This is a genomic window from Actinacidiphila rubida (genome assembly GCF_900110255.1).
GTDB classification, from domain to species: Bacteria; Actinomycetota; Actinomycetes; order Streptomycetales; family Streptomycetaceae; genus Actinacidiphila; species Actinacidiphila rubida.
This window is the reverse complement of record NZ_FODD01000039.1, coordinates 1-82,364: the sequence shown is the minus strand read 5'-3', so window position 1 is coordinate 82,364 and position 82,364 is coordinate 1. Positions and strand designations below refer to the sequence as shown.

General features: G+C 71.1%; 88 protein-coding genes and 2 pseudogenes. 65 read left to right on the top strand and 25 right to left on the bottom strand.

Annotated elements, in window-relative coordinates; genetic code table 11:
• Positions 1-168: 168 nt before the first annotated feature.
• From BMW99_RS41535 to BMW99_RS42750, 3 genes are all read left to right on the top strand, one after another.
• A complete protein-coding gene (locus tag BMW99_RS41535; RefSeq protein WP_176735517.1) occupies positions 169-645 on the top strand; it encodes a hypothetical protein in 477 nt (158 codons plus the stop codon).
• 72 nt (positions 646-717) lie between these two features.
• On the top strand, positions 718-1,335 hold the full coding sequence (locus BMW99_RS42755; RefSeq protein WP_069464126.1) for a transposase family protein: 618 nt from the start codon (positions 718-720) through the stop codon (positions 1,333-1,335).
• Entirely contained in the window at positions 1,332-1,550 is a 219-nt protein-coding gene (locus BMW99_RS42750) for a transposase family protein (protein ID WP_256090287.1), read from the top strand. The genes BMW99_RS42755 and BMW99_RS42750 overlap by 4 nt, the downstream gene beginning before the upstream one ends.
• Before the next feature lie 219 nt (positions 1,551-1,769).
• On the opposite strand, the gene BMW99_RS30980 is transcribed toward BMW99_RS42750, so the two are convergent.
• Entirely contained in the window at positions 1,770-3,143 is a 1,374-nt protein-coding gene (locus BMW99_RS30980) for a tetratricopeptide repeat protein (RefSeq protein WP_069464128.1), read from the bottom strand.
• 234 nt (positions 3,144-3,377) lie between these two features.
• Here BMW99_RS30980 and BMW99_RS30975 point away from each other — a divergent pair, with 234 nt between their 5' ends.
• The 6 genes from BMW99_RS30975 (at position 3,378) to BMW99_RS30950 (ending at position 8,006) form a co-directional block, all read left to right on the top strand.
• A complete protein-coding gene (locus BMW99_RS30975; RefSeq protein WP_075017979.1) occupies positions 3,378-4,247 on the top strand; it encodes an aspartyl/asparaginyl beta-hydroxylase domain-containing protein in 870 nt (289 codons plus the stop codon).
• 32 nt (positions 4,248-4,279) lie between these two features.
• On the top strand, positions 4,280-5,155 hold the full coding sequence (locus BMW99_RS30970) for a hypothetical protein (protein WP_075017986.1): 876 nt from the start codon (positions 4,280-4,282) through the stop codon (positions 5,153-5,155).
• Positions 5,152-5,685 carry an SLOG cluster 4 domain-containing protein gene (locus BMW99_RS30965; protein ID WP_069466848.1) on the top strand — a complete coding sequence of 178 codons (534 nt, stop codon included), beginning with the start codon at positions 5,152-5,154 and terminating at the stop codon, positions 5,683-5,685. Before BMW99_RS30970 ends, BMW99_RS30965 begins: the two co-directional genes overlap by 4 nt.
• On the top strand, positions 5,682-6,206 hold the full coding sequence (locus BMW99_RS30960) for an orotate phosphoribosyltransferase (RefSeq protein ID WP_245791699.1): 525 nt from the start codon (positions 5,682-5,684) through the stop codon (positions 6,204-6,206). The genes BMW99_RS30965 and BMW99_RS30960 overlap by 4 nt, the downstream gene beginning before the upstream one ends.
• Positions 6,203-6,865, top strand: a complete 663-nt coding sequence (locus BMW99_RS30955; protein ID WP_069466849.1) for an HAD family hydrolase — start codon at positions 6,203-6,205, stop codon at positions 6,863-6,865. Before BMW99_RS30960 ends, BMW99_RS30955 begins: the two co-directional genes overlap by 4 nt.
• A gap of 202 nt (positions 6,866-7,067) precedes the next feature.
• Complete coding sequence (locus BMW99_RS30950; RefSeq protein ID WP_075017978.1) at positions 7,068-8,006, top strand: phosphotransferase family protein; 939 nt, start codon at positions 7,068-7,070, stop codon at positions 8,004-8,006.
• Positions 8,007-8,772: 766 nt separating this feature from the next.
• On the opposite strand, the gene BMW99_RS30945 is transcribed toward BMW99_RS30950, so the two are convergent.
• From BMW99_RS30945 to BMW99_RS30935, 3 genes are all read right to left on the bottom strand, one after another.
• Positions 8,773-9,615: an MmyB family transcriptional regulator gene (locus tag BMW99_RS30945; RefSeq protein ID WP_069464461.1), complete on the bottom strand. Its 843-nt coding sequence runs from the start codon at positions 9,613-9,615 to the stop codon at positions 8,773-8,775.
• Positions 9,616-9,775: 160 nt separating this feature from the next.
• Positions 9,776-10,876: a helix-turn-helix transcriptional regulator gene (locus BMW99_RS30940; protein ID WP_069464460.1), complete on the bottom strand. Its 1,101-nt coding sequence runs from the start codon at positions 10,874-10,876 to the stop codon at positions 9,776-9,778.
• Positions 10,877-10,920: 44 nt separating this feature from the next.
• Positions 10,921-11,703, bottom strand: a complete 783-nt coding sequence (locus BMW99_RS30935) for a hypothetical protein (RefSeq protein ID WP_143080585.1) — start codon at positions 11,701-11,703, stop codon at positions 10,921-10,923.
• Between the two features lie 577 nt (positions 11,704-12,280).
• Here BMW99_RS30935 and BMW99_RS43195 point away from each other — a divergent pair.
• The 12 genes and pseudogenes from BMW99_RS43195 to BMW99_RS30880 all read left to right on the top strand — a co-directional run.
• Positions 12,281-12,536, top strand: a pseudogene (locus BMW99_RS43195) (helix-turn-helix domain-containing protein); the annotation flags it as partial.
• A gap of 627 nt (positions 12,537-13,163) precedes the next feature.
• Positions 13,164-13,391, top strand: a complete 228-nt coding sequence (locus BMW99_RS30930) for a hypothetical protein (RefSeq protein WP_079138295.1) — start codon at positions 13,164-13,166, stop codon at positions 13,389-13,391.
• Complete coding sequence (locus BMW99_RS30925) at positions 13,391-14,449, top strand: hypothetical protein (RefSeq protein WP_075017976.1); 1,059 nt, start codon at positions 13,391-13,393, stop codon at positions 14,447-14,449. The genes BMW99_RS30930 and BMW99_RS30925 overlap by 1 nt, the downstream gene beginning before the upstream one ends.
• Positions 14,446-15,186 (top strand): ATP-binding protein, encoded by a 741-nt coding sequence (locus BMW99_RS30920; RefSeq protein WP_075017975.1) that lies wholly within the window; start codon positions 14,446-14,448, stop codon positions 15,184-15,186. The genes BMW99_RS30925 and BMW99_RS30920 overlap by 4 nt, the downstream gene beginning before the upstream one ends.
• Positions 15,187-15,317: 131 nt before the next feature.
• The gene (locus BMW99_RS30915; RefSeq protein ID WP_069466609.1) at positions 15,318-15,968 is read left to right on the top strand and encodes a WhiB family transcriptional regulator; all 651 of its coding nucleotides are present in this window, start codon (positions 15,318-15,320) and stop codon (positions 15,966-15,968) included.
• Positions 15,965-17,644 (top strand): DUF2637 domain-containing protein, encoded by a 1,680-nt coding sequence (locus BMW99_RS43190; protein ID WP_407640342.1) that lies wholly within the window; start codon positions 15,965-15,967, stop codon positions 17,642-17,644. The genes BMW99_RS30915 and BMW99_RS43190 overlap by 4 nt, the downstream gene beginning before the upstream one ends.
• A complete protein-coding gene (locus BMW99_RS30905; protein WP_075017974.1) occupies positions 17,645-17,836 on the top strand; it encodes a hypothetical protein in 192 nt (63 codons plus the stop codon).
• A gap of 83 nt (positions 17,837-17,919) precedes the next feature.
• A complete protein-coding gene (locus BMW99_RS30900; protein WP_069464357.1) occupies positions 17,920-18,150 on the top strand; it encodes a hypothetical protein in 231 nt (76 codons plus the stop codon).
• 203 nt (positions 18,151-18,353) lie between these two features.
• Entirely contained in the window at positions 18,354-18,806 is a 453-nt protein-coding gene (locus tag BMW99_RS30895) for a plasmid mobilization protein (protein ID WP_245791698.1), read from the top strand.
• Positions 18,807-18,819: 13 nt separating this feature from the next.
• Positions 18,820-20,538, top strand: coding sequence for a relaxase/mobilization nuclease domain-containing protein (locus tag BMW99_RS30890; protein ID WP_069464356.1), 1,719 nt, complete (start codon positions 18,820-18,822; stop codon positions 20,536-20,538).
• 78 nt (positions 20,539-20,616) lie between these two features.
• Positions 20,617-21,096, top strand: coding sequence for a hypothetical protein (locus BMW99_RS39490; RefSeq protein WP_079176245.1), 480 nt, complete (start codon positions 20,617-20,619; stop codon positions 21,094-21,096).
• 101 nt (positions 21,097-21,197) lie between these two features.
• Entirely contained in the window at positions 21,198-21,473 is a 276-nt protein-coding gene (locus BMW99_RS30880) for a hypothetical protein (protein ID WP_069464355.1), read from the top strand.
• An 82-nt stretch (positions 21,474-21,555) separates the two neighbouring features.
• Here BMW99_RS30880 and BMW99_RS30875 read toward each other — a convergent pair whose 3' ends face one another.
• The 14 genes from BMW99_RS30875 to BMW99_RS39485 all read right to left on the bottom strand — a co-directional run bounded on the left by BMW99_RS30875 (position 21,556) and on the right by BMW99_RS39485 (position 32,320).
• The gene (locus BMW99_RS30875; protein WP_245791697.1) at positions 21,556-22,236 is read right to left on the bottom strand and encodes a DUF317 domain-containing protein; all 681 of its coding nucleotides are present in this window, start codon (positions 22,234-22,236) and stop codon (positions 21,556-21,558) included.
• 47 nt (positions 22,237-22,283) lie between these two features.
• The gene (locus BMW99_RS30870; protein ID WP_075017972.1) at positions 22,284-22,559 is read right to left on the bottom strand and encodes a hypothetical protein; all 276 of its coding nucleotides are present in this window, start codon (positions 22,557-22,559) and stop codon (positions 22,284-22,286) included.
• Between the two features lie 387 nt (positions 22,560-22,946).
• Entirely contained in the window at positions 22,947-23,990 is a 1,044-nt protein-coding gene (locus BMW99_RS30865; protein ID WP_079139115.1) for an MSCRAMM family protein, read from the bottom strand.
• 121 nt (positions 23,991-24,111) lie between these two features.
• Complete coding sequence (locus BMW99_RS30860; protein WP_069467537.1) at positions 24,112-24,642, bottom strand: hypothetical protein; 531 nt, start codon at positions 24,640-24,642, stop codon at positions 24,112-24,114.
• Positions 24,643-25,032: 390 nt separating this feature from the next.
• Entirely contained in the window at positions 25,033-26,292 is a 1,260-nt protein-coding gene (locus tag BMW99_RS30855; RefSeq protein ID WP_407640341.1) for an ATP-grasp domain-containing protein, read from the bottom strand.
• Between the two features lie 35 nt (positions 26,293-26,327).
• Positions 26,328-27,485 carry an MFS transporter gene (locus tag BMW99_RS30850; protein WP_079139042.1) on the bottom strand — a complete coding sequence of 386 codons (1,158 nt, stop codon included), beginning with the start codon at positions 27,483-27,485 and terminating at the stop codon, positions 26,328-26,330.
• Positions 27,486-27,553: 68 nt separating this feature from the next.
• A complete protein-coding gene (locus BMW99_RS30845) occupies positions 27,554-28,207 on the bottom strand; it encodes a winged helix-turn-helix transcriptional regulator (RefSeq protein ID WP_069467170.1) in 654 nt (217 codons plus the stop codon).
• Complete coding sequence (locus BMW99_RS30840; protein WP_075017970.1) at positions 28,204-29,106, bottom strand: winged helix-turn-helix transcriptional regulator; 903 nt, start codon at positions 29,104-29,106, stop codon at positions 28,204-28,206. Before BMW99_RS30840 ends, BMW99_RS30845 begins: the two co-directional genes overlap by 4 nt.
• A 62-nt stretch (positions 29,107-29,168) precedes the next feature.
• Complete coding sequence (locus BMW99_RS30835) at positions 29,169-29,474, bottom strand: hypothetical protein (protein WP_069463560.1); 306 nt, start codon at positions 29,472-29,474, stop codon at positions 29,169-29,171.
• Positions 29,475-29,556: 82 nt separating this feature from the next.
• Entirely contained in the window at positions 29,557-30,030 is a 474-nt protein-coding gene (locus BMW99_RS30830) for a hypothetical protein (protein ID WP_069463561.1), read from the bottom strand.
• Positions 30,027-30,563 (bottom strand): hypothetical protein, encoded by a 537-nt coding sequence (locus BMW99_RS30825; protein WP_143080584.1) that lies wholly within the window; start codon positions 30,561-30,563, stop codon positions 30,027-30,029. The genes BMW99_RS30830 and BMW99_RS30825 overlap by 4 nt, the downstream gene beginning before the upstream one ends.
• A gap of 138 nt (positions 30,564-30,701) precedes the next feature.
• Positions 30,702-31,523, bottom strand: coding sequence for a hypothetical protein (locus tag BMW99_RS30820; protein WP_069463563.1), 822 nt, complete (start codon positions 31,521-31,523; stop codon positions 30,702-30,704).
• A gap of 15 nt (positions 31,524-31,538) precedes the next feature.
• Positions 31,539-31,844 carry a hypothetical protein gene (locus BMW99_RS30815; protein WP_069463564.1) on the bottom strand — a complete coding sequence of 102 codons (306 nt, stop codon included), beginning with the start codon at positions 31,842-31,844 and terminating at the stop codon, positions 31,539-31,541.
• Between the two features lie 104 nt (positions 31,845-31,948).
• Entirely contained in the window at positions 31,949-32,320 is a 372-nt protein-coding gene (locus BMW99_RS39485) for a hypothetical protein (protein ID WP_079138410.1), read from the bottom strand.
• 33 nt (positions 32,321-32,353) lie between these two features.
• Here BMW99_RS39485 and BMW99_RS39480 point away from each other — a divergent pair, with 33 nt between their 5' ends.
• Positions 32,354-32,605: a hypothetical protein gene (locus BMW99_RS39480; RefSeq protein ID WP_079176242.1), complete on the top strand. Its 252-nt coding sequence runs from the start codon at positions 32,354-32,356 to the stop codon at positions 32,603-32,605.
• Positions 32,606-32,628: 23 nt separating this feature from the next.
• Here the strand turns inward: BMW99_RS39480 and BMW99_RS39475 are convergent, their stop codons facing one another.
• From BMW99_RS39475 to BMW99_RS30795, 4 genes are all read right to left on the bottom strand, one after another.
• Positions 32,629-33,123, bottom strand: coding sequence for a DUF3631 domain-containing protein (locus BMW99_RS39475; RefSeq protein ID WP_069463565.1), 495 nt, complete (start codon positions 33,121-33,123; stop codon positions 32,629-32,631).
• Positions 33,120-33,563, bottom strand: a complete 444-nt coding sequence (locus tag BMW99_RS30805) for a hypothetical protein (RefSeq protein ID WP_079138412.1) — start codon at positions 33,561-33,563, stop codon at positions 33,120-33,122. Before BMW99_RS30805 ends, BMW99_RS39475 begins: the two co-directional genes overlap by 4 nt.
• Complete coding sequence (locus BMW99_RS30800; protein ID WP_075017968.1) at positions 33,560-34,192, bottom strand: DUF4913 domain-containing protein; 633 nt, start codon at positions 34,190-34,192, stop codon at positions 33,560-33,562. The genes BMW99_RS30805 and BMW99_RS30800 overlap by 4 nt, the downstream gene beginning before the upstream one ends.
• A 120-nt stretch (positions 34,193-34,312) precedes the next feature.
• Positions 34,313-35,065 carry a DNA-methyltransferase gene (locus BMW99_RS30795; protein ID WP_069466503.1) on the bottom strand — a complete coding sequence of 251 codons (753 nt, stop codon included), beginning with the start codon at positions 35,063-35,065 and terminating at the stop codon, positions 34,313-34,315.
• Between the two features lie 337 nt (positions 35,066-35,402).
• Between BMW99_RS30795 and BMW99_RS30790 the strand changes: the two genes are divergently transcribed.
• The 22 genes from BMW99_RS30790 to BMW99_RS30675 all read left to right on the top strand — a co-directional run bounded on the left by BMW99_RS30790 (position 35,403) and on the right by BMW99_RS30675 (position 58,446).
• Positions 35,403-36,548 (top strand): C40 family peptidase, encoded by a 1,146-nt coding sequence (locus tag BMW99_RS30790; protein WP_075017967.1) that lies wholly within the window; start codon positions 35,403-35,405, stop codon positions 36,546-36,548.
• A gap of 99 nt (positions 36,549-36,647) precedes the next feature.
• The gene (locus BMW99_RS30785; RefSeq protein WP_069467233.1) at positions 36,648-36,932 is read left to right on the top strand and encodes a hypothetical protein; all 285 of its coding nucleotides are present in this window, start codon (positions 36,648-36,650) and stop codon (positions 36,930-36,932) included.
• On the top strand, positions 36,929-37,621 hold the full coding sequence (locus BMW99_RS30780) for a hypothetical protein (RefSeq protein ID WP_069467232.1): 693 nt from the start codon (positions 36,929-36,931) through the stop codon (positions 37,619-37,621). The genes BMW99_RS30785 and BMW99_RS30780 overlap by 4 nt, the downstream gene beginning before the upstream one ends.
• Positions 37,622-37,663: 42 nt before the next feature.
• Entirely contained in the window at positions 37,664-38,998 is a 1,335-nt protein-coding gene (locus BMW99_RS30775; RefSeq protein ID WP_075017965.1) for an SCO6881 family protein, read from the top strand.
• A 57-nt stretch (positions 38,999-39,055) separates the two neighbouring features.
• A complete protein-coding gene (locus tag BMW99_RS30770; protein ID WP_075017964.1) occupies positions 39,056-40,519 on the top strand; it encodes an SCO6880 family protein in 1,464 nt (487 codons plus the stop codon).
• Positions 40,520-41,158: 639 nt separating this feature from the next.
• The gene (locus BMW99_RS30760; protein ID WP_075017963.1) at positions 41,159-41,620 is read left to right on the top strand and encodes a DUF6238 family protein; all 462 of its coding nucleotides are present in this window, start codon (positions 41,159-41,161) and stop codon (positions 41,618-41,620) included.
• A 300-nt stretch (positions 41,621-41,920) separates the two neighbouring features.
• Entirely contained in the window at positions 41,921-43,174 is a 1,254-nt protein-coding gene (locus BMW99_RS30755; protein ID WP_245791695.1) for a TraC family protein, read from the top strand.
• 829 nt (positions 43,175-44,003) lie between these two features.
• Positions 44,004-45,074 carry a hypothetical protein gene (locus tag BMW99_RS30745; protein ID WP_245791694.1) on the top strand — a complete coding sequence of 357 codons (1,071 nt, stop codon included), beginning with the start codon at positions 44,004-44,006 and terminating at the stop codon, positions 45,072-45,074.
• 28 nt (positions 45,075-45,102) lie between these two features.
• Positions 45,103-45,624, top strand: a complete 522-nt coding sequence (locus BMW99_RS30740) for a hypothetical protein (protein ID WP_075017962.1) — start codon at positions 45,103-45,105, stop codon at positions 45,622-45,624.
• Positions 45,625-45,680: 56 nt separating this feature from the next.
• Positions 45,681-46,415 (top strand): glycosyltransferase family 2 protein, encoded by a 735-nt coding sequence (locus tag BMW99_RS30735; protein WP_256090529.1) that lies wholly within the window; start codon positions 45,681-45,683, stop codon positions 46,413-46,415.
• 23 nt (positions 46,416-46,438) lie between these two features.
• Positions 46,439-46,924 carry a hypothetical protein gene (locus BMW99_RS30730; protein WP_069467014.1) on the top strand — a complete coding sequence of 162 codons (486 nt, stop codon included), beginning with the start codon at positions 46,439-46,441 and terminating at the stop codon, positions 46,922-46,924.
• A gap of 101 nt (positions 46,925-47,025) precedes the next feature.
• Positions 47,026-47,517: a hypothetical protein gene (locus BMW99_RS30725; RefSeq protein WP_069467015.1), complete on the top strand. Its 492-nt coding sequence runs from the start codon at positions 47,026-47,028 to the stop codon at positions 47,515-47,517.
• Entirely contained in the window at positions 47,514-49,493 is a 1,980-nt protein-coding gene (locus tag BMW99_RS30720) for a hypothetical protein (RefSeq protein ID WP_075017961.1), read from the top strand. The genes BMW99_RS30725 and BMW99_RS30720 overlap by 4 nt, the downstream gene beginning before the upstream one ends.
• Positions 49,494-49,586: 93 nt before the next feature.
• Positions 49,587-50,690, top strand: coding sequence for a hypothetical protein (locus tag BMW99_RS30715; protein ID WP_069462055.1), 1,104 nt, complete (start codon positions 49,587-49,589; stop codon positions 50,688-50,690).
• Positions 50,687-51,829 carry a hypothetical protein gene (locus tag BMW99_RS41530; protein WP_177226122.1) on the top strand — a complete coding sequence of 381 codons (1,143 nt, stop codon included), beginning with the start codon at positions 50,687-50,689 and terminating at the stop codon, positions 51,827-51,829. Before BMW99_RS30715 ends, BMW99_RS41530 begins: the two co-directional genes overlap by 4 nt.
• Positions 51,826-53,034 (top strand): MFS transporter, encoded by a 1,209-nt coding sequence (locus tag BMW99_RS30705; protein ID WP_075017960.1) that lies wholly within the window; start codon positions 51,826-51,828, stop codon positions 53,032-53,034. The genes BMW99_RS41530 and BMW99_RS30705 overlap by 4 nt, the downstream gene beginning before the upstream one ends.
• The gene (locus BMW99_RS30700) at positions 53,006-53,503 is read left to right on the top strand and encodes a hypothetical protein (protein ID WP_069462053.1); all 498 of its coding nucleotides are present in this window, start codon (positions 53,006-53,008) and stop codon (positions 53,501-53,503) included. The genes BMW99_RS30705 and BMW99_RS30700 overlap by 29 nt, the downstream gene beginning before the upstream one ends.
• Positions 53,504-53,675: 172 nt before the next feature.
• Positions 53,676-53,978 carry a hypothetical protein gene (locus tag BMW99_RS30695; protein ID WP_322900218.1) on the top strand — a complete coding sequence of 101 codons (303 nt, stop codon included), beginning with the start codon at positions 53,676-53,678 and terminating at the stop codon, positions 53,976-53,978.
• Positions 53,975-54,766 carry a hypothetical protein gene (locus tag BMW99_RS30690; RefSeq protein WP_079138941.1) on the top strand — a complete coding sequence of 264 codons (792 nt, stop codon included), beginning with the start codon at positions 53,975-53,977 and terminating at the stop codon, positions 54,764-54,766. The genes BMW99_RS30695 and BMW99_RS30690 overlap by 4 nt, the downstream gene beginning before the upstream one ends.
• Complete coding sequence (locus BMW99_RS30685) at positions 54,763-55,677, top strand: hypothetical protein (protein WP_075017958.1); 915 nt, start codon at positions 54,763-54,765, stop codon at positions 55,675-55,677. The genes BMW99_RS30690 and BMW99_RS30685 overlap by 4 nt, the downstream gene beginning before the upstream one ends.
• Positions 55,678-55,865: 188 nt before the next feature.
• A complete protein-coding gene (locus BMW99_RS30680) occupies positions 55,866-57,140 on the top strand; it encodes an ATP-binding protein (RefSeq protein WP_069466945.1) in 1,275 nt (424 codons plus the stop codon).
• The gene (locus tag BMW99_RS30675; RefSeq protein WP_143080583.1) at positions 57,118-58,446 is read left to right on the top strand and encodes an ATP-grasp domain-containing protein; all 1,329 of its coding nucleotides are present in this window, start codon (positions 57,118-57,120) and stop codon (positions 58,444-58,446) included. Before BMW99_RS30680 ends, BMW99_RS30675 begins: the two co-directional genes overlap by 23 nt.
• Positions 58,447-58,740: 294 nt before the next feature.
• On the opposite strand, the gene BMW99_RS40895 is transcribed toward BMW99_RS30675, so the two are convergent.
• The gene (locus tag BMW99_RS40895) at positions 58,741-58,941 is read right to left on the bottom strand and encodes a hypothetical protein (protein ID WP_141726587.1); all 201 of its coding nucleotides are present in this window, start codon (positions 58,939-58,941) and stop codon (positions 58,741-58,743) included.
• 173 nt (positions 58,942-59,114) lie between these two features.
• Here BMW99_RS40895 and BMW99_RS30665 point away from each other — a divergent pair, with 173 nt between their 5' ends.
• Positions 59,115-60,080 carry a DUF317 domain-containing protein gene (locus BMW99_RS30665; RefSeq protein WP_075017955.1) on the top strand — a complete coding sequence of 322 codons (966 nt, stop codon included), beginning with the start codon at positions 59,115-59,117 and terminating at the stop codon, positions 60,078-60,080.
• Here the strand turns inward: BMW99_RS30665 and BMW99_RS30660 are convergent.
• Positions 60,077-61,003, bottom strand: a complete 927-nt coding sequence (locus BMW99_RS30660) for a hypothetical protein (RefSeq protein ID WP_143080582.1) — start codon at positions 61,001-61,003, stop codon at positions 60,077-60,079. The two genes, BMW99_RS30665 and BMW99_RS30660, sit on opposite strands and share 4 nt — an antisense overlap.
• A 678-nt stretch (positions 61,004-61,681) precedes the next feature.
• Here BMW99_RS30660 and BMW99_RS30655 point away from each other — a divergent pair.
• From BMW99_RS30655 to BMW99_RS30605, 11 genes are all read left to right on the top strand, one after another.
• Entirely contained in the window at positions 61,682-63,136 is a 1,455-nt protein-coding gene (locus BMW99_RS30655; RefSeq protein WP_256090264.1) for a type IV secretory system conjugative DNA transfer family protein, read from the top strand.
• Entirely contained in the window at positions 63,133-64,101 is a 969-nt protein-coding gene (locus tag BMW99_RS30650; protein ID WP_069463350.1) for a DNA-methyltransferase, read from the top strand. Before BMW99_RS30655 ends, BMW99_RS30650 begins: the two co-directional genes overlap by 4 nt.
• A complete protein-coding gene (locus BMW99_RS30645; protein WP_265737213.1) occupies positions 64,055-64,831 on the top strand; it encodes an HAD family hydrolase in 777 nt (258 codons plus the stop codon). The genes BMW99_RS30650 and BMW99_RS30645 overlap by 47 nt, the downstream gene beginning before the upstream one ends.
• On the top strand, positions 64,828-64,974 hold the full coding sequence (locus BMW99_RS41525; protein ID WP_176735472.1) for a hypothetical protein: 147 nt from the start codon (positions 64,828-64,830) through the stop codon (positions 64,972-64,974). The genes BMW99_RS30645 and BMW99_RS41525 overlap by 4 nt, the downstream gene beginning before the upstream one ends.
• 79 nt (positions 64,975-65,053) lie before the next feature.
• Positions 65,054-65,521, top strand: a complete 468-nt coding sequence (locus tag BMW99_RS30640) for a hypothetical protein (RefSeq protein ID WP_075017953.1) — start codon at positions 65,054-65,056, stop codon at positions 65,519-65,521.
• Between the two features lie 154 nt (positions 65,522-65,675).
• A complete protein-coding gene (locus BMW99_RS30635; protein WP_245791692.1) occupies positions 65,676-66,404 on the top strand; it encodes a DUF317 domain-containing protein in 729 nt (242 codons plus the stop codon).
• A gap of 64 nt (positions 66,405-66,468) precedes the next feature.
• Positions 66,469-67,266, top strand: coding sequence for a hypothetical protein (locus tag BMW99_RS39470; RefSeq protein WP_176735627.1), 798 nt, complete (start codon positions 66,469-66,471; stop codon positions 67,264-67,266).
• 41 nt (positions 67,267-67,307) lie between these two features.
• Complete coding sequence (locus BMW99_RS30625) at positions 67,308-67,844, top strand: hypothetical protein (RefSeq protein ID WP_069466034.1); 537 nt, start codon at positions 67,308-67,310, stop codon at positions 67,842-67,844.
• Positions 67,845-68,180: 336 nt separating this feature from the next.
• On the top strand, positions 68,181-69,065 hold the full coding sequence (locus tag BMW99_RS30615) for an adenine nucleotide alpha hydrolase family protein (protein ID WP_075017981.1): 885 nt from the start codon (positions 68,181-68,183) through the stop codon (positions 69,063-69,065).
• An 8-nt stretch (positions 69,066-69,073) separates the two neighbouring features.
• Positions 69,074-70,354 (top strand): DNA cytosine methyltransferase, encoded by a 1,281-nt coding sequence (locus BMW99_RS30610; protein WP_069466038.1) that lies wholly within the window; start codon positions 69,074-69,076, stop codon positions 70,352-70,354.
• Positions 70,354-71,439: a DnaB-like helicase N-terminal domain-containing protein gene (locus tag BMW99_RS30605; RefSeq protein WP_079176239.1), complete on the top strand. Its 1,086-nt coding sequence runs from the start codon at positions 70,354-70,356 to the stop codon at positions 71,437-71,439. The genes BMW99_RS30610 and BMW99_RS30605 overlap by 1 nt, the downstream gene beginning before the upstream one ends.
• Before the next feature lie 31 nt (positions 71,440-71,470).
• On the opposite strand, the gene BMW99_RS30600 is transcribed toward BMW99_RS30605, so the two are convergent.
• Positions 71,471-71,872, bottom strand: coding sequence for a hypothetical protein (locus BMW99_RS30600; protein WP_069467629.1), 402 nt, complete (start codon positions 71,870-71,872; stop codon positions 71,471-71,473).
• 27 nt (positions 71,873-71,899) lie between these two features.
• Between BMW99_RS30600 and BMW99_RS43185 the strand changes: the two genes are divergently transcribed.
• From BMW99_RS43185 to BMW99_RS42345, 9 genes and pseudogenes are all read left to right on the top strand, one after another.
• Complete coding sequence (locus tag BMW99_RS43185; RefSeq protein WP_407640340.1) at positions 71,900-72,154, top strand: hypothetical protein; 255 nt, start codon at positions 71,900-71,902, stop codon at positions 72,152-72,154.
• Between the two features lie 243 nt (positions 72,155-72,397).
• Positions 72,398-73,546 (top strand): AAA family ATPase, encoded by a 1,149-nt coding sequence (locus tag BMW99_RS30590; RefSeq protein WP_075017951.1) that lies wholly within the window; start codon positions 72,398-72,400, stop codon positions 73,544-73,546.
• Positions 73,543-75,345 (top strand): vWA domain-containing protein, encoded by a 1,803-nt coding sequence (locus tag BMW99_RS30585; protein ID WP_075017950.1) that lies wholly within the window; start codon positions 73,543-73,545, stop codon positions 75,343-75,345. The genes BMW99_RS30590 and BMW99_RS30585 overlap by 4 nt, the downstream gene beginning before the upstream one ends.
• Positions 75,346-75,539: 194 nt before the next feature.
• Entirely contained in the window at positions 75,540-75,758 is a 219-nt protein-coding gene (locus BMW99_RS30580; protein WP_069463827.1) for a hypothetical protein, read from the top strand.
• Positions 75,759-77,017: 1,259 nt separating this feature from the next.
• Complete coding sequence (locus BMW99_RS30575) at positions 77,018-77,671, top strand: hypothetical protein (protein ID WP_075017949.1); 654 nt, start codon at positions 77,018-77,020, stop codon at positions 77,669-77,671.
• 225 nt (positions 77,672-77,896) lie between these two features.
• Positions 77,897-78,100: a cold-shock protein gene (locus tag BMW99_RS30570; protein WP_069463829.1), complete on the top strand. Its 204-nt coding sequence runs from the start codon at positions 77,897-77,899 to the stop codon at positions 78,098-78,100.
• Positions 78,101-78,716: 616 nt separating this feature from the next.
• Positions 78,717-79,426 (top strand): annotated as a pseudogene (locus tag BMW99_RS30565) (NAD(P)H-dependent glycerol-3-phosphate dehydrogenase); the annotation flags it as partial.
• A gap of 492 nt (positions 79,427-79,918) precedes the next feature.
• On the top strand, positions 79,919-82,009 hold the full coding sequence (locus tag BMW99_RS30560; RefSeq protein WP_141726156.1) for a hypothetical protein: 2,091 nt from the start codon (positions 79,919-79,921) through the stop codon (positions 82,007-82,009).
• A gap of 127 nt (positions 82,010-82,136) precedes the next feature.
• Positions 82,137-82,259 carry a hypothetical protein gene (locus BMW99_RS42345; RefSeq protein WP_265737217.1) on the top strand — a complete coding sequence of 41 codons (123 nt, stop codon included), beginning with the start codon at positions 82,137-82,139 and terminating at the stop codon, positions 82,257-82,259.
• Positions 82,260-82,364: the final 105 nt, after the last annotated feature.

Genomic DNA, 82,364 nt, shown 5'->3' with positions numbered 1-82,364 from the left:
TTTCATCCTGAATTCGCAGGTCGGGTCGCTGGTGTGGGTGGCGATTGACGCGCTCGCGCTGCTCTCGGCCGTGATCGTTAGCAGGTGATTATCTGCCATGGGCCGGTTCGCGGATTTTGGGGTGGCGTATCCGGGCGTCTCGTAGGTTCCGCAGCGGGAGGGATGCGCATGGTGGACGTGCTGACGTGGATGATCGAGCGGCGGATGCGGCTGACGGAGCGGGCGGAGCTGCTGCGCAAGGAGCTGGCGGAGATCGACGCCGAGCTGGGCCGGCTGGAGGCGGCCGAGGTGGTGTTCGGGCAGTGGGCCGAGGCGACGGACGGAGGAAGGCGGCCGTCGGGCATCGTGGAGCCGGAGCCGGAGCCGGAGCCGGAGCGGGTGGTGGTGACGCCGGGGGCGGCTGGGATGCGGCTGATTCCGGACCGTGAGGAGGGCATGGGGGTGGAGGTGCTGACGCCGGAGTACCGGCGGATCATGGAGATCGTGACGGCTGCGGCGGGGCCGGTGATGGCCAAGGACGTCGCGCTCGCGCTGGGCCGGGAGAACACCCCGGGGAAGGTCGAGCCGGTTCGAGGGCAGTTGCGCAAGCTGTCCGACCGGGGCTGGCTGGCCCGGAACGGCTCCGGGCGCTATTTGCCGCGCTGACCACACTGACGTCGGGGGGAGCGGCCGGTTTCGGCCGTAACGTGAGAACCCCCGGCAGGAGTTGGCGCCTGTGTGAAGAAGCAGCCGCCCGCCGGGGGCTCTCCCGGTGTTGTCTACCAGGTCCGGCTTCCCGTGTCGAAGCGGACCGTCGATCTCGTCGCCGGACTGATACGCCGGCGCCGCAAGCAGCTGGGCACGCGCTGGCGCAAGGCCGCCCCCGGCACCCAGGCGATCGTCGTGCTCGCTGTCCTGCGTCACGACCAGCGCCTGGCCGATATGGCCGGCGGCAACGCGGTCTCGGCCGCCACCGTCCGACGCTGGGTCCTCGAAGTACTCGACTTGCTGGCCGCGAAGGCCCCGCGTCTGGACCGCGCCCTGAAGAAGATCGCCCGTTCCGGCGGTGCGGTGGTCCTGCTGGACGGCACCCTGGTCCGCACCCGCCGCCGCACCGGGGCGGCCAACCGCAAGAACTACAGCGGGAAACACAAGGCCCACGGCCTGCTCTTCCTTGCTCTCACCGATGAGAAGGGCAACCTGATCTGGATCTCTTCGGCCCGCCCCGGCCGGGCCAGCGAGATCACCGCCGCCCGCCACGACCACATCACCGCGCATCTGCGCGAGGCCGGCCTCGGCGCCCTTGCCGACCTCGGCTCGTCGGCCTGGACGACGACCCCGACGACAATCCCGTGATCATCACCGGCCGCAAGGCGACGCGCTCCCGCCGCCTCACCGACGCCGAGAGGGAGGCGAACCGGCTGGTCAGCCGCGAACGCGCCGCCGTTGAGCATGGCTTCGCGAACCTGAAGACCTGGCGAGTCCTGACCAAGGTCCGCATGAACGCCCGTCACGCCACCACCCTGCTGCGGGCCCTGCTCGTCCTCGCGAACACCGAAGTCCACCGGTGACAGACGATCTCCCGAAGAAGATCACATCCCTGACCAGTGCCAGTACATCACCGCAGGCGCACACCAGCCCCGTGACCTGCGAAGTCAGGATGAAAACTTCTCAATGGGTGACCTGCTTTCCTGCATCGCGGAACCGGTAGGCGCTGCCCATGACGGGGCCGGCTAATGGGGCGAGCCGGGTTCCGTCAGGGCGCCCGACGGAGTGAGTGCCCGATTTACTCAGGTGGTGGAGGCCAGGAAGTCGCGGACGATGGGGACTCCGCGGTGGCGTGCGAGTTTGCTGCGGAGGTCGGTCAGGGTGGTGGTGCCGCGGGCGGAGCTGATGCCGCCCATGCGCTCGATGGCGTCCTGGGCGGTGGCGACGGCGGTGTCGAGGTCGCCGAGGTCGAGGTGGGCTTCGGCGAGACGGGCCAGGTAGATGGCGTGCCCGCGGGGGAATGCGTCGCCGTCGTATGCCTCGGTGGGGTTGACGGTGGTGGCGTCGGTGAAGTGGCGGAGCGCGGCTTTGGGCTTGCCGAGGTTGAGGGCGGAGCTGCCGAGGAGTTGGTGGATCTCGCCGCGATTGACCCAGTAGACGCAGGCGGGGTCTTCGGTGCGGGGTCCGGCGTGATTGTAGGCGTCGATGGCGGCGTTGGCGGCGCGGTCGGCGGCGTGGTGGTCGCCGGCGCGTGCGTGGGCGCGGCAGGCGCGGGCGTAGAGCATGGCGGTCATCCGGGCTGAGCCGATGCGGGGTGCTTGGGCGAGGGCGGTGTCGATCAGGTCGAGGGCGCCTCGGGGGTTGCCGTTGGAGTAGTGCTGGATAGCCCAGAACGAAAGGGTGTTGGCGCCGATGACCGGGTCGCCGGCGTCGGCCGCCGTGCGCATCGCGGTGGCGTAGTGGAGTTCAGCGGCGGCCAGGTGGCCGCTGTCGTAGGCGGTCCAGCCGGCCGCGCGTGATGCCTCGGCTGCTGCGCCGAACAGGCGACGACGGACGGCCTGGGTGTGGGTGGTGTGCTGCAGGGCGCTGCGGATCAGGCGCAGTTCGGTGACGGCAGCGGCGTGGACGTCGCCTGATCCGATCTGATCGTCGAGGTGGCGCAGGTCTTCCAGGCGGTGCTCGAAGTGGTCGGCGACGTCCGTGCCGATCCGGGGGATGTGCTCGTTGGCGGGTGCGGCTGCCACTGCAGCGATGGCCTGGGACCACTGGGTGGTGACGGCGCCGAGGGTGGCGGTCGTGGTGATCACGAATTTCCTGCGGTCCACCGGTCCTCCTGCTGTGATGGTCAGGGCGTCGAGCGTGGCCGTTTGGTTCCAGGGCGCGGTGAGGACGGCGTTGTCATCGGGGACGGTCAGCAGGAGCCAGCCGGGCCATCCGTGGGTGTGGACGCTGTCCGGGCCCAGGCCCTCGACGGCGGCCATCGCCAGTTGGGTCGTGTAGCTGGGGATGTGGGTGCCGGCGATCCAGCGGGAGACCTTCTCCCGGCGGCAGGCCATCTGCCCGAACCCCATGGCCACGTGCTGGTCGGCGACGTGCCGCAGGTAGGTCTCGGCCGTCTGGCCGCGTAAGGCCAGCAGGTGGGCGAGCGGGTGTAATTCGGCGGTCTCATCGATCACGGCCGGCGCCTTTCACGCAGCGGGCCCGTCCAGTCTCCCCCTGCTCGGGAGCGCAGGGAAGGCCGTCCGGGGCGGTCGGCAACAGGCGGCAACATGCGGCAACCAGCAGCAACAGTCCACATCTGTGCGGCCGGTAGTCGGACGGGGTGTCCTTGCCTGGCACGTCCCGGAACGGCCGGGACCACGCAGGAGGGACCAGCGGTGATAGCAACGGTGACCCCGCAAAAGCCCAGAATGGGATCGGGAACGGTCTCGGAGCAGGTGCTGACCGGCCTGGCCGGTCAGGTGGCACGTCTTGGCGACATCGAGCCCGCGGTGCTGGATGCGGTCCGGGCTGAGGCGGTGCTGGCCGATCGCGGCGTCGTCGCCTACGGCGACTACCAGAGCGGCGGCTGGTGGACGGCGAGCTTGCTGAACCACTCCGGCGACCACAGCGACACCGTCATCGGCGACGGCAGGCCCCGGCCCACCGGGCTGCTGGAGCAAATGCCGGCGACCGGAGCGTTCCTGGAATCCCTCGGCCTGGACTTCATGTACGTGCGCCTGGCCCGGTTGGAGGCCAACTCCTACCTGTGGGAGCACCGCGACTACGCCGAATTGCGCGAGATCGGCCGCCACCGCCTGCACATCCCGCTGGTGACCAACCCCTCCTCCGTGCTGGTCACCGCCGGCGCCCAGGTCCACCTGGCCGCCGGAGCGCTGTGGCGACTGACCCCCACCGTCGCGCACGGGGTCCGCAACGTCACCGGCCCAGACCGGCTGCACCTGATCGCCGACGTCTACACCGACGACGCCTACGACCAGCTCGCCACCCATACCCGGCTCGCCCCCGGCGACGTGCGGCTCCTGCCGGAGCTGGAGCCGGCCGGCCGGCAGCAGCTGCTGGTCCACGCGCGCTCCATGGCCGACCTCGGGTTCAAGCGGGCCGCCGAGCACCACCTGCTCCATGCCTACTTCGACTACGCCCTGCCCGAGGGCGGCGCCTACGAGCTCGTGGCCGAGATGTACGCCCGCCGCGGCAACCGCGACCGCGCCGCCTGGTGGACCAACACCGCCACCCACCTGCTGGCCCGCGAAACCGCCCCCGCCAGGAGGCCACAGTGACTACCTCGACCACCGCCGTCCCCGGCACATCCGTGGAGAGGTTAGAGGAACTGGCCGCAGCCCACCGGCCGGAGCAGCTGGTCCTTCTGGAGCGCCTGATGGACGCGCTGACTGCCTGCGACGCTGTCACGCACCTGATGGTCCGCGGATCGCTGGCCTCAGGGACCGCCGACCGGCTCAGCGACCTCGACCTGGTCGTGGCCGTCCACGACGGCCAGCTGCCCCAGCTCGTCGACCACCTCGACCCCCTGTTGGGAACGCAGTTCGGGGCGCTCCTGCCGGGCTGGCGGGACACGATCGTCGGCCAGCTCGGCGGCACCGGCCGCGTCTACCTGCTGCCGCACGCCGGCCATCTCCTGCAACTCGACCTGTACGTGTGCCCGACCAGTACCGCGCAGGCGGTGCAGCAGCGCTCCGGCGCGCGGGTGCTGTGGCAGAGCGGGCACACTCCCGAGATCGCCGAGGCGGAACGCGCGCAAGCCAGCCTGGCTCTTGAGCACCTGGCGAGCGCCGCGCCGGACTGCACCGCGCTCATCGTCCAGGCCGTGGTGCTGCACGCAATGCTCCGCAAGCGGCTGCGCCGCGGCCAGACCTACATCGCCTTCGGGCTCCAACACCACCTTGTCGAGACCTGCCGCGACCTGATCCGCACCGCGCTGGCCCCGCACTCGCGACACCACGGCTGGTACCACCTGGCCGAGGTCGGGCACACCGCCGCAGGCCGGGCCTGCCTGCGGGAGCTGCACGACGCCGTCCGGCAGCCGGCCGCCTCCACACTCAAACAGGCCGACCGGGCGTTGGAGCGCATCCTGCGTATCGCCCAGAACGTCGCGCCGACCCAACTGGCCGCGCTCAGCGGCGAGCTTGCCGCCTACCGCGCCTACCAGGAACAGGAGGACGAGCGGTGACCCGCACCGTGTCCCTGTTCGCCGGCGTCACGCCCCGCAATCCCGGAGAGGAAGTGCTGGCTGAGGAGGTCGGCGAGGTCCTGGGCCGCGCCGGGTACACGGTGCGGCACGGTGGCTACAACGGGATGATGGAGGCCGCGGCCCGCGGCGCCGCCCGCTACGGCGTGTCCGTCATCGCCGTCACGCTCGCCGGCCGCCCGGACTGGGGCCCCTTCAACCCGTACGCGACCCGGCAGGTCTTCGCCGAGACCATGGGCGCGCGCCTGCACGCCTACCTCGACGACGCCGACCTGGTCGTCGCAATGGGCGGCGGCGTCGGCACCCTCCACGAGGTGACCGCGGCCCTGTACTACGCCACCACGATCCGCCCGGTCCCGATCCGCATGCTCGGCCCCACCGCCAGCCGACTGGAGGAGTTCTTGCGCGCCGAGCTATGGCTGCAACAGACCCCCACCCGCCCGCTGGACTTCCTGCGCTCCCTGCCCGACGCCCAGGCGTTGGCCGACGACCTCGCCGGCGGTGCCCGGTGAGCGCCACGACGACGGGCCTAGCCGCCCGCATCGCCACGGGTTCCTACATGCCCGGCCCCTACCACCTGCCTAACGGGACCGTGCTGCCGTCGTTCTTCGACCCGTTCCGGCTGGCAGCCGACCCCGAACTGCTGGCGGAGACCGCCGCAGCCCTCGCCGACCTGCTGCCCACAGACACCGGCGCCGTCGCCGGTCCCGCACTGGCCGCGGTGCCGCTGGTGACGGCCCTGTCCCTGCACACCGGACTGCCCGCGACGTTCCTGCGGCCCCAGGTCAAAGCCCACGGGTCGTGCCGACGCATCGAAGGCGCCGACGTCGGCCACCGCCACATCGTCGTCGTCGACGACACCGCGCGCACCGGCACCAGCCTGCTGCACGCCACGCGCCTGCTGCGCATCGCCGGCGCAACCGTGACCACCGCGGTGTGCGTGGTCGACCGGCAGGCCGGAGCCACCGACCTGCTCGCCGCCCAACACCTCGAACTGCGGGCGTTGGTAACCGACCCGGGCGGCACACCATGAACGCCCAAGGCCAGCCGCCGCAGGCGGTCCTGTTCGACCTCGACGGCGTGCTGCTGGACTCCGCCCAGACCATCCGCACCGCACTGGCCGCCGTGGCGACATGCGCCACCAATCGCCGCCACGCTCTGGCCTCCCTCCCCGATGCTGCCCTCACTCAACCCCGCGAGGAGGTCCTGCACGTCTTGGGCGTGAGCAACCCGGCCGACGCGTGCCGGCGCTGGTGGGACGGGGCCCTGGCCTCGAGCCCGCCCGCCACGTTTCCCGGCGTGCTGGCCGGCTTGCAGGCCTTGCACTCGGCTGGGATCGCGGTGGGTGTGGTCACCCTGCAAGACCGCCACCGCCTGGACTGGCTGCTGCCGCCCGACTTGTCGACCGTCCTGGACGTCGTGGTCACCCGGCAGGACGCAGCAGCCAAACCCTCACCCGATGGAGTGCACGCCGCGCTGAACCGGCTCGGAGTCAATCACCAGCACGCCCTCATGGTCGGTGACAGCCCCAGCGACATCCTCGCCGCCTGCCGCGCCGGCGTCCTGGCCCTCGCTGCAGCCTGGGGCTTCCACCCACCCGCCGCATTGCTTTCAGCCGGCGCCCAGCAGGTCCTTCCGGCACCCTCATGCATTGGCCGCCCCCTGCTGGAGCACCTGGAACGCCGAGGCTGAACGCCCATCCCCGCTACAGTGGAGGGGCACCCCAGCAGGTGCCCCTCCACGAGGATTTCGAGGACACAGGCGATGCGCGTGATGCGGCGAGCGCCCGGCGCCGAGCCGGAGAACTGAGAGCACCAGCTCCCTCTCCGCGGCTTTCGGCCCGGCTCGGCGCACGCCCCACCACCTGGTCCTGCGAACCCTTTGTGAGATCCCCGTGACCCCGCCCCGCCCCGGCACCGGCCGCCTCAGCTTCACCGACCTGCCCAACGCACTACGCGACCGCATCGCCAAAGCCCTGGGTTCCCCCGTCACCCACGCCGTGACCCCGCCCGGCGGCTTCGGCCACCAACTGGCCGCCACCCTCACCCTCGCCGACGGCCGCCGCTACTTCACCAAGGCCGCCCCCGACGATGACGCCCTCACCGCAGCCAACCTGCACGAGGCCGCCGTCCTGGAAAGCTTCCCTCCCGATGCCCCGGCCGCCAGCCTGATCGGCGTCTACCAGGAGGGCGGGTGGACCGCCGTCGTCATCGAACACCTCGACGGCACCCACCCCGACCTCCGCCCCAAGAGTGCCGACCCCGAGCGCGTCTGGGTACTGCTGGACCAACTCACCAGCCAGCCCGCACCCCCCGCCTACACCGAAGCCGTCAGCGACCGCCCCTCACCAGCGGCCACCCTCCACGGCTGGACCCAGATCGCCTCGGCCTCGCCGGCTGACCTGGACCCCGAGGCACGGGCACGCCTAGCCGCCCTTACCGAGATCGAAGCCGCCTGGCCGAAGCTCGCGAGGGGCGACAGGATCGTCCACGGCGACCTACGCGCCGACAACATGGTCCACGACCGCCACAAGGGCGTGATCTTCGTGGACTGGGCCCACGCCACCACCGGCCCCGCCTGCATCGACGCCGTCTCCCTCGCCCCACAACTCATCCTCGCCGGCGCTCGGCCCGGTGACGTGGCCAAGGCGCTGGAGACTCACCCTGCATCCGCCAGCGACCCTGACACCGCCACGGCATTCCTCACGGCACTGACCGGCCACTGGCAACGCAACGCCCGACTCCCCTCGCCCCCCGGAGCACCAGGCCTACGCGCCTACCAACACCGCGCAGCAGCAGCCGGCCTCTCCCTCCTCGTGCAGCGGCTCCGGTGATCCACCAGCATGCCGGGTAGACGGAACGTCGAACCACCGTGTAGGTCACGGGAGCCACCTGGGATGCACCCGCTCGGCCTCGAGGCGTGCTCATCGGCGGCTCATGTGCCGACCCACCCCCCGACCGGCTCGGGCAAGCCCTTGCCCCGGAAGACGCGCGAGACAGCAGCCATGACGCGAAGCGCACAAGTGGAGGACCGCAAATACGGGCGCGCTCGTATGCTGGGGGCCATCTCTGGTCCGAGAGAGTCGACGGAGGGTCAGACGGGGCGCTAGCCTGCGTGGACTTCAGCCCCGTCGGGGTGAACCAGGCCCTTGGCCGTGGCGAGAATGCCGGAGTGGAAGCGGCCGGTGCCCCGATGTACATCAGAATATCGGCGGTGATGCGCCCAGTCGTGCAGAGCGAGATGCCCAGGCGCCGGGCGATCTACTCATCGGTGAGCCCTTTCCCAACAGGGCGAGAACTGGCTCCCGCTTCTTTAGCGAGTCCGTTCTCGGGCATTCGGGGTGACTGTGCCTAGTAGGGCGCGGCACGGAGGCAGGTTTCCTCGTAGACGGCCAGCGCGGTGTTGGAGTCGAACAGCAGGAGGTCGATGGGCACCTGCTGCGCCAGCCGGACCTCGGCGCCCCGGGGTTGATCCTCGCCCCAGCCGGCGACCTGGCCACCGCCGACTCGACCTGTTGCTCTCGGCGGCAGGGGCCGTGACCCGGTGACGGGACCTCGTTCGCTGTCCGTGCCCTGGGCCCGCAGGGGGACATCGGTTCACTACCTGGGACAGTTCGATGGCATCGCTGGCGATGCAGTTGGAAGTTCGTCGAAGAACGGGGCAACGTACAGACGTGCGCCCGGGGTGTCCGAAAGGATCGCGGCGCACAGCGTCATCCAGCCTCGCCCGAAGCGGGAGTGCCGGATGGGACGGTAGGGCTCCGCCTGGGCCATGATCGAGGCCGCCGACTCGGACGCCTGGTAGAGACGGGCGGTCACGGGGTCTGCCAGGACGTCTTCGAGGAGTTCGTTCAGGATCGTGCTGCCGGCCTGGAGCGCGAGGGCAGTGCGGAAGCGGGCGACGAAGGCGGGCGCCCAATGGATGTCCCACTCCAGCAGCACCTCTCGGGCGGCCGGGCTGGTCAGGGTCCACCGCAGGAAGTCCACGGGCATGGGAGCGGGTGCGAACAGGGCCCGGAAGGGCTCATTGTGCGCGAGGATTTGGCCCTCGGAATCCATGATGAAGGCCATCTGCGACTGCGAGTCGAGCACGGCTTGCCAGCGGTCGGCCATCAGCAGGCCGGCGGGTGGATACAGGGGCTCCAACGGTTCGGTGGAGAAGGCGAAGGCGTGGACGCCCCGCCATTCATCGGTCGTGAGCTGGAGTATGCGTGCTACGGCCTCCAGCAGGCCCGGGTGCCGTGTCTTTCCGCGTTCGAGGGCTGCGTAGGTTCCGGCGGCCCGGCCGAGCAGGGTGTCCATGTGGGCCTGGGTCAGGCCGGGACCGCGCCTGCCGCGGCGGTCCCGTGAGGCGCCAGTGACGTGCAGTTCCGGGTAGGCAGAGGCGTCGATGCGAGCGCGTGCCTGGGCCAGGAATGTCCGCAGGGCGGGCAGGTCTGCCACGGCGGCCTCCTTGCTGCAAGGGCCGGCGGCGACGAGTCCGCCCCGGGGCGGCGCCGTGCCCCCGGGGACGGTCTGAGGTGACGTGGCGGCCCGCAGCGGGTTTGCCGTCCAAGCAACATGTCGAGCAGAGGAAGATAGCTGCAGGCCCCAACGATCGGAATCATACATTCCGCATTTCAAGATCCTTATCGGCGACCTCGGGATGAACCAAGCCCCGGAACGCCGCGAGGACGCCGGTGTGGAAGCGGCCGGTCCCCCCGATGTGATCGATGATGTTGGCGGTGATGCGCCCGGTCGTGCGGAGCGAGATACCCAGGCGGCGGGCGATCTGCTCGTCGGTGAGGCCGTTGGCCATCAGTGCGAGAACCGCCTGCTGCTTCTCGGTGAGTCCGTCCTCGGACATTTGGGGGGACTGCGCTGAGTAGGGCGTGGCGTGGAGCCAGGTGTCCTCGTAGATGGCCAGGTAGGTGCCCATGAGGTGCCGGTCGTGCAGGAGCAGCATGGGGTCGGTCAGGCTGAGGGGGTTGCTGGGGATGAGCGCGGTGTGGGAGTCGAACAGCAGGAGGTCGAACGGCACCCGCTGCGCCAGCCGGACCTCGGCCCCCAGGGCGGCGAGCTGGTTCAGGTAGCCGCGAGCGCGCTGTCCGGATGCGACGGTGTGCCCGTAGATGGCGCGCACCCGGATGCCGCGGGCGATCAGGTTCGCGTCCAGTTCAAGGGAGGTGGCCAGCACCTCCTGCGGCGGCAGGGGTCCGGGGTGCATCGACCAGGTGTCGGTCCGGGCGGTGGCGTTGAGGGACATCAGGGACTCGGTGCGGTGCCGGCGGTCGCGCAGGTACTGGACCTGGACGCTGGCAGTCTCGCGCAGAACGGCTGGGCGCATCTCTTGGGAGATCTCCTGGGCCCTTCGCTGCAGTGCTTCGATCTCCTTTGCATACGCCTCCAGTCGGGCATGCTGCTGCTCGAAGAGGCGCATGAGCGCCACCTCGGGATCGACCGCCGTGACTTCCGCACCCGAGACGGTCCCTTGCAGCAGACCCAGGTCCCACAGGTGGCGCCACGCACGTTCGGCGACGTCTTCGACAAGGCCCATCTCGTCTCGCAGCCCCTTCAGATCCGCCTCTCCTCGGCGGCGCAGCTCCATGTACATCACCATGGCCACCTCGCTCACCGACACGGTCGGTGCTGCTCCGGGGGCGACGCCCGAAAGGTGCCCCTGATTGCGCCGGGGGAACTGGGTGATGGACGCGTCGCCTGACATACAAGATCATCCTTTTTCTGTTGCACCGGTCCGTATTGCATGGGTCAGGCCGATAGCGAGGTCGTCACGAGCACCGCGTGGTCGATGGCGGCGTCGAAGCACTGGTCGGCGACCAGTCGCGTGGCATGGGCCCAGAGCGCGCTGTCGATCAACACCAGGGCGTCGCCGGGGCGGTCGGGGTCCGCGGGGAGGACGACGCTCGCGCCGTCGACGATGATCAGGTCGATGGCTGGGCTGGGGTCCAGGCGCACGCTGACGCCAGCCTCGGTCACTGCCTGCAGATGCCTGCGCTGTCCGTCGGACAGGTCGCTGCGGCACCGGTAGACCTGGCGGATGTCCACGCCGCGGCCGGCCATCTCCACATCGGCGCGGGTACTGCGCCCCCACTCGGGCACAGGGTCGGAGTGGACGGTGAAGCGGCTCGATGCCGGCGCGCGGTAGGCGTCGGCCAGGGCCGCGGCGACGGCGCGGCGGCCGGCGACCAGTCGGATGTCGGTGCGGTCGTCGAGCGTCCAGCGGGGCGGCGCGACCCCAGCCGGTGTCCCCCAGACCGCTTCGGCGACATCGCCTTCGCGTGTGAGCAGCACCTGCCGGCACAGGCCCAGGAGCCTGGCGACCGCCACCGCGGGCTCGACCGCGACGCAGCGCTCCGCGTCATCGTCGAATTCGCCAAGCCCGAGACGCTGCAGCAGTCCCCAACTACGCTGTAGAACAGCAGGGTTGAGGTCATTAACGATGGCGACATCACCACGTTCACAGCGCAGCATTTCGTATAGCTCGATCGCCACCCGCTCGACCTGGCTGACAGCTTCCGATGACGGCTGCATCACTCCCCCTCCGATCGCTCCAGCAGCGAAGGCACAGGTGAGGTGCCCGTGGAGCGTCAGGTGAGTGTGCACAGACGCGTGGCGTGTTTTCTACGGGGATCTTTTTTACCTGGTAAAAAACCTCCCGGTTATTAACCGGGCAAAGCGGCCCTCTGTCACCCAACTCGCCATCTGGATGCATCCGCCAATGAGCCGAGGGTGTGGCAGGTCTCGGGCATGGCCGAATTTGGCCACTGCCACGTAGAGCCCCAGGCAACGCCCCACCCGGACGCCCGGCGAGCAAGTAAAGCCGCAGGTCAGAGCGACACACTCCCGTCAATCCCAACGCGCACCACAGGGAAGACCCAGGGGAGCACGGACCGAATTAGGCCGATTTGCACCCTACGTGGTGGGCTTTAAGCCTTGTTGACACTCCTCAGTCACACGCCGAAGATCAATCCCACCCCCGACCACCCCCGAACCTGCACACGTTGCGCCCACCCCGGTCGGCGATGTGGAGGGAAGCCGCCAACCCGGCGATCCGATTCGACCATGGGTTCGCCACAGCCACTCGCACCGGCGGGAAACCGGCGGGTAGAGGCGGAAACCGGCACAGTCGCGTGCCGGCTACCGGCACAGCGATCTACCGGCTGCCCGTACACAGAACCGTAGTGAACCTGATTTGAACCGGAGGTACAGCAGTAGAGGTACTGCCATCCTCTCGGCTGCCGAGTGGCAAGTCGACCCCACCACCCACTCACCTAAGGCAGCCAACAAGAGCCCTTCGACCGCCGAGGTGACGGGGGCATCGCGCCGCCGACGCCAAGTGGCCAGCCCAGCGGGCCGCCCTCGCGTCGTGACCGCTGCGCCTTTCGGCGTGCCGCTACGGCGCTCTGACCAGGAAACGAGTGCAACTGACGACGTATTTTCGACTACTCGCCCGGCCCCGCGGGCGGCCTGATCGTCGGCCGATCCGCCCACATGGACGCCTGGATCCCAGGTGCCACAGGCCAGTTGACGACTGGCGCGGTTCCGATTGTCTGCGTGGTCCGTCTTTTGGTCCTGTCGGTAAAAGCAGAGCCAATGTCGAGGATTGTTTAGCTATGTCTGGATCTTGGTGGCGGCCGTGCGTACGTTCTTGGTCCCACCGCCGGGCACCGGGCCCGGAGGAAGGCTGAGAGGGGCGGGCAGCGACCGGCCACACCGTCACACACGAGCACGCTTGCCACCATACGAAACCGGCGCCCGAGGGGCAGAACCCCTGGACGCCGGCCGCGGTGAACCCGACGCCTTGCCGGGCACGGGTCCACCTCACGCTTCCGCACCGGCCCTTTGGCGAGGGACGTCCGGTGCGGGCTACTCAGGGAGAGTGTTGCATGCTCCAAGCCGCGCGCATAGCGCCCCAGGCCACCCCGGTGGCCCCGCGTTCCGGTCCCCGTCCGGGTCCGCGACCGGATGAACTGGCTCGTCGCCTGGCGGCGATGATGCCCCAGGCCGCCGTCCTGACGGTGGTGCTCCAGGGCCCCAACAAGCCCTGGCCGCATCTGGAAGTCACCGCCCGCGATGCCCACGGAGCCCCCGTGCGCATCACGCGCACCCAGCAGCTGGTCTCCGCCCGCTGGATCATCCGCGCCCACCCGGACGCCGGCTGGCAGACTCCGCGGACTTTCGACCTGCGCACCGCCCGCCTCGGGGGTGAGGCGGCCTAGTGGCCCGCATCCGCACCATCAAGCCCGAAGCCTTCGACTCCGAGGACCTCGCCTCGGTTCCCATCAGTGCCGTCCTGACCTTCTTCGGCCTGCTCACCCTGGCCGACGACGCCGGGCGGTTCCGCGCCCACCCCGCGATCATCCACGGCAGGCTCTGGGCCCTGCGCCCCGACCACACCGTCGTCCACGTAGCAGCCGACCTTCAGCAGCTCGCCGCCGCCGGGCTGATCTGCCTGTACACCGGCTGCGATGGCCGGGCGTACCTGCACATCGTGACCTGGGCCAAGCACCAGAAGATCGACCGGGCCAGCGACAGCCGCCTGCCCGAGTGCCCCGGCCACGGCTCCCCGGGCAAGCACGGCTGCGGCGGCTGCGGAGAGACCGCCTGCACCCGCCCCCACCGTCTTCCCGCCCCCGCCGACGCCGCGCTGGCCACGACGATTCCGACGCCCCCCGACTCGGCGGATGCTCGACGAGTCCTCGATCACCCGGTTTTGTCCGAATCGTCGGGTGAGCCGGACGCCTCGGCGCAGCCGGAGGACGGCTGCATTACCGCCACGGACACCGTCCCCGACGATGGGGGTGGATGCGCAGGTCAGACGGTATTCGTCGATGCCTCGATGCATCCTCGCGAGGGCTCGGCGTCTGGATCTAGGATCTTGGATCCTGGATCAGTACCTGTGGGGCGCACCGCGCCCGCGCCGGACCCCTCCACGGCGGAGGTCTCGGCCAAGGACCTGCTCGGCGAGTACATCTCCGCCTGCTACCGCCGCCCGCCGAACAAGACGATCGGCCATCTGGGCAAAGAGATCCGGACCCTGCTCGACGAGGGCTTCGAGCCGGAACCGATCCGGGCGGCGCTCGAGCGTCTTCGGGCCAAGAGCCTGCATCCGAGCGTGCTGGCGAGCCTGGTCAACGACGTCGTGAACGCCGGGCCGAGGGCCGCGGGCGCCTCCGGCGGGGGCCCTTGGGCCCGCACCACCACCCCCGCCTACGTCCCCTACCAGAACCCCGACGCACCCGCACCCAGCAGCTTCGGCATCGGAGGCCGGCGATGACCCGCACCCGCCTGGACGACCCCCGCCCCCTGGCAGGTGACCGGGTCGCGGCCTGGGTGACCGCCAAGCTCGCCGAACGCGGCCTCACCCTGGCCAACAGTCCCGCTGAGCCTGAGTGCCCCGAGCCGTCTCCTGCCGAACAGGCGGCGCAGAAACGTATCCCCTACGACTACCGCAGCGCTGCTGCAGACCACGAACAGGTCACCGCCTGGGTGGATCGGATCGCGGCAGCCGCCACGGCCGGGGACCTCGGCGGCCGAGGACGCCGGGAGATCGCCCACGGCCCCAGCCTGCTGCTGTGGGGACCGACCGGCACCGGCAAGACGCACCAGGCGTACGGGGCGATCCGCGCGCTGACCGCAGCAGGTTGCGCGACGCGGTGGGACGCCACCACCGCCGCCGACCTCTACGGCCAGATGCGCCCCCGCCCCGGCATCGACGGCGAATACCAGCTGCGCCGCATTGTGCGGGTGCCGCTGCTGCTGCTGGACGACCTCGGCGCTGCCAAGTCCTCGGAGTGGACCGAGGAGCTGACCTTCCGGCTCCTGAACTGGCGCTGCCAGAACCGGCTGCCGACGCTGATCACCACCAACCTGCCCCCCGTCCGCGAGGAATGGATGGACCGGCAGGCCCGGGTACTGCGCGACATGGTCGGCGACCGCGTCCTGTCCCGGCTGTCCGGGATGTGCGAACCGGTCGAGCTCACCGGGCACGACCGCCGCTTCGCCGCCGCCTGACCGCCGCCCGCCCCATCCCTTCACCCGCGGCCCCAGTGCCGCGCGGTCCTTCGTCACCCCCCTCGGCCGGGCCTGCCCTGCGCCCCTGCGCTGCCGCCCGGCCGAACACCAGCCACCACGGAGAGTGCCACTTGTACTACATCACCACCCACGACTCCCCCGCCACGGGACTTCGGGGCATCGGCGACACCACCTGGCAGCACCACGGCGCCTGCAACGGCCTGAAGCCGAAGGTCGCTGACCGGATCTTCTTCCCCACCGCCCGCAACTCCGGTTCCATTGCCCAGGCCAAGGCGATCTGCGGCCGGTGCCCGGTTCTGGAGACCTGCCTAAACGCCGCCATCGACACCGGCACCAAGGACGGCATCTGGGGTGGCCGGACCGAAGCAGAGCGTGAGCGCTCGCATGCCAGGGCTGCCCACCGACTGGAGTACAACCGGGTACGCGCTGTCGTCGCCGGCCGCGACATCCCGCTGTCCACCCGGGAACGCGCCGCCGTCGCCCGCGAAGCCGTCCTGCGCGGATGGACTCCTCGGCGCCTGGCCACCGTGCTGGGCTTCACGGTCAAGCACTCCCGAGACCTGATGGGCAAGGCCCGCCATGAACTCCACCAGGCCACCGGCGGCGCGATCCCGGCAACCCCTCCCGCGCCCGAACCGCAGGACGCCTACGAGGACGAGCGGGACGACATGACCACGGGCGCCGAGGAGTTCGACGCCCTCGAAGGGCCCACCGACGCCGAACTCGCCCAGCAGGACGCCGACCTCGGGCAGGCCGCATGACCAACCCCCACACCACCTCCCCCGCACCGGGGCCGCATTCAACGCCGGTGGGCTGGTGGGACCGGGCTGCGATCATCGCCCTCGGCGGAGCCGGGTGCGCCCTGTCCTACGACGCCCTACAACAGATGGCCGTCGCCATCCACGTCCGCCCCGCCCTGTCGTACCTCTTCCCGCTGGTCATCGACGGGTTCATCGCCTACGGCATCCGCGCCCTGCTCGTGATGTCCACCGCGCCACTGCGCGCCCGCCTCTACACCTGGACCCTGTTCGCCACCGCCACCACCGCCAGCATCTGGGCCAACGCCCTGCACGCCGTCCGCCTCAACGAACAAACCCACCAACCCGGACTGCGCCTGGGCGACCACGTCGTCGCGGTCCTGTCCACCATCGCGCCACTCGCCCTGGCCGGCGCCGTCCACCTCTACATCCTCATCACCCGCCACCACCCCACCCGAACCGGCAAGCACACCGAGCCCAAAACGCATCGGGCCAGCGCACTGGTCCCGGTCCGAGCCGACCCCGACGGCACCATCCGGACCGGACCACACGATCCGCTACGCGAGCCGGTCCGCCCGGACCACACCGACGATCGCGATCACGACCTGAAGGGCGAGCGGACCATGGACCGCGGACCGGACCACCCCGGCGGACCTTGCGGACCAGACCCGGCCGGCAGACCGTGCGGACCAGCGGACCACGCTGAAGCCGGACCACCCGAGCGGACCAGCCGACCAGGCCACCTCGCGGACCAAAACACCGCGGACCAAGAACTCGCGGACCAGCCGGGTGGGGACCACCGCGGACCGGACGATCACCGACCGTACGTGCAGGGCACATCGACCGCCGGCGCCGAGCACAGCCTCGAGCCTGCGGACCACGAGCCCGCCTCGACCGACCGGCCAAAGGACCACGCCGAAGCCCCGGCCACCAGGCCGCAGCCAGCAACGAATCCAGCACCAAACACCGGACCGGAGCCAATGGCACCCGGCCTGGAAGTGGTTTCCGCAGCTCAACCGCCCTCTGACGGACCGGCTCACGGCATTGGCGACGAAACCTCCCCCCAGGAGCCAGGGTCTGCTGACGCGTCAGCAGAGGCTGAGGACCGCATGGCGGCACGAGCGGACCGGAGCGGGGAGGCGGACCAGGACCGCGGAGCAACGGACCATGCCGGGGGGAGCACGAGCGGAGACCAGTCTCCTCCCAGGACCGGCGGACCAGACCATCCGGCGGACCACAACCACCGCGGGGACCGTCCCGACGGACCGGCGGACCACGAGAGCGGACCGCTCGCGGGGACCGGCGGACCGGACCATCGTGCGGACCGCGAGCCCGGGGACCACCATGCCGTCGGGGACCGCGGACCAGCGCCGGAGAAGCGGACCGGACCAGAGCCTGATGGTGTCGGGGACCAGCCGCACCGGCGGACCGCGGACCGGACCGGGACCAAGCCGGCCGGTCCTGCCGAGGAATCCGGCCAGGCAGCCGGGCTGGAGGAGCTGCTGTCGATCGCGCGGAGAGCAGCCCTGTCTGAAGGCCGGATGACACGGCGGGCACTTCGCCCCTACCTGAACGAGGCCGGGGTGCCGATCAGCAACGGGCGCTTCACCGAACTACAGCGGCACCTGTACGCCGACCCGACACTGGCGCACCTGCCCCGCCCCGGCCGGAGGACATGAATGAAGACGTGCCACCGCTTCGACCTCCTCAAAGCCCGGGCCGAACGCGATATCCGCATGCACAAGGCCCACGCCGCCAAGCACGCCGGCGAGCGGTCGGCCAAGCAGAGCTCCACGCTGGCCGCCCTCGCACGGCAGGGCATGGCCAAAGCACTGAGCCGGCACTACGCGAACTGCCCCGAATGCGCCTGAACCACCCCTGATATGCCCCCTCCCCGCGGTCGTGGCCTGGTCGCGGCCAGGCCACCACCGCCCCGACCAAACGGAGTTGACCTTTGATCCCTCCCCGTCCGCGGGCCCGGGCAGCGAGCTGGGCCGAAGCCTGCGTCTGGGCCGACGTCCTGGTCCGTTACGGCCTATTGGACGCCGCGCTCCCCACGCCGAGCGGGCAGTGGCTGGTCCGGCTGCACCCGAACAGCCCGGTCGAGGTACTGAGCGGACCGTCCGCGGTACTCGACCTGGCCGCCCGCCTCCAGCACCAGAACCGAAGGATCCGCACCCGGTGACAAACCCCGAATCGCCCACGCCGAGCAGCGAGAATCCACTGGTCAACGAGGCACGCCGAGCGCGAGCAAGATATAGCAAGAGCATTGCTCCCCTTGGGAGCAATGCTCTTGCGATCCCCGCCCCCGTGACGGGGGCGGTGTCCGGCCGGCACCGGGGGGCGCCGACCGGAGGGGATGCGGCCGAGGGCGGCCTGCATCCGGTTGTGGAGGAGACGCCGCACACCTGCCACACCGCGAAGTGCACGCACGCCGCCCCCGAAGTCGCGCACGTGCGGCAGCGTGAGCGCCAGTACGCCGAGCGCAAGCGTCTGCGCCAGCCGAGCTGCCGCATGAACGACGACGAGTACCAGATCCTGCTCCAAGCCGCCGCCGCGTGCCGCATGAGCGTCGCGACCTTCCTCGCCCGCGCCGCGATGAAAGCCGCCCGCGATCTTGAGCGCACCGCCGCCGAGATCGCCACCGAACGCGAGATCGTCGCCGAGCTGTTCGCCGTCCGGCGCCACCTCGGCTACCTCGGCAACAATCTCAACCAGGTCGCCAAGGTGCTCAACTCCGGTGCCGACGCTCCCCAGGCCGCCGCGGTGCTGGATGCCGTGCAGCGTGCCGCTGCCCGCGTGGAGACAGCCACCGGCCGGCTCCTGCCCGACCACGGGTGAAGGCGGTCTCCCGATGATTCCCCAGATACACGACCACGGCTCCAACACCGGCCGGCTGCTGGCCTACCTCTACGGCCCCGGCCGCAGCGAGGAGCACACCGACCCGCACCTGGTCGCCGCCTGGGACAGCCTGGTCCGCGACCCCGGCCGCGACCCGCAGGCCACCCTCCGCGCACTGCAGGAACTGCTCGACCAGCCCGTCAACGCCCTGCCCAAAAGCAGGCGGCCGGCCGAACACGTCTGGCACATCTCCATCCGCAACGCCCCCGAAGACCCCATCCTTTCCGACGACGACTGGGCCGACATCGCCCGCCGTATGGTGGCCGCCACCGGCATCGACACCGGTAAGGGGGCGGGCTGCCGGTGGGCGGCGGTCCGGCACGCCGAGGACCACATCCACATCATCGCCACCCGCGTCCGCGAGGACGGACGCCAGGCACGGCACCACAACGACGCCAAGCGTGCCCAGGCCGAAGCCCGCCTGCTCGAAGTCGCCTACGGGCTGCGGCAGCTCAACACCGGAGACGGCACCGCGGCCAGCCACCCCACCCGCGCCGAACACCACAAAGCCGAACGCACCGGCCGGGAGCGTACCGCTCGCGAGGAGCTGCGCGAAACGGTCCGCCGCGCAGTCGCCGGCGCCGAGGACGAGGCGGAGTTCTTCGACCGTCTGGGCCGGGCCGGTCTACTGATCCACACCAAGGCCATGCCCTCGGGCGACCTCGCCGGATACAGCGTCGCCCTGCCCGACGACCTCACCGCCGACGGGGACCCGGTGTTCTACTCCGGGTCCACCCTGGCCCCGGACCTGTCGCTGCCCCGGCTCCGGCAGCGCTTCAGCACTCCCGACGGGCACGACGCCGAGGAATTGCTGCCCGCATCGGCCACCGGGCGCTCCGGACGGCGCCCGGCACCGGCGCGCCGCCGCACCGCGGAGGCCGCCTGGGCGGCGATCCTTGTCATCGACGACGGCAGCGACTGCGCGGCAGCAGCGCAGATCACGGCGGCCGGGGAGGTCCTGGACGCGCTCGCGGCGACCTCGGCCGCCCACACCCGCCGGGAACTGCGAGAAGCGGCAGCGGCGTTCGAGCGGGCCTCCCGCTCCCATGTCCGTGCAGAGCGCCGGCACTCCCGGGCGCTGCGGCGGGCGGCCCGCGACCTGGTCTACTCCGGCCCCGCGCTCGGACGGGGTGAGGACGGGGCCGGCACCGCGATGGCGATCGACATGCTTGTCTTCCTGGTCATGGCGACCGCCCACTGGCACTGGCGCAAGCAGCACGCCCAGCAGGCCGCCGCCGCCCGCCAAGCCGCCGACCACCTCCGCGCCGCCTACCGCAACGCCGCCGGGCCGCCCCTCAAAGCAGCTTCGCAGCGCGGCCGTGCACTGCCCGGCCCGGTCCGCGACCGGCAGGCAGCAGCGGTGCGCACAGCGCTACCGGAGTTGGCTGAGCAGATCCTGGCTGAGCCCGGCTGGCATGCGCTGGCCGCCACCCTCACCGACGCCGAAGCGGCTGGCAAGGACCCGGCCCGCCTGCTCGCGCAGGCAGCCGCCCGGCGGGAACTGGGCAGCGCGGAATCCATCAGCGACGTCCTCATCTGGCGACTACGCCGCACCGCCGGCCTCCCCGCCGACCCCACCGGGCTCCGCCGACACGCGACATCCCATACCGCAGCACCCAACCCGCCGACGCAACAGAGGCGTTCGGGTCGCGACCCGGGCCGGTCCGTCTGAAAATTTCTTGAGTAGAAACCGGGCATGACCTGCGAGAGAATTGGTTTTCACACCGCATGAACAGCACCGGGGAGGGCTATGTTCAACCGCCGCCGCAGAGCAGAAGCCATACGACGCGAGTTCGACCAGATTGCCGCCAACGCCCGGCACCTCAGCCCGTACGAGTTCACCGCACCGCTCCGCGAAGCTACCCCTGATCCCGAACCCGCACAGCCGACCTCCGAGACCGGTGACAACTTCCTTCCCCCCAGTCTCCGGGCTCGTGGCCAGCGCCAGTACGCGGGCAGGATGATGAGATTCGCCGGCCCACTGGAAATCGACGGCACGGTTCGCACCTGCCCGGAATGCGGTGTCGACCGCGACTGGCTGGTGCTGTGCGCGGGACCGAACATATGGCTGCGCTGCCGCAGCGCCCACGAATTCTACGCGCCCGCCCTCAACAGCGCCTGGTTCGACGGAATCTGCGGCCCCATCGACGCGTTGTTCGCGACCAAGGACGAAGGGGTGGCGAACGAGGGCTTCGACGGAACCTTCTCCGGCATTACGTTTCCCGAATGATCAGGCAAGCGATCTGCCAAGGCAAGCCGACCTCATCCCCAGGGACTGCCGCGCATGAATCGCTGTGACCGGCGCATGGTCATCGTCTCCCAAGGGCTGCAGTGGGCGGGCTCGCTGCTGGGCTGATCTACGGCGCCGATTTGTGGGCCGGTCACCAGCGCCCCGATACCGGTAAAGAAGGGACGATCCGCTGGGCGTTCTTCGGACCGGCGGCAACGGCACTCCGCGCGCTCGCCGCATTCGCCGTGCCGGTGGCTGTCGGGGTCCTGCTGGTCAGCGGCTCCGCGTTGTGTGTGGCGCTCGTGGTCTTCCGCGAAAACCACTACCCGTGCGAGCTGCCGGCAGAAGGCTCCGACCGGAAGCAGCCCACAGGGTGACCTGGCGACTGAACGAACAACGGGGCGTGCCGCCGACCGGATACCGGTTGGCGGCACGCCCCGTTTCGCTTCGAGTTGATCTCTACAGGGTGGTCACGGTGGTCAGCGAGCGGCTGGCCGGGTCGGGTGGGCGCTGTCGGGTCACGGGGCGGGGGTCGGTGAGGGCGGAGGCGAAGGCGGCGACGAGGTCGTGTGGGGTGGAGTGACTGAAGGCAGCGCACCACAAGTAGGGTCCACGGGCTTCGGGTTCGGCCCAGGCTTGCCAGCCGGGCAGATGCGAGGTGGGGTCCTCGTCCCAGATGCCCTCGGGCAGGGTGCGCAGCGTCAGGCAGGCCACCAGATGCGGATCCCACACGGTGCTGTCGGGATAGGCCACATCCGGTGACCACCCGGCGGCCAGGAGCTCGTCGAGCACCGTGCCGGGGGCATGCCAGCGGGCGGTGGGGTCGGCGCTGGCGTCGGCGGCCAGCGCGAGGCCGGCGACAGCCTCCCCGGGCAGACCGGTGGTCAGGTAGGCGTTCCAGGACACCCGCCGCCGGTCAGGGGCGCTCCGAGCCGACACCCGCCAGGCCACGGGCAGGTCGCCCAGCAGCATGGGCTGGTCGGGCAACACCCACTCAGCGCTGACGAGCTGGCCGGGGGCGGCAAGCAGGAGAGTCTGCTGGGCTGTGGTCCAGCTCGACCAGCCGTTCCGGGTGAGGGTGTCGGTGACGTGGTCGGCGAGGGTGCCGTCGTCGCCGGCAAGATAGCGCGGGGAGACCAAGAAGCGGGATGCGGGCAGGGGCGGCTCCGGGGTGTCGGCGTTCGTGCTCAGTTGTCTTCTTCGGCGACACGCAGCGGGGTGCGCCGGGTGCGGACGGGCGACTCGGTGAGCGGCAGCCAGCCCAGCGCCTGGGCGGCCGGCACGGGCAGGTGTTCCTGGTGCCCGTTCTCCGCGATGAAGACCGTCTGCCGGCCGTTCTCGTCCAAGGCGGTGATGTCGCCGATGCTGTGGGAGAAGGGGAAATCGGGGTTGATGGCCAGCCGTACGCTGCTGGCTGGGTCGAACGCGCGCAAGTGCTCGATCAGTTCGCCGACAGTATTCATGCGGCTCCTTTCAGCAGGAGGCGTTGGGGACGTGTGGTCCTGCTCGGTGGGAACAATCCGACCGGGCCCGGTCAGAGGGACCGCACGGCGACAGACACCGTTGTGCGATTTCGTCCGGCGCCATCCTTTTGCCACTGAGCAGGACGTCGCGCATGGCGCACGCTTCGCGGCTGTCACAATGCGGCAGGCATGCAGGTCTGTTCTCCTTCGGGACAGCGGTTGACGGGAATGCGTCAATTTTGACATGCCCGAAGATGTTATTCCAGTCCGTGTGGCATATTTGCTGTCTGCCGTCGGCGAACTCGTGTCCGCCCAGAAACAGCGAAAGGCGGCGCCCCCGTGGACGCCGCCTTGTGTTCCGCTACCGATTCCGTGTCGGATTTTCCGCTACGGCGCCGTTTCCGGGTCGTTGGGAGAAAGCCTGACTATTCCATTTTCTTTTCCCGGCTTGTCGTGGGAGCGCCGGTAGCGGACGCCGGACAGGGCCCCGGCTCCGATGATCATGAGCAGGCCGGCGGTGCCCGCCAGCCAGGTGGTTCCGTCGGCGCCGGTGTGGGCGAGCTGGGCGCGTGGGGCGGACGCCGTCGGCGTGCTGGACGTGGACGGCGATGGTCCGGCTGCGGATGCCGAGGGGCGCGTGGTGGGCCGACCGCCGGAGACCGGTGCGGCAGCCGGATCTGTAGAAGCGGGTGTTGTGGGTCCGGTCGTCGGCGTGGTGGCCGGTGGGGTGGTGGGCGGCGTGGTGGTGTCGGTGAGGGTGATGGCGATCAGTCCGGCGGGCTCGGCGCGGACGATGATGGGCTTGCTGTGGGCGGGGGCGCCGTGCGGGCCGGAGCGTTCGGTGACGGTGTAGGTGGTGCCGGTGCGGGCGGTGACCGGCAGGCTTGCCTGGGCGCTTCCTGAGGGTCCGGTGGTGAGCGTGAACGCCTTGCCGGTGCTGCTGGTGATGGCGATGGCGGCGCCGGGAACCGGCTGGTGGGCGCGGTCGGTCAGGTGGACGGTCAGGCTAGCCGGGGTGAACGGGTCGGTCACTGTGACCGGCACGGTGACGCCGTCGGGCACGACGACGTCGCGGTCGGGGGCGGGCTGGACGGTGGCGGAGCCGGTCGCGGTCTGCCGCAGGTGGTAGACGCCCGCGGGTAGTTCGGGGAAGGCGAGGATGCCGTCGGGCCCGGTGATAGCCGTGGCCGAGGTCGTACCGGCCAGGTCGGTCAGGGTGAACGCGGCGCCGGACACGGGCGTGCCGTCGGTCGCGGTAACGCGCAGGCCGATGCCGCCGGGCACCACGGCGCGGGGCGCGGGGCTGTGGGAAGCGGACGTGCTGGGAGTGGGGGTTGTCGCGGAGGCCGGAGCCTGCCCGAGAAACGCGAGGACGGTGGCGGTCAGGGCGAGGGCGCCGGAGCGCAGCACAAGGGGGCGGGGGCGGTGCACTAGGAAAGAGTCTCCCGGAGTCGGATGAACAGGCGAAGGGGCGAAGCGGGAACGGCTGGTGGGCTGGTGATCACTGCGACCGTTCCCAGGGGCGCGTGGGCGGCTGTGGTCGTCGGCTGCTTCACCGGGGCCGGCGGGGTGTCCGGTCGGCCGGCGGGGTGGGCAGCGCGGTGACGCCGCGGACCCGGATCCGTCGGGCCGGGAGCGGGGTCAGGGGCGGGATGCTGGTGTTGAACCACATCCGCACGTACTGGCTGAGCGCCTCCTGCAGGCCGGTGAAGTCGCCCTCCGCCCACGGCGGGCCTTCTGCTGAGCCGTCGCGGATGGTGCCGGGTTTGAGGTTGATGTGCCCCTCGGCGTGCAGGCGTTCGTCGCGGGCGGTGAAAGTGCCGTGGTCGGCGAAGGTCAGGTGGTGGCTGTCGATGGCGCCGTGGTCGGGGTGGATCACGGCCAGGTGCAGGCCGCTGTACACGTTCTGCCGGATGGTCGGCGAGAACCGGATCCGCAGCCGCAACGGGGACGCCGCCGCGGGGGCGGCGTAGAAGGTGTCGCCGATGACGACAGCGGCGTCAAGGGGCAGGTCGAGGGCCTGGGTGAAGAAGTCGGTCGCGTGCAGCGCTATGGGAGTCCTCCCGGGGGTCGGCGGGTTCATCGGCCCGGCCCCGGGGCGGTACTCGCGCTTGGGGCGGCGACAGGCGGAGCAGGCGGCGGCAGATGTCGGGTTGCGGTGCTGGTCGACCAGCGCGGCACGCTGACCGCGCGCAGTGCCGGTGCCCGGCGCTGCTGCCGGCGGGCGACCTCCAGCGGCGTCGGCACCGCCGGCCGCTCAGGCACCGAGACAGGGGGGCGGAGCAGGGTGGCGTTGCGGCGGCAGGCGTTCAACGGGGCGCCGGCGCTGCCTGCCAGGTAGCGAGGCGCCACGAGCAGGTCGTCGTACGAGCTGTCACGGAGCAGGCGCTGGCGGCGCGCGAATCCGCTCATGTCACGGGGAGTTGAGGTCACAGGTGCTTTCTGTCGAAAGGGCCGGACTGACGGGGATTGATCAGGCCGCGGGCAGCGGCTCTGTGGCCGGGGCGACGTCCACGCTCATGTGGCCGAAGGCCCGTTCGGCGCGTCTGGCGGCCAGGGCCGCGGTCGGTGCGGTGACCACGACCAGTCCGGCCCGGGCGGTGAAACTCGAGCCTTCCGGCGGGAGGACCAGGCGGTCGCCGTCCTCGCATAGCCAGGTGGCGCGGTCCAGCCAGGGTGTGCCGGCGGCGAAGCCGCGGGTGAGGTGGCGGGAGGTGACGGTGCCGGAGACCTGGGGATAGTGAATGCGGACGGAGGCTGCCTGGTGGCGGGTGGGGGTGAGGTCGGGGGCGCGCCGGCAGGCGATGTCGGCGGCGGCGCGGGCGAGCTGGATGCCGGTGGCCAACTCGACGAGGCGGCCGATCATGTCCCCGGCGAGGCGTGCGTTGACCTCGATGACCCGGGGTCCGCGGGAGGTGTGGCGGATCTCGGTGTGGCAGACCCCGCATTCCACGCCTAGGGCGCGCACAGCGGCGACCGCGACTGGCCCGGCTTCGGCCAGAAGCGGGTCACCGGCGGCAACAAGGTGGCCGGTCTCCTCGAAGTATGGCAGCGACCCGAGGGTCTTGCGGGTCACGGCCACCGGGATGGTGGCGCCGGCGAACGTGACGGTCTCCACGCTGACTTCCGGCCCGTCGAGGTACTCCTCGACCAGCACCTCGGTCGACTCCCGTGCCAGGGCGGCGCCGGCGGTCGCGAAGGGGAAGGCACCGGGGAGGTCCTCGCCGCGGTCGACGTAGATAGCGCCGACGCTCGCGGCATGGGCGGCCGGTTTGATCACGACGGGGAAGCCGCCGACGGCATGGGTCGCCGGTCCCGCCTCCAGCAGCGTGGCGGCCTTCATCGACGCTGCCGACGGCACGCCCGCGCGGGTGAAAGCGGTCCGCGCGGTGGCCTTGTTGCGGCAGGCCAGCATCACCTCGGTGGTGTTGGAGGGCAGTCCGAGGTGTTCGGCGAGACGGGCGGTGGGCACCAGCATCCACTCGGTCCAGGTCATCACCCCGCCCAGGGCGTGCCGGTCGGCGAGGGCACGGCCGGCCGCCAGCAGGGACTGCTCGTCGTAAGGATCGGCGATCTCGAAGTCAGCGACGTACGGGGCGTGCTCAGCAGTAGGCGGGGCGGAGTCGATGACGACCACGTCGTAGGCGGCGGCCACCTGTTGGAGGCAGAACCCCCTGTAGGAGAAGTCGCCGGGCATGGTGATCAGAACGGTGGGACGAGAAGGCAAGAACACTCCGAACGCGACGGCGAGAGGATGGGTTGGCGGGGTCAGCCGGACGAGGCGGCAGCAGTCCGGTGCGGTGCGAGGGCCGTGCGGGCCTTGGTGAACGCCGCCGCCAACGCCATGGCCTGGAGCGCGGCGAGGCCGGTCAGGAGCTGGCTGAGGACGGCGGGCGGGGTGCAGGCAACCAGGACGCCGGCCAGCGGGAACGGCAGGAGCAGGATCAAGATGGTGGCGGCCAGGGTCGGGGCGAACGCCTCCTGGGGGACGAGCTGCGAACGCAGGGTCCGCAGCACTACGGTCATCCCGGCTTCGGAGGCCATCAGGACCGCGACCAGCACCGTGTAGGCCGGGAAGCGGTGAGCCTGGGCGACGCCGAGGCAGGCGGCGGACGCTACGCCCGCGGACAGCGCGCCGACCGGCCATAGCCCCCACCGCTCGATCGCCGGCCGGCTGGCCGCCACCACGAGCAGCGTCGCCGCGGCAGCTACCGACCACACCGCTCCCACCGACGCGCTGGACTGCCCCAGGTTCCGGACCACGATCACCGGAGCGGCGGCCTCCAGCGTGCCGGTGGCCAGGTTGGATACCGCGAGGCCGGCGACCAGCCACGCCAGTGCGGGCCGGGACCGCAGTGTCGCCCATCCCGACATGGCGGGTACCGAACCGCGTTCGATGGACGACTCTTTCGGGGGTTGAGGTCCGGTCGGAACGGCAGCGGCGGCTGTCGCGGACATCGCGGCGACCGCGCCGAGAAGCCAGCCGGGTCCGGCCCATTGCAGGAGGGCTGAGCCGGCTGCGGGTCCGGCGAGCATGGCGCCCTGGTCGATACCCAGCAGCACGCCCTGGACCCGGTGCGGGCGGGTGGTTGCCTGGCTGGCGACAGCGCCCGCGGTCTCAGCGGCGACGTAGCTGAACTGCGACAGGACGCCGTTCAGCGCGGCCAGGGCCATCACCGTCACCGTCGTGGCAGCCCCGCTGGCCGCGCCGGCCAGCACCGGAACGGCCGCCAGGAGGACCAATGCGCGGACGGCAGCCGCCATCCTCATGACGTGGCTGGCGCCGTGGCGGGCGACCAAGGCCCCGGCCCGCCCGAAGGAGGCGAGCCGGGGCACCCATTCCAGCGCGAACGCCAGCCCGGTCAGGACCGGGGATTCGGTGGTGGCCAGGACCAGCAGGGGCACGGTGTACGTGGCGGTCGCCATCGCCCCGGCATCCGCCGCCCGCGGCAGGTACACCCCACGCCACAACCCTGGCGGGGAGAGCCGGTGGGTCAAGCGGACCGCCGAGCCGCCGGAGTCCGGGCGGGTCCTGGGATGGTGGCGCGCAGCCCGGGCCGGGTATCTGTTCGCCGCTGGAGCAGGCTGGCGTGGGCACGTGCCCAGGAGGCCAGCGCGGTCAGCGGACCGCGAAGGTCCTGCCCGGCAGAGGTCAGGGCGGGTTCGCCGTCGCGCAGGACGTACATGAAACCGGCATCGGTAAGGCTGCGCTCTGCCTCCGGGTCGAGCTCGCTGGCACGGTCCGGGCCGGCGGTGTCCAGCACCGTGAGCAGGTCCCGGTCGCGCAGCAACCGCAGACCGGCCTCGACCCGGGTGACGAAGTCGCCCTCCTCGGCGGGGAAGTGGTGCTTGCGGGCCCAGCGGGACAGCGCATCGTGGACATCGCCGAGCCCCTCACCGGCGTCGGTGAGGACGTAGCAGTCGCGTCCGGAGTCCTTGCCGTAGGCGACCAGGCCCCGGTCGCGCAGCGCCCGCAGCCCGTAGGAGAACTGGTCGTGCGTCAGGTCCGAGAACGTGCCTGCGACCAACCCGATCGGCACCGGCCCGTGGTCGGTCAGCTCAGCGGTCAGACGGGTGGTCCACTGCCGCCCCAGCAGCTCGGCAGCGGCGACGACCAGATCGGTGGTGGAGGAAGGTCGCTTGCTCATCGGCCACGCCCACCCGTCGCACCGGCACCGGCCAGCGGCGCGGCAGTGCCGCCATGGGAGAACAGGTCACCTGGCCGCCACTTCGCGCCGGGGCCGGGCGCTGTCGACAGGGCGGGGCCGGGGGCGGGGATCGTCACCCCCGCCAGGGAGACGGGTCGGCGGGGGGCCGCCGGGCGGACCGGTCCCTCCTGCTGGGGCTCCTCCATCGTCCAGATGGGGTGCTTGCGCGCGGAGGTGGCGGGTCGGCCGGCCGCCCAGGCCGACAGTGCGCGGAAGACCGGGCCCAGGGACCGGCCGTGGTCGGTGAGGCGGTAGCCGCGGCTGCCGGTGCGCTCGGCGAACTCGTCGTCGACGAGCTGGCCCAGTGGCGCGTACAGACGGCCCGCGGTCAGCGCCCCGGGCAGAATCGCGGCGAGTTCGGAGCCGGTCGCGGTGCCTGCGGCCCGCAACCCCCACATGGTGGCGGTGATGTGCCGGGCGGTGATCAGCGCGAGGGTGTCCTCGGCGTTCTGTGCGGCCGGTATCCGCTCCGGCTCCCACATCCCCGGCAGACTCTTGCTGGGGACCTTCCGCTTCTCCAGCCGGGCATCCCCCCACTCGACCAGGGCGCGCAGAACCGGGGCGATGGCCTGGCCCCGGTCGGTCAGCCCGTAGGCGACATTGCGGGCGCTGACCGCCTCACGTGCCACCAGCCCGTCCGCCGTGAGGGCCTTCAAACGGGGGCTGAGCTGGCCATCGGCCAGCAGCGCCAGGCGCGGCTTGATCTCGGTATAGCGCAGCGGCTGCTCGGACAGGGACATCAGCGTCCACACGCTCCAGCGCGGGGCGAGCATATCCAGCGCTTGGGTGACACGGTCCAGGTCGGCGACAGCGGCACGGGACAGACCGATGGCGGTCAAGAAGAAAGCACTCTCCTGGTGAAGGGGACTGGGGGTTCGGGGATGTCGGGCTGGAAGTTGGTTCAGCGGGTGCGGAGAAGGTCCGCGGGCTGGGCGGGGCCGGCGGCCAGAGCTGCGGGCAGCGCCGGCGCAGGTGGCGGCTCACGGCGGCGCAGGCCGTCCAGGACCGCGGTGGCGGCTGCCAGATGGGCGTTGCGGGCGGTGACCGCCAACGCCAACCGCTGGGCGCTATCGAGCAGGTCACGGGCGTTAGGTTCATCGATCGCCTGCGGCGAGATGGTCAGACTCCGGAGCCGGCCGCGGAGGGAGTCGATGCTGCGTTCGGCGAACTCGATGTCGCTGTGCAGCCGCAGGACTGCACCGATCAACGTGGTGTCGGGGTGTGCTTCTGTTTCCAGGCGGAGTCCGGCAAGCGGCTGGCCCCACAGAGCCTCGATCCGGGTGGCGATGTCAGCGGCGGTGGCGACCAGCGCCCACCTCCGTGACCCGTTCGCTGGTCCGGACCGGCCGCACGGTCAGAGCGCCGTCCGCCGTCGCCACGGCATGGGCCGTGGCGTGGGTGAACGACACCGGCCGCCGCGCGGTCGGCGACGTCGCCGGCGCGTTCTGCAGCAGCTCGCCGAGGGTCTCGGCGTAGCGGAGGCCAACGCGCTGGGTCGCCTCCAGGACGGCCACATCGAACCGCAGGTCGTCCGCCGATGTCCCGTACAGGTCGACGGCCTTGGCCCTTGCTTCGTGGATGCGCTGTCGCGTCTGCACGGCCTGGTCCTCGACCATCGCCAGCCAGGAGCGCAGTTCCAGGACCCTCACCAGGGCCGGCAGTGCCTCGCCGGTCTCGACCTGGGTATACAGCACGTCCATCGGCCGGCCGAAGGCTTCGACGATGGCGCTGTCCTGGGTGGTGGGCATCTCGGCGGCGTTCATCGGCGCACCCCTGCTGCCGATGCGGACGCCGAGGTGGCCGAGCGGGGCGGCATGCTGGTGGTCAGGGCTGGCGGGCGCCGCACTCCCAGCGCCTCACCCCTGGCCCTCCCGTCCTGTTTGCCGGGGGCGTCCGGGTTGAGCAAGAAGCGGACCACCAAGGCGCGCCCGTCCCGCACGGTCACCGCGGCATCCACTGTGGCCGCCAGGACCATCTGGTCCTCGGTCAGCGGCGCGGTGTCCCCAGTGGCCAGGACGTCCACCAGGGCGTTCTCGGCGTCCTCCAGGAACTTCTGGGCCTCGGTGACCTGGTCGAACCAGCGCAGCACCTCACTGACTCCCGGGACCCGATGGGGCTCGGTGGCCGTCAGGGTGCGCAGGTCCCCCAGGCTGTGCCCGAAGCGTTCGCGGACCTCGGCCGCCAGCACCTCCAGCACCCCGTCAGCGTCCACCGGAACCGGCGCCGGGGCGGTGGGGACGGGTTCGCGCGACGGCGGAATGCTTCCCGGAGCAGTGAACTTGGGGAATTGACGCATGCGGAAATAGCCTCCTGGCAGAGGAATCGGAAGAAGGGAACCACTGGTGCAGTGGGTGCGGCGGGGAACGGTTCTATGATCTGGAGAAAACGCGTTTTGCCTGACGGTATTTTTCGTGCTATCTACCGGCGCGGGGCGTCAGCGGCGCGGCCCCGAAGCCCCCGAAGGTGGGGGTACCGCAGGCCGGGAGGCTGCGCCGGGCCGGGAAGTGCGCAATGCCGGAGGAAGCGGTCCGGGGCGCCCATCCAGCCATTCCCGCGCCCCGTCCTCATCGGCGAACCCGCCTTCGCGCAAGGTGTAGGTGCCGGCATTCATGTCCGCTGCCTCGATAAAAACTCGCACCGGGGTGCCGGCTGATTCGGGGTGCGTATCGCGCAGCAGGGCCCAGGACTCGAACGGGCCGCCGTCGTCGGTGTAGTGGTCGACGAGTGTGTACCGATCGGGCGATGTCCGCAGGTGCGTCTCCAGGATCGTGGTCTCCTGGTCGGCGGGTTGGGTGGCCCGTTCGGGCGGCAGCACGATGGCTTCGGGCGGGCATCCCCGGGCCACCAGCCACTGCTGCGCCAGCGCCACCATCGGCAGATGTGCCGTGTCGAAGTCGAACGTCCGCCACATCTGGTTGCGGACGAGGTGCACGGCCACGAGATTGGCGGTGCCGGGGATGTCCCAGGTGGCCGAGGAGTCGAACAGCACGGCGAAGCTGCTGTCGCCCTCATGGTGGTTGGCCAGCAGGGTGTATTCGGGCTCGTTGAGCAGGAACGTGTGCAGGCGTTCCGTGGTCTCGCCGGCGGCCTTGAAGCCCTTGGTCCGCAGCGCGCGGCTGAAGACGAACTTCCGGGAGGACCGCTTTCGGTCATCCGCGGTCGTGCCGGCGGCAGGCGCGTAGTCCGCGAGGGGAAAGAGGGCATTCGGATCGAGCGGGCAGCCGTCACCGGGCCGGTTGCTGTCAGGGTCGGGCACGGTCCTCCGGGAGGGTCAGGAGCAAGGAGAATGGGAGCCGCCTGCCGCAGACGACGAGTGCTGCGGCCCGGCGGCGAGTTGCGCGTCCAGCAGCTTCGACAGCGCCCGGTATGCCGCGTCGCGGCGGGTGTTCTGCCGGGCGAGCAGTCCCCGGAGCTGGGCGGTCCGGGTCGGCGGGTGGGGGCGGGAGGTCAGCCGGGCCCGGGTGACCGCGGCGTCCTCGGCCGCCTGCAGGACGGCGGTGTACAGGCCGAAGGCCCGCTTGCGCGCGGCCTCCTCGTGCGCGGTGCGCTCGTCCTCGTGGTCCCGGGGCCACAGCATCTCGACGAGCTCGGCGGCCTGCCGAAGGCGCTGCTGGAACGACGGCTGCCCGGAAGAAGGCCGGCTCTGGCGGTGGGGAGTGACGGGGCGGATCGTTCCTCCAGTCAGCGGCGGTTGGCGGCCGGAAACGGCGCGCCGGCGGGCGACGGAGCGGTGGGAGTGGGAGAACGGCCGGTGAGGGTCCGGCGGCCGAAGGCGGTCAGGGCGACCGGCTGGCCGGCGTGCAGCGGATGGGCACGGTCGACCTCGACGAGACCGGCCTTCTCCAGCCGCTGCAGGGCCGGAAACGGCAGCCTGGTGCCGGAGGCGGTCACCACCGACAGTCGCTGGGTGACCAGGTGCTGGTGGAGTTTGGCCCCGCGCACCAGGCCCAGCAGGTGGGCGAAGTCCGGCGCGGTCAGATCCGGCAGGTCACCTTCGTCCCGGGAATGCGCCGCATGCTCCAGTGGCTCCAGGACCGCGGCCGTGGCGTCCACGCTCGTATCGCGGCGGGTGACGGCTTCGGCGAGGTGGCGCATCACCCTCGCCAGGCGTTCCAGCAGCGCCTCGTCCGCCGCGTCCTCGCCGCCGCTGAGCTGGTGCAGCCGGCCGAGGTGATAGGCAACTTCGGCCTCTTCGCCAGCAAGGTCCTGGTGCGCTTCGGCCAGGACGATCAGGTCGGCGGGAAGCAGACCGTCCGCGTGGTGGCGCTGCAGTTCCTGGCCGGTGAAGCCGGTCAGCGCATGGATACGGTCGTCCAGCGCAGTGGGAGCTGGAGGTGACGTGGGCAGGATGGGGCGGTCGTTCAGCGGTACCCTCCCGCCTCGGCCGCGAGCAGCGTACTGCGCCGGTAGGACTTGCGGCGGCGCCCGTCGGGCAGCGTGGCGTCCCGGGTGGTCACCTCGTACGGGGCGAGCAGGTGCGCGAGCCGGGCCTGGGTCAGGTCGGCGAACCGCCACCGGCCGACCGCGATACCGGGAGCGTGACGCAGCAAGGCGACCAGGTCCTCCGAGGCCATCGCCTCGGGATCGCCCAGTTCCTCGAACGCCACCAGGCACGCCTCCACGATGCCCGTCGGCGCCGAACCGGCCGACGGGCAGGGCGCATCGGGCCTGCCGGCTTCCCCGGCTTCCGGCTGCTCGCAGTCCGGGTCGAGGAGGGCGTTCAGGAACTCGGCTGCGAGCGAGACGATCCCGCAGCAGGTGGCGGGAACGGGCGCGCCGGAGGGTCGCCATCGGTTACCGCAGCACGCGGTCGGGGTGGGCAGGTCCGCGGGAACGCAGTGGTTGGAGCAGGTCAACGAGTGGTGCCTTTCGCGGGGATCGTGGCGGAGGGAAGGGGAACCAAGCGGGGCGCGGGGAGCTTTGTAGCCTGGGGTGAGCGGGCGCGGGCGGCGTGCGCGAGGGCGCTGAGCGGCTGCCGGTCCAGCCCCAGGCGGGAGGCAACCGCGGTGTAGACGTCGAAGCGCGCTCGCGGGCGCACCGCCGCGACGAACACCTCCCGGGCGTAATGCTGCGCCGACGGAGCGGGCCGCAGGGAGTAGACCAGGCGCCAGCGCGGATCCAGCACGACGCTGCGGTATCCCGCGAGCGTGCCGCCCAGTTCCTCGCCCTGCGGTTCCCCGTCCAGGACGGTGGACAGGCATTCCAGCGCGGCGGTGCGGATCTCGGGCGGCGCGAGCATCAGGTCGTCCACCACGCGCGGGTCGACGGCCAGGCCGAAACGGGGCTCGCCGTTCACGCCGCCACCCCGCTCGCAGCCAACTGCTCATCGCCGGGGGTGGGCGCCGGGCCGTGGGGGCTGGGCAGGATCCGGTGGGAGGGCCGGTCCAGGCTGGTCATGCACGCGCTGAGCGGCCCGCCCGGCGCGCGGATCGCGGCCATGGTGTGGGTGAGGAAGTCCCGGTGCCACACCGCGGGCCCCGACGGGCCTGCCTCGGGGTCGGTGTGCTGCTGGTACGCCATCCACAACGCGTGCAGCCATCCGACGACCTCCAGGTGCTCGGCCCACTGCTGGCACCACGGCGTCGCCGTGGACACCTCGGCACCGTAGGTAGGCAGCAGGAAGTCGTGCACCCAATCCGACAGCGCGTCCAGCTCCGCCTCGAACGCGGTGCCGTCCAGGGTCAGGATGAACCGCGGTTCCGGAGCCGCCGGTCCCGGCCGACCCGGCGCGAAGCCCGGGGCAATGCTGGCGTAGGGCAGGGCCGAGTCGTCCGGCGCGGCGGATAGGGAATCCAGGAGTCGGGCCTGCTGTTCGGATTCGGCGATCAGCTGGCGAACGCTGGCCTCCAGGCCCTCCACCCCTCGGCCCGGAAATCGCAGGGGTTCCATTTCCTCCTTATCGCAGGGGTCGATGGAATCGGGCATAGGCAGCTCCTTGCACCGCCGCAGCGGTCAGACGCGAATGGGAAACGGGCATGCGGAAACATCGGCTATCGGCTCGGACTGGCCGGGGCGGGGAGATTACTCGCCCCGGAGAACCTCCGGTCAGGCGGCCAGGGTGCAGTCGTCCTGGGTCAGGGTCTGGTTCACGGCCTCGGTGAGGCGGTCGGCGGCGACTTCCGCGTAGTGCGGGGTCTTCTCCACGCAGATCGCGTCCCGGCCTTCCAGGAGGGCGGCGACCCCGGTCGACCCGGAGCCGGCGCAGAAGTCCAGGACGGTGCCGCCCTCGGGGGCGATCTTCACCAGCTCCCGCATCACCTCCACGGGCTTCTGCGTGATGTGCTTCCGCTTGGCGCCCGAGGGCTGGGAGGCGCTGTACAGGCCCGGCAGGTAGATCGCGCGGGAGGAGTCCATGGGGCCGTTGGAGCCCCACACGATGAACTCCGCGTTCTGGGTGAAACGCCCCTTCTGGGGCCTGGCCTGCGGCTTGTGCCACACCAGGATGCCGCGCCACAGCCACCCGGCGGCCTGCAGAGCGTCGGTGGTAATCGGCAGTTGCCGCCAGTCGGTGAACAGCAGCGCCGTCCCGCCGACCTTGGTCAGCCGGTGGGCCTCGGTCATGATCTGGGTGAGCCAGAACCCGTAGGAGCGCTGGTCCATGTTCTCGCCGGTGAAGTCGGCGAGAGCATGCTCGGCATCGACGGAGGTGTACTTCTGCTTCGCGGTACGGGAGGTGCGCTCCTTGGCGGTACGCCCGCCACTGTTGTACGGCGGGTCGGTGATGACCGCGTCCACGCAGTCGTCGGGAAGGGCGGTGAGCACGCTGAGCGCGTCACCCTGGTGGAGAGAAAAGGGCAAAAAGGAACTCCGGTGGCAGAGGAGGGGGCGGGGTGGGCGCCCCGAACATCCGCCGCCTGCGACAGGTACGAAATACCGGCCAGGTAGCGGGGGCGGGTTCGGGAGATTCCAAAACGATAAGCCCCGGGTGTCCGTGGCGGCGAGTCCTTCACGATATTTCAGATCCAAGACGCGAATTATTTGGTCGACGGCCAATACCGGCCTACAGTTTTGGAATTCCCGCTGCCCGATCCCGCTCCACCCCCATCCCCGAACGAAGGACCCGCGCCCTGACCCTCCACCGCCTTCGACCAGTCCACCGCCCGCTGCACACTGACCAGCCCCGGAGCCGCCACGGGTGAAGGGGCTGGCGGCCGTCCTCGGCCTGCTCTGCCTGACCCCACTCCTGATCGCCGGCCTGTCCGCGGTCTCCGCCGCCGGAGCCGGACCCGCCTTTCTCACCGCCGCCTGCACCACCGGCACCGTCGACACCGCCGCGGTCGAAGCGCAGGTCGTCGTCATACTCGGCGGCACCGCCCCCGGCCCGGACTCACACGTCGACGGCCTGGACCTGCCCGCGGAGCAGATCCCCAACGCCAAGGCCATCATCGTCACCGGCATCACCCTGCACGTCCCGGCCCGCGGGCAGATCATCGCCCTGGCGACCGCACTGCAAGAATCCCGGCTGCGCAACCTGCCCACGGGAGACCGCGATTCGGTCGGCCTGTTCCAGCAGCGGCCCTCCGAGGGCTGGGGCACCCCCGCCCAGCTCCTCGACCCCGTCTACGCCAGCTCGAAGTTCTACTCCGCGCTGCTCGCGGTGCCCGGCTGGCAGCAACTCACCGTTATCCAGGGCGCCCAGGCCGTCCAGCACAGCGCCCTCCCGGACGCCTACGCGACCTGGGAACCCCTGGCCACCGCCCTGCAGCAGGCAATCACCACCACCCTGCCCGCCACCGAACAACCGACCAACCCGGACAGCCCGGCCGACACCACCGGCCCGCCTGCGCCGGTGACCGGTTGCGGGCCGGCGGACGACGGCTCGCAGTACGGGCCGATCCCGCCCGGCACCGTGCCGGCCGGCTACACCATCCCCGCCGACGCACCCGAAGCGGTCAAGACCGCGATCACCTGGGCGATGCACCAGCTCGGTACCCCGTACCAGTGGGGCGGCTCGTGCACCGACTCGCACGGTCCGGACCCGATGGGCCGCTGCGACTGCTCCAGCCTGGTGCAGCAGGCATACCGCGAAGCCGGCATCACCCTGCCGCGCAACACCTACACCCAGGTCAACGCCGGCGTCCCCGTCCCGCTCAACGCCCTCCGTCCCGGTGACCTGCTGTTCACCGAAGGCAGCCCCGACCATCCCGAACACGTCGGCATCTACCTCGGCGCCGGACTCGTGATCGCCGCCCCGCACACCGGAACTGTCGTACGGATCGACCCGATCGCGCAGTGGGACGTCCTAGCCGCGCGCCGCCTCACCGCCCAGCCCGCCGGCTGACGTCTCCCGGCGCCCCCGAACTCCGCGTCCCTGCCCTTTGCGTTCCCACTAAGGAGCTGGCTCATAGCCTCACCCACACCTTCGTCCCTCCACGGCCAGGTGCTGGCCTACGACCCCGGCATCAAGCCCGCCGCCGGCGGCCTGCCCGGACTCGACGTCCTGCAGAAGATCGTCAGCAGCATCAACCTCTACGGCATCATCGCGGTCGTCGGCGCTCTCGCCGCCAGTCTGGCGATGTGGGCCTGGGGCCACTTCTCCGGCGGCCACCAGGCCGAGGCCAACGGCAAGAAGGGCACCATCGCCTCCGTGGGCGCCGCCCTCGGGCTCGGTGCCGCCAACGGCCTGGTCCTGTTCTTCTCGGCCCTGGGGTCGCAGATCAAATGACCCCCCGCCGAAACCCCTTGCCCCACCCGGCCACCTGGTCGCCGCTCGCCCAGCGCACCGCGATCATCGCCCTGGCCACCGCGGTCCTGCTCGCCCTGGCCGGCACCGCCGCCTGGATCACCAACCGCCCAACCAACACTCCCGCCACGGCCGCCGTCACCACCACCCCGGCTCCTACCGCCGTACCCTCGTCCGCCGCGCCCTCGGCGTCGCCGGCCTCCAGGACCGGATCGGTCGCCAAGCCGCCGCACTTCACCGATCCGCTGGTCTACGCGAAGGCCGCAGCCAGTCTGTTGTGGTCCTACGACACCCGCACCACCAGCCGTGACCAGCAGCTCGCCGGCATGCGCGCCTGGATGGCCACCGGCACCCAGTACGCGAACTGGGCGGCGATCAGCGGCCAAGAGCCGGACCCGGTTCTGTGGTCCCGGATGGCGGACAACCAGCAGTACGCCACCGCCGCGGTCACAGAGTCACACTTCCCCTCGGCTTTCAAGCAGGCGCTCACCGACGACCCGTCAGCACTGACCAAGGCGTACATCTACGCCGTCACCGTAACCGGCATCCAGAACATCGCCTGGAACGGCGGCGGCGCCGGAGCCGAGTCCCGCGCGGTCACCCTGGCGATCCAGTGCCGCCCGAACGCCGACTGCGCGCTGGTCGACATCGCCCCCAGCGTCGCGCCCTGACCCGCCGCTTCCCGGCAATCCCGACAGAGAGGTAGCGCCCGCGTGGGCTTCTGCTCCATCCCCGTGGCCGGCAAGCTGTGCGACGCCGCCGGGGCGATCAACTTCGCAACCGACCCCGGCAAGGCCATCACCGACGGCATCGGCGCCTGGATCGCCAAGTCCGCAGGCGAATTCGCCGCCGCCTGCGCCGATCTGGCCGCCGAAGGCGTCAACACCACCACCCGCGTCGACCTCAACGCCGGATGGTTCCGCGACAACTACCAGATGATCCTGCCCATCGGCCTGGTCATGATGGTCGCGACGTTCTGCGCCCAGCTGGTCCGCGCCGCCTTCAAACGCGACACCCGCGCCCTGTCCCAAGCCTTCGTCGGCACCGCCTCCGGCGTGCTGTTCTCCTTCGCGGCAATCTCTGTCACCACGGTCGCGCTCACCGCCACCGACGCCCTGTCCGACGGGCTGTTCGCGGAGGCTCACACCTCCATCCAGACCGCCGTGCGACGGATGGTGACCGTCTCCGAGATCGGCGCCATGTCCGGACTCGGCTGGCTCGTCCCCACCTTCGCCGCATTCGGCGCCGCCATCGGCGCGGTCCTGTTCTGGTGCGTGATGATGGTCCGCAAGGTCGGCATCCTCGTCATGGTCACCCTCGCACCGCTGGCCGCAAGCGGCGGCGGCTGGGAAGCAGCCCGCCGCTGGCGCCGCGGCTGGATCGAAGCCACCGCCACCCTGATCTTCTCCAAGCTGCTGATGACGATCATCTTCCTGCTCGGCATCTCCGCCATGGGCCGCACCCAAGCCGCCGACGGCATGGGGGCACTGGCCGACTGCATGTCCGGCATCGTGATCATGCTGCTCGTTTTGTTGTGCCCCTACGCGGTGTTCAAGTTCGTCCACTGGGCGTCCGAAGGCGCCGACGCAGAAACGATCCATCGCGCCGGCGGCACCGGGGCCATGATGGCCCGGCAGCACACCGAGCGCGCCGGTCGTAAGGCCGCGGCGGCGATGTCCGGCGGAGCAGCAGGCGGCGCTGCCGCCGGGGCCGGCTCCCCGCAAGGCCCCTCCCAGATCCCCGGACAGGGCCCCGACGGCATCGCCCAGATCAACCCCACCGGCAGCAGCAGCGGCCACGGCCACGGCCAGGAATCCGGACCGAGCAGCTCGCCAGCAGCAGCCAGCCTGGCCAAGGCGGTACAGCCGCACCCGACCAGCCCGAACGACGACACCAGCCAGCAACCCGGAGGAGCACCCGCGCCACCGGATGCGGACTGGGCTCGCGTTCCCGGGGCCGGCTCCGGCAGTAGCAGTAGCGGTAGCAGTGGCCAGCCTGTCTCCGGTTCCAGTGCGGCACCGCCCCCGCCGTCACCGACCGGAACCTGAACCCGGCCCGACTGACCCGACCACCCATCCGGCCCCTCCCAGAAACGGCGTTCGCTCATTTCTGACCAGACCGTGCCGCTCACGGTGCGTTTCCCCCACCGCCCGCGCCGCGGCATCCTGCTCGGCCTGTCCCTGCCCCAACTCCTGACCGCGTCCGCAGCCGTCCTCTTGCTGATGATCACCGTCATGACCGCCGGCGTCCTCGGCGCGGTCGCCCTGCTGCCGCTGTGGGCGGCTGTCGCCGCGGTGGTGTTCGTCCGGCACGGGGGGCGCACCCTGGTCGACTGGGCTCCGGTCACCGCCCGCTACCTCTACCGCAAGTGGTCGGGGCAGCGGCTGTGGCTGGCCCACCCGGTCTCCCGCCCCCAGGTCCAGGGACTTCTGCACCTGCCCGGAACCACCGCGTCGCTCCGCGTCGTCTCCCCGGCCGGGGTGAATGCCGCGGCCCTCCACGACCCAAGAGCGCAGACCCTGACGGCCGTTGCACGGGTCAACGCGAGAGCGTTCGCGCTGCTGGACCCGGCCACGCAGAACGCCAACGTCAGCGCCTGGGGCCGGGCGCTGGCAGGTATAGCCCGCACCGGCCACATCAAGACCGTCCAGGTCCTGGAACGCACCGTCCCCGACTCCGGTGACGCACTCGCCCGGCACTGGCAGCAGCACGGCAGGCCCGAAGCACCGGTCGCCGGGCAGGTCTATGGCGAGCTTGTCGCCTCCGCCGGTCCCGCCGCCGCCCCGCACGAGACGTATCTCGTCGTCGCGTTGGACCTGCGGGCGGCGCGGCGGCTGGTCTCCCAGGCCGGCGGCGGCCTGTACGGCGGCTTCACCGTGCTGGGCCAGGTCACCGCCAGCGTCAGCGAGGCCGCCCGCAACGCCGGTCTGACGGTGACCGGGTGGCTGTCCACGCGGGAGATCGCCGCAGTCATCCGCACCGCCTACGACCCCGTCGCGCTCTCCCGTCTCCAGCAGTGGTCACCGGCCGGGCATGCCGAAGCCAACCCCGCCGCCGCCGGCCCGGTGATCCAGGTCGAGGAGTCAGACCGGCTGATCACCGACACCGCGCAGCACGCCACGTACTGGGTGGAGAACTGGCCCCGCACCGAGGCCCATCCCGGGTTCCTGCACCAACTGCTGTTCACCGCCGGTGCCCGCCGCGCCTTCTCCCTGATCTACGCACCTCAAGGACTCGAGTCGGCGCTGCGCGACGTCCAGCGCCGGAAGGCGACGATCATCGCGGACGCCGCCGAGCGGCAGCGCAAGGGCCAGGTCGACTCCGAGGCTGACAGCATCGAGTACGCCGACACCAAAGAGCGCGAAAGGGAACTGATCGCCGGACACGCCGATGTCGCCCTGACCGGGCTGCTGGCCCTGTCCGCCGACACACGCCCAGCCCTGGACGCCGCGTGCGCCGCCGTGGAAACTGCCGCAGCCGGAAGCCAGATCGACCTGCGCCGCCTGACCTACCAGCAGGCAGAAGCGTTCACCCTCGCCGCGCTGCCCCTCGCCCGGGCTGCCCTGTGACCATCTAACCGACCGCGGACCGCCCCGTACACCGCGTAGTCTCCGGCGACATTCAACTGCGGGAACACCTGGCCGCCCTGCTGGACGAGTGCCGCCTGCGGGCGACGAGACGGGAAGCACTCCTGGCACCCCACCTGGACGCTAACGGCTACGTCGTCGAAGACCAGCGCGCGGCCTACGACGACACCCGGACCACCAGCGCGATCGACGCGGCCGACTGGCTCGACACCCTCACCGCCCACCTGGAACCGCTCGCCGCCGCACCCCCACGCTCCGTCTACACCCTGGTCTTCGGCGTTCTCGGCGAGGCACCGGACAGCTTCACCCTCTACGGCGCCGACGAGGAAGACGCCCTGAACACCCTGCGACAGCTCCCGTCGTTCCTGCGCTGGTCCGAACATCAGGTTTCCGCCAGTCCTCCCGGGACCAGCACGGTGCTCGAATTCCACGGCGAATGGACCCATCCCCATCTGTCCGCGCCGGGCCACCGCTACGACCTGCGGGCAGAACAGACAGCCGCTACCACCCGTCCCGCTGCCCGCCCTCCCCTCGCCGTCACATCCAGACCACCCACGCCTCCCGCCGACACCACCCCGCCCCACCGAGACTGGACTCCAAGTCCCCATCAAGGAATGACATTTGACCCCACCGACCACCACCCGCAGCGAGACACACCCCTACCTGCGGGCCGCCAGCGCAGGAATCCGCCGCCACACCACGACCAGCCACCTCGCTGGCGCCGCCGACCGCACCCACCTGGACCTGCTCCACGCGCACCTGATCGCCTGCCACCACCTGGTCGACCAGCTCGACACCACGACCCGCCCGACCTCGCCGACCGCCGGACGCCATCTGGCCACCGCCCGGACCCGGCTGTGGCAGGCAGCCGCCGCCGTCCACGACGCCTTCCACACCCTGCCGCTAACCGACCCGGCCGGCAACGGGGAGGTCTGTGATCCCCCGGCACGGCTGGTCGGGGGTCCGCCGTTCGTCACCATCTGCCAGCGCCACCAGGCCGCCGTCCACACCGTTCGCCGCACCACGACGTCGGCTGAGATCGACGCCCCGCTGCACGGTCACACCACCACCTGCGTCCGCTGAGCCACCGGCCCGGAGACGGTTCAGCCCGAGGAAGGAGGCCCACGCGCGGTGACCAGCGGAAACCGTCTTCGTAGCAGCGCAAGCGACTTGTTCACCCCCCGTAGCACGAACCGCGCAGCCCGGAAAGCCGCTCGGCGTGCCCTGATCGAGGCCACCGCCCGTGCCCGCGACACCGCCGACCGCGACCTTGCGCACTCACCTGCCGCCGAGGCGGAGATGGCCGCCCCGGTCTACCCGGCCGCCGGTCGCCCGGGACCGGCGTCCGCCCGCGGCGGCCGGTTGAAGCTTCGGGCGCACCGGATGACCACTGCCGTCGCCTCCGGGGCGTACCCGTTCCTCGCCGAAGGCGGACTGGGCGCCGACGGAATCTACATCGGCCGCGACGTCCACGCAGAAGCGTCCTTCACCTTCGACCCGTTCTCCCTGTACGGGAAGCTGGAGGGCTTCACCAACCCCAACGTGCTGCTGGCCGGGGTGATCGGGCAGGGCAAGAGCGCCCTGGCAAAAAGCCTCGCCCTGCGGTCGATCGCCCACGGCTACCGCGTCTACGTGCCCTGCGACCCCAAGGGCGAGTGGACGCCGGTCGCCACTGCACTCGGCGGAACCACCATCGCGCTGGGGCCCGGACTGCCGGGAAAGCTCAACCCCTTGGACGCGGCCCCCCGCCCCGACGGCACCGCCGAAGACGACTGGGCCATCGAGGTCCGCAAGCGCCGGTTGCTGCTGCTGGGATCACTGGCCCGGACCGTGCTCGGCCGGGACCTGCTGCCGATGGAGCACACCGCCCTCGACGTCGCCCTCGACGCCGTCGTCACCACCGCGAGCACCACGGCCCGCACGCCGCTGCTCGGCGACATCGCCGGCATCCTCAACCACCCCGAGCAGCTCGACGCCGCCGCCGGAGCAATGTCCGGCAGGCTCGGGGACGCCGCCCAAGATGTCGCCCACGCCCTGCGCCGCCTGGTCGCCGGCGACCTGGCGGGCATGTTCGACGCCCCCACCACCGCCGCATTCGACCCGCGCTCGCCGATGCTCACCATCGACCTGTCCCACCTGGGCGGATCCGGCGCCGACACCGCCCTCGTCCTGGCCATGACCTGCGCCTCCGCGTGGATGGAAAGCGCCCTGGCCGATCCGCGCGGCGGGCGGCGCTGGATTGTGTACGACGAGGCGTGGAGACTGATGAGCCACGGTCCCCTGCTGGAGCGGATGCAGGCGCAGTGGAAACTCAGCCGTGGCCTGGGCATCGCCAACCTGATGGTCATCCACCGGCTGTCCGACCTGCTCACCGCCGGCGACGCCGGATCCCGCGGACGCGCCTTGGCCGAAGGACTCCTCGCCGACTGCTCCACCCGGATCATCTACCGGCAGGAAACCGACCAGCTCACCGCCGCCGCCGGACTCCTCGGCCTGACCGGCGTCGAAACCCAGGCCATTTCCGCCCTTCAACGGGGCCGCGGTCTGTGGAAAGTCGCCGGGCGGTCATTTGTCGTCCAGCACGCCCTGCACCCCCACGAAGCCCGGCTCTTCGACACCGACGCCAGAATGCACTAGATAAGCAGCGAACCCGTGAATTCCGATATCCACCGCGACCGGGGCGGCGTGACCACCACCGACCCCGGCCGCGCCCTGCCGCCCACCCCGGCACCCGCCCCGGCCGGCAGCACGGCGCCCCGCCCGACCCGCTGACCGCAAGGCGTGGCTCTCCGCCTAGACCCCGCCTCCAGGAGGCTCACCTGGCCACTCGCTCCTGCATCGCCCGCCCCACCGACACCGGGTACCGCGGCATCTACGTCCACGACGACGGCATCCCCAGCAACCGCCTCCCGCTGCTGCTGGCTGCCCACCAGTACCGCTTCGCCCGCGACACCGCGGCGCTGGCCCGCTATCTGATCGACATCGACGCGATCGGTTGGGACTACCTCGGCAATGATCTGCTGGACGGCGCGCCCAGCGACCTTCGAGCAGCGCTCGACCCGTACTCGATCGGGCCCAGCAAGCCCACCGCCAGCTCCGGCGTCTTCACCAGTGACGGCAGCCCTCCCTTGCGCATGGTCTTCGACGAGTCCAGCGCACCCGACCGGCTGGAGTGGGCCTACGTGCTGCGCCCGGTCGGCGTCGAGGTCATCGCCCTCACCCAGGACACCCGCGGCCCGGTCGTCGGCTGGGAGAGTGACCCCCGCGCCTCCTACAGCGACAAACCACATCTGCGGAAACCGGACGCTCCCATACCGCTGGCCGGCCTGCGGCCCACAGCCCCCGGCCTTACAGACACCCGCCCTCGCGCCGCCGTAACGACTTGCGCCCAACAGCCCACCAACCACCGCTGAACGCCTCCGCGCCGAGCCCCTCCCCAACGCCCGCCGATTCCTCCCGCTACCCCTTGGAGCAGTTCATCTCCCGTATCACCCGCCTGACCCTCACCGCGACCGCTACCGCCTGCCTGACGCTGACCGCAGCCGCCTGCGACAGCAGCACCGGCACTCCGGCGCCGGGCCACACCAGCGCCCGTGCCAGCACAAAGCCTTCGCCGCGGCCCACTGCCACGCCCACGCTGAACAAGCAGTCCGCCCTGGAGCTGATCCGGCACTACTCCACGGTCAACAACCAGGCCAACGCCCACGACAATGCACGGTTGCTGGACACCGTGGAGAACGACGCCCTGTTCGCGATGTCGGTCGGCGGATACAAGCAGGACTCCGGTATCCCGGCCAAGGACCGCAAGCCCTACAAGCCGTGGTCCTACGACGCCAACACCGCGCACCTGTACATCCCCAAGTTCGCGCCTGGCGCCCAGCGGTGGTTCGCCGCCGGAGTCACCGAGACCGGCACGACGTACCAGAGACTGATCGTCTTCGCGCAGCAGCCCGATGACACGTGGCAGTTGGTTCTCGCCCCGGATCTGGATGGGATGCCGCTGCCGGACATCGCGCTGGACGCCGAGGGTTACGCCACCGCGGTCGCGGCCGACGGGAGCGACCAGCCGGGCTTCGACGCCGACCGGCTCCGGACGGGGATCAACGACAACTTCGCCACCGGAGGCAAGAACTCCGGCAGTCAGTTCTTCACCCCGACCCCTGCCGTCAGGCGACAGACCGGCATCCACGACAAGGACGTTCACCGGCTGGGAAAGAAGGGCACCACTGCCTTCGCGTCGGCCAACAACGTCTGGAACGACGCTTACGGGCTGAAGACCGCCGAAGGCGGCGCCGTGCTGCTGTTCGCACACACCCACACCCAGACCGACACCCTCGCCCCCGGCTGGCAGATCACCCCCGACGCGGCAACCCGAGCCTGGCTGGGCAACACCCCGCGCAGCGCGGTCACCGACACGTTCGTCTGCAACGACGCCGTGCTCGTCCCCGCGCCGACGAGCAAGGCGCAGCTCCTGGGTTACACCTGCGGGCTGACCGGCGCCGACGGCCCGCCTGCGGGCAACATGATCGGTATGTAGTCGTAGACCTCCGCACCCGCCGAAGGACTTGCCGCTGTTCCCGAACCCCGACTTCGAGGTGTACGACAACGCCGGCCGTACCACCGAGCAGATCCACGCCTACAACATCGGCAGCCCCACCGCGGATGACCTGTGCCGTTGGGACGCCGCAGCGGCGAAGCCGCTGATCGACGCAGCCGGACTCCCGCCATCGGGCCGGGGCATCACGGGCTGGACCGACCTCCTGGGTCGGGCCGGCACCGAGAGTGAGTTTCACGGCATCGCCAGCGCCGTCCTGGAGAGCGACGACGGTGCGGTTGCCCGCCTGCACCAGTTCCTGGAGTCACTCGCCAACTGGTACGACGAGCGCGGCGACCAGAGCAGCAGCCGGCACTACCAGGGCCTGGCCGATCAGTTCGACGCGCTGGCCGACGACATGGTCCAGCTCACCGAAGACCTCGCTCGCACCGCCTACCACCACACCACGACGGCTGCTCAGGCGACCCGCGCCACGACGCCGCCGGTGCATCCGCCCGCCCCGCCCAGGGCCGTCAAGCCACCCCGCCGCTGACCACAGCTGGCCCCCGCCTGAAAGGAGCACGCGCGATACCCGACGTCACCGTCGTCATCGCCACCCGCCTGCGCCCCGAACGCCTCGGTTATCTACACGAGTTGCACGCCAGTCTCGACGCGCAGGACGCCGACTGGGAGGCCGTCCTCGCCCTCGACGGCGCCGACCCCGCGCTGCTACCCGCGACCTTGGCCGCCGATCCCCGGGTTCGCGTGCTGGGACTGCCTCGCGCGGTCGGCGCGGCCTGCGCCCGCAACCTCGCCGTCAACCTCGCCCGTGGGAAGGCGCTGACCTGGGCAGATGACGACGATGTGATCCCGCGGTTCAGTTTGAGCAGCCGCCTGCACCACCTGAACAACACCGGCCTGGGATGGGTCGCCGGCTACAGTGCCGACCTCCACGACGACGGCTCTCTTCACCTGTGGCGGTGTCCGGTGCCGCCGGGCCGGCACGAGCCGGGCGCGGTGTGGGCGTACTGGCCGACCCCGCGCCACACGATACCGATCGGCCCGACCACGATCATGGCCCGCACCCACCTGTGGTCCGCGATCGGCGGCATGGGCGGCCTCGTCCAGGGCGAGGACTACTGCGCACTGAAGGTCACGCATCTGGCGGCCGGGGAACTGCTGCCGCAGGTCGTCTACCACTACCGCAAGCACGCTCGCCAGCTCACCAAGCAAGCGGACTACGACGAACTGGAGAACGCGGCACGGCTCTTCGCCTGGAGATCGGGTAACGACCTGGCCGGCGTCCTTGGTCCCCGGCCGCGCACCGGCCTCCGGGACGTGTGACGGGCAATACCGTCGAGCCGCGCATGCTCGGCTACCTCGCCCGGCGGCTCGCAGACCTGATCGACATCCTCCCCGTTGACCCTGCGGCGATCGACCTGGCGACCGCCGCAGATCACGTGGCACGGCTGAGCTACGACATCAAGCGTGCGACGGCCTGGATGAACACCGCCCTCAACAGCGCGATCCCTGTACTGCTGCCGCAGCGGGAGGCCATCGAGCAACTCACCGACGCGATGATTCCGATGGCCGATGCCCAGCAGGCCCGGACCCGGGCACTGGCGCATGTAGCGCACGGCTACCGCGCGGCGGCGATCCCCGGCGTCGGGCCCAGCCACCTGCGCGCCGACGAGAGCACGTCCCGGATCATCGCCGCCGACTTCTACAGCCGCGCCCGCGGCCATCTCGACGAGGCCACCGCGGAACTTCGCCGCGATCCGCGCCCCGCGCCCCGAATCTCTCCGCCACCCGCAGCACCGGCATCCGCCCCGCGTACCGGCCCCCGCCGCTGACCGCACACCCCGTTCCGTATGACAGGAGAGCCACCTCGGCCACCCCCGACACCCCGCCCACCGCATCAACAGAAGGACCGCCGGTCCCGCCGGTCGACCGCATGTCCCGCCTCGCGACCGGCCTCGCCGAACGGCTTCCCGGTACCTGGACGAGCTCGGATCTGGACTGGTCCGACCAGGCCGAGCGCCGGCGGGTGACGGACTTCCTGTGGGACCACGCCGCCATGGACCACATGGTGTTCACCTACTACCTGACCCGCGGTTCGCTGCTTGCCGCGAACGACTTCACCCAGCTCTTGATCATCGATCGCCCCACCAGGCCCGGTCAGTTCTTCGTCGGCGCCCTGCACCCCCTGGGCATCGACATCACCGGACGCGATGACGTGCCGCTGACCCCGCACGGCATCGCCGTCACCTCCCACCCCGCCAAAGCCGCCCACCAGGTCCGCTCCCGGCTGCTACCGGCGTACTACACCGCCTTTTCCGCCCTGATGGGCCCGCACCCCGCACTCCACCACCTCACCCCAGCCACCCTCTTCACCGGCGTCCCGATGCCCCCGGCCACACCGACCGCCGCCGGAGCCCGCCGATGAACGACACCGCCCTGAGCATCGCCCCGCGTTACCTAGCCACCAGCTCCGTCGAGGACCACCACGCCCACCTGGCCCACCTGGCGAAGACCGCGGCATGGTCCCTGCGGACCACCCCTCTGACCTCGACCGCGACCAGCCCCTGCGGACTGGTCACCGCGCACGCCGACCGCCCCGACAACCCCGACCACGCGCACCTGTTCCTCAGCGCCCGCACCCACCCCGCCCGGCCAGAGCGGTGGAAAGCCACCATCGGCGGTGACCTGCCGATCGAGTTCCTCGCCGCGATGACCACCGTCCTCACGGCCGAGCTGCGGCGCGACCCCGACTACATCCTCTACAACCTGCCGCGCGACGGCCGCCTGGTCACCCTGCCAGGGCCCGGCAGCCCCGGCTGGGACTACCACGCCAACCCCAACCTGGTGGAATGGGAGACCCGCCACCGCGGCACCCGCGCCCTGGCACTCCTGCGCGACCGGGACTCCACAGCACCGCTGCTGGCCGGCGGCGAGGACACCCTGATGATGGTCGCCGCCACCCTCACCGCCCCCGGGGGCACAGAGGTGATCTGGTGGGCCGGGTTCTCCCACGACATCTCGGCACCGGTCACCGGCGCCTTCCTCAACACGCTGCTATCTCCCGAGCCGGTCACCCGCCCCGCCGACAGCTTCCTTCGGCCCGACCTGCTGCCCCCTGCTCACCACGAACCGCACCACCATCACACCAGGCACCCCGATCCCACCGCGCCCAGCCCACGGGTGGGGACGCAACCGCGGGCCGGGGGGCCGGTGAGCGACACTGCACTGCCGGCCGGGACCCGGATCACCCTGGCGTTCAGCGCCCGCACCGGGATCGTCGCCGTCACCACCGGCACCCGCTACCAGGAAGCGGACACGCTCCTGACCACCGCCGGGTTCACCCGGCGTGAGGACGGCACCAGCACCCTGGCCACCTCGGATCCGGACGCGGCCCGGCGGGCGCTGACCACCCTGACCCGGCTGGCCGCCGACCAAGACGTCACGCTGACCGCCAGCAGCCGGGGCTGGCTGGGCGACACCGCCACCCGGATCGCCGCGGCGCTGCCCGGAGAATGGCACACAAGGATCGAGGTCTACGCCCTGCCCGTCTGGCAGCAGGATCTCGACGGGTGCCTGTGGGAGACCGGCGACCTCATCGCAGCAGTACGAAGCGAGCGCATCCCCTTCGGATCGGTGCTCACCGACGACCGGGGCACTGAGCTGCTCGTGGTGGACAAGCCGGGCACCGACGGCGAACTCATGGTCGGCGCGCTCGCCGCGGGCGGCCTTGACGGCCCGTTCGCCGACGATCCGGCCGCCCCGCCCTCCCTGACCGTGTCGGCCGATCCCGCCCTGGCCGCGCAGGCGATCACCGCAACCCTGCTGCCCGCCTATCAGCAGGCCGTCTACCAGCGCCGGGTACGGGAAGTCGGGGACAGGCTCGGCCGTGCACTGTCCGCCGAGATCGCCCGTATCCTGGTCCGCGGATCATGGCCGCCGGATGACGGGACCGGGATCGGCGCGGTCATCCTCCGCGGGCTCGACCACTGCCACCACGAGGCATTGTGGGACGCTTTCCGGTCCTTCCTCCAGCACGGCCCCCACCTGTTGGACCACCTGGACACGGTCGCCGCGCACCTGCGGCCAGCCGAGCAGCCCGCACTGCCCGCCCTGCGCGAAGCGCTCCAGCACGGCCTGCGTGTTCAGAGCCAGTGGCTGGACACCGTGCGCCGCATGCGCGAGGACGACGATGCCCTGGCCGGGGCGACCTACGCCCAGGCTGCTGCACAGCGCACCGCCGACGCCCGGCCGGCGCTGACAGCCTGGCTCGAACACGGCCCGGCCCTGGTCGACCTCGCCCACCGGCATCCACCCGCCGGCAGCCGACCGGTCACACCACGTGCGCTTCCGCCAGCCCCTCCGACCAACCCGCCTGGCAAAAGCCGCCGCACAGCCCCCTGACCATGCCCGACCCTGTGAACGAGAGGGCCCAAGATTCACCCCGATCCAACCCCGGCGCCCGAACTGCTGCTGGACCACCTCACCGGCTTCGCGGTGCGCTATCACGTCGAACACCTCGCCTGCGCCACCACGCTGCGGCAACTGCCCCGGGCCTTCGGCGAGATCACTGACACCGTGGCAGCCCGGCAGGCCGTCGAGCACCGCAACCGCCAGGTGACCAGCGCCTTCACCACCCACCTGCTCCCGCACACCGCCGACCTGCTCTGCCTCGCCCGGCAGGGTCTCGACGCGATGCCGCCCGCCCGCCACCACACCGGGTGGCGGCTGCTGCTGGACGACTTGGACCACGCCACCGAACGCATCCACCACCACCTCGACGGCCCCGCGAACGGCACCGGCTACCGGGTGCGCATGCGCGCGCAGCTCTGGCCGTACCTGACGACCTGGGCCGAGCACTCGCTGATCGTCCGCGACCTGATCGCCCAGCATCGCGCCGCTGCCGTTCCGGTGCTGCCGGTGGCGAAGCGGGAGCAGTTGACCGCGCTGGCGCTGGAGGCCCGCGAACGCGGGGAGCTGGAGCCGTTCGAGTCCTGGTTCGACGCGGCCGGCAGCCTGATCACCCTGGCCTACCTCACCGAGCACGACGACTCCAGCGTCGTAGCCCTGGCCGTAGACCCCACCGGCGACATCACCGCCCTGGGACGGTACGAGAACGAGTACGAAGCGGGCTGGGCCAGCCCGCCACCGGTTCCCGCCGGAGTGCTGCGGCCCGACGCACCCTGGCGCTCCGAGCAGCCCCAGCCCGACAGCGAATTCGGCATCCTCATCCGGGACGTCATCACCTCCGCGCACACCGGGGACGTCTCCCGCTCCATCGCCGAGGTTGTCAACGACGGCGGGCAGCTCCCGCAACTCGCCGGCTTCTTGCGCGTGTGCGCGGAGTTCGCCGGCGCCCTCGACACCGTTCAGGGCCGCATGACCGGCGCCCGCCTGAGCGTGCTGGCGGCCCAAGCCGACGCCCTCACCCGGGAAGTGGCCGCCGCCGGTGAGGAACTCGGCGCGCAGGTCGCGGTCCTGCCGCCGTACCGGGTTCCGTACCCGCGGCACGTCGCTGTGCCGCCCGGTCAGGCGCTGCAGACCGCCGCGCCGCCCCGGGCATCCGGCAACGCGCCCGTGGCCTTCGCACGCAGGAAATGACCGCACGGCCTGACCTCGCCACCACCAGGCGATTCCTCCAGAAAGGCGCCATGCAGCCAGATCCCGATCAGATCGAGGTGACCATCTCACGCCTGGGCGGGCGGGTGATCGCCCGCACCAGCGGCCCTCTGGACCGAGCGGACTGCGCTCCAACCTTCGGTCAGGAGCACAGATACGGGCACCTGACCACCCCGCTGCGCCAGCGGGGCCTGGAGTGCACGGTCGAATACGGCCTGAGCGACTACATCTTGTGCGTGGAACTCCCCGACCACAGCACGCTGGTCATCTCCCCGCCGCAGGAGGCACCGGCCGATGACCCGCCCAGCTGGCTCGTCACCCGAAGCCACCCCTACGACACGGCAGTTCACAGCGTCGTGTACAACTCCGAACCCGGCGGACCGCACGCCCGGCACCAGGGAGACATCCCGCCGCTCCTGGCTGCCGTCGACACCTTTCTGGACCAGCTCGGCGTAGGGCCCCGCCAGCCCTTGGCCACGTTCGCCCGGTTCAATGCCGCAGACGGCGTCCTTCACCGGGCCGGATTCGTCGCCGAGGTCACCCACCGCGGTCGGCTCCACTACCTCCCGGCCGCCATGACCGACCCGGCTGAGCAACGCCGCGCCGTGACACGCGCCTTCGACGCCCTGCAGGCCGAAGGCATCACCGTCTCCTGCGACCGCGATCTGCTCGACCCCGCTGTTCCGGTCCACCGCGATCACCAGCAGTATCTCGGCGACCAACTCGCCGATCTAGCCCGGTCCATCGCCCGCGCGGACGGCACCAGCCAGGCCGTCGCGTCACTGAGCGAACCTTCCGCCCCGGACGACGGGGTCCGTGACCGCATCATCGACGTCCTCAACGCCACAGCCGCCTGGTGGGAGGGCCTGGCCGACCCGGCTGATCCGCTCCATGCCGACCGCCTGCGCCGGGTCGCCCGCACGCTGACCGTCTCGTTCCTGGAGATCCGGGACCTGCGCGACACCCTGGCCGACCGCCACGCCGCGCATCCGCTAGGGCCCGGTCCCGACAAGGTCAAAATGACGGCAGAGAGCGCCGGCACCTCTCTGACCTCGATGCCGAAGGCCCCGCCTGCAACGGCCGTTCCCTTGGCATCGCCACGGTCCCGGGCGCGATCATGAAGGCCCCCTCTGTCGTTCGTCTGCTGGCCGGGACGCTACTCGGCCGTCTGCCCACCGGGATGGCGCCGCTGGCGATCCTGCTGCTCGTCCAGGATGACGGCGGCTCTCTGCCGCACGCAGGAGCCCTGTGCGCGCTCTACGGCCTGGCCGCCGCCCTTGGGCAGCCGCTGCTGGGCCGCCTCGTCGACCGGCACGGCCAGACCCTGATCACAGGCAGCGCCACGGCGCTGACCACGGCGGTGCTGCTGGCTCTGCCAGCCGCCCTTGATGCCGGTCAGTCAGCCGCCGCGAACGCGCTGGTGGTCCTCGCGGGACTGGCCACGCCACCGTTGGAGGCGGGGCTGCGGGCCCTGTGGCCGCATGTGCTGCCCGACCCCGAGCAGCGGCGGGCCGCACTGGCGGTCGACACCGGCAGCCAGGGCCTGATCTACATCGCCGGACCGCCCCTGACCGTCGCGCTCGCCCACGCCTTCAACCCGGCCGCGGCTCTGGTCGCGGCGGCCCTGGCGGGGCTCGTGGGTGCGGCGGTCGTCCTCAGCTCCGGGCCTTCACGCACATGGCGGCCCACCGGCCGGCGGGCTTCCCTGCTCGGCCCGCTGCACCACGCAGGTCTGCGCCGGCTGTTCATCGCTCTGAACGGCACCGGCTTCGCCCTGGGGGCTCTGACCGTCTGGGCCGTGTCGGCTGCCGACCGGCAGCACGCACCGTGGCTGGCCGGTACCGTGCCCGCTGCTCTGTCGGTCGGCAGTGTCGCCGCCGGCGCGCTCTTGGCGCACCGCGTCCTTCCCGGCACTCCCGCCGCGCAACTGCGCTGCGCTGCGGCGGTCTTCTCCGTGAGCTGGCTGCCGCTGCTGGCCGATCCGTCCCCTTGGGCCGCCGTCGCAGCCGTGGTGGTCCCCGGCGCGGTCCTGACGCCGCTGATCACCAGCGCGTTCCTCACCACCGAGTCGCTCACCGCGCCCGGCATGGTCACCGAGGCGTACGCGTGGCTGATCGCCGCCGTCGGCACCGGCCAAGCAGCCGGCACCGCCCTGGCCGGCCTCACCACCACCCACAGCGCGCACACCACCGCGGCACTGCCAGCCCTCGGCGCCGCCTTCACCGCCGCCGTGCTGCTCACCTCCCGACAGCACATGAACCCCACCCCGCACCCGACACCCAGCAAGGAGAACCGACTTGGCCGTCCGAACGACCTGGACTGTTGATCATCAGTGTGGCCACCGGCTTGACCATGATCTTTCCGCCCGGCGGGCCGACGAACGTGCCGGCTACGCCCGCTGGCTGGAAGCACGCGCCTGCACCGACTGCTGGCGAACAGCCCACCAGGCCGACGCCGCCACCACGCAGGAGTGGATCACCGGCCGCCGCGAACAGGAACGAGCCAACGCCGAAGCGTGGGCGTCCCAGTACGACATGCCGCCTCTGTCCGGATCCGAGAAAGCCGCCGCCTGGGGTCAGCGCTGCCGCCACCAGCTCGCCACCGCCGCCTACCAGGCCCTGGTCACCGAAGGCGAACTCGACGAGCAGCACTGGGCCGAAGTCGAGGAAGCCGCTCGGCTGGTCGACCGGGCCGGGTGGTGGATCGATCAAAGGGACTCAGAGCCGGCCGATCTGCCCGAGCTCCTGAGCGCGGCTACCAACGCCGACCGCACCACCGAAAACCCCTACCGATAACCGGCACCAGCACCCCAGCCACCGGCGCCGCCGAACCACCGTCGAAGGAGTACCGCTGACTTCGCTTCCCTCCCCGCCGCGCCCGCCCACGGACACCCTCACCCCCGAACGCACCATCACCCACCAGCACTTCGCACCCGGCGACCAGATCGCCATCATCAAGGGCGCGTTCATGGGGGAGCTGGTCGGCGAGGAAATGACCGTGGTCGCCTCCTCCTGGCACACCCCGACGGATGAGGACGGGTGGCGGCTGCGCAATCCGCGCGGCGGCGAGCACTCCTACGTCACCGCCCACCCCCGCTACATGATCCACACCGGCCGGTACTGCCCGGACTGCACCAGCTTCTTCCGCGCGTTGTCCGACCATCTGCTGCCGAAGATGCCGGACACCGGGCGGTCGGTGGACGGCGGCTGGTACTACCAGACCGCGCTCGACCAGCTCGTCCACATCGCCGACCTCGGCAGCAGCCGATGACCGCGCCTACCACCGTCGGCGCCCGGGCGGCGAAACTCGACGCGCTGCGGGCCGCCGCCAGGCGCACGATCGACGAGGGCAAGGACTGGATCGGTCCGCTCAACCGCGGGCTGCGGCTGACCGACGCGACCTGGCAGGAGTCCGCCCGGGTGTGCAGCAACGCCGTCTGGCACGCCCGCCGCACCGGACGCGACGTGCTGAAAGACCTGGATTCCCGGCCCGTACCGGGCGCCGACATGTCCGCGCCGGCACACCGGACCTGGTGGCACCTGTACTTCACCGCGCTGCGCTTCGACTTCCGGTGCGGGTCTATCCGGACCGTCTTCCAGGCCCTCGATCCGCCGGGCGCCGAGCACGCCGACCCCTACATCCGCGCTCACGAGGTGTTCGCCGTCCTGGGCCGGTCACAGCCGGCCGGGCTCGGCATGCTCGACGACCTGCTCGCCCAGGACGAAGCAGCGACTTCCCGGGAGGTGCTGCACGTGCTGCTCCAGGGCCTGTGGCTCGGGCACCTGCTGCCCGGCCGCCCGGAAAGGATCCTCCACCTCACCGGGCTCCCGCCACTGTCCCGGACTGCCGACCCGGTCGCGCTGATGCGCACCGCCGGAGCGCTGCGACAGCTCGGCCGCCCCCGAGAAGCGCTCACCACCATCGACGAGGCGATCGAAGCCCTGCCCGCCGGCGATCCCGGCGTCCACGCCGACCTGGTACGCGAACGCACCCTGATCACCACCGTCCTCGACATGGCCCCGCTCGCCATCCCGATTCCGCAAGGAGATACCGCGTGATCCCGCGCGTGCACCCTCGGGGCGACGACGCCACCCAAGCCCTGGCCGAAGCACTCGGCCGCCCCATCTCCCACCTCAAAGGACTGACCGCACACGCCGTGGCGGCGCACTGGCCCGATCTCGACTTCCTCGCCCCCGCCCAGGAACGGACGTCCTGGACTTACGCCGGCTGGGCCGAGCTCCTCAACGAGCCCAACCTTCAACACCACCCTGCCGGCCCGCACGACGGCCACCATGCAATCTGGCATAGCGACATACGGCTCCATCACAGCGACCGCATCCTCACCCGCCCCGAATGGTCGGAGACTGCGCACCGCCTGGCCCGCGCCGCCGGCATCCACACCCCCGGAGGCATTCACAACTGCCGCTGGATAGCTGTCCAGGCCCAGCCCGGCCGCCTCGGCCTGATCGCCAACCTGATACGCCCGGACCACACCTGGACACGCCAGCCGCCCCAAGTCGGCAGAGCTCTGAACGACCAGTGCCGCAGCATCGAACGGGACCTCGCCCTGATCTCCCCCCTCCCCCACCCCGACCAGGCACACACAGCCCGCTTGGCCACCCGCTCCACCACAGCCCGTCACGAGGACCCAGCGGGATCCGCCGAAACCGCCGCGGAAACGGGCCGGCTGATCAGAACACTCGCCGACGAGAACGGCCCCCTGGCAGATGTGCGCCACCTCGTCGAACACGCCGCGCACCGCCTCGATGGCCCGCGAGGCTTCGACGGGCCGGCAGCCGGACACCGACTGGAGTGGATCGCACGGCGCGTGCACGGCATCCAGGAGGATCTCCGCGGCATCGCGGACACGATCCCCAACTCTGCGAACGAATTCCGGCGGGCCGCGGCCGCACCTCCGCTGGCCCACCGCGCCACCCGCGCCCTCCACACGCCCAGACTCGTCCGCTGACCCTTCGCCCGTCCGCACGGGCGGCCCCCGCATCCCTCAGACCGTGCCCGCGTCCCGGGAGCACACGAAGGCGCCGGATGCCGTCACCCTCCCGCCTCCGGCGCCTTCTGCGCCGTAGCGGGCCACCTACTACCCGGCCGGTCACCGGCACTCACGCCCACCGTTTCCCTCATCTCCCGGAGTTCTTGTTGATCGTTGTTGTCTCCGCCCTGCGCACCACCCTGGAAGATTCCCTGGCCGCCCGCGGTGAACGCGTTCTGGCCGTGGTGCCCGAAGCTGTTCTGGCCGAGCGCCGAATCTCGGCCGGCGGGCGGTACATGGTGCGGGCAATATCGGACTGGGACGACCTCGGCCAGTTGGTGAGGCTGGCCGACACACTGGGCGACCTGCCTTTGCGCGCGGTGGAGACCATCGACGAGCCGTGCCTTCGCCCGGCGGCCCTGCTGCGCGGCCTGCTGCAGCTCCACGGCGGCCTCACCTGGGCACAGTCCGTCGCCGCCACCGACAAGGCAGTCCAGAAGGATCTCCTCGGGCGGTCCGGTGTGCCCGTCACCGGGCACCGCCGGACCACCACCGTGGCCGGCGCCGCGGACGCGGCAGCCCGCCACCTGGGTTGGCCGGTGGTGGTCAAGCCCCGCCGCGGCTTCGGGACGCTGGGCACCCACGTCGTCCGCGACCGGACGCACCTGGACGAGCTCCTTGCCGCAGGGGCGTTCGCGGGCACCGCGGGCCTGCCGGCGTGGATGATCGCCTCCGGACTGGACCGGCCGGCCGACGAGGTCCCGGGCGGGCTACTGGTCGAAGCCCTCGTCCGTGTCCGGGCCGAGTACCACGTCGAGATCCTGCGCGATCACGGTCGGGAGCTGTACGCCCTACCCGCTCGGTACGTCGCCCCGGTGCTCGGCAGCCCGCTGGTCGGCTCCGTTCTGCTCCAGCCCGGCCCCGAGCACGACGCGACCACCGCGCTGGCTCGCGCCGCCGCCGACGCCCTGAACCTGACCACCGGCTTCGCCCACGTCGAAGTTCTGCGCGACGAGCAGGGTGTATGGCGGGTCGGGGAGATCGGCCTGCGACCGGGCGGAGCGCGCGTGCCGCACCTGCTCCGCCTGCACCACAAGGTCGACGTGCCTGAACTGGCCGCCGACCTGGCTACTGGCACCCGCCCGCAGGTCCGGCTGTCCACGGCTACGCAGACCACCGCCTGGGTGTCGGCGGTCACCCCGTCCGGCATCGTCACCGCCATCACCCCCGCGGAAGAGATCCGGCGCCTGCCGGGCGTCATCGACGCCCACACCGACCTGCACCCCGGCGCCACAGCCGGCGGGCCGCACGGCAGCACCGCCCTGGCCACCCACGTCTTCACCCAAGGCGCCACCGCCGAGCAGGCCGAACAGGCGGCCTTGGACGCCATCAAGGCATGGCGCGTGGACATCGCCGCCCGTGCCGAACGCCAGCCCTCCTAAGCCCAGCCACCGCTCACCGCTGAAAGGCCCCACCCTGCACGTTCTCGTCCTCGCCACCGGCAACCCCACCATGGAAACCGCTCTCCTGACGGCCGGACACACCGTCACCCTCCTGACTCCCGCGCCCGGCCCCGACCACCCGCCGCCCGGTGTCCAGGTGCACACCATCAGACACTGGGACGACCTCGACGCCCTCACGGCCTTGGAACCCTCGCTACCCCCGGTCGGCGCGGTCGCCACGATCGACGAGCAGTGCATCGTCGCCGCCGCCCACCTACGCCACCTGCGCGGCCTGCCGGGCCTCGGCGTGGACGCCGCCCACCGCTACACCGACAAGCACCTGATGAAGAACGCGCTGCTGGCTGCCGGTCTGCCAGTCGCCGGCCACCAGTTGGTCCACCACGCGAACGAGATTCCCGCCGCCGCGGCGGTTCTGGGCTGGCCCGTGATCGTCAAACCCCGCGCGGGCGCAGCCACCTGGAACACCTTCGTCATCCGCTCAGAGATCCACCTCGGTGAACTCCTCAACGCGGGCGCCTTCGACTCCCGCGTCCCCGACGTCACCGGCCGCTTCCACGCCGGCCACGCCCTGGACTCCCTGCACGGCGCCCAGGATGGCTTCCTCGTCGAGACCTTCCTGGACCTGGCCGACGAATACTTCGTCGACCTGTACGCCCACGACGGCGAGATCCTGCTGGCGGCCCCCGGACGCTACGACCAGCCGCTCTTGCGCACCGTCGGATCCGCCTCCTACGACACCGTCCTGCCCCCCGACCACCCCGAAGCCCCCGCGGTGACCGACCTCGCCCGCCGCGCCGCCGCCGCGCTCGGCGCCCAGACCGGCGCCGTGCACTGCGAGATCCTGCGCACCACCGACGGCCGGCTGCACGTCGGAGAAGCCGCCGCCCGCCCCGGCGGCGACTGCATCACCGAACTCACAGGCCTGATGTACGGCATCAACGTCCCCGCAACGCTCGCCGCCCTCGCCACCGGCCAACGCCCTGCCCTGACCGCGGTACCCCGATACCCCGCCCTGACCGCCGTCATGATCGCCGCACCGCCCGGGACCGTCACCCACGCGGCCACCGCCCAGAGCATCGAGCAGCTTCCCGGCGTTATCGCCGCGACGATCAACCTCCGTCCCGGCGAACCCGTCCCGGCCACCGCGGGCACCGTCACCGGAGCCGGCCGTATCCTCTACCGCCCCCGCGACCTGACCCAGCTGGACCGGGAGGTCACAGACCTACGCGCCGCTCTCGACATCCAGGTCACACCAGCCCCGGCGGCTGTCGCGTCCGAGCGCTGACCCATCCTTCTCCAATACCCGGGCGCATCGGCCCGTGCCGGTAGTGCCCTTGCCCGACGACAACCACCGCCAAGCCGCCAGGCCGGGCCTGCGGCGCGGTGCACGTGACCGGGTTCCGCGCCACAATCGACCCCGGCGTCGTCGACGAGGCGGCGCTCGCCGCCTTCGCCGGACCGGTCACCCACGCGGTGCCGCCGCAACCTGCCGGCCCGGCGCAGGCGTCCGCTGCTGAACCCCTGGCCAGCGGCTGCAGCCCCCCTCGCGTCCGCCTCCAGGAAAGGAGCGCCCCTGCCGTCAGCTGCCTTCACCGCTGATTTCGCCCGCGAAGCCGCGCGCCAGATCGACCGGCTCGCCGAACACCTCGGGGCAGCCGGCCCCGACGAAACCCGCCAGATCCTCAGCGACGCGACCACCTCGGAGGACGGTGTGCTCGGCCGGGTCGTGATGCTGCTGGCCACCGCCTCCTACCGCGCCCAGCACCACGGTGACCCCCACGCCGGCTTGTACGGGCAGGCCGCCGACGACCTGTACGACCTCGTCCTTCGCCTGGACGCCGAACTCAACCCGGCCCTCACTCCTGCGTCAGAACCAGCCGCTCTGACCACCACACCGGTCCCGGCGAGGCGGACGCGATGAAGCAGCGGCAACCGCGCTGGGGACCGGCCGCCATGGCTGGCGACGTGCCCCGCCAGCACTACTTGGTCCGGCCCCGGCACCTTGCCGGAGGCGGCGACCTCACCCACATCACCGCCTACCTGGCCGGGGCTGGTTGGAAGAACCGCACCCCCAAGTCCGGCGCACCGCTCGTGCTCGAAAGCCCCGACAAGTTCGTGCGGGTCGGCTACAGCTCCCACACCAGCCCGCCGATGTGGATCGTTTCCGGCGCCCCTCCCGGTCAGCCCGCCTGGCACGCCACCCTCGGCGCCGCCGTCCCGGTGGAGATTCTCGCCGGCCTGACCGACGCCCTCGCAGGGCCGCGCCCCGCCCACGCACCCGACGCCCTGGGCCGGGCCACCGCCCTCGGGCGGAAGCCCGGCAAGGGTGGGGAGCAGCAGAGCGCCGACCACCCCGAAGGCACTGCGAGCCTGCAGTACCGACGCGAAGGCGACACCGCAATCTGGATGGCCAGCGCCCACACACCTGGCACCAGGGGCCGCAGCGTTCCGCTGCGGACTGCCGGTTTCTCCGAGCACACTCCGCTGCACGCGGTCGAAGGGTTCGCTGCCGCGCTCGCCGACCCCCAACCGGTCCTGCGCCCGCCGGGCCGGATCCCGTTCGCCAGCGCCCCGCACGTCGCAACCACCGCGTACGCGGTGCTGCCCTGCCAGCTCGCCGCCTGGCACCAGACCCGTACTGCCGCAGGGCGCGCCGCGGCCTGGGCTCGTTCCGCCCGCACCCTCGCCACCGCCCGCCTGCGCCCCCGCCCTGTCCGGATCCGGCAGGCAGTCCCACTTCCGCCGCTGCCAGCAGTCCCGCCCGGCCCAGCAGCCCCGCCCCGCGCCACACACCCGCCAAGGAGCCGATGGCCCACCTCCACCCCACCACCCCGGTCCGGCGCCGCCCTCGCGCCCGGATCACTGCGCTGGCGCTGCTGCGTGCCCGCGCCCACCAGCACGCCAACCAGCCCCGGCTAAGGCAGCGGCCTGCGCGCGAGGAGTCCCGGTGACCCGACCACACGCCACGCAGCCCGCAAACAGCGCAGGACCATCGCGGCACTGGCTACCCGCAGGCCGGCCATGAAAAAGACCGTGGCACCCGCGCGCCGCCAACTCCCGCTCCACAGAGAGGCCCTAGTCCTATCGACCCCGCCCACCACCAGCTCCTCCTGGACCGGCTCACCGTCTACGCCCGGGCTGCCGCACACATCCTCCGGGACTGGCACGCCTACACCGACACCCGCGTCGACGACCAAGGCTGGCCACTGGACGACCTTGCGTACGGTCGCCGCCAGCGTCAGCGCGACGCCGACACCTGGCGGGCCTTCGAGCCACTCCGCCCGAACCTGGAGGAACTTCTGGCCCTCGCCGAACGCCAAGTTGCCGCGCTGCCCGCAGCCGAGCGCCAGCCGCACTGGCGCGGCACGCTCACCCGTCTCGACGAAGCCCGGGTCGGCCTGGAGCACGCCCAAGTCCTGTGGCAGGCCGAACGCGACGCGCTGCCAGCCAGCGCCGTGCCCGGCACAGACGGCTACGACGAACCGCTGGCCGAGCGCAACGCCGAAGCCTGGGGCTATCTGTGCGAATGGGCCGACGGCGGCCACGTCCTGAACCAGATCGCCCGAGCCGCCGGCCAAGACCGCGAAGCCGCTGGCCCGTCCGCCGAACACGGCCGCGCCCAGGACCCCGCCGAGCTGCCGCCGCAGCCGCCCGGTCATCCCCAGCACAGGCGCCTGCGCTGACCCCGTCGGCAACCGCACCCACAACAGCGTCCCCGATCCATCCTTGGAGTTCTCACCATCGAGCCCGTCCGCATCACCGTCGGCCAGCACCACGCGCTGGGCCTGCTCGCTCTGACCACCGAAGAAGAGCCCGGCGTCGAGCACGACCTGCTCAGCCACGCCGGCTTCACCCTGCAGCCCGGCGACTTCCGCTACACCCTGCCCGCCACCCCCAACGACCCCACCGCGATCCGCACGGCAGTGACCAGGCTCCGCTCCGACGCCCGGCATCTGGGCATCCGGATCGGCATCGACGCTGGCCTGGCCGCCGCGCTCGAACGCAGCCCAGGGCCCCAGGCGCAGCCGGGTGCCAAGCGCGGCCCTGCCGCTCCGGAGGGTCCCGCTCTGACCACGGCGGCTTACGGCAGGCCGGCGCCGGCCGCCGCGCCCCGCCCGGTCCACTGATCCGGCACCGTCTCGGCAACCACCCCGTCCCGGAAGAAGACGTCCCTGCCCTCCAACCCCGCACGCGGCTCCGGCACGTCAGACCTCACCGACTGGCTGTTCAAGCTCATCATCGGCGCCATCGCCTTCGCCGTCCCCGCCGCCAACGCCGCCTGGCTCGGCGGGAACTGCGCCACCGTCCTGACCCACTCCGGCCCTTGGGCCCCCTACCAGCCGGCCGACGCCCTCCTCCACCCCGACCTGCTCTGGCCCGGTGCCGGCCACACCACCCTGCTCATCGGCCGGTTCATCGCCCCCGGCCTGATCACCGTCGTCCTCGCCGCCGTCGCCGGGCGCTGGTGGTGGCTCCGCCGCAACGGCGGCGGAAGCGGCCGGAGCAAGGCGGTCGCCGGGATGGCCAAGCACCGGGACATCCAGCCCCTTCTCGCCCGGGCGATCACCAACAAAGCCCGGTCCCTGCGTCCCAGCCTGAAAGACACCAAAAGGCCCGATCCCCACCAGACCGGAATCCTGCTCGGCAACCTGGCAGGCACCCGGCACGAGGTCCGGATGGGCTACGAAGACGTAGCCGTCGCGATCATGGCCCCCCGCTCCGGCAAGACCACCTGCCTCGCGATCCCGGCCATCCTCAACTCCCCTGGCCCGGTGATGCTCACCAGCAACAAGGCCGCCGGCGACGCCTACACCGCCACCCTCGACGCCCGCGCGGCCGTGGGGCGGACCTGGACCATGGACCCCCAGCAGATCGCCCATGCCCAGCGCACCTTGTGGTGGAACCCCCTGGCCGGCGCCACCACCCTCGAAGGCGCGGGACGGCTGGCGGGTCACTTCCTCGCCGCTTCGGTGGATGCCTCCCAGCAGGGCGACTTCTGGTCGAAGGCCGCCAGCAACGTCCTGTCGCAGCTCTTCCTGGCCGCCGCCAATGACAGGCGGCCGATCACCGACGTCATGACGTGGCTCGCGTTCCCCGCGGACCGCACCCCGCTGGACATCCTGCGCGACCACCACTTCGGCCCCGTCGCCGCGCAGCTCAAGGGCACGGTGGAAGGACCGCCCGAGACACGCGACGGGATCTACGAGACGGCCAGGCAGTACGCGGCGTGCCTGCTCAACAGCGACATCGCAGCCTGGGTCACCCCCCAGGCTGGCATCCCCGAGTTCGACCCGCAGGCGTTTGTCGGCAGCCGCGACACGCTGTATCTGCTGTCGAAGGACGGCGGTGGCGGCGCGTCGGCGCTGATCGCGGCGTGCGCCGACAGCGTGATGCGCACCGCGACCACCGCCGCCGAACGCGCCGGAGGCCGGCTCGACCCGCCGATGCTGGCAATCCTCGACGAGGCCGCCAACGTCTGCAAGATCAGCGATTTGCCGGACCTGTACTCCCACCTGGGATCCCGCGGGATCATCCCGCTCACGATCCTGCAGTCCTACCGCCAAGGCCAGAAGGTCTGGGGCGACGCAGGTATGGACGCCATGTGGTCGGCCGCCACGATCAAGGTCATCGGCTCCGGGATCGACGACCCCGACTTTGCCGACAAGCTCTCCCGGCTGATCGGCGACCACGACGTCGCCACCACCTCCACCTCAACCTCGGGCTCGGGCAAGTCCACGTCGGTGTCGATGCGCCAGGAACGCATCCTCGCCCCGGACGCGATCCGCTCTCTCGCCAAGGGCTCCGCGCTGCTGTTCGCCACCGGCCTGCGCGCCGCGATGCTCACGCTGCGCCCCTGGTACTCCGAACCCGGCGCCGACGAACTGACGGCTGCTTCCGCTGCCGCCTCCAGAGCCATCACCTCGCGGGCGATAGCCAAGTCGCTGACCAAGGACAACGTCGGGAAGGCAGCATGACCGCCGCCGCGTCCGCCGGACACTGCCTGGCACCCGAACCGAATTCGATCCGGCTGCCATCAGGGCAACTGCACTACACGACCTCGCTGGGCGCGCAGTACAGCGGCGACAGCCAGCATCTTCTGTCCGAACTCGTCCCCGACAGTGTCGACTTGTTCGTGACGTCGCCGCCGTTCCCGCTGCTACGCCCGAAGGAGTACGGCAACGCCGACCAAGAGGCTTACGTCGGGTGGCTGCTGCCGTTCGCGAAGGCCGCCCGCCGCGCCCTGAAACCGGGCGGGAGCCTGGTGCTGGACCTCGGCGGCGCCTACCAGCGCGGCCGGCCCGTGCGTTCCCTGCACCAGTTCCGCGTCCTGCTGGCCCTGGTCGACGAGCTCGGATTCCACCTCGCGCAGGACGTCTACTGGCACAACCCTTCCCGGCTGCCGTCGCCGGCCGAGTGGGTCACCAAGCGCAAGATCCGTGCGAAGGACACCGTCAACACCGTGTGGTGGCTGTCGAAGACGCCGTTCCCGAAGGCCGACACCACCGGTCTGCGGACCCCCTACTCGGCGTCGATGCGACGGCTGCTGGCAGACCCGCGCCGGCACTTCGCGCCCGCCCAGCGGCCTTCGGGGCACCACGTCAGCGACGCCTTCGACGCCGACCGGGGCGGAGCGCTGCCCACCAGCTTGCTCACCGTGCCGACCAGTTCCTCCAACGACACCTACCTGCGCGAGTGCCGCCGCCGCGGCATCCGTCCGCACCCGGCCCGCTTCCCTCCCCGAATCCCGGAGTTCTTCATCCGGCTGTGCACCGACCCCGGCGACCTCGTCGTCGACTTCTTCTCCGGCTCCAACACCACCGGTCAGGCGGCCGAATCCCTCGGCCGGCGCTGGCTGGCCATCGACGTCGACCCCGGCTACGCCACCGTCTCCGCTGCCCGCTTCCCCCACGCCACCATCCAAGGAGGCTTTCCTGACTGACCCGAACACCCTGGAACGGGCCACGCACATCGTCTGGGACTGGAACGGCACCCTCAAGGACGATCTCGGCGACATGGTCTTGGCCATGAACGTCACCCTGGCCGCCCTGGGCAGCCCGCCGGTGGACCGGGCCACCTACCAGAACCTGCACTGCGTGCCCATTCGGGACTTCTATGCCCGGCTCCTCAAGCGCCCGTTGTCGGACGCCGAGTGGGCGCTGGCCGAGCAGACCTACTTGCAGCACATTCGCACGCGTCCAGTACAGCTGCGTGCCGGGGCCGCCGCCTTGCTGGGCACGCTCTCCCGGCTGGGCTACCGGCAGTCGCTGCTGTCGCTGAGTCCGCACGACGTGCTCACCGCGGAAACGCAAGCAGCCGGCGTGGCAGGACTCTTCGAGCGGGTCGACGGCCGGCGCGGTACGGACAGCGGCAAGTCCCGTGCCCTGGCCGACCACCTGGCCCATCTGCCGCATCCTGTCGAACCGCGGCGGGTGGTCGTCGTCGGCGACACCCTGGACGACGCGAGCGCCGCGCACGCCGCCGGGGCTCACGCCGTCCTGTTCGCCAGGGGGCTGCAGCACCCCGACATACTGACCAGCTCGGGTCTGCCGGTCGCCAGCACCCTGCCGGCCGCCGTGCGCACCGGACTCGCTCTCCTCCCGTCGGCCACCGCAGGCCGACCGGTACGGCAGCAGCCCGGGCCCCAGCGCGGAAGGGCGCCCTGCCAATGATCCTCCTCGAACCATGCGACCTGGACGACCTCGACCCCGCTCAGGCGCTGGACGCCGTCACCGCTGACATCCGTGCCCAACAGGCGACCCCTGACGCTGCCGGGTTCTTCACCGCCACCCGCCACACCTCACCCCCTGCATGACCGCCGACTCCTCCAGCCCGCACCCGAAGGACTCCTCCTGACCGATTCCCCTACCTCTCCCGGCTCCTTCGAGGAGCCGGTGCCGACCGCTACTCCCGCCGAGGGCACCCGCTGGATCCAGGACCCCGCCCTGGCGCACAAGCTGTCCGAAGCCGTCGAGTCCCTCCTGGAAAGCGTCCAGCTGATGCTGGAGGACGACTACCCGTTCTCCGCCTCGCTGGAAGGCGGCGGCTTCTACACCTGCGAGCTGCACGACCTGGACTTCGCCTGGGCCCCGCTACTCGAGACCGAGACCGCCCGCCTGGTCGCCGAAGCCGCAACCGACGTCTCGCCGGGACTGTTCGCCCCCGAACTGCCCGCCTTGATCGCAGCGATCGACGCCCAGCCGATGCCCGTCCAGCAGGCCCTGATCGGCAAGGCCACCGCTCGCCACCTGGCCAGACCCGCCGTCCCCACGGCCGGACAGATCACCGCCCAGGTCCACACCACCAGCTCCACCCGCCCCTACGAGATCCCCCTGACCGCCACCCGCGGCCCGCGCCGCTGACCCACCCCGCCATCCGGAGGCCCATGTTCCACAATCGGAAGTTCGCCGTGACGAAGGAAGGGCAGCGCGCTGTGGCCGGGCTGCGGCCTCGCGCAGCGCTGACCACCACCGGATCCGCCGCGTCCGAGGCTGCGGCCGGAAGGAAGGCCCCCCGGTGACCGCGTGCGCACCCGATGCGCGGGTCATGGTCTCGCCCCGCTACATGGCGGGCGCCGGGGACCGGTTCGCCGATGTGCTCGGCCCTCTCATCCACCTGTTCGGGTGGCGTCACGAGCACGACCCGGCCACCGGCAACGTCACCATGGACAGCCCCGAGGGCAGCGTCTTCATCGACTTCCGTCCGCTGCACCCGCTGGGACACTGGGTGACCGTCACCCACCACGAGCCCTACTGGGAAGCGGTCTTCAGCCGGCAAACCCCGCTGGAGGCGGTCGCCGCCGTCACGCAGGCCCTGCCGCACCTGCTCGGCGACCGGCGGCACAGCGACCGCATCCCGATCACGGAGATGCCGCTGGACCGGCTCGCCGACCTGCACGGCTGGGCCGCCGGCGGCAACGGAATACTCACCTCGCCCGACCACTACTGCCGCCTGGAGCACACGCCGGGCCAGGAGATCGGATGGCAGGTCGAGCACGTCTACTTCGAGAACGCGCCGCTGGCCACCTTCACCCAGGACACCCCCGAGGTCATCGTGCGCCAGTTCTTCGCCTACCTGGCGGCGCCTGCCCTGGTGGAGAGGTCCTTCGGCGACGTACCCCTGAGCACGCGCCACGAAGCCAGCGCCAGGGTCGCACCGGTACGCCCAGCCGGAATGGACACCGCACTCGTTCAGGCCCTCGACCGGCTGCTCGGCCCTCCCGGCCGTCCCGGTAGACGCCGTTGAGCAACTCCTTCTCCTGGAGCTGGCCCTGACCGGGACCTACTCCCTGGAACCCGCCGAGCAGCTCTTGGCGCTCGCAGCCGATTTCACCCGCTTCAACGACGCCCACCTCCGTGCCGAGCTCTACCGCCGCGACCCCACCACCGTGCTGAGGCAGCAGACCGACACCGCCCAGCACCTGGCACGGTCCGCTCTCAGCATCATGGAAACCTTCAGCCGCCAGCCGTCGATGTACTGCAGCCCCGTCATCCGTACGGTGCTCGCGCGTGTGCGCCAACTCGCCCACCTGGCCACCGACGCCGCCGACCACCTCATCGACGCCGCCGACATCCTCAACGACACCCGTGAAGGGCTCCCCATCGAGCTGGGCGACGACTTCCTAGTCGTCCTGACCGACCAACAGGCACACCGGCGCTTCGACCTCGTCGCCAGCCTCACCGCTCTGGGCGCGCCCGACGCCGTGGCGACGGCGGAGACCTACGTCGCCGAACGCCGGCACCACGGATTCTGCCCCGCACATCAGCCCCCCAGCCTGTCCGCGACCCAGAACACCATCCTGCGCGCGGTGGCGAACGGGGACGTGGCGATCACCGGCGGCAAGGCCGACCTACGCAGCAAGGATTTCCGAGTCGGCATCACCACCATCCGCTCCCTGGAAAGCCGCGGCCTGGTCGTGCGGGAGGACTGCCCGGACTGGTTCTGCGACGAGCGCGTCCACCTCACCGCGACCGGACGACGCGATCTCGCCGCCTCCTTCGCCCGCCACCGCCCCACCTCCGCGCTGGCCACCACACACCCCGCGGCCCTTCAGGCGAACAGCGCCCCGGCGCCACCTGGACCGGCTCACCTGTCAACTGCCCGCTGAACACGCACCCTGGAGCCCCCACGCCGTCCGACACCCCTTCCGTGCACGACGTCGCCCGTGCGCTCGCCGACCAGATTCCCGGCGCCGCACCCCGCGACGTCACTGTCACTTTCGCCGTCCGGCGCCAGGCCGCCGCCCAGCACCACTACCGCTCCCGCGGCGGCCCCGTGACGGTCTACGCCCAGGCCCTGCATGCCCAGCTCTACGGCCTGCCCACGGACGACCAACCCCTCCCCGCCGCGCTGGACGCGCTCCTGCAAGCCGCGCACACCACCGACGATCCCGAGCAGCAGAGCGCGATCCTGCAGCAGCTCACCGAGCAGCTCCGCAACGCCGCCGAGATCCTCCAATGGGCACGCAACCACGCCCACTGGCGTCAACTACCCAGTCCTGCATGGGAATGGCTGCGCGACGCCACCGACCAGATGCGGGCTCTCGCCGACGGCCTGGACACCGTCCGGCCCGCCTTCACCGCCGAACCGCCGACGCTCGCGGCACCACCCCAGCCGGTCCGACAGCCCATTGGCCAGAAAGCCGCTGCCACTAATGCCGCCCCTTCGACTGGCCGCCACCGCTGACCCTCCAGGCCGCCGGTCAGCAGGCACCATCCGCCGGCACCGAGCCCGCCCGCCCACTCGCCTGGGCTTCGAGGAAGCCACCGGGACGGTCACGGGCATCGCGAGGCGCCTGGCCGACGCCCCCGAACATCAGCGCCGCCTCGGCCCGCCTGAACGCCCCGAGCAACCGGACGCCGACGCCGTCGGTTCCGTCCCGCACCCGCACGAGGCCAACGGCCGACCCCGGGCCCGCTGCCCCCCGCTCACGAAGACAGGAATTCCCGCACACCCTTGACAAACCCCACCAACCCTACCTACCGCATCCTTTCTCTCGGCGCCGGAGTGCAGTCCACCACACTGCTCGCGCTCTCCGCCGAGGGAAGCCTCCCACGGATCGACTACGCGATATTCGCCGACACCGGATGGGAACCCAAAGGCGTCTATGAACATCTCGAACGCATTGAGCGCGAGATAGCCGAACCCGCAGGCATACCAATCCTCCGGGTGGCGACCGGAAACATCAGAAATGATGCGCTCGACCCTAAGCACCGGTTCGCTTCCATGCCGCTCTACATCCTCAACAAGGACGGCCGGCCTGGGATGACGCGGCGCCAGTGCACCGGCGAATACAAGATCAAACCAATAAAGAAGCAGGTCCGGGACATCTTGGGACACCCCTATCCTCAGCGTATCCCGAAGGGCGTGTTCGTCGAGCAGTGGGTCGGAATCTCCAGGGACGAGTTCCATCGGGCGAAGGACGCTGACGTCGCCTACATGCACAACCGGCACCCCCTCATTGTGGACATGGACTGGTCCCGTGCCGACTGCACCGCCTATCTGCAATCACGCGGGCTGGCGGACACTCCCAAATCGAGCTGCCTGGGCTGTCCGTTCCATGGAAATCAGCAGTGGAGGAATATCCGGGATCATTCTCCGGAGGAGTGGGCGGACGTCGTCGCGTTCGACGCGGCGATCCGGGCCGGGAACGCCCCCGCGAACGCGTCGGGCAACCCCTTGTTGGGGCAGGCGTTCCTGCACCGCTCCCGCGTCCCCCTGGACCAGGCCCCGATCGACCACATCACCGCCCGCGAATGGGCCCAGCGGCAAGCCGCCCTCGACACCAAGGCCCCCGGCGAACCCCTCAAGGAGCTGGAGGACGGCGTCACGGACGGCTGCTCGCCATGGACGTGCCGCGGCGACGAACCACAGCACGGTCAGGATGACTTCGGACTGACCGCGTGAACCGCGGCCTGGTCCTGGACCTGTTCGCCGGGCCGGGCGGCTGGTCCTACGCCGCCTCCGTGCTCGGCGTTCGGGACATCGGGCTGGAGTGGGACCCGTGGGCGTGCCAGACCAGGGCGGCTGCCGGGCTGCTGACCATCCGCACCGACGTCGCGATGTACCCGGTGCGGCCGTTCGCCGGGAAGACGTGGGGGCTGATCGCCTCCCCGCCGTGCCAGGCATGGTCCATGGCCGGCAAACGACTCGGGCTGCTCGACAAGCCGCTGGTCCATCAGGCCGTGGCCGATTTCGCCGCCGGCCGCGACACCCGCGCCCACCTGCTGACCGCGTGCCGGGACGAGCGCTCCCTGCTGGCCGCCGAACCGATGCGCTACCTGCACGCCCTGCACCAGGCCGGACAGCCCGAATGGGTCCTCATGGAGGAGGTGCCCGACGTGCTGCCCCTGTGGCGCCAATACGCCGCGATACTCCGGAGCTGGGGATTCTCCGCCTGGACGGGCATCCTGAACGCGGCCGACTACGGAGTGCCGCAGACCCGGCGTCGGGCGATCCTGATCGCCTCCCGGGTCCGCACCGCCGTCCCGCCCGAGCCGACCCACGCCGCGGTTCCGGAGCCGGAGTCGCTTTTCGGCCCGGGCCGCCGGCGGTGGGTCAGCATGGCGCAGGCCCTGGGCTGGGGCGCCACCGACCGGCCGGTGCCGACCGTGTGCGCCGGCGGCGGACCCGGCGGGGGCCCAGAACCCTTCCCCTCCGGATCGAGGAAGACCCTCACCGACGCCCGGGACCGCGGTACCTGGAAAAGCCACCCCGCCCCGGCAGACCTCGCGCTCCGCTCCCGGCGGGACGGACTCGGGTGGGCCCAGCACGGGTCACGCGACAACCGGCCCGCGAACGCACCCGCGCCGACGTTCAGCGCCGAGGCCCACCGCTGGTCGTGGTCGCTGCGCAGCAACAACCAAACCAACGCCACCGTGCGCAGCTCCGACGAACCGGCGGGCACGCTGTTCTTCGGCCACCGCGCGAACGAGTGCTTGTGGGTCGCCGAACCCCGACTCGACACCACGGCTTCTTCAGAGCAGGACCCGGGCGGGGTGCCGGATCCGATCCGGATCACCGCGGTCGAGGCGGGCGTGTTGCAGTCCTTCCCCGCCGGCTTTCCCTGGGCCGGGAACAAAGGCCAGCAGTTCTCCCAGATCGGCAACGCCGTGCCGCCCCGGCTCGCCGCCCATCTGCTCGCCCCCCACCTCGGCGCCACCTTCAACCGCGACGACTTCACCTTGGCCTCCTGATGACCACCCACGACACCGCCGACCTCGACGAGCGTGGCGAACCGGAACCTCCCGGTGCCCTGCACTACGCCGAACAAGCACTGCTGGGCGCCCTGCTGCTCGACCCCGAACAGCTCGCCGGCGTGCCGGACCTGCGGTCCGACCACTTCGCCAACCCCTCCCACAGCGCGCTGTTCGCGGCCATGCGCACCCTCACCCCACCCGACCCGGACGCCCACCGGGCGAGCCCGGTATGGCTGACGGCCGTGCTGAAGACCGCGGCGACCACGGCGCTGGGACTGGACGCCCCCTACATCCACACCCTCATCAACGCCTGCCCGAGACCCGAACACGCCCCCGTCTACGCCCAGATGATCCGCGCCGAACATGTCCGCCGGGCCCTGCGCGAGCACGCGATGCAGATGGAACAGCTCGCCGACGACAGCACGCTCCCCGAACCGGCAACCGTGGTGCTGGAGCAGGCCGACGCCCTCGGGCGATTCCTGGACCGCGCCGAACCCCAGTGGCCGCGCCAATCCGGACCCGTGCCCAGAGCAGCTCCGGCGCCAGCGAACGAAGTCCTGGCCGAGGAGGACCTCGACGCCGAACGCCTCCTCCTGGCCGCCGGTACCGCCCACCCCGAAGACCTCGCCCGCATGGGCTGGCTGCACCCCGAGGACTTCCGCCTCCCCCTGCACCGGGACCTGTACCGGTGCCTGACCGCGATGACCCGGCACGGCGACCCGATCGACCCGATCACCGTGCTGTGGAACGCCCAGCAGCACGCCGCCCTGCACGGCACCGACCCCGCCCGCGTTCTGGACTTCCTCCACCAGGCCGCCGGCTCAGCCGAGCACTGGGCCGAACACCTCTACATCCGCGCCCTGCTGACCACCGCCCGCACCGCCGGACACGAGATCACCGCCCTCACCGACGACCCCGCACACGCCCCCCACCACCTCATCCCCGCGGCCCGCCGCGCCCTGGCCCCACTCGCGCGCATACGCGCCCGACGTCGCGCACCTCCAACCACTGCGACTGCGCCGGTCGCCGCCCCGCGGCCTCCGGCGCTAGCCGCCAGCACGCCTCAACACGCCACCCGATGACGGAGCAACCCGGCGGACGGGCCGACGCCGCTCACGACAACAGCACCGTCACCCTCACCGGACACCGCGATGACCAACGCCGGCGTAGAAGCGCACAGACGCCGGAAGGCCAACTACGGTCCGCCCGTACCGGCCGCGCACCGCCGAGTCCCGCACCCCAGAGCACGGCCGGCGCCGGCCGCCCAAGCCCTCCAAGCCCCGAACCGAACATCACGGAGACATCCTGACCCCGCATCCCCATGAATCCGTCGCCAACCCCAAGGCCAGCGCTGCGACACTGCACGAACGCGCCGGACACCTCACAGCAGTCGACACCGATCAGCTCGACCAACTCCTCGAACACCTCCTGCAGGACGGCGGCCTGCTCCACGCCGTCCAGCGGGTCATCGCCCGTGCCCGCACCGCGCTCGACCCCTACCTCGACGAGACCCACCCCAACCCTGTCCCCGCGTACACGCTCATGCATGCGCTGGCCAGGATCGACCAGGACCTGACCGACTGCCGCAGGGAAGCGCTCGAAGCCCTGTCGACGACCCGCACCCTCATCGTCCAGGAGCCTTCGCCCGTCCATGAGGCGGCAGCGCCAGCAAAGTGCGCAGCTCAGCCGTTCGTGCCGCTCCGGCATGCCAGCACCGGCGAGATCACCACCACCGGCTACAACGCCGCCGCCCGGCGGATCCTGCTCCAGTCCGGCTTCGAGGAGACACCTGGCTGAGCCCGCCCAACCGGCGGAAATGAGGCCAGACCGCAGCCGCGGGCCTGCTCAGCAGCCATCGAACCGCTCGCCGCCGACCCCGCCTCAATAGGGCCGGCGACAAGACCTCTAGCACCGAGGCCGCCCCGCACCTGCACTGCCAACCCCACCTGCACGACGACCCGTTGAAGGATCCCCTAATTGACCACACCTGGACCGCCCGTCACTCCAGCACTCACCAAGGGCGGCGAGCTTCGGGCCAAGGTGGCCCAATTGCTGGCCGCCCGGCCTGCGGACAACCTCACCATCGGGGACATGGCAAGGCAGTTGGGCCACTCCCACGGAGCCGTCCGTAACGCCGCCCTCACCCTGGTGCGACGCGGCGAGGCCGACCAGCACGGCACCGGACAGCCACGGTTCCGCGCGAACGGGAAGACCGCCGCAGCCGCACGGGCCGCAGTTATCAGCCCACCGGGAACCCACGCTCCCCGCGCCCAAACGGCCACCGCCCGCCCCAGCGCCCCCGCAGCCAGCAAGCCCCAGCAGGGCGGCCCGATCCGCCGCGCGGGAGGCCAGCTCTACCACCCGAGGGAGCTGGCCGACCTGCCCGACGTCGAGGCGCTGAATCGCCTGCGCGACGCCGACGTGCCGGTACTGCTCTACGGTCCCCCGGGAACCGGCAAGACGTCTCTGGTGGAGGCGGCGTTCCCGGACCTGATCACCGTCGCCGGCGATGGCGACACCACGGTCGGCGACCTGATCGGCGAGTACACGCAGGCCGACGCGGGAGGCTACGTGTTCCAGTACGGTCCGCTGGTCACCGCGATGACCGAGGGCCGCGCCCTGCTTGTCGACGACGCCACCTTGATCTCGCCGAAGGTGCTGGCCGCCCTCTACCCGGCCATGGACGGGCGCCGCCAGATCCAGGTCAAAGCCCACAAGGGCGAGACCATCAAGGCCGAGCCTGGCTTCTATGTCGTGGCGGGCCACAACCCGGGCGTGCACGGCGCCGTGCTGACCGAAGCGCTCGCGAGCCGGTTCAGCGTGCAGATCCAGGTCGGCACAGACTACGACCTCGCCCTGGCCCTGAAGATCGACGCCCGGGTGGTCCGCATCGCCCGGCATCTCGCGAGCCAGGTCGAACTCGGCGAGCTGGGCTGGGCCCCGCAGCTGCGGGAACTGCTCAGCTACCACAAGACCGAGGCCGTCCTCGGCACCAGGGCCGCGCTCGCGAACTTGATCGGCATCGCCCCTGTGGAAGACCGCGACGCCGTCGCCGACGCTGTCAGAAAGATGGCCGGCGTCCAGCAGGTCGCGCCCCTCACCCTGGGCCGGCAGCTGTCCGCTACAAGCGCGTCGGCCGCCCGGCAGCCCCCGGGCAGCGCCGGACCCGCACGCAGGAGCTCGAGATGAGCGCCCATCACCACGTCCAGTCCTCCGACACCGCCCCCGACGACGACGCCGACCTCGCGCGTTGGGACGACGACGGCGCACCGCCCGCACAGCCCCGTTCCTCCCCGGCCGCGTGGCTGCGTGTGGGAGCCGAGCTCGGCGATCGGCTGGTCGCCCTGTCCGGCCGCCAGGACCTTCTAGTCACCTGCCGTCCCGGCACCCGCAGCGGCGCACCGGCTGCCTACTTCCCCCGCTTGGCGGAGATCGAGTTCGACGCCGGTCTGTTCGCACCTCTGCAACCCCACGAGGTGCGTCCGCGGATCGTGGGCGACGAGGAGCGCTATCCCGCCGCCTGGGGAGTGCTCGTCCACGAGGCCGCGCACGCGGCCCACTCCGTGTGGGAGCAGCCGGCCGACGCGGAACCCCGCCTCGTCGAGGCCGCGCTGCTGCTGGAGGAGAGCCGCATCGAGGGCTCCCATCTGATCAGACGGCCCACCGACCGCACGTACCTGCGCACCAGCGCGCGGACCCTGGTCATGCCCGACATCGCCAACCCCGCCTTTACGGGCGTCGAGCAGGCCGCCAGTGCGGCGGCCCTCATCCTCGGCCGCCGAGACGCCGGCATCCTGGACGCCGGCGAGACCACAGCCGTCGCCGACCTGTGCGAAAGGGTCCTGGGCGCCGACCTGCTGGCCACCCTCACCGGCATCTGGACCGCAGCCCACCGGTGCGCCGACCACGACGCCACCACCATGCTCGCGCACGCCCACGACTGGTGCGACGCCCTAGACGCCGCCCGGCCCGCCCTGCCCGCCGCGCCGGAAGATCTCACCGATCTGCTGTCCGGCGCCGTGGCGGTCGTCATGGACAACATGGCCGCCAACGACGCGGCCGACCTTGCGGCACAGGCTGCCGTGAACAACGCCGTGGCCGCGCGGGCGGAGGCACAGACCCGGGCCCGCGCCCAGCAGGCCGGCCAGCGACGCCGGGCCGCCGCCACCGCCAAGTCAGTCTTCAACTCCCGCGGCACCACGGTCAGCCCCGACGGCACACCGCGGCCCTCCGGGAACCCGATCACCGGCAGCCGCAAGCCCACCGCTGCCGAGCAGAGCGCCGCCGCGCGCCTAAGCCGCGCCCTTCGCGCCGCCGCCTACCGACAACGCACCGAGGAACACACCACCAGCCCCACTCCTCCCGGCCGCCTCAACATGCGCCAAGCCCTCGCCCGCGACGCCCAGCGCGCCGCCGGCTCGATACCCACCGCAGAACCGTTCACCCACATCCGCCGCCGCAACTCCCCCACCCCGCCGCTGCGCGTGGGCATCGCCGTCGACGTCTCCGGCTCCATGCGTGCCGCCTGCGGGCCCGTCGCGTCCGCTGCCTGGATCGTGGCCCGCGCAGCGGCCCTGACCGACCCCGACTCCCGCACCGCCACCATCGCCTACGACATGCATCTGACCGCACTGACCCGCCCCACCCACCGGGCGCCAGAGCGCGTGACGACGTTCAATGCCAACGGCGGCAACCACAACCTCGGCGACGCCATCGACGCACTCGACCACGGTCTCGACCTCAGCCGCCCCGGCACCGGCCGCCTCCTCGTGATCGTCACCGACGCCCGCTACACCGCCGGCGAAACCGACAACGCCGTCACCCGCATCAAACGCCTCACCACCGCCGGCTGCGCCGTACTCCAGCTCACCCTCACCAAGGAGTCCCTCCACCTGCCGGGGACCACCCCGCTCCACCTGCCCAAGCCCTCCAGTGCCCCCGCCGCCATCGCCAAAGCCGCCACCGATGCCATCCGCAGAACACGCTGAGATACCGTCACAGGACCATGGTGATCGGATGCAGCAGCCCCCATCCGCCAACGCGCCGTCCCCCAACCAACTCACCTTCACGTGACGGGGCGTTCGTCCGCGGCAGCCCGAGCTGATCGAGGGCACCTACGCCGACTCCCTGCTGTACCGGATTACTGAGACCAAGATCGTCCCTGACGGGGGTGTGAGCCGCGTTGGAGGGCGCGTTCTCCGGCGGCCGGACCGAGGGCTCCCTCGAGGCGTTCGCCCTGGCGATCGCCATCCCCGGGTCGCCCGTCGGCTGGTTCTACGACATCCGCTCCCGCAAGCCCGGCCTCGAAGACTGGTTCGTCCGGCACGTCACGCTGGCCGAGGCCATCGCCGCGGGCGGATCAGCCCGGCATGGGCCGAGCAGCGCCGCCGGGAGGACCTGATCACGCGCATGGGGCGCTCACCGGACGAGGGCGACGCGGTCGTGAAGGCGGCGTGGGCGGAGAACCTGGCGGTCGCCTCGGTCCAACCCCCAGCAGGCCGGTACGGGCGCAGCATCGCGTCCCGACGAAGCCAACGGCAGATTCACAGCTCAGGAACCACGGCAGGGAGGCCCGCCCGGAACGAGTGGCAGGAACCAGCGCGCGGATTAGTACACAGGATTGTGCTCGCCCAAGGTTGTGCACTAACTAGCCACCACGGTATTAATTTACACGCGGCATAGTTAGCAACTATGAGGCCCGCAAGCAAAGGCATAGCCAGTTATTCAGCGGTAATAAGTGGACTTAATCCACTATGTCCCGATAAATAATGGTGTGCTACGCTCGCTAATCTCGGCCGCAAATAAGGAGAGCCCCGCCCTAGCTGCCAGGCGAGACGGGGCCTCCTCGGTGAGTGGCTGAGGCGAGGCCCGGCCCTTGGTCGGGCCTCGCTGCCGTTCGTCCACCTACCGGTCCAAGAAGCGGTCCAGGTAGTACAGAACGCGCAGCAGCAGCCCAGCACGGTTCAGATCTCGATCGAACCAATCTGGCGCCTCACGCATCACCGGTCGCTTCTTGCCCCGCTTGGGGCGGCGGCCGGCTGCCATCTTCCTCACCTCCCTCCACACTCGAACAGCGCGAAGTTCCACCCCAATTGGGGCGGCGGTGATCGCTCGACTTTAGCGCACGGCCGCGTTCGCCACCTAGGCGACGACGAATGCTCGTATTACCCCGAGTGAGAATAGGCGTGGAGTTACATCGAACTTACGGTGCGTCAGATACACGCCTTGCGCGCCCCGCTGACTGCACCGCACCAAGCGGGGACCCCGGGCCGCCTCGCTAGAACGGCCCCGGGGGGCGCCGCGGCCACACCGTGCGATCCATCGTCCCTCCTCGCGCTGGCGCACTGCCGCGTTCACCCTCATGGCGTGCGTGTACTACGGCAGACTGGTGGGTCGGCGGCGCGATCCTCGCCACCAAGGGCGCCGGTGACCAGTCGTGGCAGTTCCGCGCGCGGGACATGTACCACGCGGTGCCGGAGGTGCGTTTCGCCACCGGGTGGATCGGCAACGCCGTGAGCCGGGAACGACTGTTCGCCGGTCGACGGGCGGACGACGACACGATCGAACCCGCCCCCGACAACCATCGCGGATCGCCGGGGCCCGGACGGGCAGGCCAAGATGCTGGGGCCTTCGGACGCCACCTGACCGTCCGGGCGAAAGGTGGATCGTCGTGCGCCCAACGCCGACGTCCTGTCCCCCTACGCGGCCGAGGACGGCCACGACTGGCGTGTGCTGTCGGTCACGGAGGTACGCCAGCAGCCCGGGAAGCTCGTCGCCGAGATCGACGGCGACGAGGTCCCGATCTCCGAAGGCGACCCCGACGCGATGGGCCCCGAAGGGCCCGTGGCGCTGCAGGCGTGGGAGCCCGACCTCGAGCGCGCCATCGAGGCAGACTCGCCCGTCCGCTCCAACCTGGACTTGATGGAAGAGCTGGTGCTGCTCAACGCCGCGGTCAAGGCCATCGCCCGCAGCCAGATCACAGGGCGCGGGGTGCTCATCATCCCCAAGGGCTCACGGTTCCCAACCAAGGCCAAGACCCAAGGCGACCCCGAAAACGACCTGATCGAGATCTTCATGCAGGTCGCCGAGACCGCGATCCGCGACCCCGAGTCCGCGCCGACCTGGCCGGCCCCGCCACCGGTCACGACGCGGACACCGCGGACGCCCCGACCAGACAACGGGGCGGACACCACGGACAGCCGGGCGGACATGACAGGCACCGGAACAGGAACGCCCAGGCCACCCGCAGGCGGATTGGGCGGATACCACCCAGACACCCGGGTGGACAGGTGTGTCCGCGGGGCGAGGCGATAACCGGCGCGTTCGACCCGAAAATTTCCCTCTCTTGACGTCAGTGTGCCGTGGTGCGGATGGGACAGCCGGTGTACGGTCGAGGCAGCTGTCATGGTTCCGAAGTACCGGTCGCCCGTGCGAGTGTGCACGGGCGATTTTGCTGCTCAGCGTCTCTGAGGACCAGGGCGATCACCTCCGGCTTCCGCACGGTGTGGAAGCCGATCTCGAACCCCCTTGGAGGGCGACATGGCCAGCGGAACCGTCAAGTGGTTCAACTCGGAAAAGGGCTTCGGCTTCATCGAGCAGGACGGCGGAGGCCCTGACGTCTTCGCCCACTACTCCAACATCGCCAGCTCCGGATTCCGCGAGCTCCACGAAGGCCAGAAGGTGAACTTCGACGTCACCCAGGGCCAAAAGGGCCCCCAGGCGGAGAACATCACCCCCGCCTGATTCGTAAATAGATCGCGTCCAAGGTCGAGAAGCCCGATCCGCCTTCGATTTACAGGCCAACAGGGTGGGGCTCGGCCTCCGGACTACTGACCCCACACGCTGTTGAGCGCCCGCCCGCAGCACATGCCGGGCGGGCGCTGCGCCTTCCAGGGGCTGGATCCTGGTGGACGCGGGCCGCGGCACCGGCCTGTGGCTGGCAGCCTCCTCACCCTGCGCTTGGACGCCTTCGACCTCTCCCCGGTCGCCATCGCCCAGGCCGCCGACAGAGACCCCGCTTCGGAATACCGGCCGACCGGACCACCTTCCATGTCACCGAGCTGGAGAACCCCGGCCTGTCCGACGACTGTTCCCACGGCACCCTGTGTGTGGACGCCCTCGGGGGCGTCGCCGACCTGGATGTGGCGATACGTGCACTCGGCCGTGTCCTGGCCCCAGGCGGCCGACTCCTGATCACCCGGGCCACAGGTCGAAGAACCACCTCGGCCTGGCCCGAGACGGCCCGCGCCCGCCGCGCGGTCCTGCTGACCCTACGGCGCCCCATGTCCTCCCCTGCCAGCACCACCGCGGCCGATACCATGACCACGCCCGGCCCCCAACCCGCCATAAGGACCGCTCAGTGAGCCAGCACGATGTCCGTGCCGCGGTATTCTCGGCCGGGTCCTGGGGCACCGCCGCGGCCAAGATCCTCGCCGACGCCGGGAGCAGCGTCATCATGCACGCCCGCCGCGGCGAAATCGCCGACGGGATCAACAGGCATCACTACAACCCGGACTGCTTCCCAGACATTGCGCTGCCCACCACGCTGACCGCGACGACCGACCCAGCCGCCGCGCCGGACGGCGCCGACTTCCTGGTGCTGTCCATTCCGGCACAGAGCCTGCGGGCCAACCTCGCCGCATGGGCGCCGCACATCGGCCCGGACACCGTGATCATGTCGCTGATGAAGGGCATCGAGCAGGACAGCCACCTACGGGCGAGCCAGATCATCACCGAGGTGGCCGGCGTCTCGGCCGACCGGGTCGCGGTGCTGACCGGCCCAAACCTGGCGCGCGAGATCATGACTGGCCAGCCTGCCGCGACCACCGTCGCCTGCACCGACGAGGACGCCGCCCGCCGCTTCCAACGGCATGTCACACCCCGTACTTCCGGCCCTACACCAGCACTGACGTGACCGGCTGCGGGCTGGGCGGCGCGGTGAAGAGCGTCATCGCCCTCGCGGTCGGCATCGCCTCCGGTATGCGCCTGGGCGACAACACCAAGGCCATGCTCATCGCCCGAGGGCTCTACGACATCCACCGCCTCGGCATGTTCTTCACCGCAAGCCCCCGCCACGCCGACGTCCTGCTCATCCCGCGGGCCTTGTGAACCTACTGGGTGCAACCGAAGGATCAAGGGCACTGGCAGACCACGGTGTTGACGCACGACCTGCCCAGCGGGGCCGGCCCCCTGACCGGGCTGCACAAGCTCGGCTGCACCCCCAATTCCCCAGGCTGCTGCACGAGTGCCTCACAGCGACCTCAGATGTCCTATTGCCTGGACACCCGGTTCGCAGCCCGGGCGGCAGCCCGGTGCTGTGAGCGCCCCGCGGGCCGGCTGGGCATTGCCGTCTTCCACGGGCCGCGTGTCGGTGGGCCCGGCTAGGCTCGATGACCCGAACGGGGAGGGGCTGGTATGACGTTTGACCGGTTGTCGCCGGCAGTGCCTTTGGGGCCTTTCGCGGACTCGCGTATCACCGTCTGGTCGACTCCTGGGAAGACGAGCAAGCTTCACGCCCGCCACGGCTGTTCGCGTATGCGGTCCGGCCGCCAGGTGGCGTCGGTGCTGCCGCTGCGCGTGGTGGTCGAGCGGATGTGTCCGCACTGCGCGGTGTACGGGTCGTGGGGGCGGACGGGCACAGCCGTGGGGCTCTTCCTCCAGGCGCTGACCGGTATGGGTCTGCTGTACGAGCTGGGCCGCTATGCCGGTCCGGATGAGGACACGCGGTCCGAGGACGATCTGCGTGCGGCAGCCGCCGTGCTTCATCGCGTGGCTAGCTGGGCTCCGGCCGATACGGGCGAACTGGACGACGATGATGATGAGGGGGAGGACTGGCGCACATTGCGGGAGGCGCAGGACGAGCGCGTCGTCGTCTTCGATCAGTGGCGCGCCGCGGCCGGGAGCCTGCACCGGGCGCACCGGCTGCTGGCTCCGTTTGCGTGGCTGAGGCCCTGGGCCGAGGGCCCGATGCGGGACAAGGCCGCCTACCTTGCGCTGCTACAGCAGCAGGCCGCGCAGCTCGTCAGCCGCGACGCTCTGGTGGCCGCCGCGCACGTGGCCGGCATGCCGGACCCCGTGCTGCCGTCCGAGGACCCGGCGCTGACCCCGCTCGGTAGTCCCGAGAAGGTCGCCGGGCAGCTGCGGTCGCTGTGGCGGCGTTGGAGCGGTCAGGTGTCGGGGAGCTGGGAACATCCTCGGTGGCACCGGTACCTCGCCCACAATCTCGTGGAGGAGATGGGGGCCCGCCGCAAGGGCCGGGACGGCGTGCTCGACCGAGCCCGCGAACTGGTCGCCGCATGGACAGCCACGGCCACTGCCCAGGTGCCCGCTGACTGCAAGGCCGCCCCGGGTGACGCGCAGGCGCTGATTGTCAGCCTGCGCGAGCCACGCCGGGACGGCCGGGACACCTCGTTCCTCGACGACCTGAGCCAGTGGGAGCTGGGTGTGCTCGCGATCTGGGGTGGCGAGGTGGACTGGGAGTCGCTGGAGGTCACACTGCAGGCACCCGGGCCGGTCGCCGCGCACCTGGCGTCTGGCGGCTCGGCGCTGTCCTGTCAGCCCCTGCATGAGGCTGGCGTGAAGCCGGTGGTGGGACCTGAACTGCTCGTAGAGCCGGGCGTGTTCGACGACGCCCCGATCAGCGATCGGCGTCCTGTCGCCGCCGGGCATCTGCGCGCGCTGCGCGCCCTGGCTGCGGACGCCGATCAGTTGTACCTCGTGGTGTCCTTGGCGAACGGACCGCAGGTGTTGTCGCTGGCGGCGTTGGAGCATCGTGTGGCGGCCGGTGACCAGGTTGTGATCATCGCAGCAGCTGCCGACCTGCCCGAGCAGGTCTTGCCGGGTGACAGCGCGCCCATTGAGGAGCCCGGATCACCCGAGTCCGGATCGGTGTGGCCCGATCGTGTCGAGGACCCGACGCATCCGGACTTCGGCCGCAGCCTGGGCGCCCAGGAAGGCGAGCTGGTGGTGGCACGGCTCAGCCGCCGGTTCTCAGGCCCGTCAGGCAGTCGTGCTGCGTTGCGGTCGTTGGTTCTTGCCCGCGCGGTGCCGGACCTGAGGGAGCTCGAAGGGACACATGACCAGTACGGCACCCGTCGTGGCGCGTTCCCTCACCAGGTGTGGCACGGTCTGCTGGCCATGGAGCAACTGCGCCTGAAGCCCTTCATGCCAGACGATGCGAGCCTTGGCTCACGCAGCGGGTCCGGCTTGCCGCTGGGGGTCCTGGCCCGGGTGCAGCTGTACACCACGGACGGGTCCGGCCGGTTCGAAGGCCGGGCCCACTCCCCCGGTTGCGCGCACCAGCGCGGCGACAACGGTCTGACCCGCGACTACGACCTGGTGACCGTCGAAGAGATGCTGAACAATGAGCAGTTCGACCCGTGCAGCAAATGCGGCGGCTACGCCACGCGCCGGCTGACCGCACCCCAACTCGCCTACTACCGAGCCGCGTACCAGGGCCACAGCCTGGGGCGAAGCCTGCGGCGGGCTGCAGCAAACCCGGCCGCCGCAGGGGACACCGCCCGTCTCGCAGCCGATGCAAAGAAGTGGCTGCACCATGCGCCAGCCGACGAATGGTTCACGTCGGAGCATCAGGTCTACCGGTGGCATCGGTTCCTTCGCGCACTGCGCCAGCAGGCCCAGAAGCTAGAGTGACCTGCCGCGCATCTCTAAGAGGGCGGGATGTGGCGGTCTGACCGTTTCGGTATCGCCTGATCGTGTTGGTATGGGCGGGAAACGGCTGCACAGCGGGTTAGGCCCCCAGCTAACGATCCGCTGGAGAGTGGAGCAGAGGCTCGGCACCTCGATGCTCCACCGGCGCCTGGTGCGGGACTACGAGTCGAACCCGCAGACCTCCAAGTCCCGCGTCTACCAGAGCTTTTGCGCGAGCGTGCAAAAGGCCTAGCCGTTCGAGTGCTCGCATGGAATCGTTTAACTACGCTTCGCGGCGCGGCCGGTACGGGGGCTCAGCGGTTCGGGGGTTCAGCACGTACCTGCCTCTCTTCGCGCG

What these genes read in the sequence shown, in the direction of transcription:
- BMW99_RS30825 (WP_143080584.1), bottom strand. Translation starts at nt 30,563, where the DNA reads ATGCGTCAATTCCCCAAGTTCACTGCTCCGGGAAGCATTCCGCCGTCG.
- BMW99_RS30705 (WP_075017960.1), top strand. Translation starts at nt 51,826, where the DNA reads ATGAAGGCCCCCTCTGTCGTTCGTCTGCTGGCCGGGACGCTACTCGGC.
- BMW99_RS39490 (WP_079176245.1), top strand. Translation starts at nt 20,617, where the DNA reads ATGTTCAACCGCCGCCGCAGAGCAGAAGCCATACGACGCGAGTTCGAC.
- BMW99_RS41525 (WP_176735472.1), top strand. Translation starts at nt 64,828, where the DNA reads ATGATCCTCCTCGAACCATGCGACCTGGACGACCTCGACCCCGCTCAG.
- BMW99_RS30650 (WP_069463350.1), top strand. Translation starts at nt 63,133, where the DNA reads ATGACCGCCGCCGCGTCCGCCGGACACTGCCTGGCACCCGAACCGAAT.
- BMW99_RS30780 (WP_069467232.1), top strand. Translation starts at nt 36,929, where the DNA reads ATGACCCCCCGCCGAAACCCCTTGCCCCACCCGGCCACCTGGTCGCCG.
- BMW99_RS43185 (WP_407640340.1), top strand. Translation starts at nt 71,900, where the DNA reads ATGCATGCGCTGGCCAGGATCGACCAGGACCTGACCGACTGCCGCAGG.
- BMW99_RS30930 (WP_079138295.1), top strand. Translation starts at nt 13,164, where the DNA reads ATGATGCCCCAGGCCGCCGTCCTGACGGTGGTGCTCCAGGGCCCCAAC.
- BMW99_RS30870 (WP_075017972.1), bottom strand. Translation starts at nt 22,559, where the DNA reads ATGAATACTGTCGGCGAACTGATCGAGCACTTGCGCGCGTTCGACCCA.
- BMW99_RS30655 (WP_256090264.1), top strand. Translation starts at nt 61,682, where the DNA reads ATGGCCAAGCACCGGGACATCCAGCCCCTTCTCGCCCGGGCGATCACC.
- BMW99_RS30935 (WP_143080585.1), bottom strand. Translation starts at nt 11,703, where the DNA reads ATGCAGCCGTCATCGGAAGCTGTCAGCCAGGTCGAGCGGGTGGCGATC.
- BMW99_RS30890 (WP_069464356.1), top strand. Translation starts at nt 18,820, where the DNA reads ATGATTCCCCAGATACACGACCACGGCTCCAACACCGGCCGGCTGCTG.
- BMW99_RS30695 (WP_322900218.1), top strand. Translation starts at nt 53,676, where the DNA reads ATGGGGGAGCTGGTCGGCGAGGAAATGACCGTGGTCGCCTCCTCCTGG.
- BMW99_RS30800 (WP_075017968.1), bottom strand. Translation starts at nt 34,192, where the DNA reads ATGCCCGATTCCATCGACCCCTGCGATAAGGAGGAAATGGAACCCCTG.
- BMW99_RS30845 (WP_069467170.1), bottom strand. Translation starts at nt 28,207, where the DNA reads ATGAGCAAGCGACCTTCCTCCACCACCGATCTGGTCGTCGCCGCTGCC.
- BMW99_RS43190 (WP_407640342.1), top strand. Translation starts at nt 15,965, where the DNA reads ATGACCAACCCCCACACCACCTCCCCCGCACCGGGGCCGCATTCAACG.
- BMW99_RS30605 (WP_079176239.1), top strand. Translation starts at nt 70,354, where the DNA reads ATGACCACCCACGACACCGCCGACCTCGACGAGCGTGGCGAACCGGAA.
- BMW99_RS30585 (WP_075017950.1), top strand. Translation starts at nt 73,543, where the DNA reads ATGAGCGCCCATCACCACGTCCAGTCCTCCGACACCGCCCCCGACGAC.
- BMW99_RS30975 (WP_075017979.1), top strand. Translation starts at nt 3,378, where the DNA reads ATGGGATCGGGAACGGTCTCGGAGCAGGTGCTGACCGGCCTGGCCGGT.
- BMW99_RS30725 (WP_069467015.1), top strand. Translation starts at nt 47,026, where the DNA reads ATGTCCCGCCTCGCGACCGGCCTCGCCGAACGGCTTCCCGGTACCTGG.
- BMW99_RS30850 (WP_079139042.1), bottom strand. Translation starts at nt 27,485, where the DNA reads ATGGCGACCGCCACGTACACCGTGCCCCTGCTGGTCCTGGCCACCACC.
- BMW99_RS30860 (WP_069467537.1), bottom strand. Translation starts at nt 24,642, where the DNA reads ATGAACCCGCCGACCCCCGGGAGGACTCCCATAGCGCTGCACGCGACC.
- BMW99_RS30955 (WP_069466849.1), top strand. Translation starts at nt 6,203, where the DNA reads ATGAACGCCCAAGGCCAGCCGCCGCAGGCGGTCCTGTTCGACCTCGAC.
- BMW99_RS30830 (WP_069463561.1), bottom strand. Translation starts at nt 30,030, where the DNA reads ATGAACGCCGCCGAGATGCCCACCACCCAGGACAGCGCCATCGTCGAA.
- BMW99_RS41530 (WP_177226122.1), top strand. Translation starts at nt 50,687, where the DNA reads ATGACCGCACGGCCTGACCTCGCCACCACCAGGCGATTCCTCCAGAAA.
- BMW99_RS30690 (WP_079138941.1), top strand. Translation starts at nt 53,975, where the DNA reads ATGACCGCGCCTACCACCGTCGGCGCCCGGGCGGCGAAACTCGACGCG.
- BMW99_RS30720 (WP_075017961.1), top strand. Translation starts at nt 47,514, where the DNA reads ATGAACGACACCGCCCTGAGCATCGCCCCGCGTTACCTAGCCACCAGC.
- BMW99_RS30920 (WP_075017975.1), top strand. Translation starts at nt 14,446, where the DNA reads ATGACCCGCACCCGCCTGGACGACCCCCGCCCCCTGGCAGGTGACCGG.
- BMW99_RS30940 (WP_069464460.1), bottom strand. Translation starts at nt 10,876, where the DNA reads ATGTCAGGCGACGCGTCCATCACCCAGTTCCCCCGGCGCAATCAGGGG.
- BMW99_RS41535 (WP_176735517.1), top strand. Translation starts at nt 169, where the DNA reads ATGGTGGACGTGCTGACGTGGATGATCGAGCGGCGGATGCGGCTGACG.
- BMW99_RS30730 (WP_069467014.1), top strand. Translation starts at nt 46,439, where the DNA reads ATGCTCGGCTACCTCGCCCGGCGGCTCGCAGACCTGATCGACATCCTC.
- BMW99_RS30570 (WP_069463829.1), top strand. Translation starts at nt 77,897, where the DNA reads ATGGCCAGCGGAACCGTCAAGTGGTTCAACTCGGAAAAGGGCTTCGGC.
- BMW99_RS30665 (WP_075017955.1), top strand. Translation starts at nt 59,115, where the DNA reads ATGGCTGGCGACGTGCCCCGCCAGCACTACTTGGTCCGGCCCCGGCAC.
- BMW99_RS30755 (WP_245791695.1), top strand. Translation starts at nt 41,921, where the DNA reads ATGACCACTGCCGTCGCCTCCGGGGCGTACCCGTTCCTCGCCGAAGGC.
- BMW99_RS30815 (WP_069463564.1), bottom strand. Translation starts at nt 31,844, where the DNA reads ATGCTGTGGCCCCGGGACCACGAGGACGAGCGCACCGCGCACGAGGAG.
- BMW99_RS30905 (WP_075017974.1), top strand. Translation starts at nt 17,645, where the DNA reads ATGAAGACGTGCCACCGCTTCGACCTCCTCAAAGCCCGGGCCGAACGC.